General features: G+C 48.7%; 106 protein-coding genes, 4 tRNA genes and 1 pseudogene (1 of these 111 running past the window's edge). 49 read left to right on the top strand and 62 right to left on the bottom strand.

The features are described 5' to 3' along the window. A protein-coding gene (gene rplU / locus ACXAG2_RS05860; protein ID WP_119499992.1) for a 50S ribosomal protein L21 crosses the window boundary here: on the bottom strand, positions 1-78 show its 5' portion. 234 nt of this gene lie to the left of the window's left edge; the window shows 78 of its 312 coding nt (coding positions 1-78); it begins with the start codon at positions 76-78; its stop codon lies off the left edge, out of view. A 310-nt stretch (positions 79-388) separates the two neighbouring features. On the opposite strand from rplU, the gene ispB reads away from it, so the two are divergent. Beyond that, positions 389-1,363, top strand: a complete 975-nt coding sequence (gene ispB, locus ACXAG2_RS05855; RefSeq protein WP_349584550.1) for an octaprenyl diphosphate synthase — start codon at positions 389-391, stop codon at positions 1,361-1,363. Positions 1,364-1,389: 26 nt separating this feature from the next. Here ispB and ACXAG2_RS05850 read toward each other — a convergent pair whose 3' ends face one another. The 3 genes from ACXAG2_RS05850 to ACXAG2_RS05840 form a co-directional block, all read right to left on the bottom strand. Beyond that, a complete protein-coding gene (locus tag ACXAG2_RS05850; RefSeq protein WP_474865611.1) occupies positions 1,390-2,049 on the bottom strand; it encodes a ZIP family metal transporter in 660 nt (219 codons plus the stop codon). A gap of 69 nt (positions 2,050-2,118) precedes the next feature. Continuing rightward, positions 2,119-3,438, bottom strand: coding sequence for a Xaa-Pro dipeptidase (pepQ, locus tag ACXAG2_RS05845; protein WP_474845207.1), 1,320 nt, complete (start codon positions 3,436-3,438; stop codon positions 2,119-2,121). 65 nt (positions 3,439-3,503) lie between these two features. Continuing rightward, positions 3,504-5,534 carry a transglycosylase SLT domain-containing protein gene (locus ACXAG2_RS05840; RefSeq protein WP_474865130.1) on the bottom strand — a complete coding sequence of 677 codons (2,031 nt, stop codon included), beginning with the start codon at positions 5,532-5,534 and terminating at the stop codon, positions 3,504-3,506. 328 nt (positions 5,535-5,862) lie between these two features. On the opposite strand from ACXAG2_RS05840, the gene fadB reads away from it, so the two are divergent. From fadB to ACXAG2_RS05820, 4 genes are all read left to right on the top strand, one after another. Further along, positions 5,863-8,013, top strand: coding sequence for a fatty acid oxidation complex subunit alpha FadB (fadB, locus tag ACXAG2_RS05835; protein ID WP_474865128.1), 2,151 nt, complete (start codon positions 5,863-5,865; stop codon positions 8,011-8,013). Between the two features lie 19 nt (positions 8,014-8,032). Continuing rightward, positions 8,033-9,196, top strand: a complete 1,164-nt coding sequence (fadA, locus tag ACXAG2_RS05830; protein WP_119499987.1) for an acetyl-CoA C-acyltransferase FadA — start codon at positions 8,033-8,035, stop codon at positions 9,194-9,196. Between the two features lie 168 nt (positions 9,197-9,364). Next, positions 9,365-9,814 (top strand): MBOAT family O-acyltransferase, encoded by a 450-nt coding sequence (locus ACXAG2_RS05825; RefSeq protein WP_474852247.1) that lies wholly within the window; start codon positions 9,365-9,367, stop codon positions 9,812-9,814. A 100-nt stretch (positions 9,815-9,914) separates the two neighbouring features. After that, the gene (locus ACXAG2_RS05820; protein WP_474865126.1) at positions 9,915-10,079 is read left to right on the top strand and encodes a hypothetical protein; all 165 of its coding nucleotides are present in this window, start codon (positions 9,915-9,917) and stop codon (positions 10,077-10,079) included. A gap of 56 nt (positions 10,080-10,135) precedes the next feature. Here ACXAG2_RS05820 and ACXAG2_RS05815 read toward each other — a convergent pair whose 3' ends face one another. From ACXAG2_RS05815 to ACXAG2_RS05780, 8 genes are all read right to left on the bottom strand, one after another. After that, positions 10,136-10,813, bottom strand: coding sequence for a hypothetical protein (locus tag ACXAG2_RS05815; protein WP_474845214.1), 678 nt, complete (start codon positions 10,811-10,813; stop codon positions 10,136-10,138). Between the two features lie 259 nt (positions 10,814-11,072). Further along, on the bottom strand, positions 11,073-11,282 hold the full coding sequence (cspE, locus tag ACXAG2_RS05810; RefSeq protein WP_108568737.1) for a transcription antiterminator/RNA stability regulator CspE: 210 nt from the start codon (positions 11,280-11,282) through the stop codon (positions 11,073-11,075). A gap of 290 nt (positions 11,283-11,572) precedes the next feature. Then, entirely contained in the window at positions 11,573-13,213 is a 1,641-nt protein-coding gene (ubiB, locus tag ACXAG2_RS05805; protein ID WP_474852243.1) for a ubiquinone biosynthesis regulatory protein kinase UbiB, read from the bottom strand. Between the two features lie 20 nt (positions 13,214-13,233). Next, positions 13,234-13,878: a ubiquinone biosynthesis accessory factor UbiJ gene (locus tag ACXAG2_RS05800; protein WP_474845218.1), complete on the bottom strand. Its 645-nt coding sequence runs from the start codon at positions 13,876-13,878 to the stop codon at positions 13,234-13,236. Further along, the gene (ubiE, locus tag ACXAG2_RS05795; protein WP_119499982.1) at positions 13,878-14,660 is read right to left on the bottom strand and encodes a bifunctional demethylmenaquinone methyltransferase/2-methoxy-6-polyprenyl-1,4-benzoquinol methylase UbiE; all 783 of its coding nucleotides are present in this window, start codon (positions 14,658-14,660) and stop codon (positions 13,878-13,880) included. The genes ACXAG2_RS05800 and ubiE overlap by 1 nt, the downstream gene beginning before the upstream one ends. Positions 14,661-14,783: 123 nt before the next feature. Continuing rightward, on the bottom strand, positions 14,784-15,470 hold the full coding sequence (locus ACXAG2_RS05790; RefSeq protein ID WP_474845222.1) for a DNA-3-methyladenine glycosylase I: 687 nt from the start codon (positions 15,468-15,470) through the stop codon (positions 14,784-14,786). Further along, positions 15,470-17,506 (bottom strand): oligopeptidase A, encoded by a 2,037-nt coding sequence (gene prlC, locus ACXAG2_RS05785; protein ID WP_474845224.1) that lies wholly within the window; start codon positions 17,504-17,506, stop codon positions 15,470-15,472. The genes ACXAG2_RS05790 and prlC overlap by 1 nt, the downstream gene beginning before the upstream one ends. A gap of 141 nt (positions 17,507-17,647) precedes the next feature. Then, on the bottom strand, positions 17,648-19,351 hold the full coding sequence (locus tag ACXAG2_RS05780) for a two-component system response regulator (RefSeq protein ID WP_474865123.1): 1,704 nt from the start codon (positions 19,349-19,351) through the stop codon (positions 17,648-17,650). Between the two features lie 360 nt (positions 19,352-19,711). On the opposite strand from ACXAG2_RS05780, the gene ACXAG2_RS05775 reads away from it, so the two are divergent. Genes ACXAG2_RS05775 through nosR form a run of 4 tightly spaced genes read left to right on the top strand, consistent with a single transcriptional unit; the run spans position 19,712 to position 22,975 of the window. After that, the gene (locus ACXAG2_RS05775) at positions 19,712-20,272 is read left to right on the top strand and encodes a response regulator (protein ID WP_119499978.1); all 561 of its coding nucleotides are present in this window, start codon (positions 19,712-19,714) and stop codon (positions 20,270-20,272) included. A 26-nt stretch (positions 20,273-20,298) separates the two neighbouring features. Next, positions 20,299-20,664, top strand: coding sequence for a hypothetical protein (locus ACXAG2_RS05770; RefSeq protein ID WP_474865121.1), 366 nt, complete (start codon positions 20,299-20,301; stop codon positions 20,662-20,664). A gap of 1 nt (position 20,665) precedes the next feature. Further along, the gene (locus ACXAG2_RS05765; RefSeq protein WP_303573862.1) at positions 20,666-21,604 is read left to right on the top strand and encodes a sensor histidine kinase; all 939 of its coding nucleotides are present in this window, start codon (positions 20,666-20,668) and stop codon (positions 21,602-21,604) included. Between the two features lie 36 nt (positions 21,605-21,640). Next, positions 21,641-22,975, top strand: a complete 1,335-nt coding sequence (gene nosR, locus ACXAG2_RS05760) for a response regulator c-di-GMP phosphodiesterase, NosR family (RefSeq protein ID WP_474865119.1) — start codon at positions 21,641-21,643, stop codon at positions 22,973-22,975. Here nosR and ACXAG2_RS05755 read toward each other — a convergent pair. After that, positions 22,967-24,304 (bottom strand): sensor histidine kinase, encoded by a 1,338-nt coding sequence (locus tag ACXAG2_RS05755; protein WP_474865117.1) that lies wholly within the window; start codon positions 24,302-24,304, stop codon positions 22,967-22,969. The two genes, nosR and ACXAG2_RS05755, sit on opposite strands and share 9 nt — an antisense overlap. 124 nt (positions 24,305-24,428) lie before the next feature. Between ACXAG2_RS05755 and gorA the strand changes: the two genes are divergently transcribed. Further along, a complete protein-coding gene (gene gorA / locus ACXAG2_RS05750) occupies positions 24,429-25,778 on the top strand; it encodes a glutathione-disulfide reductase (protein ID WP_474865115.1) in 1,350 nt (449 codons plus the stop codon). A 67-nt stretch (positions 25,779-25,845) separates the two neighbouring features. On the opposite strand, the gene nadE is transcribed toward gorA, so the two are convergent. From nadE to ACXAG2_RS05735, 3 genes are read right to left on the bottom strand one after another with little or no spacing between them, the layout of a single operon-like run. Continuing rightward, a complete protein-coding gene (gene nadE / locus ACXAG2_RS05745) occupies positions 25,846-27,960 on the bottom strand; it encodes an NAD(+) synthase (RefSeq protein WP_474865113.1) in 2,115 nt (704 codons plus the stop codon). A gap of 8 nt (positions 27,961-27,968) precedes the next feature. Continuing rightward, positions 27,969-29,177: a nicotinate phosphoribosyltransferase gene (gene pncB / locus ACXAG2_RS05740; protein WP_474852227.1), complete on the bottom strand. Its 1,209-nt coding sequence runs from the start codon at positions 29,175-29,177 to the stop codon at positions 27,969-27,971. Between the two features lie 19 nt (positions 29,178-29,196). Beyond that, positions 29,197-29,832, bottom strand: coding sequence for an isochorismatase family protein (locus tag ACXAG2_RS05735; RefSeq protein WP_474845241.1), 636 nt, complete (start codon positions 29,830-29,832; stop codon positions 29,197-29,199). Between the two features lie 129 nt (positions 29,833-29,961). Here ACXAG2_RS05735 and ACXAG2_RS05730 point away from each other — a divergent pair, with 129 nt between their 5' ends. From ACXAG2_RS05730 to ACXAG2_RS05720, 3 genes are all read left to right on the top strand, one after another. Next, on the top strand, positions 29,962-30,528 hold the full coding sequence (locus ACXAG2_RS05730) for a nicotinate-nicotinamide nucleotide adenylyltransferase (RefSeq protein ID WP_474845243.1): 567 nt from the start codon (positions 29,962-29,964) through the stop codon (positions 30,526-30,528). Next, positions 30,521-31,219, top strand: a complete 699-nt coding sequence (locus ACXAG2_RS05725) for an NUDIX hydrolase (protein WP_474845245.1) — start codon at positions 30,521-30,523, stop codon at positions 31,217-31,219. Before ACXAG2_RS05730 ends, ACXAG2_RS05725 begins: the two co-directional genes overlap by 8 nt. Positions 31,220-31,311: 92 nt before the next feature. Continuing rightward, the gene (locus ACXAG2_RS05720; protein WP_161599083.1) at positions 31,312-31,485 is read left to right on the top strand and encodes a hypothetical protein; all 174 of its coding nucleotides are present in this window, start codon (positions 31,312-31,314) and stop codon (positions 31,483-31,485) included. On the opposite strand, the gene ACXAG2_RS05715 is transcribed toward ACXAG2_RS05720, so the two are convergent. Further along, positions 31,482-31,652, bottom strand: coding sequence for a hypothetical protein (locus ACXAG2_RS05715; protein WP_474865111.1), 171 nt, complete (start codon positions 31,650-31,652; stop codon positions 31,482-31,484). The two genes, ACXAG2_RS05720 and ACXAG2_RS05715, sit on opposite strands and share 4 nt — an antisense overlap. A gap of 66 nt (positions 31,653-31,718) precedes the next feature. Between ACXAG2_RS05715 and ACXAG2_RS05710 the strand changes: the two genes are divergently transcribed. Next, positions 31,719-34,991, top strand: coding sequence for an amidohydrolase family protein (locus ACXAG2_RS05710; protein ID WP_474865609.1), 3,273 nt, complete (start codon positions 31,719-31,721; stop codon positions 34,989-34,991). Positions 34,992-35,035: 44 nt separating this feature from the next. On the opposite strand, the gene ACXAG2_RS05705 is transcribed toward ACXAG2_RS05710, so the two are convergent. From ACXAG2_RS05705 to ACXAG2_RS05695, 3 genes are all read right to left on the bottom strand, one after another. After that, positions 35,036-35,872 carry a hypothetical protein gene (locus tag ACXAG2_RS05705; RefSeq protein ID WP_474865109.1) on the bottom strand — a complete coding sequence of 279 codons (837 nt, stop codon included), beginning with the start codon at positions 35,870-35,872 and terminating at the stop codon, positions 35,036-35,038. Beyond that, entirely contained in the window at positions 35,869-36,048 is a 180-nt protein-coding gene (locus ACXAG2_RS05700) for a hypothetical protein (protein WP_474865108.1), read from the bottom strand. Before ACXAG2_RS05700 ends, ACXAG2_RS05705 begins: the two co-directional genes overlap by 4 nt. A gap of 109 nt (positions 36,049-36,157) precedes the next feature. Beyond that, positions 36,158-37,702 (bottom strand): hydroxymethylglutaryl-CoA reductase, encoded by a 1,545-nt coding sequence (locus tag ACXAG2_RS05695; protein WP_474865106.1) that lies wholly within the window; start codon positions 37,700-37,702, stop codon positions 36,158-36,160. Between the two features lie 406 nt (positions 37,703-38,108). Between ACXAG2_RS05695 and ACXAG2_RS05690 the strand changes: the two genes are divergently transcribed. The 6 genes from ACXAG2_RS05690 (at position 38,109) to ACXAG2_RS05665 (ending at position 43,300) form a co-directional block, all read left to right on the top strand. Beyond that, complete coding sequence (locus tag ACXAG2_RS05690) at positions 38,109-39,362, top strand: HlyD family secretion protein (protein WP_474865104.1); 1,254 nt, start codon at positions 38,109-38,111, stop codon at positions 39,360-39,362. Then, positions 39,362-41,527, top strand: a complete 2,166-nt coding sequence (locus ACXAG2_RS05685) for a peptidase domain-containing ABC transporter (protein ID WP_474865102.1) — start codon at positions 39,362-39,364, stop codon at positions 41,525-41,527. The genes ACXAG2_RS05690 and ACXAG2_RS05685 overlap by 1 nt, the downstream gene beginning before the upstream one ends. After that, positions 41,520-41,771 carry a helix-turn-helix domain-containing protein gene (locus tag ACXAG2_RS05680; protein WP_119499952.1) on the top strand — a complete coding sequence of 84 codons (252 nt, stop codon included), beginning with the start codon at positions 41,520-41,522 and terminating at the stop codon, positions 41,769-41,771. Before ACXAG2_RS05685 ends, ACXAG2_RS05680 begins: the two co-directional genes overlap by 8 nt. Positions 41,772-41,824: 53 nt before the next feature. Further along, positions 41,825-42,082, top strand: coding sequence for a hypothetical protein (locus ACXAG2_RS05675; protein WP_474865100.1), 258 nt, complete (start codon positions 41,825-41,827; stop codon positions 42,080-42,082). 65 nt (positions 42,083-42,147) lie between these two features. After that, positions 42,148-42,327 (top strand): hypothetical protein, encoded by a 180-nt coding sequence (locus ACXAG2_RS05670; protein ID WP_474865098.1) that lies wholly within the window; start codon positions 42,148-42,150, stop codon positions 42,325-42,327. Positions 42,328-42,409: 82 nt separating this feature from the next. Next, positions 42,410-43,300, top strand: coding sequence for an ATP-grasp domain-containing protein (locus ACXAG2_RS05665; RefSeq protein ID WP_474865096.1), 891 nt, complete (start codon positions 42,410-42,412; stop codon positions 43,298-43,300). 39 nt (positions 43,301-43,339) lie between these two features. On the opposite strand, the gene ACXAG2_RS05660 is transcribed toward ACXAG2_RS05665, so the two are convergent. The 6 genes from ACXAG2_RS05660 to priA form a co-directional block, all read right to left on the bottom strand. Continuing rightward, positions 43,340-44,428: an alkene reductase gene (locus ACXAG2_RS05660; protein ID WP_474865094.1), complete on the bottom strand. Its 1,089-nt coding sequence runs from the start codon at positions 44,426-44,428 to the stop codon at positions 43,340-43,342. A 94-nt stretch (positions 44,429-44,522) separates the two neighbouring features. Then, positions 44,523-45,410, bottom strand: a complete 888-nt coding sequence (locus ACXAG2_RS05655; RefSeq protein WP_474865092.1) for a LysR family transcriptional regulator — start codon at positions 45,408-45,410, stop codon at positions 44,523-44,525. 210 nt (positions 45,411-45,620) lie between these two features. Beyond that, a complete protein-coding gene (hslU, locus tag ACXAG2_RS05650; protein ID WP_119499946.1) occupies positions 45,621-46,952 on the bottom strand; it encodes an HslU--HslV peptidase ATPase subunit in 1,332 nt (443 codons plus the stop codon). 73 nt (positions 46,953-47,025) lie between these two features. Beyond that, positions 47,026-47,550: an ATP-dependent protease subunit HslV gene (hslV, locus tag ACXAG2_RS05645; RefSeq protein ID WP_119499945.1), complete on the bottom strand. Its 525-nt coding sequence runs from the start codon at positions 47,548-47,550 to the stop codon at positions 47,026-47,028. 407 nt (positions 47,551-47,957) lie between these two features. After that, complete coding sequence (locus ACXAG2_RS05640) at positions 47,958-48,521, bottom strand: SPOR domain-containing protein (protein WP_119499943.1); 564 nt, start codon at positions 48,519-48,521, stop codon at positions 47,958-47,960. A 155-nt stretch (positions 48,522-48,676) separates the two neighbouring features. Further along, on the bottom strand, positions 48,677-50,848 hold the full coding sequence (gene priA / locus ACXAG2_RS05635) for a primosomal protein N' (protein WP_474865090.1): 2,172 nt from the start codon (positions 50,846-50,848) through the stop codon (positions 48,677-48,679). A gap of 176 nt (positions 50,849-51,024) precedes the next feature. On the opposite strand from priA, the gene rpmE reads away from it, so the two are divergent. From rpmE to ACXAG2_RS05620, 3 genes are all read left to right on the top strand, one after another. After that, on the top strand, positions 51,025-51,237 hold the full coding sequence (rpmE, locus tag ACXAG2_RS05630) for a 50S ribosomal protein L31 (RefSeq protein ID WP_303573891.1): 213 nt from the start codon (positions 51,025-51,027) through the stop codon (positions 51,235-51,237). A gap of 378 nt (positions 51,238-51,615) precedes the next feature. After that, complete coding sequence (locus ACXAG2_RS05625) at positions 51,616-52,869, top strand: malic enzyme-like NAD(P)-binding protein (protein ID WP_303573892.1); 1,254 nt, start codon at positions 51,616-51,618, stop codon at positions 52,867-52,869. 97 nt (positions 52,870-52,966) lie between these two features. Then, the gene (locus tag ACXAG2_RS05620; RefSeq protein ID WP_474865088.1) at positions 52,967-54,175 is read left to right on the top strand and encodes an MFS transporter; all 1,209 of its coding nucleotides are present in this window, start codon (positions 52,967-52,969) and stop codon (positions 54,173-54,175) included. A gap of 49 nt (positions 54,176-54,224) precedes the next feature. Here ACXAG2_RS05620 and metJ read toward each other — a convergent pair whose 3' ends face one another. Continuing rightward, complete coding sequence (metJ, locus tag ACXAG2_RS05615; protein WP_119499938.1) at positions 54,225-54,548, bottom strand: met regulon transcriptional regulator MetJ; 324 nt, start codon at positions 54,546-54,548, stop codon at positions 54,225-54,227. A gap of 156 nt (positions 54,549-54,704) precedes the next feature. On the opposite strand from metJ, the gene metF reads away from it, so the two are divergent. Further along, positions 54,705-55,589 carry a methylenetetrahydrofolate reductase gene (gene metF, locus ACXAG2_RS05610; RefSeq protein WP_303573894.1) on the top strand — a complete coding sequence of 295 codons (885 nt, stop codon included), beginning with the start codon at positions 54,705-54,707 and terminating at the stop codon, positions 55,587-55,589. A gap of 191 nt (positions 55,590-55,780) precedes the next feature. Beyond that, entirely contained in the window at positions 55,781-56,665 is an 885-nt protein-coding gene (locus tag ACXAG2_RS05605) for a virulence factor BrkB family protein (protein WP_119499936.1), read from the top strand. A gap of 49 nt (positions 56,666-56,714) precedes the next feature. Here the strand turns inward: ACXAG2_RS05605 and ACXAG2_RS05600 are convergent, their stop codons facing one another. Continuing rightward, on the bottom strand, positions 56,715-57,362 hold the full coding sequence (locus ACXAG2_RS05600; protein WP_474865606.1) for a DUF2959 domain-containing protein: 648 nt from the start codon (positions 57,360-57,362) through the stop codon (positions 56,715-56,717). Beyond that, positions 57,362-57,604, bottom strand: coding sequence for a DUF6677 family protein (locus ACXAG2_RS05595; protein ID WP_119499934.1), 243 nt, complete (start codon positions 57,602-57,604; stop codon positions 57,362-57,364). The genes ACXAG2_RS05600 and ACXAG2_RS05595 overlap by 1 nt, the downstream gene beginning before the upstream one ends. An 86-nt stretch (positions 57,605-57,690) precedes the next feature. Between ACXAG2_RS05595 and pip the strand changes: the two genes are divergently transcribed. The 6 genes from pip (at position 57,691) to ACXAG2_RS05565 (ending at position 61,754) form a co-directional block, all read left to right on the top strand. Next, complete coding sequence (pip, locus tag ACXAG2_RS05590) at positions 57,691-58,668, top strand: prolyl aminopeptidase (RefSeq protein ID WP_474865086.1); 978 nt, start codon at positions 57,691-57,693, stop codon at positions 58,666-58,668. Next, complete coding sequence (gene dtd, locus ACXAG2_RS05585) at positions 58,665-59,102, top strand: D-aminoacyl-tRNA deacylase (RefSeq protein ID WP_474865084.1); 438 nt, start codon at positions 58,665-58,667, stop codon at positions 59,100-59,102. The genes pip and dtd overlap by 4 nt, the downstream gene beginning before the upstream one ends. A gap of 140 nt (positions 59,103-59,242) precedes the next feature. Further along, positions 59,243-60,163 carry a bifunctional GNAT family N-acetyltransferase/hotdog fold thioesterase gene (locus ACXAG2_RS05580; RefSeq protein WP_474865082.1) on the top strand — a complete coding sequence of 307 codons (921 nt, stop codon included), beginning with the start codon at positions 59,243-59,245 and terminating at the stop codon, positions 60,161-60,163. A gap of 26 nt (positions 60,164-60,189) precedes the next feature. Continuing rightward, positions 60,190-60,996, top strand: coding sequence for a helix-turn-helix domain-containing protein (locus ACXAG2_RS05575; protein WP_474865080.1), 807 nt, complete (start codon positions 60,190-60,192; stop codon positions 60,994-60,996). 101 nt (positions 60,997-61,097) lie between these two features. Continuing rightward, positions 61,098-61,556: a carboxymuconolactone decarboxylase family protein gene (locus tag ACXAG2_RS05570; RefSeq protein ID WP_474865078.1), complete on the top strand. Its 459-nt coding sequence runs from the start codon at positions 61,098-61,100 to the stop codon at positions 61,554-61,556. Positions 61,557-61,559: 3 nt separating this feature from the next. Then, on the top strand, positions 61,560-61,754 hold the full coding sequence (locus tag ACXAG2_RS05565; RefSeq protein WP_474865076.1) for a YrhK family protein: 195 nt from the start codon (positions 61,560-61,562) through the stop codon (positions 61,752-61,754). 40 nt (positions 61,755-61,794) lie between these two features. On the opposite strand, the gene rpoH is transcribed toward ACXAG2_RS05565, so the two are convergent. After that, positions 61,795-62,649, bottom strand: coding sequence for an RNA polymerase sigma factor RpoH (rpoH, locus tag ACXAG2_RS05560; protein ID WP_119499928.1), 855 nt, complete (start codon positions 62,647-62,649; stop codon positions 61,795-61,797). Between the two features lie 428 nt (positions 62,650-63,077). Between rpoH and ACXAG2_RS05555 the strand changes: the two genes are divergently transcribed. After that, a complete protein-coding gene (locus tag ACXAG2_RS05555) occupies positions 63,078-64,295 on the top strand; it encodes an EAL and HDOD domain-containing protein (RefSeq protein WP_474865074.1) in 1,218 nt (405 codons plus the stop codon). 153 nt (positions 64,296-64,448) lie between these two features. Next, positions 64,449-65,687, top strand: coding sequence for an EAL and HDOD domain-containing protein (locus ACXAG2_RS05550; RefSeq protein WP_474865604.1), 1,239 nt, complete (start codon positions 64,449-64,451; stop codon positions 65,685-65,687). A gap of 81 nt (positions 65,688-65,768) precedes the next feature. Here ACXAG2_RS05550 and ftsX read toward each other — a convergent pair whose 3' ends face one another. From ftsX to ftsY, 3 genes are read right to left on the bottom strand one after another with little or no spacing between them, the layout of a single operon-like run. Beyond that, positions 65,769-66,749 carry a permease-like cell division protein FtsX gene (gene ftsX, locus ACXAG2_RS05545; protein WP_303573904.1) on the bottom strand — a complete coding sequence of 327 codons (981 nt, stop codon included), beginning with the start codon at positions 66,747-66,749 and terminating at the stop codon, positions 65,769-65,771. Next, positions 66,746-67,435 (bottom strand): cell division ATP-binding protein FtsE, encoded by a 690-nt coding sequence (gene ftsE, locus ACXAG2_RS05540; RefSeq protein WP_119499924.1) that lies wholly within the window; start codon positions 67,433-67,435, stop codon positions 66,746-66,748. Before ftsE ends, ftsX begins: the two co-directional genes overlap by 4 nt. 42 nt (positions 67,436-67,477) lie before the next feature. Continuing rightward, the gene (gene ftsY / locus ACXAG2_RS05535; RefSeq protein ID WP_474865072.1) at positions 67,478-68,947 is read right to left on the bottom strand and encodes a signal recognition particle-docking protein FtsY; all 1,470 of its coding nucleotides are present in this window, start codon (positions 68,945-68,947) and stop codon (positions 67,478-67,480) included. Between the two features lie 85 nt (positions 68,948-69,032). Between ftsY and rsmD the strand changes: the two genes are divergently transcribed. After that, complete coding sequence (gene rsmD / locus ACXAG2_RS05530) at positions 69,033-69,623, top strand: 16S rRNA (guanine(966)-N(2))-methyltransferase RsmD (protein ID WP_474852197.1); 591 nt, start codon at positions 69,033-69,035, stop codon at positions 69,621-69,623. Positions 69,624-69,796: 173 nt separating this feature from the next. Here the strand turns inward: rsmD and ACXAG2_RS05525 are convergent, their stop codons facing one another. Then, positions 69,797-70,375 (bottom strand): YjaG family protein, encoded by a 579-nt coding sequence (locus tag ACXAG2_RS05525; RefSeq protein ID WP_474865069.1) that lies wholly within the window; start codon positions 70,373-70,375, stop codon positions 69,797-69,799. Beyond that, entirely contained in the window at positions 70,375-70,983 is a 609-nt protein-coding gene (locus tag ACXAG2_RS05520) for a YhgN family NAAT transporter (RefSeq protein WP_119499920.1), read from the bottom strand. The genes ACXAG2_RS05525 and ACXAG2_RS05520 overlap by 1 nt, the downstream gene beginning before the upstream one ends. 174 nt (positions 70,984-71,157) lie before the next feature. Here ACXAG2_RS05520 and ACXAG2_RS05515 point away from each other — a divergent pair, with 174 nt between their 5' ends. Then, the gene (locus tag ACXAG2_RS05515; RefSeq protein WP_119499919.1) at positions 71,158-71,340 is read left to right on the top strand and encodes a helix-turn-helix domain-containing protein; all 183 of its coding nucleotides are present in this window, start codon (positions 71,158-71,160) and stop codon (positions 71,338-71,340) included. A gap of 85 nt (positions 71,341-71,425) precedes the next feature. Here the strand turns inward: ACXAG2_RS05515 and pepB are convergent, their stop codons facing one another. Beyond that, on the bottom strand, positions 71,426-72,709 hold the full coding sequence (gene pepB / locus ACXAG2_RS05510; RefSeq protein WP_474865067.1) for an aminopeptidase PepB: 1,284 nt from the start codon (positions 72,707-72,709) through the stop codon (positions 71,426-71,428). A gap of 69 nt (positions 72,710-72,778) precedes the next feature. On the opposite strand from pepB, the gene sfsA reads away from it, so the two are divergent. The 7 genes from sfsA to panC all read left to right on the top strand — a co-directional run bounded on the left by sfsA (position 72,779) and on the right by panC (position 78,755). After that, entirely contained in the window at positions 72,779-73,480 is a 702-nt protein-coding gene (sfsA, locus tag ACXAG2_RS05505) for a DNA/RNA nuclease SfsA (RefSeq protein WP_474865065.1), read from the top strand. Between the two features lie 220 nt (positions 73,481-73,700). Beyond that, complete coding sequence (gene dksA, locus ACXAG2_RS05500; RefSeq protein ID WP_119503274.1) at positions 73,701-74,150, top strand: RNA polymerase-binding protein DksA; 450 nt, start codon at positions 73,701-73,703, stop codon at positions 74,148-74,150. Between the two features lie 66 nt (positions 74,151-74,216). After that, positions 74,217-75,143 (top strand): tRNA glutamyl-Q(34) synthetase GluQRS, encoded by a 927-nt coding sequence (gluQRS, locus tag ACXAG2_RS05495; protein ID WP_474865063.1) that lies wholly within the window; start codon positions 74,217-74,219, stop codon positions 75,141-75,143. An 85-nt stretch (positions 75,144-75,228) separates the two neighbouring features. Then, positions 75,229-76,551: a polynucleotide adenylyltransferase PcnB gene (gene pcnB / locus ACXAG2_RS05490; protein WP_303573946.1), complete on the top strand. Its 1,323-nt coding sequence runs from the start codon at positions 75,229-75,231 to the stop codon at positions 76,549-76,551. Then, positions 76,544-77,047 carry a 2-amino-4-hydroxy-6-hydroxymethyldihydropteridine diphosphokinase gene (folK, locus tag ACXAG2_RS05485; protein ID WP_474865061.1) on the top strand — a complete coding sequence of 168 codons (504 nt, stop codon included), beginning with the start codon at positions 76,544-76,546 and terminating at the stop codon, positions 77,045-77,047. Before pcnB ends, folK begins: the two co-directional genes overlap by 8 nt. A gap of 61 nt (positions 77,048-77,108) precedes the next feature. After that, complete coding sequence (panB, locus tag ACXAG2_RS05480) at positions 77,109-77,903, top strand: 3-methyl-2-oxobutanoate hydroxymethyltransferase (protein WP_474865059.1); 795 nt, start codon at positions 77,109-77,111, stop codon at positions 77,901-77,903. A 3-nt stretch (positions 77,904-77,906) separates the two neighbouring features. Further along, the gene (gene panC / locus ACXAG2_RS05475) at positions 77,907-78,755 is read left to right on the top strand and encodes a pantoate--beta-alanine ligase (RefSeq protein ID WP_474865057.1); all 849 of its coding nucleotides are present in this window, start codon (positions 77,907-77,909) and stop codon (positions 78,753-78,755) included. Positions 78,756-78,853: 98 nt separating this feature from the next. Here panC and panP read toward each other — a convergent pair whose 3' ends face one another. Next, positions 78,854-80,482, bottom strand: a complete 1,629-nt coding sequence (gene panP / locus ACXAG2_RS05470; RefSeq protein ID WP_474845310.1) for a pyridoxal-dependent aspartate 1-decarboxylase PanP — start codon at positions 80,480-80,482, stop codon at positions 78,854-78,856. 309 nt (positions 80,483-80,791) lie between these two features. Between panP and ACXAG2_RS05465 the strand changes: the two genes are divergently transcribed. After that, positions 80,792-81,520 (top strand): EAL domain-containing protein, encoded by a 729-nt coding sequence (locus ACXAG2_RS05465; protein WP_474865055.1) that lies wholly within the window; start codon positions 80,792-80,794, stop codon positions 81,518-81,520. A gap of 68 nt (positions 81,521-81,588) precedes the next feature. Here ACXAG2_RS05465 and ACXAG2_RS05460 read toward each other — a convergent pair whose 3' ends face one another. The 4 genes from ACXAG2_RS05460 to ACXAG2_RS05445 form a co-directional block, all read right to left on the bottom strand. Beyond that, positions 81,589-84,552, bottom strand: a complete 2,964-nt coding sequence (locus ACXAG2_RS05460; protein ID WP_474865053.1) for a glycosyl hydrolase 115 family protein — start codon at positions 84,550-84,552, stop codon at positions 81,589-81,591. 110 nt (positions 84,553-84,662) lie between these two features. Further along, complete coding sequence (locus ACXAG2_RS05455; protein ID WP_474865051.1) at positions 84,663-84,971, bottom strand: mannonate dehydratase; 309 nt, start codon at positions 84,969-84,971, stop codon at positions 84,663-84,665. Positions 84,972-84,991: 20 nt separating this feature from the next. Next, a complete protein-coding gene (locus tag ACXAG2_RS05450) occupies positions 84,992-86,170 on the bottom strand; it encodes an AGE family epimerase/isomerase (protein WP_474865600.1) in 1,179 nt (392 codons plus the stop codon). A 14-nt stretch (positions 86,171-86,184) separates the two neighbouring features. Then, positions 86,185-87,420, bottom strand: coding sequence for a sugar MFS transporter (locus ACXAG2_RS05445; protein ID WP_474865049.1), 1,236 nt, complete (start codon positions 87,418-87,420; stop codon positions 86,185-86,187). Positions 87,421-87,749: 329 nt separating this feature from the next. On the opposite strand from ACXAG2_RS05445, the gene ACXAG2_RS05440 reads away from it, so the two are divergent. The 3 genes from ACXAG2_RS05440 (at position 87,750) to ACXAG2_RS05430 (ending at position 93,683) form a co-directional block, all read left to right on the top strand. Further along, entirely contained in the window at positions 87,750-90,482 is a 2,733-nt protein-coding gene (locus tag ACXAG2_RS05440; RefSeq protein ID WP_474865047.1) for a TonB-dependent receptor, read from the top strand. A 122-nt stretch (positions 90,483-90,604) separates the two neighbouring features. After that, on the top strand, positions 90,605-91,315 hold the full coding sequence (locus tag ACXAG2_RS05435; RefSeq protein WP_474845319.1) for a FadR/GntR family transcriptional regulator: 711 nt from the start codon (positions 90,605-90,607) through the stop codon (positions 91,313-91,315). Positions 91,316-91,370: 55 nt separating this feature from the next. Beyond that, positions 91,371-93,683, top strand: coding sequence for a GH92 family glycosyl hydrolase (locus ACXAG2_RS05430; RefSeq protein ID WP_474865045.1), 2,313 nt, complete (start codon positions 91,371-91,373; stop codon positions 93,681-93,683). A 105-nt stretch (positions 93,684-93,788) separates the two neighbouring features. On the opposite strand, the gene ACXAG2_RS05425 is transcribed toward ACXAG2_RS05430, so the two are convergent. From ACXAG2_RS05425 to pdsO, 4 genes are all read right to left on the bottom strand, one after another. Next, positions 93,789-94,460, bottom strand: coding sequence for a methyltransferase domain-containing protein (locus ACXAG2_RS05425; protein ID WP_474865043.1), 672 nt, complete (start codon positions 94,458-94,460; stop codon positions 93,789-93,791). A gap of 2 nt (positions 94,461-94,462) precedes the next feature. Next, positions 94,463-95,236 (bottom strand): ABC transporter permease, encoded by a 774-nt coding sequence (locus ACXAG2_RS05420; protein ID WP_119499909.1) that lies wholly within the window; start codon positions 95,234-95,236, stop codon positions 94,463-94,465. A 2-nt stretch (positions 95,237-95,238) separates the two neighbouring features. Next, entirely contained in the window at positions 95,239-96,168 is a 930-nt protein-coding gene (locus tag ACXAG2_RS05415; RefSeq protein ID WP_119499908.1) for an ABC transporter ATP-binding protein, read from the bottom strand. 100 nt (positions 96,169-96,268) lie between these two features. Next, on the bottom strand, positions 96,269-97,003 hold the full coding sequence (pdsO, locus tag ACXAG2_RS05410; protein WP_474865041.1) for a sortase-associated OmpA-like protein PdsO: 735 nt from the start codon (positions 97,001-97,003) through the stop codon (positions 96,269-96,271). Between the two features lie 258 nt (positions 97,004-97,261). Here pdsO and pdsR point away from each other — a divergent pair, with 258 nt between their 5' ends. Both pdsR and pdsS read left to right on the top strand, forming a co-directional pair. Further along, the gene (pdsR, locus tag ACXAG2_RS05405) at positions 97,262-97,951 is read left to right on the top strand and encodes a proteobacterial dedicated sortase system response regulator (protein ID WP_119503272.1); all 690 of its coding nucleotides are present in this window, start codon (positions 97,262-97,264) and stop codon (positions 97,949-97,951) included. 6 nt (positions 97,952-97,957) lie between these two features. Continuing rightward, positions 97,958-100,135 (top strand): proteobacterial dedicated sortase system histidine kinase, encoded by a 2,178-nt coding sequence (pdsS, locus tag ACXAG2_RS05400; protein WP_474865039.1) that lies wholly within the window; start codon positions 97,958-97,960, stop codon positions 100,133-100,135. 6 nt (positions 100,136-100,141) lie between these two features. On the opposite strand, the gene ACXAG2_RS05395 is transcribed toward pdsS, so the two are convergent. From ACXAG2_RS05395 to tnpC, 16 genes and pseudogenes are all read right to left on the bottom strand, one after another. After that, a complete protein-coding gene (locus ACXAG2_RS05395) occupies positions 100,142-101,209 on the bottom strand; it encodes a CNNM domain-containing protein (protein WP_474865037.1) in 1,068 nt (355 codons plus the stop codon). A gap of 145 nt (positions 101,210-101,354) precedes the next feature. Next, a complete protein-coding gene (locus ACXAG2_RS05390; protein ID WP_474865035.1) occupies positions 101,355-103,022 on the bottom strand; it encodes a carbon starvation CstA family protein in 1,668 nt (555 codons plus the stop codon). Between the two features lie 209 nt (positions 103,023-103,231). After that, positions 103,232-104,812, bottom strand: coding sequence for a sensor domain-containing diguanylate cyclase (locus ACXAG2_RS05385; RefSeq protein ID WP_474865033.1), 1,581 nt, complete (start codon positions 104,810-104,812; stop codon positions 103,232-103,234). A 23-nt stretch (positions 104,813-104,835) separates the two neighbouring features. After that, complete coding sequence (locus tag ACXAG2_RS05380) at positions 104,836-106,110, bottom strand: hypothetical protein (protein ID WP_474865031.1); 1,275 nt, start codon at positions 106,108-106,110, stop codon at positions 104,836-104,838. Then, complete coding sequence (locus tag ACXAG2_RS05375; RefSeq protein WP_474865029.1) at positions 106,097-106,597, bottom strand: hypothetical protein; 501 nt, start codon at positions 106,595-106,597, stop codon at positions 106,097-106,099. Before ACXAG2_RS05375 ends, ACXAG2_RS05380 begins: the two co-directional genes overlap by 14 nt. Positions 106,598-106,688: 91 nt before the next feature. Beyond that, positions 106,689-107,873 carry an elongation factor Tu gene (gene tuf, locus ACXAG2_RS05370; protein ID WP_474845340.1) on the bottom strand — a complete coding sequence of 395 codons (1,185 nt, stop codon included), beginning with the start codon at positions 107,871-107,873 and terminating at the stop codon, positions 106,689-106,691. 70 nt (positions 107,874-107,943) lie between these two features. Then, positions 107,944-108,019: transfer RNA gene (locus ACXAG2_RS05365), tRNA-Thr, on the bottom strand. Between the two features lie 8 nt (positions 108,020-108,027). Continuing rightward, positions 108,028-108,102, bottom strand: a tRNA-Gly gene (locus tag ACXAG2_RS05360). 33 nt (positions 108,103-108,135) lie between these two features. Next, positions 108,136-108,220 (bottom strand) — tRNA-Tyr (locus ACXAG2_RS05355). Positions 108,221-108,233: 13 nt separating this feature from the next. Then, positions 108,234-108,309: transfer RNA gene (locus tag ACXAG2_RS05350), tRNA-Thr, on the bottom strand. Positions 108,310-108,425: 116 nt separating this feature from the next. Then, positions 108,426-109,166, bottom strand: coding sequence for a type III pantothenate kinase (locus tag ACXAG2_RS05345; protein WP_474865027.1), 741 nt, complete (start codon positions 109,164-109,166; stop codon positions 108,426-108,428). Continuing rightward, positions 109,156-110,142 (bottom strand): bifunctional biotin--[acetyl-CoA-carboxylase] ligase/biotin operon repressor BirA, encoded by a 987-nt coding sequence (gene birA, locus ACXAG2_RS05340; protein ID WP_474845344.1) that lies wholly within the window; start codon positions 110,140-110,142, stop codon positions 109,156-109,158. The genes ACXAG2_RS05345 and birA overlap by 11 nt, the downstream gene beginning before the upstream one ends. Continuing rightward, positions 110,139-111,128 carry a UDP-N-acetylmuramate dehydrogenase gene (murB, locus tag ACXAG2_RS05335; RefSeq protein ID WP_474865025.1) on the bottom strand — a complete coding sequence of 330 codons (990 nt, stop codon included), beginning with the start codon at positions 111,126-111,128 and terminating at the stop codon, positions 110,139-110,141. The genes birA and murB overlap by 4 nt, the downstream gene beginning before the upstream one ends. Positions 111,129-111,262: 134 nt before the next feature. Next, entirely contained in the window at positions 111,263-111,814 is a 552-nt protein-coding gene (gene gmhB / locus ACXAG2_RS05330; protein WP_474865023.1) for a D-glycero-beta-D-manno-heptose 1,7-bisphosphate 7-phosphatase, read from the bottom strand. Between the two features lie 135 nt (positions 111,815-111,949). Further along, the gene (locus ACXAG2_RS05325; protein WP_474865021.1) at positions 111,950-112,699 is read right to left on the bottom strand and encodes a hypothetical protein; all 750 of its coding nucleotides are present in this window, start codon (positions 112,697-112,699) and stop codon (positions 111,950-111,952) included. A 305-nt stretch (positions 112,700-113,004) separates the two neighbouring features. Next, a pseudogene (gene tnpC, locus ACXAG2_RS05320) lies at positions 113,005-114,509 on the bottom strand (IS66 family transposase). A 304-nt stretch (positions 114,510-114,813) separates the two neighbouring features. Between tnpC and ACXAG2_RS05315 the strand changes: the two are divergent. Next, complete coding sequence (locus tag ACXAG2_RS05315; protein WP_474843447.1) at positions 114,814-115,020, top strand: hypothetical protein; 207 nt, start codon at positions 114,814-114,816, stop codon at positions 115,018-115,020. A 141-nt stretch (positions 115,021-115,161) separates the two neighbouring features. On the opposite strand, the gene ACXAG2_RS05310 is transcribed toward ACXAG2_RS05315, so the two are convergent. After that, positions 115,162-115,343, bottom strand: a 182-nt coding sequence (locus ACXAG2_RS05310; protein WP_474865019.1) for a hypothetical protein, incomplete at its 5' end; no start/stop codon positions are given.

The raw sequence follows: 115,343 nt of genomic DNA, 5'->3' as shown, positions 1-115,343 counted from the left end.
TTCGATCTTCTCTAGACGAACGGTCTGGCCTTCAGCCACACGGTGCTGTTTACCGCCACTTTGGAAAACCGCGTACATATTCTACTCCGCTCTGCGTCTCATTGACGCTTCAATTCAAAAAACAGGGCGCGAATTGTACGTGAAACATCCTGAGATCTCAACCCCGAAAAACACAAAATTTGATTATTTTTCGCGCTTCGGCTCAATTCGCTGCCAGAACTACTAGAAGCCCGCATTTTACCTGCATTTTCCCCTTCAGGGAAATGCTGCTAAGGGATTATTTTTTCATTCATTTCAGTTTTTTAAACCATGCGGGTGGATACCCTTTCAGATTCAGGTACAATCAGCGCTCAGAATGAAATCAGTAAAACATACCCACGACATGCCCATGGACATAAATGCGATCCGCGAGCTGACAGCTGCGGACATGAAAGCGGTGAATGCGCTTATACAGCAGCAAGTCGACTCAGAAGTTGCTCTAATCAATCAGTTAGGCTTTTACATCGTCAACAGTGGCGGAAAAAGGCTGCGCCCTTTGTTGTCGGTTCTGGCAGCGAGATCAATGGGGATCACAACAGATCAGCATCACACGCTGGCCGCGATCATTGAATTTATCCACACATCCACTTTGCTTCATGATGATGTGGTTGATGAATCCACATTACGCCGGGGTCAACAAACGGCGAATGCAATATTTGGTAATCAGGCAAGCGTACTGGTGGGCGATTTTCTTTACTCCCGTTCATTCCAGATGATGGTCGACCTGCAAAGTATGCGTGTCATGGAGATTTTATCTGACGCAACCAACCGTATTGCCGAGGGTGAAGTATTGCAGTTAATGAACTGTAATGACCCGGACACCACAGAAGCCCGCTATTTTGACGTAATTTACGGCAAAACTGCCCGCTTATTTGAAGCAGCAACACAGCTTGCCGCTGTGCTGACGGGGCAGCCTGAGCATATTGAAAAAGCCATGCAGGATTACGGTAAACACCTGGGCACCGCTTTTCAGTTAGCTGACGACATTCTCGATTATGCGGCTGATAAAGACGAAATGGGTAAGAACACCGGCGATGATCTTGCAGAAGGTAAGCCTACCCTGCCCCTGTTGTATGCCATGTGGCACGCTGAAGATGAAGCGGATAAACAACTGATCAGAGAAGCCATTGAGAAAGCAAATGGCCTGCCTCACCTGTCACGAATAGTCAATATTATGAGTGAAACCGGTGCGCTGGAATATACCAAACGCTGCGCGGATGAAGAAACGCAGAAAGCCATAGCCGCACTGGCTCCGGTGCCGGAATCTGATTACAAACAGGCGTTAATTGCATTAGCGCATATTGCTGTAGAACGTACTAAGTAAGATTTCTCAGGCCCGCTGTTGCGGGCCTAATTCTCAACCATAAATCCGATCATACCCATCAAGAAACCTGCAATAGCCCCCATGGGTGGCAGCCATTGTTTTTCCACGTAAATTTGCGGTGCCATATCCTGAAAGACAGAATAAAGGATCCCTCCGGCGGCAAACAACATTATGCCACCAATGACTGTGGGATAATCAGCCAGCCAGTAAAATCCGGCGACGGCCATCACCGGCCCCAGCAACGCCATTGCAGCAAACTTCCAAATCAGTTTATTCTGATACTTTAAATTTCCGCCTGTCATTTCGCGGTAAGCATTAAAGCCCTCCGGCAGGTTCTGAATAGCAATCAGCAAACCAAGTAACAGGGTTCCACCTCCGGATGCTGCAGTCGTTCCCAACGCCAGAGATTCAGGTACAAAATCACTTAACATTGCCGCTAACTGACTGGCCGGAGTGTTCTGTCTGGCCAGATAGATATCCAGACTCATGAATGCCAGAGCGCCTGCGGTAAAACACAAAGTGGCAGTCAGAGGTGTATGCGCAGTGATGCCCTCAGGCACCAGAACGAGTGCTACAGCTGAAAGTAGTGCTCCCGCCCCGAGCGCCATGATGCCGTGGCGAATTTCCTGCTCCAGCCACTCAGGCTGAATGCGGTCATTCCTGGCCAGTAACGCTCCGGCTGGCATAGCTAATCCGGCAATCAGCGCAATAAAGATCACGCTGATCAGGTTGTGATCCACCACAGATCTGACTCCTTAATTCAAACCCAAATCACGGGTCATATTCTCATTTCTGTCCCGGTGTACAATGATATTGTCTTCAATACGGATCCCGCCGAAAGGCCGGTACCGGTCAACAATATCCCAGTTAATGTACTTAGAGTTATCGCTGGCTTTCAAATTGGACAGCAGCGTGTCGATGAAATATAACCCGGGCTCGATAGTGAAGATCTGACGGGCTTCCACCACGCGGGTACAACGCAGGAATGGATGCTCTTCCGGTGCAGGTTTTGGCGTACCGCGGTCATCAGCTACCAGCCCGCCTACATCATGTACCTGTAAGCCAAGGAAGTGGCCTATACCGTGAGGAAAGAAAGTACTGGTGATTTGTTTTTCAACAATTTCCTGAGGCTTAAGATTGACCAGTCCCACATCATGAAGAATTTGTGCAATGCCATCGTGGGCAAGAATATGAATGTCGGTATAAGCAACACCGGGTTTAAGTGCATTGCCTAATGTCACCGTAACTTTATCAACATGTGCGATTAACTCAGCGAACAGAGGATCTGAGTGGCTGTACGTCCGCGTGATATCGGCGGCATAACCATGAAAAGAGGCACCGGCATCAATGAGAAACGAGCGTGACGTATCCGGCGCTGCATTGTCACAATGCATGTAATGCAGAATAGATGCATGCTCGTTGAGCGCAATAATACTCGTGTAAGGTAAGTCGTTGTCTCCCTGACCCGCCGCGCTGTTATAAGCCTGCTTAATGGCAAACTCACTTTCACCTGCCATAAATGCTTCCCGGGCAGCACGATGCCCCTGCACAGCCAGTTTATTGGCTTTGCGCATACACAGCATCTCGTAATCAGTTTTATACGCCCGCTGAAAGTGCAGGTAATTTAACGCCCGGTCAGGATTAACAATGTGGAATCCCAATGCGCTGGCCACTTCAATATACTCACCTACATAGGCATATTTCTGCTTGTCGTAAGGCAAATGTTTTTCAACAGCGTCAGCCTGCTTTAGCAGGACGATATCGAACTCAGCCGTCCAGAAGTCATCCGGTTCAGGAGGTACTTTGTGCCAGAAATCCACAGGACGGTAAAAAATGAGTTTCGGTTTATCGGTACCGTTCACAACCAGCCAGCAATGCGGGTTATCTACAACAGGCACCCAGGCTTTGAAATGAGGATTCACCTTAAACGGATAATCATTGTCATCGAGGAAAAGCCGTTTACTTTGTCCCGCATGAATAACCAGCCCGTCCAGACCTTCCCGCTGCAGAGCTTCTCTGGTACGGGACTGAAGTGTCTCAATATGTGCGCGGTAGGATGCGGTAAGTGTGGTCATAAACCCTCATATATTCTGTCGTTAATTGTTTTAATTTGTAAAAGACCGGCGGTATGCCACCGGCCTTATTTGGGTGCGTAAGTGCCGCCTGCCCTTCCTCCGGGAGAAGAAAGGCCGGTAGCCGGCGGAATAGCAGATTTTGCCAGTTGCTCAAACAGCCCTGAAGACTGACCCAACTGATGTTCGTAAATATAACGGTATGCCATCACCGCTTTTACGTAACTGCGGGTTTCTTTATATGGAATCGTTTCAATCCAGATATCCGTTTCTACGTTTTTGCCGGCAGGTAACCATTCCATAACCCGCCGCCACCCGGCATTATATGACGCCGAAACCAGTACCGGATTATCGCCCATTTTGTCCATCAGATAACGCAGGTACTGCACACCAAACTGAACATTCTGACCTGCATCAAACAATTCATCTGTGGATACTCTTTTTTCGGCAATGTATCCCGCAGTGCCCGGCATTAACTGCATCAGGCCGCGGGCACCGGCAGGAGACACAGCATCGACCATAAACGAGCTTTCCCGGCGGGCAATTGCCATGGCAAATGCAGGCTGGATATCGTATGCCCGTCCGACATCATCAAACTGTTCGGCATAGGCCATAGGGAAGCGCTTCTCCACGTCATCCAGAAAGCCGCTTTGAGTAAAACTGATGATTGCCTGGTCGAACCAACCCCACTCGCTGGCCAGTAAGGCCGCGTCCTTCACTTGCGAAGTATCCAGTGAGTTCACCAGATAACGCCACTCACGTCTGGCATCAATTAAGCGGCCAAGAGCGAGAAATTCCTGCGCCCGCTTTGCCGCCGGACGCTCAGCAATCATCTGCATATTTTCGTCACTGCGGGGCGTAGAGATGTGTTTCAGCGAAGGTTTCTCATTAACTCTGGCACTGGCCATAAAACCGTAATAGTTCCGTTCCTGAGCCAGTTCACGGTAACGGATACCAGCCTGCTCCTGTAACCCCATCGCCTCGAGACTGCGGGCCTGCCAGTAACGATAGGCTTCATCCTGCTGCACATATTCCGGTGCTGCCGCGATTAGATCCAGCACGTCCTGCCATTTTTCATGACGCAACAAGTAAGACATATGCCAGCGTTTTACGTCATCTGCAGCACCACTGACATCAGCCCGCTTTAACCATTCATCTGCTTCCGGTTTGTCGTCAATGGCAAGACTCAGAGCAATTGCCCTGGTCACATCCAGTTGCTGCTGATGCGTTAACACATCCGCCGGCTGCCAGAGGTACCAGGCTTTAATTGCATCACCGGCATCCCGCCAGGCAAGCTTTTCCATACCGTAAGCAAGAATTTTTCCTTCTGTTTCTTTATTCTTCAGCGGAAACTGAGACTTCTTCAGTACCAGTGATGATGAAGTACGGATACGCTGCCATAAATCAGCCAGATATTGTTCTTTTGCAGGAAGCTTACGCTTCAGGTAAGGAATAAGCTTCGGGTTACCGGACAACGCCGCTTTCTCAATTCGACCTAACACCATGTCACCGGTCATCATGCCGGCCTGCTGCCATTTTTTGAATACAGGGTCACATTCGTCCGGTTGTGAACGGCCTGCCAGCCAGATGGGCTCAACTTTTTCTAACCAGTATTCAGGCTGGCCCGCGTCTTCCAACTGATATTGCAGATATTGACACGTAATGGTTGCCCCCATGCCATCGCGATAATTAGCAAGAAACGCTTTCTTTTCACCATGAGTAGCCAGGTAACGGAGCCAGCGGCCACGTAAGCCATAGGTAAAAGGCTGGTTGTGATAATTCAGCAGGAAAGACTCTATGTCTTCACGGTGAGCTATGTCCATCCGCTGATCGATTTGCTGCCGCAAAAGATAAGGATAAAGGGGATAGTCTTTTAATGCGGCAACATCGTCTTCCAGCGCAGCCACTTTTTTCCGGCTGGCGCGGCCAAGCTGTTTTTCGAGCTCAGTAAACTGTGCCCGCTTTAACTCTGATTCGGGAGAAGAAGGCGTTGGCTGAGCTTGCACAATACCTGCAACACTCATCACACCCAGCCAGAAACTGGCAACAAGAAAAGACACCGGAATGCGCTTCACGGAAGCGGCCGAAGATACTTGCATTCAAAACCATCCATCCAAAAACGAGTGAATGACAGGGGCGTTACCAGAAAATAAGGGGTAAAAAACAAAACAACCCGAAAATTTAAAATAGCGCTGGCGAACACCCGATTTCCTTACCATTATACAACCTTGTGATGTGAATTCGAGCTTGATTTTTTGCTGCTCAATCGCCATTTAGGAAAAAAATGTAAACACTTGTTTGAATTTTTATTGAAATTTTCCGTGGCATTGTCACAATCAAGCCACCCTAACACGTCAGAGTAAGACACCGGCTTGCAGTTCCGGTTCCTCATTTCTGACATCCTCGCCATTGCCGAAGGAGACGAGAATGATATACGAAGGCAAGAGTCTGACCGTTACGTTGTCAGATGATGGTATTGCTGAACTGGTTTTTGATGCACAAGGTTCAGTCAACAAATTTGACCGCCAGACGGTAGCTGAACTGGATGAAGCCACTGCGGCTATGGCTGCTCATGGTGGCATTAAAGGTGCAGTAGTAAGAAGTGGCAAACCGGCTTTCATCGTGGGTGCTGATATCACCGAATTTACGGCTATGTTTGAGCAACCGGAAGCAGAAGTGCTTGCGTGGGTAGCTAAAACATCACAGGTATTCGATCGCTTTGAAGATCTTCCCTTCCCCACCATCGCAGCGGTAAATGGCTTCGCGCTGGGCGGTGGCTGTGAGATGGCACTGGCTTGTGATTTCCGCGTTGTTGACACTACCGCTTCTATTGGCCTGCCGGAAGTCAAACTGGGCCTGATGCCAGGCTTTGGTGGTACCGTTCGCCTCCCCCGCCTGATTGGGTCCGATAATGCTCTGGAATGGATGACCACCGGCAAAGACAGAAAAGGCCAGCAAGCACTTGATGAAGGTGCGGTAGACGCAGTCGTGGCACCGGAGAAGCTTCTTGATGCAGCTACCACAATGGTAAGCAATGCCGCTGCCGGCAAGCTGGACTGGGAAACCCGCCGTGCAAATAAAAAAGCACCGTTAAAACTGAATCAAAATGAAGCAGTGATGAGTTTCTCCACGGCGCAGGCATTCGTAGCGGCCAAAGCAGGTAAACATTATCCGGCTCCCCACATGATGGTAGAGACCGTTAAAAATGCAGCCGGCCTGGATCGCGACGGCGCGTTGAAACTGGAAAACCAGGGCTTTGTTAAACTGGCTAAAACCGACGCGGCTCAAGCTCAAATCGGTATTTTCCTGGCTGACCAGCTGGTGAAAGGCAAAGGCAAAAAAATGGCCAAAGCCGCCACCAAAGAAGTCAAACTTAATGCGGTTCTCGGCGCCGGCATCATGGGCGGTGGAATCGCTTATCAGAGCGCATCCAAAGGCTTACCGGTAGTGATGAAAGACATCAACACTCCGGCGCTTGATTTAGGCTTGAGTGAAGCCGCCAAAATTCTGAATAAAGGCATGGAGCGCGGCAAAGTCGACGCGAAGAAAATGGCAGCCACGTTAAATGCCATTACCCCGACTCTCGAATACAGCACGCTGAAAGATGCAGACGTTGTCATTGAAGCGGTTGTCGAAAATCCGAAAGTAAAAGGCATCGTACTGAAAGAAGTGGAAGGTGTGGTGGCAGATGACGCCATTATATGTTCAAACACATCCACCATTTCCATTAACCAGCTGGCTGAAAACCTCGACAAACCAGAGCGCTTCTGTGGCATGCATTTCTTTAACCCCGTACATCGCATGCCGCTGGTAGAGATCATCCGTGGTGAGAAAACCACTGACGACACAATTAATGCCGTCGTTGCTACCACGCTGAAAATGGGCAAAACCCCCATTGTGGTCAATGATTGCCCCGGCTTTTTAGTGAACCGTGTGTTGTTCCCTTACTTTGCCGGCTTCAGCAAACTGGTACTAGACGGTGCCGATTTCGTTGCGGTTGATAAGGTCATGGAGAAAGACTTCGGCTGGCCAATGGGGCCTGCTTACCTGCTGGATGTGGTAGGTATGGATACGGCTGATCACGCTGCGGGCGTTATGGCTGAAGGTATTCCGGAGCGCATGGCGAAACTTGAGAATGATCCGGTCACTTTGCTTTACGAAGCGAAACGCCTGGGTCAGAAAAACGGCAAAGGCTTTTATAACTTCGGTACTGACAAACGGGGACGTCCCAGTAAAGAAGCCGCAGAAGAGGCTTACAGCCTGATCAACGCAAACACTGCTGAAACAAAAGCCTTTGATAAAGAAGAAATCATTGCCCGCCTGATGATTCCTATGGCAAACGAGGCTATCCGTTGTCTGGAAGAAGGCATTGTTGCCAGTGCTGCAGAAGCCGATATGGCGCTGCTTTACGGACTGGGATTCCCTCCTTTCCGTGGCGGAATTTTCCGTTATATCGAAACACTGGGCCTTGAGCAGTTTGTTGCTCTGGCAGACAAGTATGCCCACTTAGGTCCGATCTATCAGATTTCCGACGGCGTGCGCCAGATGGCCGCTGACGGTAAGTCTTATTTCGCGTAACGGAACCAGGGAGAAGAATATGAAAGATGTAGTAATTGTTGATGCGATTCGCACACCTATGGGCCGTTCCAAAGGTGGCGTATTCAGAAATGTCCGTGCAGAGACTTTATCTGCCCACCTGATGACCGCATTACTGAAAAGAAACCCGAACCTCGATCCTGCTGAGATTGAAGATATTATCTGGGGTTGTGTGCAGCAAACGAAAGAGCAGGGTTTTAACGTTGCCCGAAATGCGCAGTTGCTGACTGACGTTCCCCGCTCCACAGCGGCAGTGACGGTGAACCGTTTGTGCGGATCTTCTATGCAGGCCCTGCATGATGCCACCAGCGGTATTATGAGCGGTCGCGGTGATGTATACATGATAGGCGGCGTTGAACACATGGGTCACGTTCCCATGACCTTCAACGTCGATTTCCACCCTGCTCTTGCTAAATATACCGCCAAAGCATCGGGGAATATGGGTATGACTGCCGAGCTGCTCGGTCGTCAAAACGGCATTAGCCGTGAGATGCAGGATGCCTTCGGCGCCCGCTCGCACCAGCTGGCTCATCAGGCCCACCTTGAAGGTCGTTGGGCAAATGAAATTGTACCCGTTGAGGGCCATGATGCAGACGGCGTGCTGACAATGGTTGATTATGACGAAGTCATTCGTCCCGAAACGACCGTCGAAACCTTATCCGGCTTACGCCCCGTATTTGATCCGGTAAACGGTACAGTCACCGCCGGTACCGCCTCTGCAATATCAGACGGTGCATCAGCCATGCTCGTTATGTCAGCTGACAAAGCGAAAGCACTGGGCTTAACGCCACGGGCAAAAATCCGCTCAATGGCGGTGGCAGGTTGTGACGCTGCAATCATGGGTTACGGCCCTGTACCAGCCACTAAAAAGGCGCTGCAACGGGCGGGTCTGAGTATGGATGACATTGAAATTGCCGAGTTCAACGAAGCTTTCGCTGCACAGGCATTGTCGTGTATCAAACAACTGGGCTGGCTGGAAAAATACGATGACCACGTCAACCTGAACGGCGGTGCCATCGCACTTGGTCACCCGCTGGGTTGTTCAGGCTCACGTATCAGCACCACCTTGCTGAACCTGATGGAAGCGAAAGATAAAACTCTGGGCCTCGCCACCATGTGCATTGGCTTAGGTCAGGGTATTGCTACCGTCTTCGAACGTGTTTAATCTTTTATAGATTACTCTGAAGAAAGGGCCTGCGGGCCCTTTTTTTATGTCCGCTCAAAAATAACGACTATAACTCAATAACCTGACTTGCAGGAAATCGTGTCGCATTAATTATCAATCAATGGTCTAATCAAGCATAAAACCGGCATTAAGGGATATTAAATTGATATGAAGCGCTCTTTGACGCTGTCCCGATATGTAAAAAAACGAACCGGAGTGCCTCTGGGAGCAAGTCATTCTATGAGGAATATGCTCTCACGTTCTTTAGGCGCAGGATCTTTTCCTCAGTTCTGGCAATACTGGAATCCGGTATGGAGCTACTATTTATCCCGCAATGTAATGAGACCCCTCAACAACGTTCTGCCGGACTCAATTGCTGTCCTGTTCACATTTCTCGTTAGTGGCGCCCTGCACGATTTAGCCGTCAGTCTGGTCAAATGGAAAACGGTGTTCTTTTTCACCCCCTGGTTTGGCCTGATGGGACTCATGGTGATAACCAGCAGTAAATTTGATATTAATTACAGGCACTTTGCCCGGAGTTTCAGAGCAGCCATAAACCTGTCAGTTATTGCTGCCAGTTTATGTCTTACGTACCTCATGGAAGGCGCATTTAATTAGCACTGCTTAGTGCCGTATTATTAAACATGCCGGGGTGTACAGATCCCTGCCACACTCTGCTATATTGAAAGTTCAACAATTAACCGTTGCAGGGAATAAAATGAAAGTGATTTTCAGATGTCTGGGGCTTTTCCTCTTGCTGATTGCAGCAATTACTGCATACAGCACAGGACATCAAACCGGTGCATTTCTTTTTGTTGTACTTGGCTTCGTGTTAGAAGGCGTGTTCTGGACGGGTCTGTTTCCCCGCAAACGTGCCGGATAAAACTGAAAGACTCAAGCACGTGCATTTAATCACCGTGCTGTAATCTGATGACGATTTCAATACCACCATGGATGGCTGAAATCCACATACTGAGGATCAATTTCTGCAGTATAAGGGGGAGCGAAGCTACGCCAGAAAACCCCGGAGAATTCTGCTGCATTGATTGTCAGCTTTCCTTCTTTCTCGTACTTTTTCAATAATTTGTTGTAGGCGCCTACCGGATATTGAGGGGTGTTGGAGCGAAAGACAACTGCACCTCCAAACTCCTCGAACATCGCCTTTTCAACTTGCCAGTGTTTAACCTGTTCTGAAGCAATCTCCTGCACACTACGTTTTGGTGGCGGAGTAAATGCTGATGCCAGCTCTTTATCTTCTTCCGTCTCGGGTTCTGGCGGAGGGGTAGCGGTATCCAGACTGTCTTTAAACACTTCAACGAAACGTGCCACCAGTTCAGCGTCCGGTTCGATACCTTTAGATTCGGCATAATCCTTTAACACACCATCCACAATGATTTCGGTGAGTCTGGCCTGCTGAAATTGCGCTACGGCCATTTCTCTGGACACGTTCATAGTTTTAGCCAGTGCATTGAGCTGCTTCTCTGTGGGCGATACAGAGCGCTCTGTCACTGGTTTACCCAGCAAAGTAGCCACTACATTTTGTTGAGCATGCGCAACTGCGGATAACGTTGTGCCTAAAATGAATAAAAGAAAAAGTCGCTTAAACGGATACGACATGAATGCTCCTTGAAAAGAATACCGGTATGTTAAACCACGCGGTTGTCCATAAGCGTGATACACAGAATAAAAGCAAATAACAACGGTTCAAACAGTAACATAATGTAACCTTGCCGGTGATGCTAATAACTAAGTGTAACAATTCAATAAAAGCGGAAAGAGAGAAAATTGCAACTGCAATTAAGACGCGATGACAATCGCCGATGATAAACGGTGGGGGAAATAAAAAACGGTGACAGATGTCACCGTTTTTTTGAAATCAGATAGCGTTGACGTTGGCAGCTTGAAGGCCTTTTTGACCTTGCTCAACTTCAAACTCAACTCGCTGACCTTCGTTCAGGGTTTTGTACCCTTCAGAAACGATAGCACGGAAATGTACGAATACATCTTTGTCGCCGCTATCCTGAGTCAGGAATCCATAACCTTTATCTGCGTTAAACCATTTAACGGTGCCTGTAACTTTAGACATGTAGACCTCAAAACTTTCAATAAAACTGCGCCAAAGGCGCTTTACTCGTGGCCTCATTGCAACGGGATATTTGGGTCTTACATGGGATGGACAAACAACTTACAACAATTACAGGTGTAACCAGAGCGTTCAAAACATCATGGTAGAAACAAAAATAATCTCGTCTTAAAAAGACCTTAGGCTAAAACAGCCTAAAACCACTATAACAGTTGGCGGGAAAAATGATACAAAAATTCACCGCTAACAGAAAATTATCACAATTTCGTAACCGGAGTGTCAGATTCCCTTACTTACGAAGACTTGGGGTGACTATGACGCCAGCCCTGAATCCAGCATCCCAGCCCCACTACACCGCTCAGTGCAGCGAATGACCAGTGGTGAACATATACAGGCAGAATGGCCGCCACAATGATAAACGTGGACCCGACCACCACCCAATGATTGGCCTTGGCTGTTTCCAGCTGCAAACGTGCCAGCTCCTGATGATTTCTGGCTATTTGCACAGGCATGGTTTTTACCTGCCTTAAGCTGTCATAGAGCAGATCAGGCATCTCCGGCAATTTCTCGGACCAGAAAGGCAGGTTATCTTTTACCTTGGATAACATGGCACGGACACCAATCTGTTCTTTCATCCAGTTTTCGAGAAACGGTTTTGCCGTTTGCCACAAATCCAGTTGCGGATAGAGTTGCCGCCCTAACCCTTCGATATAAAGTAATGTTTTTTGCAGCAAAACAAGCTGAGGCTGCACCACCATATTGAAACGCCTGGCCGTATTAAACAGCTGAAGCAGAACGTTGCCGAAAGAAATCTCTGCCAGCGGCTTCTGGAAAATAGGCTCGCACACCGTCCGGATTGCCATTTCAAATTCATCGATATTAGTATCGGCAGGTACCCAGCCGGAATCGGCATGAAGTTGCGCCACCTTGCGGTAATCCCGGTTAAAAAAGGCAATAAAGTTTTCCGCCAGGTAACGCTTATCTTCTCTGTTAAGCGTACCCACAATGCCAAAATCGATGGCAATATACTGCGGATTTTCGGGGTGCTCTGCAGAGACAAAAATGTTTCCGGGGTGCATGTCAGCATGGAAGAAGCTGTCACGGAACACCTGGGTGAAAAACACTTCAACACCACGTTCTGCCAGCTTTTTCATATTGGTATTTTGCGCCAGCAGGGCTTCAATATTGGAAATAGGAATACCGTATATACGCTCCATGACAAGCACGTCATGACGGCAATAATCACCGTACATCTCAGGAACGTAGAGGCTCTGTGAGCCTTCAAAATTTCTGCGCAGCTGTATGCCGTTCGCCGACTCACGCATCAGATCCAGTTCATCCACAAGGGTTTTCTGGTACTCGGTAACAACCTCCACCGGACGCAGGCGCTTGCCATCAGGCAGCCACTTCTGCAGTACGCCGGCCAGGGTATACAGCAGTTCCATATCTGCGTCGATAGTTTTGCGGATCCCCGGTCGCAATACTTTTACCACCACATGCTGACCATTCTCTTTTAATACCGCGGCATGAACCTGGGCAATAGAAGCTGATGCAAGAGGTTGCTCATCGAACTGGCTGAACACCAGGTTCAGCTTAGGTATATTCAGACTTTTCAGCACGATAGCTGTGGCGGCGTCGCTGGAAAAGGGCGCCACTTTATCCTGTAGCCTGGCCAGCTCATTGGCGATTGCCGGTGGCAGTAAATCCCGCCGTGTAGATAACATCTGACCGAACTTGATAAAAACCGGCCCCAGCGCCTGCAACGCCAGGGTTATCCGTTCGCCGGCAGATTTATCTTTATGTTCGTTGCTGATCCAGAAAATCAGTTTCCGCGCCAGGCGGGCATACCAGGGTAACCAGCGGGATGGAATTAGCTCATCAAGACCATGTTGCAGCAGAATTTTATTGATGAAATACAGACGACCAATACGCATGAAAAAATCCGGTTCAGGCTTTATCCGTTAGAAGGAGGGTTTTGTTCCAGTTTTGACAGCCGGGCTTCAAAACGGGCCACATCGTCTCTGAGTTCCGAGACCTGGTCAGCATACCAGGTAACCGCTATACGGGGCACAGCGATATCTTTCTCTTCGGTCAGAGCATTACTGAGGCCGGCTTTCGCATTGTTTAAAAATTGCGTGGCAGATTGCCGGGCTTTCGTTAATAACGCAAACGCCGAATGTGCCGTCACATCACCCACGTACCCTGAGGCGATTTCCTCCCAGTCGATGTTCAGTTGCTGAAACAAAGCACTGGCCTGCTGGGCAATATTAAGTTCGCCCTCAACCGACAATTTGCCGGCCTGAATAAGGCTGGTAATTTTGCTGCTTTGCTTCAGCTCCGGTAACACATCCAATCCGGCCCGGACGCAGCAGGTATGCTTATCCAGTTGCGCGACCACATCCTCAAATGTACCGTTTTCACCAAGCACGTCGATGCGATGGGAGAACACCAGCGACAACGCTACCGGCGTGCCGGTAACGAATATGGTAAGCCGCTTACCGTTCAGAGGCTTTAAACGTTCTGCAGCATGCTTATCCAGCGCAAGCAAGCGGTTAAGAGCCGTTTCAACAGCGGCCGTAACCAGTGCAATGGCAGGCATTAAAACTTGAATCCCCGGTGTAACGCCACGATGCCGCCGGTCAGATTCTGATAGTCACACTGTTCGAAACCCGCCTGTTCAAACATGCCCTTCAATGTCTCCTGATCCGGATGCATGCGGATACTTTCTGCCAGATACTGATAGCTCTCAGCATCATTGGCCACAAGCTGACCCATTTTAGGAAGAATGTGAAAAGAATACATATCGTACAGTTTACTGAGCTGCTCAGTGGTGGGCTTAGAAAACTCAAGCACCAGTAACCGGCCCCCCGGTTTTAATACGCGGTAGATAGAATTCAGGGCGTTCTGTTTTTCAGTCACGTTACGTAAACCGAATGCCATGGTCACCACATCAAAGGTGTTATCAGGAAACGGCAATGCTTCGGCGTCGGCCTGCACATAATCGATATTGTTAACCAGACCCCGGTCACGTAATTTGTCACGGCCAACTTTCAGCATAGACAGGTTAATATCTGCCAGAGTGACCTGACCTGTGGGGCCTACAAGTCGTGAAAACTTAGCTGTCAAATCACCGGTACCACCGGCGATATCCAGCACTTTATGCCCTGTGCGGACGCCTGAACAGTCAATGGCATGGCGCTTCCACAAACGGTGAATACCTAACGACATCAAATCATTCATCACGTCGTATTTAGCGGCCACAGAATCGAAAACATTGGCAACTAACGATGCCTTCTGTGTTTTATCAACCTGCTTATAGCCAAAATGGGTAGTGGATGTTTCCGCAGCGGTATCTGCCCGGCTCGCCGTATTATCGCTCATGGCTGTCCTGTCTTTAAATTTCAGTATGAAGAAGTGTACCCAAAAGCGGTAACGAACGACAGTGGTTTGCCGCCGCTACGCTTATTTAGGTCAAACTTTGCAGTGTTCTCCTGACGGTGAACATTAATTTCCGTTGGGGCCCCAGCTTAGTGACAATGTCTGGCTGATTTCCTGCAGCGACAACCCGCTTTCCTGCTGCCATTGCGCAAAACAGGCGTTTGCAGCTTTCAACGACTTCTGACTGGTCAGTGAACCGTCGATGATTTCGTGCTTGCGCAGGTAGTCTTCCACATCACGGGAAAACAAAAAGGTATCAACGCCCAGCGCACGTAACGTGTAAGGTCCGGTGTTGCCGCCCAGACGGGCACCGTGCTTTTTAAGATATAACCAGAGCTCAGTAATACGTTCAGGGCCGAAACCAGCGACAAATTCACCGAAACTATTATGATGATGTTTGATGTCCTGGATCATCATGGCGTTGTCTCGCACAGTCATGACCTTTTTATAATTGCGCACAATGCGTTTGTCAGTGGCTTTCTGCTCAAGCATTTCATCGGGCATAAGCAACACTTTCTCAATATCAAAGCCAAAGAAGACAGTTTCAAAATCCGGCCATTTGGCTTCAATAACCCGCCACACAAACCCGGACTGAAACACTTTCTTTGTCATTGCCGCTAAGAAACGGTCATCAGGAATGGCTGCTACATCTTTTGCTGATAAAGGCTGACTGACTAAATGAGAAAGGGCGGCAGCGCCGCCCTTTCTCTGTGCCGCCCGTTTTTGAATTTCTGAAAACGGTTCGGCAGCCATCAGGTTCTGATCCCCGAGTGGCGAAGCAATGCATCTACCTGAGGCTCACGGCCCCGGAACGCAACGAAAAGTTCCATGGGCTCTTTACTGCCGCCCATCTCAAGGATGTTTTCTAAAAACGCTTTGCCTGTATCACGGTTGAATATACCGTCTTCTTCGAATTTGCTGAACGCGTCAGCAGACAGCACTTCAGCCCACTTGTAGCTGTAATAACCTGCTGCGTAGCCGCCGGCAAATATATGGCCAAAGCTGTGCTGGAAACGATTGAATGAAGGCGGTGTAACCACGGCAACCTGCCCGCGCACGCTGTCGAGTACCCCCTGAACATCCACATTCGCACCATCCTGTTGATGGATTTTGAAATCAAATAAACTGAATTCCAGCTGACGCACCATCTGCATGGCAGAGTGGTAATCTCTGGCTGCCAGCATTTTATCCAATAGTTCATCGGGTAACGGCTCGCCGGTTTCATAGTGACCGGAAATAAAGGTTAACGCCTCTTCTTCCCAGCACCAGTTTTCAAGGAACTGACTTGGCAGCTCTACGGCATCCCAGGGCACGCCATTGATACCGGAAACGCCGGCAACAGACATTTTAGTCAGCATATGATGTATGCCGTGACCAAACTCGTGGAACAAGGTAACCACTTCGTCATGGGTGAACAATGCCGGCTTGCCGCCCACAGGGCCATTAAAATTACAGGTCAGATACGCGACCGGTAATTGCAGCTCACCATCCACTCTGTAGCGGCGTACACGACATTCATCCATCCATGCGCCGCCACGCTTTTTAGCACGTGCATATAAATCAAGGTAGAAACTGCCCCTCATCACATCCGCGTCATCAGTAATCGTGAAGTAGCGTACATCGTCGTGCCATACATCGATTCCCGGCTGCTCAACAATCGTCAAACCATAGAGCTGATGCACAACGCGGAACAGCCCATGCAACACTTTGTCTTCGGGGAAATAAGGACGCAGCATTTCATCAGAAATGGTGTATTTTTCCTGCTTCAGTTTTTCACTGTAGTAAGGTAAATCCCAGGCGTTCAGTGACGTAATTCCGAAACCGGATTCAGCAAACGCTTTGACTTCCTCCAGTTCTTCCTGTGCCTGCGGACGTGATTTTGCCGCGAGATCTTCCAGAAATCCTGTTACCTGATCGGTAGATTGGGCCATTTTTGTTGCCAGAGACCGCTCCGCATAGCTGCTGAACCCGAGCAGTTTTGCAATTTCAGTACGCAGGGACAGAGTCTCCTGAATGATGGCTGTGTTATCCCACTGGCCACCATTTGGCCCCTGCTCTGACGCACGGGTCGTATAGGCGCGGTACATTTCTTCCCGCAGGGCAGCATTGTCGGCATACATCATGACAGGCAGGTAAGAGGGTATATCCAGTGTGAACAACCAGCCCTGCAGATCTTTCTGATGGGCTGCCTGCTCTGCCGCAGCAAGTGCGGATTCAGGTAAGCCCGCCAGTTCTGACTCATCGGTAACATGTTTCGACCAGCCCATGGTGGCGTCCATCACATTGTTACTGAACGTAGAAGACAGCTCGCTTAAGCGGGCCTGAATGGCAGCGAAGCGTTTTTTCTCTTCAGGCGGCAGGGCGACACCGGATAAGGTAAAGTCACGGATGGTATTATCAATCAGCTTCTTACGCTGTTCATCGAGGCCGGCAAATTCGTCACTTTCTTTAAGAGATTTATAGGCATTAAACAGGCCTTCGTGCTGACCAACCCAGGTGCCGTATTCAGACAACAAAGGCAAACAGGCATCGTGGGCTTCCCGCAGTTCATCACTGCTGACCACAGAGTTCATGTGGGAGACCGGTGACCACATTTTCCCCAGGCGGTCATCAGCCTCTTCAATTTTTGCCACCACGTTGGCATAGCTAAAATCGTTACTTTCCACCACTTCGTCGATGGTGGCTTTACAATGTTCGATGGCTTTTTCAATCGCTGGCTTAATATCTTGCGGAACGATACCGGAAAAAAGCGGCAGCCCGTCAACTTGCTCAATAGCAGGGGTAGTCATAATGATCTCGCTTGTTATCTGATGTCATGTGACTTTGATTATGGTGGCTAAGTGTCACAGCAGGCAACCGCACAGACTGCCTGCTTCACTTAATAACATTTACTCAGATGTTGGGATCACACAACACAAAAACAAGCGCAGTTACATCATTGACACAAATGGTTGGGTAATCACCACTTTTTCCAGCTCATTTCTCGGTACTGCCTTGCTGAAATAAAAGCCCTGCACCTGGTCGCACCCGATAGTTTGCAGGATCCTGAGCACCTGCTCAGTTTCAACTCCTTCGGCGATGGTCCCGATATTCAGACGCTGGCAAGTTTCAATGAGGCTTTTCACCAGTTCCCGCTTATTGACCTCGTAATCGATATTGTCCACCAGCGATTTGTCTAACTTCAGTACGTCCACAGGCAGTTTCGCGAGGTACGACATAGAAGTAAAACCGGCACCAAAATCATCGATGGCGATTTTGACTCCCAGCAACTTTAATTGCCAGAGCAGGCCATTCACGTAATCACAGTTGGTAGCAATAGCGGTTTCCGTAATTTCCAATTCCAGGCATGCAGGGTCCACCGAATAGCGCTCAATTTCGTCTTTTAAGATTTGGACGATCCGGTGGTTTTGCAGCTGTTTGGCCGACACGTTCATGGAGATGCGCTTGATATCAGGGCTGAAACGCATCAATTCAGAGGCACTGCGTACACTTTGGCGCAACACCCACTCGCCAATGGCTTCAATCTGACCGTCGAGTTCAGCCAGACGGACAAACTCTGCAGGCGGCACCCAGCCAAGATGATGATGCTGCCAGCGCAGCAACACTTCAGCACCTTCCACCAACCCGTTTTTCAATGTTACTTTGGGCTGAAAAGCCAGTTTGAACTGATTATTGTCGAGACCATTTTGCACATCAGCGCGAATAAATTGCTGACGCTGATAACGCTCTATGGTGCCATCGTCGAGATTGGATACGTGGCTGGAGTGCATTTCCCGTAAAATGGTGAGCTCAAGGTTCTTTATCAGTGTGTTGTAATCTACCGGCGATTTCCCGAGTACACGGAAGCCAACGCCCACCTGGCAATACACTGCCCGTTTATCAATACTGTATGTGCGCTGCAGTTTCCGGCGCAACATGGCACACCAGGACTCAAGTTCTTCTTCATTGGTTTCACGCATCTGAAAGGAGAACAACCCGAATTCATCACAACGTACACGACAGTTACCGTCAACAGCATCTTCAATGAGCTGCCCTACCTCACTGACCAGCGCGGCCATAGTATCTTCACCATGACTGTAGGAAACATCATCCATATTCACCAGCTTCACCGCGATAAGCGCAGCGTTGGCATCAATGTTGACCACATTAGGCGCTATCTGAGGCTCACCGGCATCATCTACCTGACGGGTAAGTTCTGCGATGCGTCGTTGCCAGCCATGATTCCGGCGTCCTTTAAAATACTCAAATGCCTGGTCAATTTCATTGATGAGCTGCCCGGCATTCCATGGCTTGGTAAGATATTTATTCGCCAGTCCGTTATTCAGCAAGCCCACCGCCATATCAAAATTGCTTTCTCCGCTCAGCATCAGCGTGATGGTTTGCGGATAAAACTGATTGATATATTTCAGCAGTTCCGCACCGGTCATGCCCGGCATTCTGTGGTCTGTGAGCACCACGGCGATATTATTGTTCGCCAGTACCTTCATGGCTTCCTTGCCGTTTTGAGCCGTGTGAACGACATAACCTGAGGGGCGGATAGCCCGTTTGATTGAACTCAACACCGCAGGTTCGTCATCAACAATCAGCAGCTCCAGTTTGTTCAACCTCGTTACAGCAGCATTAGAACCAGACATGAAATACCTCATTACCGGGGGCCGGAGACCCGGAGTACACGCATTGCATGTACCCGTGTGTTTAAAGCAAAACGCAGACACGTTGCAGTGCCGCTTTTACCTGTAATTATACGATACCATTCCTTTTTACCGTATCTTGTATAAGTACACACTTATAAATTGGTATAATAATTACACAAAAGTAAATTTTCTCTAATCCGGAAAATATAAAGACCTTTATTTTCAGCAACTTAAAAATCAAGCAAATACTTCAATTGTCACAAATGTCATTTACTATACTTTAGTCTTTATTGTCACTTTAAATTTTCAGTGCTATAAATACAAAGGTCATTATTTGAGCATCTTGCGGAGCAATACTTTATGAAGACGTTAACGTCTGGCGAAATCGCATCTTACTGCGATGTGAATCTCCGAACCGTCATCCGCTGGATTGAAAGCGGAAAACTCAAGGGTTTTAAGTTACCCGGCCGGGGTAACAACCGTGTACTGGTAGACGACTTTATTGAATTTCTCGAACATCACAATATGCCGGTCCCCTCACAATTGCAGGGAGAAGCAACCCCGGGCATTTTGATTGTAGACGACGAACTGCCTGTAGCAAAGTCGATTCAGCGCGTAGCGAGGCGTGCGGGCTACGACACTATGATCGCCACCGGCGGTTTTCAGGCAGGTGTCATGCTCAGCCAACATAATCCGAGACTGATGACACTGGATTTAAGTATGCCGGGTATGGACGGCTACAGTGTTATTCAATTTACCCGCGAGCAGGCAAGATACAAGCGCCTGAAAATCATTGTCATTTCTGCCCTCGACGACAACAGCCTTGAACGGGCACTGGATCTTGGCGCTGACGCGGTACTGTCCAAGCCTTTTTCTAATCATGATCTGACAGAACTGTTAGATAAATTTATGACGGTGTAAGCCCTGTTTGCCTGAGGAGTCTGTCAATGATGAAACGTTCTGTATTTTTGCATCCCCCGGTGTTAAGTGCGGTACTGTTTGTCGTGATGACATGTGCCTGTCTGGCATCTGAGCATGACGATACACCGGTGACAGAACTCACAACACCTGATTTTTCTGCGATTTACACGACAAAACTACATAAATCGGAAATACCCGGCTATTTTTATGATGGATGGCAAAAATCCGGGCAAAGCATGGCAGTAGTTAAAGAAGTAAAATACCCGATAAAAGCACCACATATCTGTGATGCATTACATTTACTCTCCCCTGCCCTGACGCGTATTGACATTCCGACAGGATATCCGGCTTCGCCACCGGGCTTATTCTTTACCTATCGCAGTGCGGGCTAACATGACACAACATGAAAATGGCAAAAGCGCAGATCAACTGCAGCTGGAACTGGAGCAAAAAGACAGGTTGATAGACAGCCTGCAAAAAGATCTCCGCGATGCTCAGCGACAATTGTTACAAGCAGAAAAGATGGCCTCAGTCGGTCAGCTTGCCGCCGGCGTTGCACACGAGATTAATAATCCGGTAGGTTTTGTTTCCAGTAACTTGTCCACTCTGGCTGATTACGTTCATGCTTACCAGGAAGTGATGACGCAGGTTCTTAAGCTGGCAAGTCCGGAAAATACTGAGCAGGACACGATTAAATCGAAACTGGCCAGTGCCATTGAAGAACACGATATCGAATTTATCAGCGAAGATATTCTGGCGCTGGTAGATGAATCTGCCGAAGGGTTGGAGCGTGTCAGTGAAATTGTGCGCGGGCTGCGGTTATTCTCCCGCATAGACTCTGACGACCGGCAGTGGTTTGATATTAACCAGTGCATGCGTACCACATTGAGTATGGTAAATAACAAACTGAAATATATTTGTCAGCAGGAATTGCGTCTCGAAGATATACCAAAGGTGTATATAAATGTAGGGAAAATTACTCAAATCTTTACTAACCTGTTAATAAATGCTGGTCAGGCGATTGAATCTACCGGCAAACAAGGGCAAATTATTGTTAAGTCATGGCATGAAGGGGACTATGTTCATATCAGCGTGACTGATTCCGGCTCCGGAATTAAACAGGAGCACCTCGATAAATTGTTTCATCCGTTTTTCACCACCAAGCCTGAGGGGCAAGGTACCGGACTGGGTTTATCGATTTCATTTGGCATTGCCGAAGAACATGGCGGCGAATTGAAAGTCGCCAGTAAAGAAGGCGTAGGCAGCACCTTCACATTAAGTCTGCCGACTACCGGCCCGGAAGATGAGCAGGAGCCGGAATCAGACTGCTAAAGCCGGCAGCAGCAAGCGTGGTTCACAGGAGAATACATGAGCGAGCAGACGCCCACTCAAGAGGAAAAGAAGTACACGATTCTGTTTGTCGATGATGAGCCGAATATTCTTCGGGCGCTGAAGCGTGCCCTGTTCAAAATGAATATAAACATGTTGCTGGCAGAGAGCGGCAAGAAAGCCCTTGAGTTACTGGAAAGCCACACAGTTCACGTTGTGGTATCTGACATGAAGATGCCGCATATGTCAGGCGCAGAATTGCTAGAACAGGTTGCCAAATTATATCCCGACACATTCCGTGTCGTCCTCACCGGTTTCGCAGACATTGATTCAACCATAAAGGCCGTTAACCAGGGCAAAATCCACCGTTATCTTCAGAAACCCTGGGACAATCAGGAATTAATGAGTACCCTGGAAGAAGGGCTCGAGCGGGTTAAATTAAAAGACGAAAATGCCCGACTGCAAAAACTGACAAGGCTGCAGAATAAAAAGCTTAAGGACATTAACGCCAATCTGGAACAAACGGTGATTAAGCGGACTAAGCAAATCAAACTGGCGCTTCAGCGCATTGAGAAACACAATCTGGCACTTGAGCAGGTGTTATTCAATGTGATCAGCATCAACCCTGATATAGATGGCAAGTTTGCCATTGAAGTCAGTGAGCTTGCGACCCTTTTAGCAGAGCGTGCCGGATTACCCGCAGAGGAAATTAAACTGATCCGTTATGCCAGCTTAATTTGTGAACTGGGATGTCTCGGTCTGACACCGGCGGATTATGCGCCTCCGTTTAACAAGCTGAACTACGAGCAACAAAAGAATTTTCTGTCGCAAACAAAACAGGCGGCCACTATCCTGGCACCTGCCCAGCATCTGCAACCGGTTTCTGACATTATCGAATTACAGTTTGAACACTGGAACGGTTCCGGTTTGTATCACAAGGTGGCGAAAGAGATCCCTGACGGTGCCCGAATTTTATCGATAAGTCGCGACTACTGGCGGTTAATCACCGGACGCCTGACCGAAAAACACATGACACCGAACGAAGCCAAGCAGGAACTTAAGAAACACCGCAACACTCGTTATGACGCAACGTATCTGGATATCCTACTGGAATCACAGGAAATCGGATTGCCTAAGCACATAGACAACACGTTTACTGCCAACGAGCTTACCCCCGGCATGGTACTGGCGGCCAACCTGTACAACGACAGTCATATTCTGATTTTGCCGGAAGGGCATGTATTCACCGAGTCAACGATTGCCAAACTATGTCAGTTCGAAGATGACCACGGCAAGATGTTTGAAATCACGATTAAAGCTGGCCGGCTGGACGTGGGTGAATCAGAAAATCAGGCCGAACCCGAATCAATCTGACGATTCGCGGTAGAGGGGAAACGACAGGGTAAATTCAGTCCCCTCGTTGATTGCGCTTTCCACCGACACAGTGGCGTTATGCGCCTGTAAAATTCCGTGAGAAATCGACAATCCCAGCCCCGTTCCCACTCCGGTGGGCTTGGTAGTGAAAAATGGCGAGAAAATTTTCTGTTGAGTGACCTTATCCATGCCGACACCAGTATCTTTCACTTTCAGAATAAGACGGTTTTCCGTACTGCTTAAGTCTAGTGATAACACGCCTCCAGCTGGCATAGCATGCGCTGCGTTTATCATCATATTAATCATCACCTGCTCAAGCTGTGAAGCATCCCCCACACAGTAAGGGGTGTCTGTGTGAACATTGACCTGAATCTGATGATGATTATCGAAACGGGTTTTAGTGAGCTTCACGCACCGCTGTATAACATCCTGTAAAGACAACGGCATCATCTTACCTTCGCCCTTCCTGGAAAACGCATATAAATCACTGACTATGTCGCGAATACGATCAATACCACTGACATTAGTTGCTACGATCTCATGGGCATCTTCTAATAAAAATGACAAATCGTATTTGGCTTCCAGTTCCTGCAACATCTCTGAGCAACCAGGTTTAGTTTTCGCCCACTGTGCGATTTCTGCAAACAGTTCTTCAAACGTTTCCACATACTGCACAAGGGTTTCAAGGTTAGAGCGGATGTAACCGATGGGATTATTAATTTCGTGAGCGATACCTGCAGTGAGTTTGCCTAACTCCGACATTTTCTCAGCCTGTACAAGCTGAGCCATTGTTTCTGCCATTCCCCGGGTCATTTCATCAATGCGGGTTTGCGTACTGTCCAGTGTGGTTTTGCGCCGGCATTGCACCATTCCATTCTGAAACCAGCTAACCAGGGGCACAAAAGCATTCAGTGCCTCATCACTCAATGGCTTTTCAAGCGCGATGATCAACCACATTTCCGGGTGACCATTGTCAGCAAGCCGCAAACAAATAAAAGGGTCGTCATCTCCGTCGTAAAGAAATGTGTCATCAGGATAAGCCGCGTATCGCTTTCTCGCCCGCTCACACAACGCATCAAGTTCAGCATCATCGCCGGACCAGGCTTCTTCTTTGAATACCCGCAATGAGGAAACCAGAGAAAGTTCTTCGAACCAGAAAGGTGTATAGAAGCCGCAGCGGGCCTCAAAATGATTGACCAGCAGCTCAATGTATTTATCCAGCAGAGTGTGCAAAGAGCAGTCCAGGCACAGTACACTTCCCAGCTCTTGCATGAGTATGTGTACAGATTGATTACCGCGCGTGTCATTTACCTGAGGCATACTACTCATATCCCATCGCATAACCCGTTAGACTTTATTTCTTGCTACTTCGTAGTGTAGACAGTTGTTGCATTTTGAGCGAAGAAATTATTCGTGCCAGAATAGCGATATTACTCTTAACGGGCAAATGATTATGAAAACCTTTGATTATATCTGTATTGGTGGTGGCAGTGGCGGGATCGCATCGGCCAACCGGGCAGCAAAGCACGGCAAGAAAGTCGCACTCATTGAAGGTGCTGATATTGGCGGTACCTGTGTAAACGTGGGCTGTGTGCCGAAAAAAGCAATGTGGTTCGGCGCGAACGTGGCAGAAGCCATTCATAAGTATGGCCCTGACTATGGTTTTGATGTCACCGTCAATAACTACAGCTGGGAAGTGATGGTGGCCAACCGTCAGGCGTACATTGAGCGTATCCACGCTTCCTATGATCGCGTGCTTGGTGCCAACGATATTACCGTTATTAAAGGCTTTGCAACATTCGTTGACGATCACACCATTGAAGTAGATGGCGAGCAGTACACCGCAGAACATATCACCATAGCCGTTGGCGGTCGTCCGCGCTTCCCGGATATTCCCGGTGCAGAACACGGCATCGACTCCGACGGCTTCTTTGCCCTGCAAACACAGCCCGAACGGGCAGTGGTTGCAGGAGCCGGCTACATTGGTGTGGAACTGGCGGGCGTACTGCATTCACTGGGCACAAAAACCGATTTGGTTATCCGTCATGGTCAGCCACTTCGTCATTTCGACCCCATGATTGCTGAAACGCTCACGGAAATTATCGACAGCGAAGGCCCTGCCCTGCATAAGTTTTCAGAAATTGAAAAAGTGGAAAAGCAGGATGACGATTCACTGAAAATCACCCTTTCCACCGGTGAAATCATTGAAACCGATGTGCTTATCTGGGCCATTGGCCGGGTACCATCCAGCGACAAGTTGGCGTTGGAAAACACCGGTATCGACACCGACGATAAAGGTTTCATTAAAGTAGATAAATTCCAGAACACCACGGTAGATGGCGTGTACTGTGTGGGCGACGTTACCGGTCATGCAGAACTGACGCCGGTTGCCATTAAAGCCGGACGTTTGCTCAGTGAACGCTTGTTCAATGGCCAGAGCGATGCGCACCTGGATTACAATCTCATCCCAACCGTAGTATTCAGCCATCCGCCAATAGGCACTGTGGGAATGACAGAGCCGGAAGCAGAAGAAGCCTACGGTAAGGAAAATCTGAAGGTTTACACGTCATCGTTTGCCGCCATGTACACGGCAGTCACCAAACATCGTCAGGCTACGAAAATGAAGCTTATATGCGCCGGTGAAGAGGAACGGGTGGTTGGCCTGCACGGTATAGGAATGGGCATGGATGAAATCCTGCAGGGCTTTGCCGTGGCGATGAAGATGGACGCAACCAAAGCCGATTTCGACAGCTGTATTGCGATTCACCCCACCAGCGCCGAAGAGTTTGTCACCATGACCTGATTTGCGGACCGTATTAACGAGAAAAGCCGGTTTCCATAAACCGGCTTTTCTGTTCAGATGACCTGTATCACCCTTCCACTTCCTCAACATAATCCCACATTTGCTGTAGTTGCTCGCTGAAGCCATTATTCAGCAGCGGGAAGCGGTGGAAGGTTTTCGGATCCAGCGATACCTGTTCGATGTGGAAACCGGCGCGGGTGCCGTAGCGTTTCCACGGATTGCGGCAGAACAGTCTGAACCAGCGTTCAACATAAGCAGCCAGTTGGCGCATGTCGTGTTCTTTGTCGAAGCCGTTGAGCATCAGTTCCACCAGAATGCTCTTTGGCCACATCTGGCGGGCCAGATAGCAATCCATGATGAAATCGCACAACACGTACGGCATCAGATCCGCTTCATCGGTCTGCTCTTCCGGACGTAATTCCGCAGTAGGCTGCTGTACGTTCACGCGGTGCATTTCTTTCAGCTGATGACGGGCACTTTTACCGTCAACAGACAGCGGCAGTCCCACATCTTCCAACCAGCGGTTCACCTTACGGATAGTGGTTTTGTTGATACCGGCAATCACAGAAATCACACCAGAGGTGTCGCCATCCATGGTAGCGTAACCCAGCGCAGATTCAGACAGGTTCGATGTGGCAATCAGCAGTTTGTTTTCGCGGTTGGCCAGCATCCACACACCAGGACTACGGCTTCTGGCCTGAATGTTCTGCATGGCAATATCATCGGTTTTCCAGCTCAGCGGCCGGTCCGGATACAGCCCGTTCACCAGCGAGTGATATTGCTGCACCACCGGTTCAATATTCCAGCTGTGGAACGTTGCACCAATTTCTTCCGCCAGATATTTCGCTGCGTTGAACGTGGTTTCAGAGGAGTTATCTGTGCCCTGATATAAGCACAGCAACACCTTCGGCATGGCCTTTTCTTTCAGCCAGGCAATTTTATCTTCGCCCGGCGCGATGGCGTCTATTTTCGCAGCTAACCCTTTCGGCAAGGTCGCCAAGTAATCGTGTACGCCGAGTTGTTCCAGCGCCACGAAATGCGACACATACACCGAAGCCGCCACCAGCGCGGAATCCGCACCACCGGACAAACTCACCACGTAACCGTCGGTGTGAGTACGGGTAGTCCAGTCCCACAAGCCATTGCCCAGCGCATAGCAGATTTCGGTGTAGGCGTAGTCATCACCACTGAGTGCATCCCAGAATACCGGCAGCTCGTCTTTGGCGGAATCTACGCGGTCGTTGCTGCGTGCAGCCAGCACGGCATCGTTAGGCAGGGTGAGTGACAGTTCGATATCCACCACATTAGTGTCGTCAATATCGATGGTTTCAGAACTGATAACGCGGGAAACACGGTTGGCACTAACATTCACCAGCGTCTGGTTCATCACCACGTCGCGCACGTTGAAGCGGTCACCACGGGAAACCACTTTACCTTCTGAAGCAATCAGTGAACCGCCGTCGAAAATGCTGGTACCGTTTTCCGTTCCGGCTAAGTTAGCATAGGCGTACACCACGCCAAAGGCACGGGAGCCTTCTTTAATAAACTGCTCGCGGATAAAATTTTTGCCTACCGCGAAGTGAGAGGCACTGGGGTTTAATAATACATCCACGTTACGATGATAGAGATCACGCCCCGGACGGTTTGCCACCCAGGCATCTTCGCAGGTTTCCACGCCAATACGCAGGCCACCGGCATTCACTACCACATCACCAAAAGGCACGTTGAATGTCGGATGATTTACCACCCTGCCCCGTGGCCAGGCTTCAAACCAGCGCGGCTCATAGTGCAAGCCATTACGGGCCAGATATTGTTTACAGGCAAAGCCATGCAGGCCGTCGGCACTGATAAACGCCGTGGTGTTATACACCTGACCGCCCGGAAACATCACCGGCATGCCCATAGCAATAAGCATGTTGCCGGCGTGTTCGCGCTCATGGGCCAGTGCCTGATAGCCGGCGAGCACATCGTTCAGCGCAGCTTCCGTCGCCTGGTTAAATTCCTGGTAACTGAAATTGTCTTCACATCCGTAGCCTGTCAGTGCAAGTTCAGGCATAAGCAGGATATTGATATGGGCGTCCATTGAACGCTCAACAGCGCTGAGGATTCGGGACACATTGCCCTTAAAGTCGAAAGGAATTTGACGCAGCGCTGCTGTGCCGATTCGGGTGTAATTTGCCATAGGTGATCTTATGCCCAGTCTACTTCGAATACCTTTTTCAGGTAGCTTACAAATTCAGGATCTTCGCAAAGGTTTTTACCCGGCGCATCAGATATTTTCGCCACCGGCTTACCGTTAACCCGTACCAGTTTCATCACGATATTCAGTGGCGTCACGCCGCGAACATCGTTAGACAAAAAGGTACCAATCCCGAATGATGTTTTGATTCGCCCGCGGAACCGCAAAAACAGCGTTACCATGGTTTTAAAATCCAGCCCGTCACTGAAAATAATGGTTTTCGTTCGCGGATCAATATGCAAATTCTCATACATGCGAATCGCCTTTTCCCCGAATTCTATCGGATCACCGGAGTCATGTCTTAAACCATCGAACAGTTTTGCAAAGTACAAATCGAAATCACGGACGAAAGCGTCCATACCAATGGTATCGGTTAACGCGTAACCCAGCTGGCCACGGAACTCCTTCACCCAGGCTTCAAGGGTGTGCTTTTGTGAATTCACCAGCTGCACGCCAACTTGCTGGGACAACATAAAAATTTCATGGGCCATGGTACCGATTGGCAAAATGTCGAACTCTTTCGCCAGATGCATATTCGATGTACCGGTAAGAAATTGCGGCACCATGCTTTTCAGCATATCAATAACAGTAAGCTGTGCTTCATAGCTGAAGCGACGACGGGTACCAAACTCAGCAATGGATAAACCCGACAAATCGTGCTTTTCATGCTGTTCTTTCAGCCATTTCACCTTCTCGAATAAAGGCTGACGCACATCCTCGTAGGTTTTGTTTGGGTAGTTCCGGCGGTTGTACACTTCTGCCACGGTAGACAATACTGGCATCTCAAAGTTATGTACGTGCATCAGGGGGCCTTTCGCACGAATCGACAACTGACCGTCTTCTTCTGAAAAATGTAAAAAGCGTGTCTGATAAGACCACATTCGAAGCCACTCAATGAAGTCTTTCGTGTACCAGGGGATGGATTCCAGCCAGCTTATCTGGTCCGGCGTAAACCGGAGGCCGTCGAGCTTTTCCAGCTCCTGTTGAATTTCAGCCCGGTATGGACGTAAATCCACATCGCTGCGCACCACAAACCGGTATTCCACATCTTCAACATATGGAAACTGGTGCATAAAACACTGCCACATGTTCATTTTGTAGAAGTCGTTATCTAACGCAGAGAAGTTTAAGTGTTCCTTAAACAGAGAATTTCGGGACATGGGTTTGTTTCTTAGTGGATTATGCAGCAAGGGCCTTTTTGACATCGTCGATGGTAGCGGCGATGACAACTCCTGATTCTTTAAGAGATTGAATTTGGGTGTCGATACCGTCAGGCGCAATGCCCCGGCACGCATCAAGGTGCAATATGACAGTAAACCGGCCTGTATTTTGTAGCTGACGGGCGGTAGTAGCGACACAGAAATCTGTCGCGAGGCCACCTACAATTACTGTTGTCACGTCATTACAGCGTAAGTACTCGATTAACCCTGTGGACAGCTTTTCAGCCAGGTCATGGTAACAGGCGCCATAGGGATGAAGGTCGGGAGCCACGCCTTTCCAGACGAAAAAATCGTACTCTGTGGGCGCAGGTAAACCGTCAAGCAGCTCAAAGCCTTTTGTTCCCGGCTTGCAGTGCATTTTAAATGTGCAATCGGTATTCGGATGCTCCAGCGGTTGAAACTGTTCATCGTCGTTCTCCACCCGGAACAAGGCTGCATCACAATGAGAATCGCTGGAACCCACAATGAAATCCGCCAGTGCATTTTGCGCCAGCAACGCCGGTACGATCTCATCTCCGCCCGGAACAGGCAGTTCATCGGGGCATAAAGGGGTAAACCCTTTTTGCGGATCAACGTTAACGGATGCAATTGTCATCAATAAGCTCCTCACTTTTTAAAGAGTATTCTATCAATACCCTTTAAAGTCAATCAAAATTTAATCAATCACTACCTAACCTATTTGGAGTCTTTTAAGTCGTGGTTTTATTTGCCTTTCTGGTAACTAATGAGTATTTTAAAAACACTCATTAAGAAGGTATTCAATATGAAAGTAGCGGTGTTTGGTTCAGCGTTTAATCCGCCCACAAAGGGGCATGCTGATGCGATTGAATCGATTCTGGCACATGCAAATCACTATGAACGGGTAGTGCTCATCCCTTCTTTTTGCCACGCATTCGCGAAAAACATGATTGATTACAGTCACAGGGTTGCCATGCTGAATGCGTTCGTGAGTGATCTTCAGGATGACCGTATACATGCCCTGCCCGTTGAGCATCTCATCAGTGACGGTGAAAGCCCTGTGTACACCTACGATGTACTGTCTTACTTACACAATACGCAGTTTAGCGGCGATCAGCTTACTTTCGTCATCGGGCCGGATAACAAAGCAAACTGGCCGAAGTTTTATAAAGCGCAGGAAATTGAAGAAAAGTGGCATGTTCTGGTGGTACCTGAACGGCAATCTATCCGTTCAACCATGGTCCGTGAAGCGCTGGCAGAGGGGAATGCCGCAACATCGCTGATAACCCCTTCCGTGGCTGACTACATCAACAGGCATCAGTTATATGCGTGAAACTGCTTACCCGACCCCGGTGTGTACCATTGACGCCATTTTATTGCGTATCCGTGCTGATAAGCTGGAAGTTGCCCTGATCCGCCGCCCTGCTGATGCGCGGGTATATGCCAACGTATTAGCATTGCCGGGCGGATTTGTTCATACCGACAAGGATCAGACACTCAACGACACACTCCTTCGCAATTTGCAGTCAAAGGTGGGCCTGAGCCCGTCTTATATCGCTAAACTGGAATTTGAGGGTAACATCAGCCGGGATCCGGAGGGATGGAGTATTACCTGTCCTTATTTGTGTCTGGTGGACGACTCTGCGCCGTGTCTTGAGCATGTTCACTGGCATGATGTCAGCGATTTTCTGCGTGATTCACCCTCACTGACACTGCCGTTTGACCATCAGCAACTTATACAGAAAGCCTTTCAACGGCTTTATCACCGCGCAAAATACAGCACCGAACCCAATTACTTTTTCAAGAATCCGTTTACCCTCTCAGAATTGCAAACGGTGTATGAAATCGTGCTTGGCAAACCCCTGCACAAAAAGAACTTCAGAGACCGGATTGAAGAAAGTATGTCAGTGGAAGAAACCGGTGACAGTAAAATTGTAAAACGAAGCCGGGCCAAACTTTACACCCACAAACACCCGTTAAAGCCCCACTTTTTCTCCCGGGTCATGCAAGGTGCGTTTGATTAATTTTTAAGATTAAGTCTATCAATTAGTCCCGTTACGCACTTTCTGAAATACCGCGCATAATACATTCATTAAAGTTAATGGAGAGTTATATTATGAGAGCAGGTATTTCAACTGTCGCTGTGTTGTTCGCTGTTGCGTTTGTTGCCACCTATGTTCTGACTGCAAACCTGGTGATGAGCGGTTTTTCAGCCTTAATGGTGTCATTTTTTCATTTGTGCATCCGCTGGATCCTCACTGAACTGGACCCTTCTTCCGCATCGCTTTAGGTCTGTCTCAGTTTGCGGGTCGTTGTCGTAAACCTCCAGATACGATGAATAACCTCTTTAGTAAAACCATCCGCTTTGCAAATCCGGTAAGCCGTGTCGTATGCTTCTGAACGGGAAACGGGCTGTTCGCCGGCATTGATGCCAGCCAGCCGCATAACAAACAACAAGTACCTTTACCGGAACGCATAATGATAAAAATCACCCGAAACAGTCTGGCACTTGCTGTCAGCCTGATGCTGGGCAGCAGTGCTGCACTGGCCGAAACGGCAGACAAATCAGAAAACGAAAACTGGGATGTGCTCAAGCCTCCCTTCGCACTTAACAGCGTGGATATTGAAACCAGCGAAACCACCTGGTCCAGCCTGGACATCTCACCGGATGGCAAATTTATGGTGTTCGATATGCTGGGCGATTTGTATAAAGTGCCTTTATCCGGCGGCGCTGCGACGTCGCTAACACAGGATTTTGCCTGGAATATTCATCCCGCCATTTCGCCGGACGGAAAGCATATTGCGTTTATCTCAGACCGTGGCGGTTTGTCCAATGTGTGGGTGATGGATATCGACGGCAGTAATTTGCGTCAGGTGACTACGGAAAAGAAAAACATCATTCATTCTCCGAAATGGAGTCCGGACGGGCAGTACATTGTTGCCACCAAAGGGATTATGTCCAGCCGGAGTATTCCGGCCGGTGAAATCTGGATGTATCACATTGCCGGTGGTGACGGTCTGCAAATCAAAGCCCGCGAACACGGGAACGCCGACCAGCAAAATATTGCCGACCCGGTGTTCTCACATGATGGCCAGTATATCTATTACACCCACAACACCGTGCCGGGTGCAGGCTTCGAGTACAACAGAGATCCTCTTGAAGGGATTTTCGACATCACCCGCTTCGACCGCAAAACCGGTAAAGAGGACAGTTTTATCAGTGGTACCGGCGGCGCTATTGTACCTGTGCCCTCACCGGACGGTAAATACATCGCCTTTATCCGCAGGGTAAAAAACAAAACCGGGCTTTTTCTCAAAGAGCTGGAAACCGGGCTTGAGAAACCGCTAACCCTTACCCTTGAGCGGGATATGCAGGAAGGCTTTGGTTCTGAAGGCTACTTTGCCTATTACGACTGGATGCCCGACAGCCAGTCTCTGGTTTACTGGACAGGAGGTAAGTTTCACAACGTCGACATTAAAACCGGCAATATCGGAGATATTGATGTCAGCGTAAAAGCGACACTGCATTATGCAGATGCACTGCACTTTGATGTGGATGTGGCACCGGATGAATTCGATGTAAAAATGATTCGCTGGTCGCAGAAATCGCCGGACGGCAAAAGTATGTTGTTCCAAGCCCTGGGCAAGCTTTATGTGAAAGATATTAAAAGCGGCAAAATGACCCGCCTGACGGAACAAAGTGAGCACGATGAATATTTTCCCCGTTATACCAACGATGGAAAATTCATTGTTTACACCACCTGGAATGACGAAAAGCTGGGTGATGTACGCATAGTTTCCGCCAAAGGTGGCAAAGGTAAAGTGATCACCAAAAAGCCGGGACACTATGTAGAGCCAAGCTTCTCGCCAGATGGCCGTTATGTCGCATTCCGGAAATTCAGCGGCGGCTATTTGTTAGATCCTACTTATTCGGTAGAGCCCGGTTTATATGTGGCTGACCTGAAGAACGACACTGAAGTCAGAGTCAGCGAAAGTGGTGCACAACCCCATTTTGCCGGAAATGACGGTCGTGTGTATTTCACCGAACGCGCCGGCGGGTCTGCTTACCCTGAAACGCAATTGAGCAGCACCGATTTACGCGGTGAAGACAAGCGCACGCATTTATACGGTGCGGATAAAGTCAGCGAATACCGTTTGTCTCATGACAAAAAGTGGGTGGCTTTTGTTTACCAGTTCAAGACCTACGTAGCACCGTTCGTAGACAACGGTCAGAAAATTACGCTGGGACCGGACATGACATCATTACCGGTTACACAGCTCTCTGCCCGTGCCGGCGAGTACCTGAACTGGAGTCCGGATAGTACGTCGGTAGGCTGGTTCCACGGACCGGTGTATTACGAGCGCGCACTGGAAGATGCATTTACTTTTGTTGCCGGTAAAGAAAAAGATGCACTGCCTGAACCGGAAACCAAAGGCATGAACCTGTCTTTCAAATCGAAGGCAGATAAACCCGGTGGCTACAAAGCGCTGGTCGGCGGCAAAGTCGTTACCATGCGTGATGCAGATAACACACAGGAAGTCATCGAAAACGGCGTAGTGCTTATTCGCGATAACCGGATTGAAGCCGTTGGCTCACTTGACGATATTACTATTCCTGATGACGCCATGCGCATCGATACCCGCGGAAAAACCATTATTCCGGGCTTAGTCGATGCCCATGCTCACGGTTCTCAGGGTCGTAACGAAATTATTCCTCAACAAAACTGGGGACAATTTGCCAACGTAGCATTTGGTGTGACCACGATTCACGATCCGTCCAACGACACCACTGAAATCTTTGCAGCCTCAGAGTTGCAACGACATGGCGATATTATTGCTCCGCGCATTTATTCCACCGGCGCGATTTTATACGGTGCCGAGTCACTGGGTTATAAAGCCATTATCAACAACTACGATGATGCGTATTTCCATGTTGAAAGGCTGAAAGAAGCCGGTGCAATTTCAGTAAAAAGTTATAACCAGCCGCGACGGGATCAACGTCAGCAAATTCTGTGGGCTTCACACGAACAGCAGATGATGGTTGTGCCGGAAGGCGGCGGTAAAATGCAGCAGAACCTGACTATGGTGGTAGACGGACATACCGGTCTTGAGCACAGTTTCCCTGTGGCGAAAGGCTATGATGATGTTAACCAGTTATGGGCAGCCACAGAGTCGGGTTACACGCCAACCTTCGTGGTGTCATATGGTGGCCTGATGGGCGAAGAGTACTGGTACGACAGAACTGAAGTGTGGAAGAACGAACGCCTGCTGCGCTATGTGCCGTCAACCATTCTCGACAGCCGTGCTATCCGCCGTCCTACCGCACCGGATAACCAGTACAATCACTTCGAAGTGGCAGCGTATGCAAAAACACTGCGCGACAAAGGTGTGAGCGTGCACATCGGTGCCCATGGCCAGCGTGAAGGTTTAGCCGCTCACTGGGAATTGTGGAGTATGGCTCAGGGTGGTTTCACGCCATGGGAAGCCCTGCGTGGCGGAACCATTGACGGTGCCAAACACTTAGGCATGGGTAACGACCTTGGCAGTATAGAAAAAGGTAAGCTGGCCGACTTAGTTGTGATTGACGGTGATGTACTGAGCGATATCCGCAGAAGCGAATTTGTTGAGTATACCGTGCTGAACGGACGGGTTTATGAGGCTGCGACGATGAATGAAGTGGGCAGCCGTAAACAGCGTAAGCCGTTCTTCTTCGAGGCAGATAACAAACTGTTTATGCCGGAAGAGACTGCGCAGGAAATCAACGCCAAAGCGCATATGTATCACTGGAGGCATTGATACCTTAAACCTGTACGGGCGCCTGATAAGGCGCCCTTTTTATTTCATGCTGCTGGCAACGCCATCGCAGGTTTGAGACTGTCAGCGACCTGTTGTGGATCGCGGCAAATAAGATAAACCTCATCCTGCCAGTCATCAAATGTTGCCATCATTGAATATAACAGCGCCGGCTTACTGAATCTGATGCGCACGTTAGCTTCATCACCCTGCCCCAAAATCAATGCATCACCACAGTGAGCTCTGCTCCAGCTTCCGGCCTCTGCAGACTCAATGGCAGACAGCCTGGCGAACAGGGTACTGTAGAACCCCGGATTGATGACCAGATCATCGTCCTGAATATACAGCGAGAAATGCTTTCCTATACGGATACTGGCAATGGCAGAAATCATCGTCCAGAGGATCAGGCTGCAAACGATAACCGCTGCGGTATGACTCCATTCAGCCAAAAGCCAGTATGAAAGCGCAGCCGCAAGCACTATTCCGCCTGTCAGCACGCATTGATAAATCACGCTGTCTGATTTGGTATGTAGTTTCCCCACGGGCGACACATGCCGGCGGGTAAACCGGGGAATGGCATAAAACCAGGATGCCGGTTCATGGGCCCATAAAACAGCAGTCATTCGTTTTTTGTCATCCTCTGCATACGCTTTATGAGCATGCAATCTCGGATCACCGGGAAGATGGCGGGCTTTCCACAAGCTTTTAACCACCATATAAACCAATGCAAATTCGAGAATAATAAGCACCGCCGCAATGGGATAACGTAGCCAGGAAATAAACTCAAAATAAGCAGCAAGATCTTCAGGAAAGGTGTACCGCGCGGCCACCGCCGCGAGACTAAAACTGATGATTATTTTCCACAGTTTCTGTTTGCCTTTCACAACAACACAAACATAGTACGCTGCAGGCAAAACAATAAAATACAGGCCTGCAAAAGTGCGGTGAGCCACTTATCCTGCGGTAACCGGATTGTGTCAGGTAGAAAGTAATAGCCGCCGGCAAATGTAGTGACCATCAGAACGAAATAGATAAGACGATACTGAGCAGATTTCTGCATAGCAACACTCCCTGTTTGCTTAACCATGCCACCGGTAAAGTTTACTGCATGGTCAGTTCTCTGCGCAAAGGGAGATAAGTTTCAGAATGTTACCCGCACGGCGTCTCAGTTACCGGTTACGTCCGTATTGTTCGTGAGATGACACCCAGTCAGATGAAGAAATGGCCGAAGCCAGCGAGATCTCTCCGGCCAGTGCCACCGCTCCTACAATCTCGGCAAATTTGTACACTTTATTTTTGCCGTAACAATCCATCAGCTCCAGGCACTCTTTCTGTGTACCTATGCCGGTTCCACCGCCGTAGGTGGCGACAATCAGAGAAGGGATAGTCAGTGAAACGTACAAATCCCCTTCTTCGGTGAGTTCGGAGTACATGATCCCCGCCGAGGATTCAGAGACATTAGCGACATCCTGTCCCGTGGCAATGAACATGGCGGTGATACCGTTGGGCGAATGCAGGCCGGTGTTATTGACGCCGGATAAAAACGAACCGATACCAGCCACTCTGCCATGGTAATCAATTTGTTTTGGTTCCACCCGCATTACGCTGAGTAAATGCTCGCGCTTGATGGTAGCCTCTGCAGTAACCCGTTTTCCCCGGGTCCGCATAATATTTATCTGCGAGGCCTTTTTGTCGGTGGCAAAGTTAGACTCCAGATAAAAATTCACAATCCCGTCGTAGTGATCCATGATCCAGCCACAGGCAGCAAATGTGGCGCGCCCCACCATATTCTGACCAGCAGCATCTCCGGTCCTGTAATTAAAACGGAGAAACGCAAATTTATTAGACAGGAAATGGTCGATGTAAGTCAGCTTCGCCACCGAAGACGTCGCTTCTGCTTCATCACGGATTTTTTCGATATTTTCATTTATCCATTTAACGAAATCCCGTGCCCCGCGCGCATCAGAAAAAACAAAAACCGGCGCCCGTTGCATGGCATCATCAACCACCGTTGCTTTTACACCTCCGCTCATATTCAATAGCTTCATGCCACGGTTATAAGACGCCACCAGCGTGCCTTCAGTGGTAGCCAGCGGCACCACAAAATTGCCTTTCGCATATTCTCCGTCAATGGTGAGCGGACCCGCTATGCCAATAGGCACCTGCGCCACACCAATAAAGTGCTCAATATTGCCTTTGAGTGTGTTGGGGTCGATGGAATAGTTGCCCACATGATTCACCGGCGCGCCGGTTGCAGAAGCAAAATATGCCTGACGGGCTTTGATGATTTCTGCCTGATAGTCGTCATGGGGATCTCTTGGGATCCCCTCCGGTTTGGCACTGATGTCTGAAATGTTGTCTTCGACTTCAAACTTCAGCTTACCGAATGGAGAGGCCTTGAAAGAAAGTCCCAATTTAAGCTTTTCAGGCCCGGCCTTTGCCCGCACGCTCAAAAAAACCGTAATAACTTCCCGTAGCGGAAAAGAAATATCCCCTTTTGCATTAATTTCCTCAGCAGAGAGCAGCATATCCGCCCCGACTTTCAGGGTAATTTTCTCTTTTGGAATATGATTGCCATCCAGCACGATATGTAAAATTTCGCTGATACTGGCGTCTTTCAACCGGTTTTTCAGCATAAAGCACAAACCATCTTCCGTTTTTTGCAGACTGCCGTGGGTATACAACTGCTTTAAAAGCATGCTGGGGATAAACATGAGGCACTTCCTTTTTAATGGCTGACGCTTTTTGAGACGCGCTTATTATGAATGTAATACAGTAGCGTCAGTTAACAACAATTTCACTTCTTTCCCGGTCAAACCAGCCACCGGGTTGACCCCCGTCAACCTTTCAGGACTTGCCTGAAACGGACATGACTTAACAAAAACGGACATAACACACATTTTTTGTACACAAATCATCCAGTGTCCGTGATTTGAAAGCCCACGGCACTGCTTCTTGTAAATTTAATTCCGTCAGCAGGACGCTGATGTGTTTTCGACAGATTGCCCCTGTTACCGGAAAAGGAGGTGTCAGGGACTACGATGCCAGGGATTCAATTGATCAGTTAAGGATGCTGTTCAGGGGTAATCTGCCGGACTTTTATTTAGCAAGGAGTAAATCATGGAACACAAGCTGTTCAGACAACAGGCTTTGCAACATCAGCTGACAGCCAGTCAGGGAGACGTATTTGTTTTACCGTCTTTGCCTGTCAGGATGATCAGTCTGATGATAACAGGTTGGGTCATCGTGATGGCCTGGTATCTGAATAGTCAGGAATACAAAACCTTCACCCGGATCAACGGCTGGCTGGAAATGTCAGAGGGCAGTACGCCGGTTTATCCGGACAATACCGGCGGACGGGTTGCCCCTATTCTCGTGAAAAATGGCGATGAGGTTGAGGCGGGAACCCCCTTACTTAAAATCAACAGCGGCCAGACGCTGGGCTCCGGCGAAGACGTGCATTTTGCAGTGCACAGTCAGTATGAAGTTCAGCAGGAACAGCTTGAACAACAACTACGCTATCTCACTGTCGCCCATAAACTGGCAATTGCAACGACCAGAAATACCGGCACGCAACTGGAGCGGGATATTAGCAAACTTAACGGACTCATTGAGCTGGTAGGCCAGCGGATCGCTCTGGCAGAAACGTCTGCTAACTCGATGGCAACACTCGCCGATGCCAGATTACTGGCGAAAAATGAACATCTCAGTGCCGCCCGTGCTGTCTTATCGCTAAAGCAGGAATTACTGGAATACCAGCGGGAGCGTGAAAGTAAGCTCGCCTACCTTGAAGAAAATCGCCACGAGCTGGCGAGGCTCCCCGCCAGTCAGGAGCAGGAGCGCCTTGATCTTCAGCATCAACTCAGTGCATTACGCAATCAGATGCTGCAGTGGGACAGTCAGCACAAGAAGGTGATTACCGCATCAAGAGCTGGTGTGGTATCCGATTTGTCTGTACGTAGCGGTGACTTCATCAATACGTCTAAACCTCTACTGAATATACAACCCTCTTCTGACACCCTTACCGGTAAGGTGTTGCTGCCAGCCCGGTCGGCAGGTTTACTGCAACAGGGTCAGTCAGTCCGCATTAAACTGGATGCTTTCCCTTATCAGCAATACGGCACCGTTGACGGTGTTATTACGCAAATATCCGACGATCTTATCCAGCCACAGAGTAAGCAATGGTTTCCTGTCACCACAGACGAACCGGCATATCTGGTTCAGGTTTCGCTGAATAAACAAAGCATCGCCACCTACGGACAGGAAACACCACTGAGAAGTGGCATGACCTTCAGTGCCGATGTGACGACACGGGAGTCCAGCCTGATTGAATGGCTTTTCGCACCATTACTGTCTGTAAAAGGGGCGTGGTAATGCAGGCCCTCTTATCAGCAAACCCGCTCCCTTCCCTTCGCCGTTCTGTTAAAACACCGGTGGTGTATCAGGCGGAAGCCGCAGAATGCGGACTGGCCTGCCTGTGTATGATATTGCAGGCCCATGGCGATAAAAGAACACTGGCCGAACTCCGGCAGGAATATGGCTTGTCACTGAAAGGGGCAACGCTGGGAGACATTATTACCATCGCTAAGCGCCTTTCTTTATCGGCAAGAGCGCTGAAACTGGATCTGGATGATCTGCCAAAACTGCAATTGCCCTGCGTAGTTCACTGGGATATGAAGCATTTTGTGGTACTCACCGCGGTGAACAAAAACAGTGTAACCATTCATGATCCGGCCACGGGTAAACGTAAAATGCCGGTATCCCGTTTTTCCGCTCATTTCACCGGCATAGCTCTGGAAGTATCTCCGGCTCCGGCTTTTACACCGGTCACGGCTACCCCAAAACTCACTATCAGCAGTTTCTTCTCAGGTCTCAGCGGACTTCGCAGAACCTTGCTGCTTACCTTCTGTATTACTCTGCTTATTCAGTTATTTGCCCTGTTGTCTCCTTATTACATGCAAATGGTGGTAGATGATGCGCTGCCCGCAGGATCGTCTGACTTTTTGACCGCATTAACCATAGGCTTTGCGCTTTTTCTGTTAATTGAATGTCTGACTTCAGCGTTACGCCAACATATCCTTTTACACTTCACCAGCCGCCTGCAACTGCTGATGAGCGCCAGGGTATTCAGTCATTTACTGCAACTGCCGCTGAAGTGGTTTCACAGCCGGCACACCGGCGACATTATTTCCCGTTTCAGTTCGTTAAATGCATTGCGGGATTTTCTCACTGCCAGCTTCATTAGTGTGATCATGGACGGGCTGATGGCACTGGTAACGGTAGCAGTCATGTATGTTTATGCGCCGCTTCTGGCCACGGTAGTCATTGTTATCACCTTTTTGTATGCGCTGTTCCGCGTGTTTGCCTGGCATTGCGTCCGGCCTCATCACGCCGACAAACTGGAGCTGGCTTCAAAGGAGCAAACGCACTTCATCGAATCCATGCGGGCCATTCAGACAATCAAGCAATTTAACCTGGAGGCGAGCCGCCACGGCCACTGGCTGAACCGGCTGACATCATCCTTAAATGCAGACATCAGTATCGGCAAATGGGGTTTGCGTACCAGCATTGCCAAACAGGTCATCACCGGTGCTGAAAACATTGTAGTGATTTACCTTGGCGCACAGATGGCTATGGAAAATGCACTGACTACCGGTATGCTTTATGCGTTTATCAGCTACAAAAACCGCTTTGTTACCGCCGCTGAAAGTCTGATCACCACCGCACTGGAATGGCGAATGTTATCGCTGCACATTGACCGGCTATCAGATGTGGTGCTGGCTGAATGTGAAGACGTACCAGTCGCTTTTTCCGGTGTAGACGGCACAGACAATACCGGCCCGGCAACTTTATCCCTCAGACAGGTCAGCTATGCTTACGACAGCTTTTCAGCACCGGTACTTGAAAATATCAACCTGACTGTTGCCCCCGGCGAAGTCATAGCGATCACCGGCGCAAGCGGCTGCGGAAAATCAACGTTACTTAAATGTATTACCGGTATTCACCCGCTCAGTTCAGGCTCAGTATATTTCGGCACAAAGCCTGTCAGTCAGGGCGCACTGAAGGGCGTATCCTCGGCAGTTTATCAGGATGACGCCCTGCTCAACGGCAGCATTCTAGAAAATATAGCCGGCTATTGTGATTCTCCTGATATTCAGCGGGCAGCAGGCGCGGCACAACTGGCCTGTATTCACGATGACATTTTAGCCATGCCAATGCAGTACCAGACACTGGTCGGCGACATGGGCAGCACCCTGAGCGGCGGTCAGATCCAGCGGATTATGCTGGCCAGGGCACTGTATCAACGGCCGCAGATCCTGTTCCTCGATGAAGCAAGCAGTCACCTTGATATGCACAACGAAGCACAGGTAAACCACAACCTGAAACAGCTGAACATCACCCGCATTATTATCGCCCACAGGCCGCAAACCATCGCCATGACAGACCGTGTGTTCCGGCTTGAAGCAGGCAAATTAACCGAAATCTACCCCGTCAGTACCAACCCCGTTATTGAACAACAAGGAGAGAGTCATGACTAATCCAACCCCTATCAATGATCGCCTGGAGCAGCTTTCCCGCCGGGAACTGCAGGTTGCCCATAAAATTATGGAAGGGCTGCCGAATAAGCGAATCGCTTCCCAGCTATTTATCAGCGAGAGGACGGTGAAATTTCACTGCGCCAACATTTACCGCAAGCTGGATATCCACAACCGCACCTCACTGATGGCGAGTTACTACCGCCAGTTTCATCAGCCCGGTACACGGACAGAACAAGAGGGATAAAAATGTCCTTTCGTATCAATAAAACCGTGGCGTTTGAGACAGAAGTCCTGTTTATGAACAGTCTAATTCCCATGGCTGCAGCATCGCTGTGCTGCCTGATGTATTTCGCGATTACCAGTACATTACCCGATATGTGGGTGGTGGGTTTAACGTTTAATTTGTGTTGGATAATGAGTCTGCGCGAGACCATTTTAACCTGCTACCTGCAAGGGGTTTCAGACACAGTCGGCCAGTCGCCCTACCTGAAACCCGGCGTGGGTGATAACCGGACTTTTAGCCAGAAGACAGCGCCGGAAGACCCGGTAAACTAAAACCTGTTGTGAGTTATGCGCAACAAAACCCGTAACGGAAAAATAACCTGTTCAAGGAGAACATCATGAAAGAAACAACAACAGCCCGCCTGTTAACGAATGAAGAAGCCTGCGAAGTATCAGGCGCCGGCCCGGTACAAACTATGCCGGTCACAGAAGACAAAGCCATCTTAATCCCGCCCCGCTATTTCACCCTGGCGCTGGGTGAAAATGGTGGCGATTACCCGGAAGAATCGGTTTACTGATTTCAGGTCTGATGATGCTGCGCGGACAGGGTTGTCTCCCGCACCTGTTGGCGTCAGCATCATTCTTAAAAGGACGTAATGTATGATTCTTTGTCTGGGTGATGAATCAGACCATCAACTACAGCATGTAGTGACAACACTTCACGACCTTCAGGAGGAAACACTGATCTTCAATACGGCGAACCTGGGCGATCAGTTAAAGTTGCAATGGCAACCGCTTAAAAATGCCTTTACCCTTGTTGTCGATAACGAATACGTGGATATTGACGAAGCCGGCGCCTTTTGGTGGCAGCGCTTTTCAGCTCCACCGGCAACAAACCCTGTTGCCGGTAAAAATCAAATCAGTGCACTTTCGCCGCTTTTTTATCATCAGCCTGAGCGTTGGTATAACCCGCTGAGCGCCATTCGTTTTCACCAGGCCAAGCCCGTGCAATTGCAAACAGCATCAGCACTGGGCGCCACCATACCCGAGACGCTCATCAGCAATGATGTCACAGCCCTCAAACACTTCGCTGAACAGTTTCAGGATGTCATTATCAAACCGGTTTCCGGTGGTGCCCACACCACCTTGCTTCGTCAGCATGGCGTGTATATCAGTGAACATTTGCATCAGCATGATACCGGTGCGGTGACGTTGCAGGCACGGATTGACGGGCTTGATGTGCGCACGTACGTTATGGGTGATGAGGTTTTTTCCGGTGTTATCTATTCGGATAAGCCGGATTACCGTACTGATGAGTGCGCAGAGGCGCAGGCTACAGACGTCCCTGAGGATATCCGCTCACTGGCCAGAACAATTTGCGCTGCTTTCGGGATGAAATGGTGCGCCATTGACTGGCGGTGTAACACTAAAGGCGAGTTTATCTTCCTGGAAGCGAATCCCTGCCCGTACTTTTTGAAATTTGAACATGAAACACAGCACCCGCTCACTGAAACCTTATGCCGGGCGCTGATAACAACAGCGGAACACTAGTCCGCTGCTGTTGATGAAGCAGGTTATCTCAGATAACCGTTATGACGCGACTGAATAATCGGTATAACCTTTCTCTGCGCCACCGAACAAGGTATCAGGATCATGCTCTGCCAGCGCGATGCCTTGTTGTAAACGGGCAGGCAGATCGGGATTCGATACAAAGGGACGACCGAAACCAATCATATCAGCCCATCCTTCTTCCAGCGCCTGTTCAGCGCGGTCACGGGTATATTTGCCGGCATAAATCAAAATACCGTCAAACGCCTCGCGGATGGCCTGTTTAAAACTTACCGCCATTTCCGGCGCATCATCCCAGTCGGCTTCAGCGATATGTACATAGCCGGCCTCTAACTCATTCAGGGCCCGCACCGCTTCAACGTACGTCTGTTCAGGGTTTTCGTCTACCGCACCGTTCAACGTCGTCAGCGGAGCCAGACGGATCCCCACTGCGCGGCTGTCGAACACCGTGCTGACGGCAGACACGACTTCTTTCAGGAACCGCAGACGGTTCTCCAGGCTGCCGCCGTATCCATCAGTACGGTTGTTGGCTTGTGAATCAAGAAACTGGTTGATGAGATAGCCATTGGCTCCATGCAGCTCGATGCCATCAAATCCGGCATCTTTGGCACATTGCGCCGCGTGCCGGTAATCTTCAACGACCGCTTTGATTTCTTCTTTACTGAGTGCTCTGGGTACAGAAGACTGCACAAAACCCGGTGAGCTATTTTCGTCGATAAATACCTTCACGCCCTCAGCCTGAAGCGCTGACGAAGAAACCGGCTGTTTGCCACCCGTATTACTTTCGTGGGATACGCGGCCAACGTGCCACAGTTGCGCAAACATCACACCTCCCGCCTGGTGAACGGCATTTGTGACCTTCTTCCAGCCTTCGACTTGCGCTCCGGTGTAAATGCCCGGGGTCCAGGCGTAGCCCTTGCCCAGTTCACTGATTTGCGTACCTTCACTGATAATCAAACCGGCACTGGCACGCTGGGCATAATAAGTAGCCATTAAATCGTTGGCGACATCACCGGGCTGCGTTGACCTTGAGCGGGTCATCGGGGGCATGACAATACGGTTTTTAAGCGTTTTGCCGGCAAGAGAAATACTGTTAAATAATAGACTCATAAAGCCTCCTTCCATTTTCAATGGATGAAGCATATCGCAGCCTATTTAAATCATTAACAGCAATAAATTAAAAACACTTTTGTTATTTTTGCAATTATAGAGTGAGTCGCGGCGCGATATAATCCAGGAATGCAGAGATGCGGGAAGACACGGCACTGTTACGGTAATATACCGCCTGTACCAGTTCCCGCCGGTTCGGACTCAGGACATGGTCTGTCAGCACAGGCACCAACCGGCCGGCCTCAATATCTTCATACGTCATAAAGTGTGACAGCATCGCCAGCCCCTGCCCTGCAATGCAAAGTTGCCGCACGGTTTCACCACTTGAGGCACTGATGGCAAATGTAAGCTGCTGAGGACTTTTAAGTGGCCAGTTATTTAAATGCGGCGCATCACTGAAACCAATTAAACGATGCTGCGAAAGGCTTGTAATATCGCCGCTGACCGGATGTTTAGCCAGGTATTGCGGACTTGCCACTACATGTAACCGGCTTCGCCCTAACTTTCTGGCATGGAGATTGGAGTCACTTAAATCGCCGATACGAATGGCGATATCGGTTTTATGCTCCAGTAAGTCAATGATGCTGTCGTGACTGGTCAGCTCCAGAGATATATCCGGATAGGTGCGGCAGAACCCGTCTATTAACGGTGTCAGCTGATGAAATACAAACGGGCTGGCTGCATCAACCCGCAGCTTGCCTGATGGTGTCCGCCCCAGCAGTCGCAATGCCTCCTCGCCTTTTTCCAGCATGTTCAGACCGTCTCTGGCGTAACGTAAGAAAAGCTCACCTTCTTCCGTCAGCTCTACCCGTCTGGTGGTGCGGTTAAACAGAGTAACATTGAGAGTCTTTTCCAGCCGTGTTACCGAGCGTGATACCCTGGCAACCTGCTGATCCAGCAGCGCTGCGGCGGCAGAGAAACCACCGGTATCCACCACCGTCACAAAGGCTTCTAAATCTTCTGTTTTAGCATTAACCGGCATTGTTCAACCTTTTCATTTTCCACAAAGATAGCAGCTTACTAATTACATTTTATACAAATAACCAGAAAGAAACCTGACGTATTCAACGCAATCAACTTTGCAGGCAACAAAAAACGCGCAACCGTCAGACAGTCGCGCGTTTTAGTATTATTGATGAGCAGCTACCGTTCAGCCGGGCAGCGACCCATGTGGTAAGTAACAGACAGAGCCTTACAGAATAAAGCGGCTGAGATCTTCGTTGTCTACCAGCGTTTCTAAGTGTGAGTCCACATAGGCTGCATCGATAGTAAAAGTTTCACCTGACTTCTCGGATGCGTCGAAAGAAATATCTTCCATCAAACGCTCCAGCACCGTGTGCAGACGACGGGCACCAATGTTCTCAAGGCGCTCGTTTACCTGCCAGGCCGCTTCAGCAATGCGCTGAATGCCAGACTCTTCAAACTTGATTGTCACGCCTTCTGTAGCCATAAGTGCACGATACTGCTCTGTCAGTGCCGCATTCGGTTCAGTCAGAATACGTTTAAAGTCTTCCACTTTCAGTGCTGACAGTTCAACACGGATTGGCAGACGGCCTTGCAGCTCAGGGATCAGGTCAGACGGCTTACTCATCTGGAAGGCACCGGATGCGATAAACAACATGTGGTCAGTTTTCACCATTCCGTGCTTAGTCGATACAGTAGAGCCTTCCACCAGCGGCAGCAGATCCCGTTGCACACCTTCACGGGACACATCCGCAGAGTTATTGCCTTCACGCTTACAAATCTTGTCGATCTCATCAATGAACACAATGCCATGCTGTTCAACTGCATGAATAGCTTTTTCTTTCAGATCTTCCTGATTCACAAGACGGGCAGCTTCCTCTTCAGTGAGCATTTTCAGCGCATCTTTGATTTTCAGTTTTTTCTTTTTCTTCTGCGAGTCAGAATTCAGGTTCTGGAACATCGACTGCAGTTGATTAGTCATGTCTTCCATGCCCGGAGGCGCCATGATTTCAACACCCATTTGCGGCAGTGCAACATCGATTTCAATTTCTTTGTCGTCAAGCTGACCTTCACGGAGCTTTTTACGGAATGCCTGACGGGTGCCACGATCTTCAACCTGCTCCTTTTTACCCCACACGTCTTCCGGTGGTGGCAATAGAGCATCCAGCACACGCTCTTCCGCCGCTTCCTCAGCACGGAATTTGACCTTCGTCATTTCCTGCTCTTTAGTCAGCTTAACGGCGATGTCTGTCAGATCGCGGATGATCGTCTCAACTTCTTTACCAACATAGCCCACTTCAGTGAACTTCGTAGCTTCAACCTTAATGAAAGGGGCATTTGCCAGCTTCGCCAGGCGGCGGGCAATTTCAGTTTTACCCACACCGGTAGGACCAATCATCAAAATATTCTTAGGCGTGACTTCAACACGAAGCTCTTCCGGCAATTGCATCCGGCGCCAGCGGTTACGCAGGGCGATAGATACGGCGCGTTTTGCGTCCTGCTGACCAATGATGTGGCGATCTAACTCGTGAACAATTTCTCTGGGTGTCATTTCAGACATAATAAACCTTCTCTTACTAACGCTGATGATGCTCAGCTACCGGCTGCATGACCGTCATACGGCCTGCAGTCGATCAATAATCCAGTACTTCAACCGTCTGGTGATGGTTGGTATATACGCAGATATCCCCTGCGATGGTTAAACTCTTTTCTGCTATTTCACGGGCTGACAATTCAGTATTTGCCAGCAGAGCCGTTGCAGCCGCCTGCGCATAAGCACCGCCGGAACCAATGGCAATTAAATCGTTTTCAGGCTGCACTACATCACCGTTACCGGTAATGATGAAAGATGCCGTTTCATCAGCCACCGCCAGAAGCGCTTCGAGCTTACGCAGCGCCCTGTCAGTACGCCAGTCTTTGGCCAGTTCCACCGCAGCGCGGGTAAGGTGCCCCTGGTGGATCTCGAGTTTAGATTCAAAACGCTCGAACAGCGTAAATGCATCAGCAGTACCACCGGCAAAACCCGCCAGCACTTTATTATGATACAGGCGACGCACTTTTTTCGCGTTGCCTTTCATTACGGTATTGCCCAGAGAAACCTGTCCGTCTCCGGCAATGACGACCTGATTGTCGCGTCTTACAGATACAATAGTAGTCACTACACTTCCCCATATTCCGGGTGTCGCTGGCTGTCGCGCAGCAAATTAATTTCAATGAAGAGATAAGTGGGGGAAGAGATAATTTTTTCAAGGGACAATCCACCAGCTCCAGCAAAGTCCGGTGTCAGACCCGCAGACGGAGCAGGAAGAAGCCATTACAAACCGTCAGCAGCAGGGAAACTGCAGCCGGGAACATGGTGAACCTGTGGACAGGATGAGGTATTACCGGCGGGAAAGGCACACGATCCGGCGAAAAGAGATTGAGAACCCTAAGCGCAGGGGTTGAAGATATTCTGGTACAGAACCGTCAGCCGCAGGGAAGCGGCTGCCGAGCCCACATGGATGTGTTTACGGCGTGTTTGTAATGGCTTCTTCTGAATCCGGCTAAAAGGGCCAGGCTTTCAGCCTTAAAGATTCCAGTACAGGATCATGCAGGTGGTGATGTTTACTTTTCTCAGACTGTGTCTGGCTCTTTCTGCATCACGTTTGGTTTGTAACGGCCCCATGATGACACGGAACCATTCACCGTTAGAGCCGGTAGTGGCCCGAACCTGTGCTTCAAGACCCTGAAAGGCGATTTTGGCTTTCATTTCTTCAGCCTGCGAGCGGGTGCGGAATGAACCACACTGAAGTAAATACAGTTTGTCGGATTTTTGTTGCTCCGCGACTTCCACTTCGACTTCGTAGCCTGGTAACGATTTAATGTATTCCCATTCTTCCTTAGGCAGCTCAGGCAATTCCTCTTCTTCGACAATTTGCGGTAGTGGTTCCATCGGCGAGTCAGCCGTTTCATCAACATTGTCTTTAATAGAGAACAGAAAATAAATAAGACCCAGAATAGCGATCACCACAACCACCAGACGTGCCCAAATCTTAGTCCGGTTCGTCTCCGGCGAAGGCGGCTTGCGTTTATTGTTGTTCTTTTTATTTTGTGGCGCACGACCACGAGCTACATAATCACGTTGTGCCATATCCGGCGTAATATCCCGTCAAATATTGTTTGAAAAAAGCATCACCTGCTGGCTGATTATCACGTGATTAAATCAGCGCTTTTCAGTGAAACCGCACAGCAGTGTATCGTGAATTTTCCGAAAATGCTGCCGCTATATGCATTAAGAAGCGAATACTAACTGAAGTCAGAGGGATCAACATCCAGTGACCAGCGTACACGGCTTGCCGCTGGCATCGCCGATAATACCGGCAAGGCTTTTCTGAGTAACCCGTTGATATCATTACGCCGCGCTGACTGCAGGACCAGCATAAAACGGTAGCGCCCCTGACGCTTCTCAATCAGACAGGGAAGCGGTCCATTTAATCTCACCGACGGACTTTGCAACAGCGACCCCGCCTGTTCAAGAAAATCCCACGCCTGTTCAGCATTAGTGGCTTCAGCACGGAGCACCGCCTGAGACTGAAAGGGCGGCATCCATGATAACTTTCTTTCTTCCAGCGCCTGGCGGGCAAAATGCGCGTATCCGTTGTGCACTAAATCCTGCAGCAACGGGTGTCCGGGATTATGCGTTTGTAGCCACATTTCCCCCGGCTTCGATGCCCTGCCTGCGCGCCCCGCCAGTTGAGTAACCAGTTGCGCCAGTTTTTCACTGGCACGAAAATCAGCGCTGAACAAGGCGCCGTCGCAGTCCAGTACAACTACCAGTGTTACATGGGGAAAATGATGCCCTTTTGACAAAATCTGCGTACCGATCAGCAATTGATACTTCTGCGCGTTAATGTCATCCAGAGAACGTTGCAACTTGTCTTTGCCCCGTACCGAGTCGCTGTCGATACGGATTTGTTTCACTGCCGGAAACATTTTCGCCAGACCATCTTCAATCTGCTCCGTTCCCACGCCGGCAGTAACCAGTTTATTTTCGCCACAATGTTCACACTGGCGGGGAAGCAGTCTGGTGTTACCGCAATGGTGACATTGTAAACGTTGTTGGGTGCGGTGAACCGTGTAGGGCCGTTCGCACCGGCGGCAATCATAAGAATGACCACAATGATGGCAGAGCAATGCCGGTGCGTACCCCCGACGGTTAACAAATACCAGTACCTGATTTCCCATCGATAAATGCTGGCGCATGATGCTCAGCATGCCATCGGCAATGCCAAACTGCATACGCTGGTCCCGTACATCCAGTACCTGCTGATGGGTGTTCGAAGCACCGCCGGCCCGCCGGGTCAGTTGCAGATGACCATACCGCTTCGTCAGGGCGTTGTTCAGTGTTTCCAGTGAAGGCGTCGCGGTGCCCAGAACAAGAGGAATGTGTTCGGTGCTGGCGCGCATGACTGCAAGATCTCTCGCGTGATATCGCAACCCGTCCTGCTGCTTAAACGAATCATCATGTTCTTCGTCCACAATGATCATGCCTGGGAATTTCATTGGCGTGAAAATCGCAGACCGGGTACCAATAATGATGCCCAGTTCACCTTCCCGCGCACGCTGCCAGACTGAAAGGCGATCTTTGTCATTCAATTGGGAGTGTAATACGCCGATATCGATACCAAAGCGGTTGGCAAAACGGGTAACCGTCTGCGGAGTAAGACCAATCTCCGGTACCAGAATCAATACCTGTTTACCTGCAGAAAGAATATCTTCAATGGCCTGAAGGTAGACTTCGGTTTTCCCGCTTCCGGTGATCCCTTCCAGTAAAAAAGGCGCAAACTTGCCGGCCTGTTGCGACAACGCGCTGATGGCAACCGCCTGCTCTTTATCAGGCAACGGCTTCTTGCCGACATGAAAATAATCGAGCCACATTTTCGGTCGCAGGGGCGGCGGTTTACTTTCGCTGTACACAAAGCCCTTCTCTTCCAGTGCGCTGATGATGGAGGAAGGAAAGGTATTTTTGAGATCGCCTTCGCGCACAGGCTCATCCGCCAGTGCCTCAAGACAAGCATACTGGCGCTTCGCCCGCTTCAGTGACGCCAGATTTTCATCAATGTTATCACCGGCATGCCACCAGATTTCATCCACCGGATTCGCCGGTTCACCCTTGCGCAGCAGGACCGGTAATACGGTGTGAATAACCTCACCCAACGGATGAAGATAATACTGGGATAACCAGTGACACAGTTTCAGCATCACACTGTCGAGCACCGGCCTGTCATCAATGACATGGTGAACCGGTTTGATTTTTCCGCTGTTCTCCGGCGTTTCCGCCTCTCCCAGAACAATGCCAGTTAATGTGCGGGGGCCGAAAGGCACACTGACCCTGCAGCCTGCTTCCGGTAATGTGTCACAGGAGTAGGTAAAAGCTTGTCGTAACGGTACAGGAACCGCCACCTCAACAAAACGCATAATCTGCCTATATTTTCCGCACTTTTTTACTTATCGTTCTTGATCAAAACGGCGTCATACATTAATATGCGCCGCTCTTTACGGCAAGGCCAGTTGTGCCTTGTATTGAATATAGTTGCGTATGGTGTTCAGCTTCGGGCTGGATTGCGATACGGCCTTATATAATGAGGTAACCCATGAAACAAGGTATCCACCCTACTTACGAAGAAATTACTGCATCTTGCTCTTGCGGTAACGTTATCAAAGTACGTTCTACTGCAGGTAAAGAACTGAACCTGGACGTATGCTCAAACTGCCACCCGTTCTACACTGGTAAGCAGCGTAACGTTGATACTGGTGGTCGTGTTGACCGCTTCAAGAAGCGTTTTGGTGCACTGGGCAAAAAATAAGTCCGGCATTGAATTGCGAAAAAAGCGCCTTTACGGCGCTTTTTTTGTGCCTTAAATCCGTTACTTAAAATACTTGACCTGTGTTTTTCCCATTACGCTTTACTCAACAGCCCGCTCCACCGTCCAACCATATAAAATAAATTATAAATTAAAGTTAACTTATAAATTTCATCAATAGCCGACATTGATAATTCCGTTTTGTGAAGCTGCCCTACGGCAACTAAAGTAAGCATAAGATAGCTCCTGATCAGATATGTACTGTGAAAGGCGTTGTGATACATTTGTCGCAAGCTGCGCTTTATAACGAAAACAAGAGATTAGCGCAGGAACGACAAGTAGTTGTGCAAAGACCAAACCCTGAGAAGGACACACAAAAGAATGTCAGATTTCAGACAACGCGCCCTGGATTACCACGAATACCCTACTCCGGGCAAAATAAAGGTAGAACTGTCGACTCCGGCTGACAGCGTAGATGATTTAGCACTGGCCTACAGCCCCGGCGTAGCCGAGCCGGTACGTGAAATTGCCGAAGATCCGGATGCAGCATACCGCTATACCGCCAAAGGTAATATGGTTGCAGTAATCAGTAATGGTACGGCCATTCTCGGATTAGGTAATTTAGGTCCGCTGGCATCAAAACCAGTGATGGAAGGTAAAGCGTTACTATTTAAGCGTTTTGCCGGACTGGATGCCATCGATATTGAAGTTAAACATCGGACTACTGAAGAATTCATCAACACGGTTGCCAATATCGCTGATACGTTCGGCGGTATTAACCTTGAAGATATTAAAGCGCCGGAATGTTTCGAAATCGAGCAAGAGCTGATCAAACGCTGCAAGATTCCGGTATTCCATGACGATCAACACGGTACCGCCATTGTAACTGCGGCCGGTATGCTCAACGCGCTGGAGATTCAGGGCAAGAACATCGAAGACGCCAAAATTGTTTGTATGGGAGCCGGTGCTGCCGCCGTTGCATGTATGGAACTGCTGATCAAGTGCGGCGCCCAGCGTGAGCGCATTTATATGCTCGATCGTAAAGGGGTGATTCATACCCGCCGTGACGATCTCACGGAACACAAAATGTTGTTCGCCAACAACACGGATAAACGTACCCTTGACGATGTCATGGATGGTGCGGATATTTTTGTCGGTGTTTCCGGCCCTGACGTACTACCTCCTGAAACGCTGAAACTGATGGCACCAAACCCGGTGGTATTTGCCTGTTCAAACCCTGATCCGGAAATTAAACCGGAACTGGCCCATGAGGTTCGCAGTGATTTGATCATGGCAACGGGCCGTTCAGATTACCCCAACCAGGTGAACAATGTACTGTGCTTCCCGTTCATTTTCCGTGGTGCACTGGATGTGCGTGCTTCGACCATTAATGACGAAATGAAAGTCGCTGCGGTTGAAGCTTTACGTTCAGTATCGAAAGAGCCTGTACCTGAAGAAGTATTGAAAGCCAGTAAATCAGCATCGCTGACATTTGGTAAAGATTACATTATTCCTAAACCTATGGATCCCCGTTTGCTTCACCGTATTGCCAGTGCCGTAGCACAGGCAGCGATTGACTCAGGCGTTGCCGGTGTTGAATCCTTACCGGCAAAATACACGGGTAACAAAGACTGATTGAAGCATACTGACTTCATTTGTTACGGGCCGGTTATACTACCGGCCCGTTTTCGTTTACCTTCCCGCTTCCCCTAATCTGACGGACAAAGATTTCATGTGGTCAAAAGCACTTATCGGGCTCATCATCGGACGAATAGCTACCACGCTTATCGGCTCAACTATGGCAGTCAGCATCGGCTGGCATTTATATGAAGCCACCGGCGAGGCCTTTGACCTGGCACTGGTAGGCATTTTTCAGATTGTGCCGGTGATCAGTTTATTCCTCGTGGCGGGCTGGGCTGCAGACAACTTTTCCCGCAAAAGCATTTTGTTAATTTCTGCCGGATTACAGTTACTGGTGGTACTGGCCGTCGCTCTGCTGATGAATCAGCCGGAACTGAATAAATGGGCGCTCTTTTGCTCGTTATCGGTATTAGGCGCAGGGCGGGCTTTCTTCGTACCGGCCATTCAGTCTGTGTTGCCGAATATCGTCAGCACCGATCATCTGGGGCGTGCGGTGGCTGCCGTAAGCTCTATCTGGAATATCGCCTTAACCGTGGGGCCTTTCCTCGCCGGCGTGTTACTGGCGGCGCTCGACCGTCAGCTCTACTGGGTGCTCATCATTTTCGGCCTGTTTACGCTGGGTGGCTTTTCTTTATTGCCCGCTCTGAACATTCATTCAGAGCGCAAACTGGCACTTAAAGATATATTCAGCGGTGTGGAATACCTGATGCACAACAACGTTGTCCGCGGAGCGCTGTTTACTGATCTTGTGGTCATACTATGTGGCAGTGTCATGGCCATATTACCTGTGTTTGTGAAAGACGTCTTACATGAAGGTCCGGAAACACTGGGTTTATTGCGGGCCATGCCGGCTGTTGGTGCGACGCTTATCGGTCTGACAATGGTACGACGTAAACGGGCCATTGAACGCAACGGCCCGCTGCTGTTCTGGTCACTGATCATTTTCAGCTTTTCTATTATCGGCTTTGCTTTTTCACAGAACCTTTATGTGGCTTGCTTCGCTTTGCTGATTTATGGCGGTTCAGACATGATAAGTGTGGTAATCAGAAGCTCAGTAGTACAAATTATGACACCGGACGCTTTACGTGGCCGTGTGAGTGCAGTGAACTCCCTGTTCATCGCGTCTTCCAACGAACTCGGAGACTTCAGAAGTGGTTCGGTGACAGCAGCTTTTGGTCCGGTAGCCTGCGCGGTTGCGGGTGGAGTAATGAGCCTGGGTATTGTGCTCCTGTTCCGTTCAACTTTCAGGCCCCTGTTCGAATTACAAAAAATCGAACCGCCCTCAGCCAGACAAGACTAAGCTTGCCCCTGATACAAAAAAAGCCAGAGTGATTTGCTCTGGCTTTACTCTATTCTTCTTCGTTGTCGGCGGTGGGGTCGATCCCCATCTCTTCCATCATTTTCCTTGCAACGGCAGGAACACGGTTAGGGTTATCTTTGCGCAAATCGTCGTCGTCAGGCAGCGGCTGCCCGGTGAAAGCATGAAGGAATGCTTCGCACAGTAACTCTGAATTCGTCGCGTGACGCAGGTTATTAATTTGTCTGCGGGTTCGCTCGTCTGTGAGCACCTTAAGCACATTAATCGGAATAGAAACAGTGACTTTCTTTACTTGCTCACTCTTTTTTCCATGCTCTGCGTAAGGGTGTATATACTTACCATTCCATTCTGCCATGTGAAATCTCGGACTGCCTGTTATTTTACTTTATAAGCGGAAATTCTAAACAATGTAGCGAAAAGGTCAATTAAGCCGTGTAAACCTCTTGACGTCCAGACATATATTAATTAGTTTAGACGTCTAAACGTCCAAAGAATTGAGTGAGTCAACAAAATGGTTTCCTATGCACAAGGTATCGACGCCTTAAACCAGTCATTGTCCGAATTGCGTGACATTGATGTCTCTTTTGAATTTTTTCCGCCTAACTCGGAAAAGATGGAACAAACGCTGTGGAAATCTGTTGAACGCCTGGCGCCTCTTAAGCCTTCTTATATGTCTGTGACCTACGGTGCAAACAGTGGTGAACGTGACCGCACCCATGATGTTGTTAAACGCATCCAACAACAAACCGGTGTACAGGCAGCCCCTCACCTGACCTGTGTGGACGCAAGCCGTGACGAACTCAAACAAATTGCTCAGGAATACTGGGATTCGGGTATTCGCCGTATTGTTGCTCTGCGGGGCGATTTACCGAAGGGCGTTGATAAAACCGAAATGTATGCCTCTGATCTGGTGGCACTGCTGAAAGACGTAGCAGACTTTGATATCTCCGTCGCCGCCTATCCGGAAAAACACCCGGAAGCGCCGAATGCCCAGTTCGACCTGCTTAACCTGAAGCGTAAAGCGGAAGCCGGGGCTTCTGAAGCAATTACTCAGTTCTTCTTTGACACCAGTGTTTACCTGCGTTTCCGTGACCGTGCTGCTGCAGCCGGTATCGATTTGGATATCGTCCCCGGGATCCTGCCGGTTACGAATTATCAGACACTGATTAAGTTTGCCGGTTTCACCAATGTTCACGTACCGGGCTGGCTGCACAAAATGTACGAAGGGCTGGATGACGATGATCAGGCAACACGTAATCTGATTGGCGCAAACATCGCCATGGAGCAAGTAAAAGTGCTGGCGAAAGAAGGGGTGAAACACTTCCACTTCTACACCCTGAACCGCTGCGAACTTAGCTACGCCATCTGCCACATGCTGGGCGTTCGCGCTGAATAGCGCGGATTTCTCCCGGCATCTTCGCTGGCCTCCTCCCCCTTGTCGCTACGATGCCTGGCAATTTACGCAATTTCGCCACCACGCCAGACATCACAGTCCACTGAGAAACCAACAAAATATTCCCCCCTCGACTGCGAATGGTTACACTGTACAAGCATGAAACTATCCGTGCAGTTTGAAAGGAGTCTGTTTTGACAGATAATCGCTGGGTAAAGCTGTGGAATGACAAACGTCCCGCACTCAATGCCTTCTTCCATATTTTCCTGCGCCGCTGTAAAGCGGACAACATTACTATCTCGGCCGGACACCTGGCGTACGTGACACTGCTGTCACTGGTGCCGTTCATCATGGTGACATTTACTGTTATGTCAGCCTTTCCGGCTTTTGCATCAGTACGCAGTAAACTGGAACAGTTCGTTTTCTCTAATTTTGTCCCAACTGCCGGCGATGTCGTCCAGCAGTACATGACCGATTTTGTTTCCAATGCCTCGGAAATGGGGGCTGTGGGTATTTTGTCATTACTGGTCGTCGCCCTGCTGCTGATTTCAAATGTAGATAAAACCCTGAACCGTATCTGGCGTACGCAAAGCGACCGGCCGGTTATTTATACTTTTGCCATCTACTGGATGGTGATTACTCTGGGGCCGATGCTCATGGGCTCCAGCGTGGCAATCAGCTCATATCTGGTTGGCGTGGCGGAGTTTGCTGAAGAATACACGCCCGGCGTGGGTACCTTTATGCTCACTTTGATCCCGAGTTTCGCTGCACTGCTGGCTTTCGTCATTCTTTACCTGCTGGTGCCCAACCGCCGTGTGCGCTATTCCCACGCTCTCATCGGTGCGGTCGTCGCAACTATCTGCTTTGAGTTCACGAAAAAAGGATTTGCCCTTTATATCACTAACTTTACTTCATACCAGGTGATATACGGTGCGCTGGCCGTGCTGCCAATACTGTTTCTGTGGGTTTATGTATCGTGGATGGTGGTGCTGATTGGTGCTGAATTTACCTGCAGTCTGGAAGATGCCTTCGGTGACATCAGGGCCAGTGAGGAACCGCGGAAGGTCCCGCTGGAATAGGCATAAAAAAAGCTGGCAGCAATCTGCCAGCTTTTCAGTTTTGAGTCGTTCAGTTTTTCATGGTGCGGATAAACGCATCAGATTCTGCAACCGACGCTTTCATCTCGTTGATTAAACGGGACACGTCCTGCTGAATAGTTTTCAGCTCGCCTTCCAGCGCGCCCACTGCACTGGCGTTCAGGTTATGCTTCAGATAAAGCACATTATCCTGAAGCGCAGTCAATACCGGTTCCATGCGGCTCTCAGCCTTTCTCATAGCCTTAATCATGGTCTCGTACTGGCGACGGGTCGCACGGAGCTTTTCTGCACTGGAGCGGCGCAGTTTGTCACTGTCGTATTTCTCCAGTTCATCTTCCCATTCAGAAAACAGGGCTTCCGCAACGCTTTCTACCTTGTCGATACGGGCAGTAACGTCGGCGGCGGCAGCCTGGCTGTCCTGAAATTCGCCGTTAAGTTCATCGTAAACGTCTTCCAGTTCACCGCCGTTGAAATTAATCAGCGCGCTGAACTCTTCCAGTGCATCCGCAAACTGTTCCTGCGCCTCTTCCTGAGACTCTTTTGCGTTTTCAACACGGTCGACCAGAATGTCCCGCTTCTCTACGCCAAGCTTCTCCCAGGCGCCGTAATAAGCAGACTGACATCCGGACAGCGCAATGCAAGCTGCGAATGCCAGTAAACCGGTCTTAACATTACCCATCATAACTGTACCTCTGGCCCCCTGTAGCGGGCGGCATCAATAATGGCCCACAGGTGGAAAATCGCCCCCACCGGCCACAGAAAAAAGAAAATGACTGTTGCGGCAAGCCCGTAACAGGCGAAGCAAATCACGAAGAACACGAATGCTCTTAAGATCCGCCCCTGGACCAGATGACCTAATCCGGGAATAAAAAAGTTACAGATTGCTGCAATGACGTTACCGCCTGAACCCTGACCTGCCATATAAACTTCCTCGTATATTACGTAAATATGTGTTTTAGTAGCTAAACTAAACCAAAAAAACCAGACATACAACGCACTGAAATAAAATGAAACGACTTTACCCTGACATTGGATGTTACAGCAGTGGGTATTTTGACACGGGTGACGGTCACTCACTGTATTACGAAGAAAGTGGCAATCCGGATGGATTTCCCGTTCTGTATTTACATGGCGGTCCGGGCGCAGGTTTATCCCCGGGTTACAGGCGCTTTTTCGATGGCAACCGTTTCCGCATCATTGCATTTGAACAGCGTGGATGTGGCCGTTCGAAGCCTTTCGGTTCTCTGGAAAACAACACTACACAACATATTCTGGGCGATATAAAAGGCTTAAGACAGTTATTAGGCGTAGAGCAATGGATCCTGTTTGGTGGTTCGTGGGGCTCAACACTGGCTTTGCTTGCTGCAATCGATGCGCCGGATAGCGTTTCCGGACTCATTCTGCGGGGCGTTTTTCTGGCCAGGCAAGAAGACCGGGACTGGTTTATCTCTCATCAGGGGGCAGCGGCGACCCTCTTTCCCGAACACTACGAGCTCTTTATAGATGGTATTGAGGGCGAGCTGAATACCGCCTCCGTATGCGCCCACTACCGCAAACTGTTTGACTCCTCTGACGATCTTCAGCGACTCAGTGCGCTGAAACGCTGGTACGTCTGGGAAGAACGTCTTTCAAGGCTGTCACTGCCCGCCGGAACCGGTGAGCTCACCGGCCACTATCCGGTTGGCCTGATGACCAGTCTGGCTAAACTTGAATGCCATTACCTGGCTAATCACTGCTTTATTCCCGAAGATTTTATACTGCAGAATACAGCGGCCATCAGCCACATTCCGGGCACTATCGTTCACGGCCGCTACGATGTAATATGCAGCACAAAAGGGGCATACACGTTACATAAAGCGTGGACAAACAGTGAATTGCAGATAGTTCAGGAAGCTGGACACAGCACATCTGAGCCGGGCATAGCACTGGCTCTTTGCAGGGCCACCCGTGATATGTCCCGTTATCTCAGGGAGCAAAAGCGTTGATTGGATTAGTACAACGGGTATCTGAAGCCAGTGTAAAAGTAGACGGTGATGTCACCGGAGCTATCGGGCATGGCATACTGTTACTCCTCGGAGTAGAAAAAGAAGATGGCGAAGAACAAATCGAAAAACTCGCCCGGAAAGTTGCGAATTACCGGATATTCAGTGATGACGACGGTAAGATGAACCTGAATATTCAGCAGGCCGGCGGCGCGGTACTGGTCGTTTCACAATTTACGCTGGTGGCTGATACGCAAAAAGGTAATCGTCCGGGGTTTTCAAAAGGCGCCTGTCCTGCTCATGGCGAAGCCATTTATAACCGCTTCACAGAACACCTCAGTTCGCTGGGCATTCCGGTCCGGACCGGACGTTTCGGTGCAGATATGAAGGTTTCACTGATTAACGACGGGCCGGTTACATTCCATTTCACCGTGTAATTTTCAGCAAACGCCTCACATTTCAATTATTTATTCTCTTAATCCCGGCCGGATAGCCTGATATCGGTGAATTGCCTTGTTAAGCAGGGCCACCTTAGGGTTAAATGGGCGACGGATGCATTTTTAAAAAGGCTCATACATTGTTTAGAGTAGCCACACCGAAAACAGAAGAAGAACTAGAAAAATACTTCACGTTTCGATGGACTTATCTGCGCCAGCCATGGAATTTTCCTCCCGGTTCAGAAAAAGATGAGTATGAACAGGTTGCGGAGCACCGTGTCATCGTAAACGGCAATGGAGACATTGTTGCCGCCGGTCGCGTTCACCTGAATACGGCAGAAGAAGCTCAGATTCGTCACATTGCTGTTAACTCTGATTATCAGCGCAGAGGCCTCGGCCAGATGATTCTGGGGGCGCTGGAAGGCGTTGCCCGTGAGATGGGCGCAATACGGGCTGTAACCAACAGCCGCGAAACCTCCATCGATTTTTTCAGCTCCTGCGGCTTCGTTATCGAACGGGAAGCCCCGAATGAACTGGGCATGCTGAAACGCCAGCAAATGGTGAAGAAGCTTACTGATCCCGGGATCGTTATGCTGCATCCGAAGTGGTGCAAAGAGCTTCAGGACACCTGGACCGAAACAATCCCGATTACCGAACACATGGGCATCAAGCTGCATCAGTATACCGGCCGTACACTGGAGACACGGGCCTCACTGAATAAAAATATCAATATTCACGGTACTATGTTCGCCGGCAGTATTTTTTCTCTGGCCACTCTCACCGGATGGGGGATGATTTTCCTGCAACTGAAAGAACGCCAGCTAATGGGCGATATTGTACTGGGTGACGGTGATATTCACTATCATAAGCCGATTACAATGAAACCCCGTGCCACCTGTCATGTGGAGAGCTTAAGCGGCAAATTTGCTCCCTTAGAAAAGCGCAAGAAATGCAGTTTCACATTACAGGTCGATATTATGGATGACGACAACGCCGTGGCTGAATTCCGTGGTGTTTTCTGGGTACTTCCTCCTAAGAAAGAGCAGGACGAAGAAGAGTAATTAATCGTGCGGCGGCAGGTTACGTTATGACAGTCATCATACCCCCACAGCAAGTTATTCCCGCCGCCTCACTTACCGCCGGGCACATGACTTTTGTGCCCGTACCGGCTCATTTAAAGCCCTGGCTGCACTCTGTGTGGCAGTCTGAATATGCCACCCATACTGCGCTGTCCACAGAACGGTGTTATCCGGATGGCGGCCATAGCCTGACATTCTCAGTCGATGATGCTTGTTATGATGCCACCGTGATATTCGGAACGAAAACCGGCAATTTATCAAAATTCAATCGTCCCTCTGCTGTCAGTTTCCGGTTTCATCCCGGCGCTTTCTCAGAATGTTTCGGTATAAAAGCAGAGTCGGTACCACAAAATACAGATATTCCGCTGTCTGCACTGTTTCAGGAGCCGCTGCCCCCGTCAGAGGCGTTATGTGGAAAGCCATTACCTCAGGTTTACGCTGTACTTACAGACTGGCTTACTTTGCAAATTCACCGGCACAGCAACAACACGCAGCAGCGTCTTAAACTGACAGAAGCGCTGGTAACATCTTCTTACCAGGCCGGTGCTCAAAATTTTGAAAAGTTGTTTGGCTGTTCCACACGGACATTACAGCGTAAATGCAAACAGGCACTCGGCCTGGCACCTAAAGAAATGCTGATATTTGGTAAAATTTATCTGGCGAGGAAAAGTCTGATTTACAGTAATGCGCCGCTCAGTGATATCGCCCAGTCCAGCGGCTACTTTGATCAGGCACATTTCACCAATCACTTCCGTGATTTTGTGGGCGAAACACCCGCCAGGTATCGTCAGAGAAAACAAAAAAATAGCCCGTAACCCCTTATTTATTGCTTATCCACACCCGTGTCGTATTTTTACAATAATGACGGTTAACCATTGCCTACACTGCTTACCAGTAACTTTACAGGAGAGCAGATATGCAAACTCGTATTACACAGGACACCGTATATGCCTGTGCCCCGCGCATTGTTAAATGCCTGACCGCATTAAGCCGCCCGGCTACAGATAGTGCGATTACACAGTCTTTAACCGATCTCATCAGATTACGTGTCTCACAGCTCAACGGCTGTGCTTTTTGCCTGCACATGCATGCAGCAGAGCTCAGGCAACACGGCGAGTCACAGGAACGTCTGGATATGTTACAGGCATGGCGGGAAGTGCCATACTTTACTGACCAGGAGAAAGCGGCACTCAGATGGGCTGAAACGTTAACCCGTCTGGAAAGTGGTGTAAGCGATGACGATTATCACCACGTGTCGTCATTTTTTGATGAGCAGTCCGTGATTGACCTCACCACGGTTATTTTAGAAATTAACAGCTGGAACCGTCTGTCGATAGGATTCAACTTTATTCCGGCATTAACAGAAAAGAGGTAAACTGTGTTTTCAATTGACCCGTCAAGTTGTTACTTACTCAATATTCTGGCCGGTTTTGCCTTTCTCAGTGGCAGCTCCCTGTTTCTGCCGCAATTTGCAGATTATGCCGTTACCGGTGTTTATCTGTTCATGTTGGGATCGGCACTATGGATATACACATCCACAGTAGATTTCCTTAAGCATAAAAAAAGCGCCTGACGGCGCTTTTTTCAATTTTGTATCGCGTATTAGTTAATGCTTACGCTGCCATTGCTGCCTGAAGTTTCTTCATGGCATTTTTTTCAATCTGACGTACACGCTCAGCAGAAACCTGATATTTGTCGGCCAGATCCTGAAGTGTGATCTTATTATCTGCCAACCAACGAGTTTCAATAATGTCCTGACTACGCTCATCCAGCGTTTTGATAGCAGAATAAAGACGTTTGGAAGCATTGCTATCCCAGTCATTGTTGATAACGTCCATCTCAACATCTGCGCTTTTATCTTCAAGGAACTGCACAGGCGCAAAGTTGCCACTCTCGTCGTCATCAGCACTCAGATCAAATGCCTGATCCTGACTACTCATGCGGGCTTCCATTTGCAGCACTTCTTTCGTGCTCACACCCAGTTCATCAGCAACAGTTTGCACTTCTTCGTGAGTGAACCAGCCCAGACGTTTTTTCGCCTTGCGCAGGTTGAAGAACAACTTACGTTGCGCCTTCGTGGTAGCCACTTTAACGATACGCCAGTTCTTCAGTACGAATTCATGAATTTCAGCTTTGATCCAGTGAACAGCAAAAGACACCAGTCTCACACCTACGCCCGGATCGAATCGCTTAACTGCCTTCATCAGGCCAATGTTACCTTCCTGAATCAAATCAGCCTGCGGCAAACCGTATCCTGAATAGGATTTAGCAATATGTACAACAAAGCGTAAATGCGACATGACCAGCTTTCTTGCCGCTTCCAGATCGCCTTCGTCACGTAAACGTGTCGCCAGACTTCTTTCTTCATCAGCAGAGAGCATGTTGATGCTGCTCACAGCCTGAATGTAGCCTTCGATGCTACCGCTGTGGGGCACCGATAATGCCATTGTTTGCATGTTATTGCTCATATTCACCTCAATTTGCTAAGCACTGTATTGTACCAAAACGGGCAGTGCCTTTCGAGTCCTTGATTGTCGCAGATAATTCCAAGTTAGGAATATAGTGACAAATTACTAAATATCAAGACCTGATTTGCATCAAATTAGTTCCGTACAGACGATGAAACCACCACTCAGCACGACAGAGCAAACGATAGATATCGATAAACGTTCTGTCATGTAATTAGTCTCTCAAATCAGTCCACTCACCGCGTTTAGCACGGAAATTAGACGAAATACCAATTTTTCCTGATCCTTCAAACGTATACGCTAAATCCATGGGTAGTAATTGACAGCTGTAAATGTTCGCTTGTGTATACGACAGACACACATAATGAGATTCATGCCAGTCAAAACTAACAAAATAATAACGGAAACAGATCATACAGGAGGTATGGATGTTCTCTTTTGTCGCCAGACAGCCAATTTTTGACACGACACTAAATGTTATCGCTTATGAGATCCTCTTTCGCGATGGAAAAAGTAACGGATTTCCAGATATCGATCCAAATGAAGCCACATCGAAAATAATCAGCTCAACTCACCTTGGAATAGGCCTGGATGAGATAACAGGTGGAAAGACAGCTTTCATTAATTTTCATCGCGATACATTAATTCACCGCTTTCCCACATCGCTGGATCCTTCAATGGTGATGATTGAGATCCTGGAAAGCGTCGAGGTTGATGAGACTCTTATTGCTGCATGCCGGCACCTTCGCGAGATAGGGTTTGAACTGGCACTTGATGATTTTGACGCTGACGAAAAATGGCGGCCACTATTGCCTTGCGTTCAGGTCATAAAATTTGATATCCGTTCAATGAAAGAGGAAAGGATCCTTTCTCTGCTGCCAGAAATAAGCCAGTATGAAATCAAGCTGCTCGCCGAGAAAGTTGAAACTTACGCCGAATTCGAACGTTTCAGAGAGTTGGGCTTTCACTACTTTCAGGGTTACTTTCTGGCGCGGCCGGAGCTCGTCCGTCATAAACAAATTATCCCGGCTCAGATGAATATGCTTGCGCTTATCAGCGCATGTAATCAATCCCCGATGGATTTCGACCGCATTAATAACATTATCAACAAGGATGCATCGCTGACATTTCTGTTACTTCGCTTTATAAACAATCCGTTTTACAATAAACGGATAAAGGTAAAAGATTTGCGCCACGCACTGAATTACCTTGGTGAAAATGAAGTGAAAAAGTTCGTATCATTGATCGCCCTGGCAAACCTGAATAATGACAGTCCACGGGAACTGTTACAACTATCCCTCGTCAGAGCAAAGTTCTGCAGCTTGCTGGTTGCAGGTATGAACGAACTGAACGATTCTCCCGCCAGTTTTCTCGCCGGCTTGCTGTCGTTGCTGGATGCCATGATGCTGCAGCCCATGAGCGAGTTGCTGGAGAAAGTACCGGTGAGTGAAGAAGTGAAGCACGCTTTACAAGGTAATCCGGGTATGCTCAGTGATTGCCTTTTGCTTGCAAAACATATTGAGTCCGCCCGCTGGTCCACAATAAAAGCCTTCTCAAAGAAATATGGTATTCGCCAGACCACCCTTCATGGTATGTATAATTCGTCTCTAAAATGGGCCGGCGCGATGGAAAATAGTATCAATTAATAATTCCGCCCATTGTATAAGTGAAAAGAATTACGTGAGCATAGATAATCTGCGGCCCATAAGATAAAGTTGATATCATCGTGCTCATGCCGTGTTATGAGCAGTCAACTTACAAAGTTGTCGTTACCATTGTTGAAGGGATTGTCAGGTCGTATGTTCGCATTTATTGCACGCCAGCCTATTTTAGACCGTGAAAAGGATGTTTTCGCGTATGAGCTTTTGTTCCGTGACGGCAAAAGCGGCGCTTACCCCGAATTAGAGCCGGACAAAGCAAAATATATTGCCCAGCATTTCCATCCGTTAGGGCTGGACGATATTTCCGGTGAAAAGAAATCGTTTATTCACTTTAATCCGGACACTCTGATTTCCCGCTTTCCTACCTCCTTAAATCCCGAGTCTGTTGTCGTGCAGCTGAATGAACCCATGGCACCGACACCGGGATTACTGGAAGCCTGCACGCATATTAAACATCTCGGATTCAGTCTGGCCATTGATGATCCCATGATGCTGAGCGGGAAGCAGGACATTTTTTCGCTGATTGATGTGGTTAAAGTTGATGTCACCAAAACGAACTACGATCTGATTGAAAAGAATATCCCCCGTTATCTTGATGCCAATATCAAACTGGTGGCGGAACAGGTAAACACCCACGAAGATTTCGACAGTTGCCGCTCTCTCGGGTTTGATTTCTTCCAGGGCTATTTCTTCGCCCTGCCGGAAGCACGACTCCATCGTCACTTGCCGGCTTCGAAGATGAACTTGGTTGATTTGATGGGAGAAAGTGCCCGCAACGACTTTAACATCAGCCGGATCAACCAAATCATTGAGCGTGACGCTGCTCTCAGCTTCCTGCTACTCAAATTTATTAATAACCCGGCAATCAATAAACGTTACAAAATTACCTCACTAAAACATGCCCTGACTTACATGGGCGAAGTGGAAATTAAGAAGTTCATCGCTTTATTATCGCTGGCCAATTTAAGTGACAATAAACCGCTGGAGCTGATCCACATGTCGCTGGTGCGGGCGAAATTCTTCGATTTGCTTTCTCAGCAGCGCGGCATTAACACGAATCCGCCAATCGGCTTCCTGATAGGCCTGTTTTCACTGCTGGATGCACTCCTTGATCAGGATATGCCTGACGTTCTTAAACAACTGCCGCTGACCGACGAAGTGAATGATGCTTTGTTGGGTAAATCCAGCGAATTTAACAGCTATGTGGCGCTGGCAAGAGCGTTCGAGGGTGCCCTTTGGATGAATATTATTAAGCAGTCCAAAGTGCTGGACATCGACCAGAAGCAGCTTCACGTACTTTACAATCAGGCTATTCAGTGGGGAAACGGCGTCCGGTCCACCATCTCGGCATATTTCCCTAAGCCGGTCATGCGCTGAGGGGTTATGCAGAGACAACAGGTTACCGGATACACGGAGAAAGTAACCTGTTCAGCCGTTTAAAACAGGGTGATGAAGTGGTTATTGCGGTTCAATCTCTCTGACATGCCGCTGTACTGACATCAGTGACCCCAGTAAACCCAACAAAATCGACAAACCCAGCATCGTCAGTAAGGCAGTACCGGACAGACCGGTAATATTGAATTCTTTCTGATAGAGCGTCGCAAATGCCTGAATACTGCTGTCCATCCACCATAAGATAATGATGACGGCGAACCAGGCAATCAAACCACCCAACAATCCGTACCAGAAACCGGTATATAAAAACGGCCGGTGAATAAATGCGTCAGTCGCGCCCACCAGCTTCATCACCAGAATTTCTTCCCGCTTGCTAAGGATGTTCAGCCTGATGGTGTTACCAATGATCAGTACCACAGAAACAAACAACAACACGCCAATGAGCGACACCAGCTCTCTGGCAATATCCAGCAGCGCATACAAGCGCTCAAGCCATTCAATATCCAGCTTACCGATGTCGACTTCACGCTGATCTTTGAGCTTTTCAAGCAGTAATCTGGCGGCTGTAGGCGAAGCATGTTTCTCGTCCGGCGTCACCAGCACCACATCAGGTAAAGGATTGGACTCCAGATAGGCGATAGCATCACCCAGTCCGGATAAATGCTGAAATTCCTTCAGGGCATCATCTGCGGGGATGAAAGTAACGCTGTCAATCTCCGTCCAGGTGTTCAGCCTGGCAACCAGTTGCTGCGCGCTGGCTGGTGGTGTGTCTTCTTTCAAAAACAAGGAAATTTCCGAGGCCTGATCCCAGCCTGCGCTGATTTTTTCAGTATTTTTAACCAGAATGTAGAGTGTGCCCGGTAAGGTTATGCTCAGACCAAGCACCGCAATAGTCATTAACGATGCGGCCGGCTGACGCCACAATTCCCCGAGGCTGCCTAAAGCCTGACGGACATGACTGATGAAGAACGCACTGATAACCTGAACGATGCCAATGCGGGTATCACTGGCTCCCTGAGAGCGGCCTTTGAATAAAATACTCATGCCCAGTTTCCTCCCTGTTCCTCAGACAATCCGTCGGTGATCATCTGCCCGTTTCTCAATGTCAGTGTGCGGTACTTCATCCGGGCTATAAGCCCGAGATCGTGGGTCGCAACAAACACAGAAACGCCGGCCTGGTTGAAGTCTTCAAACAGACGAATGATTTCCATAGATAACTTAGGATCGAGGTTACCGGTGGGTTCGTCGGCCAACAACAGAGGCGGCTTATTAACCACCGCACGGGCGATGCCGACGCGCTGAGCTTCACCACCTGACAACATCATTGGCAAACTGCGGGCTTTATCGCGCAATCCCACCATTTCCAGCGCAGCTTCAACACGCTTAGAGGTTTCTTTACGGGTATAGCCTTCAATAATAAGTGGCAGCGCCACATTATCGAAAACTGATTTTGAGTCCAGCAAATGCGGGCTCTGGAAGATCATGCCGATATCCCGGCGGATAAACGCTATCTGCCGGCGTTTTATTTCGTTCAGATCGTGACCGTTAATCAGTACCTTGCCCACACTGGGGCGTTCCATAATACTGATTAATTTGAGCAGCGTGCTTTTCCCCGCGCCGGAGTGGCCGGTAAGAAAAGCCATCTCACCCGGTTCAATGTGAAAGCTCACTTTTGACAGTGCGCGCTGACCACCGGGGTAGGTTTTACTTACCTGCTCAAATTTGATCATCTGCTAATCCTGCAACGACGAAAGGATACTGAATTCTCTACGTTAATCGTTTTCGCTCTCACTGAAAAGTGCGTCGATGAATTCATCGCCATTAAATGTTCGCAAGTCGTCAATTCCCTCACCCACACCAATGTAACGGATTGGAATACCGAACTGGTCAGCGATAGAGAAAATCACGCCGCCTTTAGCAGTACCATCAAGCTTAGTGAGCGTTAAACCTGTCAGACCAACGGCTTCGTTAAACAGCTTCGCCTGACTTACTGCATTCTGGCCCGTTCCTGCATCTAGTGTGAGCATGACTTCATGAGGTGCGTCCGGATTGAGTTTCTTCATTACCCGAACCACTTTTTTCAGTTCTTCCATCAGGTTATTTTTATTCTGCAGGCGGCCGGCGGTATCCGCGATAAGAATATCTGTACCACGGGATTTTGCGGCTTCCAGAGCGTCATACAATACAGATGCACTGTCTGAGCCTGTGGGCTGGGCGATAACAGGAATTTTGTTACGCTCTCCCCAAACCTGAAGCTGTTCAACGGCGGCAGCACGGAAGGTATCACCCGCAGCCAGCATGACTTTCTTACCCTGTTGCTGGAACTGTTTTGCCAGCTTACCGATGGTGGTGGTTTTACCTACACCATTAACGCCCACCATCAGAATGACGTATGGTCCGCTACCCGCATTATGCTGCTTCATATCTTCAGCCAGCGGGCGCTCAACAGATTTAAGCATCTCACGCATCTGGCCTTTAAGGATATCCACCAGCGCCTCAGCGTCCTTGAGTTGCGAACGTTTTGCACTGTCTGTAAGTTTGTTGATGATTTTCTGTGTGGTGTCCATGCCCACATCAGCCACCAGCAACTGAGTTTCAAGCTCTTCATACAAATCATCGTCGATGGCTTTGCCGCGGAACAAACTGATAAAGCCACTGCCAAGGTTTGTTTTAGTGCGCGATAAGCTGGCTTTCAGACGGCTGAAAAGAGACTTTTTCTCTTCTTTGGCTTCGGGCTTTGCTTCAACAACCGGTTCCGGCTCAGGTTCAGGCTCGGCGGCGACAACCGGCGTCATTTCTTCCGGCGTAATGTCTTCGTCAGCAACAACTTCCGGCTGAACTTCGTCTTGTTTTACCTGTTGGGTTACCTTCTCAGACTCAACCCATCCCGGTCCGGTTGCATCCTCAGGTCCAGTTTTCCGTATTAACGGCTCTGGTGCAGGCTCATCAAATGCAGGTACTTCGGGTTCATACTGCACTGCAGCAGGTTTTTCTGGGTGAATCTTAACGATATCCTGCGGTTCAACCGGCGTATCCACTTTCGCTTCAACTACAGGCTCTTTAAGTACAGCATCTTCAGGTTCAGTTTCTCCGGCAGGGGCATCCGCTTCAACATTACTTTGCGCAGGCTCAGGCACTTCTGTTTCTGGCGTCTCAACCGCGTTGCTTTCCTGCGGCTTTACTTCACTTTGTTCTTTTTCAGGTTGCTTGTTCTTTCTGAACCAGCCAAAAAGTTTCGACATTGTTTGGTCAAATCCTTAGTAAATCGGCAAAATTCGGCTACACTGGCCGGCTTTCAATAGCCGTTATCATACATTGTCAGCCCCTATGAAGCGAGTATCCAGAAAGCCTCAGACACAAAAGACGAAATCAGGCAACGTCAGGATCATTTCAGGTCAGTATCGCGGCCGGAAACTGCCCGTGGCAGACGTGGACGGGTTACGTCCCACCACTGACAGGAACAAAGAAACCCTGTTCAACTGGCTGATGCATGATTTACCCGACGCTCACTGTCTCGACGCTTTTGCAGGCTCAGGCGGACTCGGCTTTGAAGCACTTTCCCGCTATGCCGGACATTGCACATTCATTGAGAAAGACAGAAGTGTGGCCGCACAACTGAAAACCAACCTTTCAGCAATGTCTGCAAATGGTGAAGTGATCAATGGCGATGCTGTTCAGATATTGTCTTCCACAGACAAGCAGTTCGATATCATTTTCATCGATCCGCCCTTCAATCACAGTCTCGTTGAACCGGTTCTGCAAGTCATCCTAAGCCGCAACCTTTTGAAACCCGACGGTGTTATTTACGTCGAACAGGAAATCAACGCCCCCTCCCCGCTCATCAGTGAACGCCTGCAGGTAGTTAAAGAAAAGAAACTCGCGCAGGTGATGTACTGCTTGCTATCACTGGAAGACTGACTGAGCGGTTAGCCAGAGGCAGGCGTTGATGCAGAAAACCGTCTGCCGCAGGGATGCGGCAGCCGGGCCCCGGGGATGGGGTTTGCGTGTTTCCGGCAACAATGCCTTCCCGGCGTCAGTGCTCTCACTCAGCACTCACCTGCCGCGCTACACGCCGATCCCCCCGAAAGGGCTCACTCAGGATTGATTTCGAGGCCGATGTTGGAGATGCCTTCTTCGAGAGCGAGGGCCTTGAGTTCGTCGCAGGTGGACAGCGGACTGCCGTCTTTTTCCAGCAGGTCGAGCATGGCGTTTTGCAGCTCTACTTCAAATTCCATCAGCGGATGGCCTTTAATGTCTTCTTCGTCAACGCCGGATGCCAGCAGGTAAGCTTCCACACTGCCCTGCGACAGCTTACTGACCACCACAGCCCCTTGCAGATCCTGCTTCAGCACAAGGCCAATCGCCGCAGCCAGAGCGATTGTTGCATCGATAGCGGGATAAACACCGAAGGTGTCGTAATCTGCGGTATCAGGGGTGACGCACTCTACTTTCTCAAGCTGAACAGAAAAGTTGATTTTGCTTTTTGGGCTGCGTACCGATTCCCATAATAAAGATAAACAGTTTTTGCAAACGCCTTCATCATCAAAGCCCGTGACTTCTTTAAATAACGCATAATTCGGTAACATCCGCTCCAGCAGCGCAGCGCTGAAGGCAACGGCACGCCATCCTTCCAGTTGTCTCACCCGTGCAAATGTAGACAGTTTTTTCATTATTGTATCGCTCCGGAAGCATGTTGAAAGTAATGGCTGACACCATCTAAAAACATTTGTATTGAAATCATCACCAGAATCATCCCCATCAGACGTTCCATGGCGGTTAAGCCGCGCTCACCCAATAAGCGGTGAAACACTTCAGAGAATAGCAAAATGATCGCGCTGATCACCCAGGCTGCTCCCAATGCAATCGTCCAGTCCGTCATTCTGTCCGGCGCCTGATTAGCAATCAGAATCAGTGCAGCCAGGGTCGACGGCCCTGCAATCATAGGTATTGCCAACGGGACCAGAAAGGGCTCTTCACCCACGGCCAGCCCCAGCGCGTTCCCCGACTGTGGAGGGAAAATCATTTTCAGAGCAATCAGGAACAGAATGATACCACCGGCAATACTCACGGTTTCCTGACGGACATTCAGGAAATCCAGCACAGCCTGACCGCTGAACAGAAATATCAGCAAAATGATAAGTGCAAATACCAGCTCCCTTACCAGTATGACACGGCGTCGTTTAGGCTCGATGGTCTTCAGCACCGACATAAACACCGGCAGATTCCCCAGTGGATCCATGATCAGAAATAACATGATGGCCGCAGACCACGTATCCATGAAAGAGATTCTCCCCTAAAGTGTAATTGGACTTACCCGGACCCGCTGCTATGTTTAGATTTCCGGTTAAAAAACGGAAATTTAGCCAACAGCGTAAATAAGAATGATAGATAAGCGCAGGATTGTCGCATTTACGCGTTGATTTTACTATCTAATCAGACAGGAATGAGAACTATGAGTTTGATGTCTATTGAAGAAGTGGCGACATTTCTTGACGTACAGCCTATCCGCGTAGAGCGCCTTGAAAGAGAAAGCCTTTTAGTTGCAAAAGAGAAGGATAGCGAAGGTAAACCGCTGTTCGATAAGGGCGATGTGGAGCGTTATAAAGTGCTGGCTGAACGGTTAGGCGGCATCTGACCTGCTTCATTTTTAATTCAGAATGAAAAAGCCCCCGGCCTTATTCGTAAAGACCGGGGGCTTTTCTTTATCTGTTAATCAGTGTTCAGTACTGCTGCAGCATTCGCGCAATACTGCGGATACCAATACCTGTTGCACCTGCCGGCATCTCCGGTGTAGCGCTGCCGTTGTAAGCTGCAGCCAGATCCAGGTGTACCCAGCCCTTACCTTCTTCATTAACAAAACGGGATAAGAAACCGGCTGCATTAGAGGCGCCGCCACCACCGCCACCTTTCATCGGACGACTGTTGGCAGTATCAGCAAAAGCAGACGGGCACTTATCCTGATGCCATTTTTCCAGCGGCAATGGCCAGAAGCCCTCGCCCTCGGCTTTACCTGCTTCAAGCATCGCTTGTCTGGCATCATCATCCATACTGAAAACAGCATGGTAGTCATTACCTAATGCAACCGTTGCTGCACCGGTCAGCGTTGCCGCGTTAATTATAAGGGGAGCACCAGTTTCAGTTGCACGGATCAAGCCATCAGCAAGTACCAGACGACCCTCTGCATCGGTATTGACGATTTCTACTGTAAGCCCGTTTTTATAGGTCAGTACATCGCCCAACTTGTATGCGTGACCGCTAATCAGGTTTTCAGCGCAACATAAAAGCAGTTTCACACGCTTTTTGAGTCCCTGGCTGATAGCCAGTCCGAGGGCACCGGTTACTGTTGCCGCGCCGCCCATATCACATTTCATATCCAGCATCCCTTCACTAGATTTAATGCTGTAACCACCACTGTCAAAGGTGATGCCTTTACCTACCAGCACAGCATCGACCGGTGCATCGTTGTTGCCGGTGGGGTTATAGTCCAGCTCCAGTAACACCGGCGGACGCTCGCTGCCACGACCCACGTTATAAATGCCGGTCCAGCCGGCTTCCTGCAGTGCTTCACCCACTGTCATACTGTAAGAGACCTTGTCTCCGCCCAGCGACTGAATCCACTGTGCTGCACGACCGGCAAGGGTTTCAGGTGATAAATCTTCAGGGGTGTCGTTCACCAGACTGCGGGTAAACAACAAGGCGGCATACGCTTTATCTAACTCAGCAACATCGCCGGAGTCTGCCCAGCGGATTGATCCGGGCTTTCTCGCACGGGTATAACTCAGGGCAAAAACCCATTGTTGCTCTTTAGACCAGTCACCGGTCAGCTGAACTTCAGCGATGCCGAGTCCGTCGATACGACGGCCCGCCTGACGAATCAATCTTGTGCTGTCGCCTTTCTCAGTAATATGGATAACAGCACCGTCTGCTGTCATGCTTAATCTGGCATTTTCGCCCCAGTGAGCCGGTGCCTTTCCGGTGGAAAGTGACACAGAAAAAATCGACATAACAATTCCTTATTAGCTTGTTACAATGTGTTCTTTATCTTCAGACAATTAAATTGACTGGTTATTTGTATGCAGTTTACTACGCCTTTACTTCACGGAAAGCTTATTCGTCGTTACAAACGGTTTCTTGCCGATGTAACCCTGGATTCAGGCGAAGAAGTGGTTGCGCATTGTCCGAATACCGGCGCAATGACTGGATGCGCCGAACCGGGATACGAGGTCTGGCTCAGCCCCTCAAATAACCCCAAACGCAAGCTGGCCTACACCTGGGAATTGGCAAAAACCTTTGACGGACACTTCATCGGCATCAATACACACAATGCTAATAAACTGGTAGCGGAAGCACTGGATAACAAGACCATTGCTGAATTTTCTCACGTACAGGACTGGAAAGCAGAGGTGACACCGCCCGGTGCCGACAGCCGCTTCGATTTTCGTATTACGACCGCTGAGGGCGATGCCTATATAGAAGTGAAGTCTGTCACTTTGCTGGAAGAGGAAAAAGGCTACTTTCCTGATGCCAAAACAACCCGCGGCGCCAAACACAGTGAGACACTGGGTAATCTGGCCGCAGCCGGCGTGCCGGCGACTTTGGTGTTTTGCGTGCAGCATACTGGTATACGTGAAGTACGGGTTGCAGAGCACATTGATCCAAACTATGCCGCAGCCGTAAAGGTTGCGCACGATAAAGGAATGCAAATCATCGCTTTAGGTTGCGAAATCAACGAACAAAATATTAAGGTAAATCAATCACTACCAGTAATTTTGTGAAAAAGGGGTTGCAATTTCTCAAAGGAACGCCATATTTGCGGCTTGCTTTTTACCGTTGTGGTGCACAGACGCCACCGGCGTTTTGCATTCGAAGAGCAATGGATGCATTAAATAACGGAAGGGTAACTTTGACACCAAAGGTTGCCTGAACATAGCGATTCTGCTATAGATTCCCGGTTGTTCAGGACATATGGGTGTCGTAGTGTAGGAGATGTGGCACATGCCAACAGGAAAAGAAACGAAATCCCTGGGCCTTTTAGCCTTAGCCGGCCTTGAGCCTTATCAGCCAAAGCCTGACGAAGAATACATGAACGATGCGCAAATGGAGCATTTCCGTTTGTTGCTTAAAGCATGGCGTGATCAGTTGCGTGAAGAAGTAGACCGTACTGTGACGCACATGAAAGACGAAGCTGCCAACTTCCCTGATCCTGTCGACCGTGCAGCGCAGGAAGAAGAATTCAGCCTTGAACTGCGGACACGTGACCGTGAACGTAAACTGATTAAGAAAATCGAGAAAACCATGCGTCGCATTGAGGACGATGATTTCGGTTTCTGTGATCAGTGCGGTATCGAAATTGGTATCCGCCGTCTGGAAGCACGCCCCACAGCTGATTTATGTATCGACTGTAAAACAATGGCAGAAATCAAAGAAAAGCAGCTTCAGGGCTAACACTTTTCTGATACTCAGGGCGCCGGTCCAAAACCCGCGCCTTAAGTCATTTTTACTCGTAATATTATGACGGGTCATCATTCTTATACCGGCAGATTTGCCCCTTCTCCCTCAGGTCCTCTTCATTTCGGTTCGCTGATAGCCGCCCTTGCCAGCTTTCTTGATGCCAGACATCATCACGGGCAGTGGTTACTGCGAATGGAAGACATAGACGAACCCCGCTGCGTTGGGGGTGCCGACAAACTCATTCTGGACACACTTGAAGCTCACCATCTTCACTGGGACGGTGAAGTCATGTATCAGTCTGCAGAACATGCCCGTTATCAGGCGCTCACAGAACAGTTTATCCGGCAAGGCCTGGCATACCGGTGCAGTTGCACGAGAAAGATGATTAAAGAAGCCGGCGGCGTATACCCCGGTACCTGCAGAGATAAACATCTCACTGGTGACGGCACGGCAATCCGGTTAAAGATGACCTCTCCGGTCACCCGGTTTGATGATCGTATTATGGGACAGGTACACGTTACCGACGCCCACGCCCTTGAAGACACCGTGCTTAAACGTCGCGACGGATTATTTTCTTACAATCTGGTGGTGGTGGTCGACGATATACACCAGGGTGTTTCCCATGTTGTACGAGGCAGCGATTTGCTTACCACAACAGCAACGCACTTAAGCCTTTACAAATTGCTGCAGGCACGTGCGCCGGCGTATGCCCATGTTCCGGTGGCCTCTGTGTCTGAAGGGCGCAAATTGAGTAAGCAGAATCATGCTGCAGCCCTCAATAACTCAACCCCGTCGGAAAACCTCGCCGCAGCACTGAACTTCTTAGGCTTAGCTCTTCCCGAAGATGGTATAAATGCACCGCCGGCAGAAGTGCTACAATGGGCTGTTGAACACTGGGGTTGTGATAGAATACCAAGACAGCGCGAAATTATTGTCGCTGCGTCAGAATCCACTTATCATAGACCCTTTATTTTTTGTGGCATTTAATTTTTTCGGAGACAGCATCATCATTACGCGCGTGTTTAAAACGGTAAAACGGGTATTAAGTAAAGACCCGGCCTCAGAAGCAACGATACAGGCCTATACCCTTCCCCGTGCCGAGCATGGTATTTCACGGGAAGACATCAGTGATAACGCGCTGAAAGTGCTGTACCGCCTGAATAAATCCGGTTTTGAAGCGTACCTGGTGGGTGGCTGTGTCCGCGACCTTATGCTGGGTAAACTGCCAAAAGACTTCGATGTCGTTACCAATGCCACACCGGAACAAATTAAAAGCCTGTTCAAAAACTGCCGGCTAATCGGCCGCCGTTTCCGCCTTGCCCACATTGTATTCGGGCGGGAAATCATTGAGGTTGCCACTTTCCGGGGTCACCACAGTGAAGGCGAATCAGACAATAAACTGGGTCAGCAAGACGCGCAGGGCCAGCTGGTCAGGGATAACGTGTTCGGAACAATCGAAGAAGACGCCGAACGCCGGGATTTCACCTTCAATGCCATGTACTACAGCGTGGCTGACTTTACAGTTACCGACTTCGCCCGTGGCCGCGATGCCGTTAAAAACCGCGAAGTAGACCTAATTGGTGACCCGGAAACCCGTTACCGTGAAGACCCGGTGCGCATGCTACGAGCTATCCGTTTTGCTGCCAAGCTGGACATGACGATTACGCCCCGCACAGCGAAGCCCATCCCCGAGCTGGCACACTTACTGGCAAACATTCCGCCGGCAAGATTATTTGAAGAAACCCTGAAGCTGTTTCTTGGCGGCGCCGGTGTGCAAACCTTCCGCTTATTGCAGCAATACGGGTTGTTAACGCCGTTATTCCCGCAGTTAGAAAGCATTGCGAAAAACCCTGACAGCCGTGAGTGTCAGTTTATTCTTAAAGTACTGGAAAATACCGATGAGCGCATCAACAGCAACCAGCGGGTAACACCGGCTTTCCTGTACGCGGCATTGCTATGGTATCCGCTGGAAGAACATGCGCAGAAACTGCAGGCAGAAAGCGGCCTGAATCAGCACGACGCCTTCAATATTGCCTCCGGTGAAGTGATTCACCGTCAGGTGCAACGTATTATGATCCCGAAACGTTTTTCCACGGTTATCCGTGATATCTGGATCCTGCAACAACGGTTACCACGACGCTTTGGCCGCCGTGCGTTTCAGTTGCTGTCGCATCCTAAATTCCGTGCCGGTTATGACTTCCTGCATGCCCGCGGCGAAATTGAAGGTGGCAATACAATGGAACTGGCTGACTGGTGGACTGAATTCCAGCACGCTGACCAGGGTAAGCAGAAAAAGTTACTGAATGCTTTGCGCCAGTCGGAAGGCAACAAGTCATCAGGCCCGCGAAAGCGACGCCGCCGCTCACCTGAAAAACGGGATGCCGGTAATGCATAAAGAACACGTTTACATAGGTCTGGGCAGCAATCTGGGCGATTCAGGTGCAACCCTTGAGGCTGCCACAAAGGCTATGGGCGAACTGGCCGACACCCGAGTTCTGGCCCGTTCATCTCTGTATTGTTCCTCACCTATGGGCCCGCAGGATCAACCGGACTATATTAACGCAGTGTGCCTGCTGGAAACGGCACTGGAACCAGTTGAACTGTTGCGGGCATTACAGAATATTGAAAACAGTCATGGCCGTGAGCGCAAAGGTGAGCGCTGGGGTCCCCGAACCCTTGATTTAGACATGCTGCTTTACGGCAACACCGGGATGAACACCGCTGAGTTAACCCTGCCTCACTATGGTATGGCCGCCAGGGAGTTTGTGATGGTGCCGCTGTTTGAAATTGCGCCATCGATGATCATGCCGGACGGTAACCCCATCGCCCTGTGGGTGTCCCGCTGCAATCTTGAGGGACTTCGGCGTATAACGCCTTCCAATCAGTCTTAAAATCCGTATAGTTCGCAATCTGTTCAACACCCTCTGGGGTGTGTCAAATGAGGTTGTTCCCATGAAAAAAATCACCATTTCCGGTCTTCAAACCAAAAAAGCAGCCGGCGGGAAGATAACCGCCCTCACCGCCTATGACGCAAGCTTTGCTAAGATGTTCGATGAACAGAATATTGATGTCCTGCTTATCGGTGACTCACTGGGCATGGTGCTGCAAGGTGAAGAAGACACCCTGCCCGTCACCACAGACGATATTGCTTATCACACCCGCGCGGTGAGAAAAGGTACGAAACGGGCTTTTGTGCTTTCGGATATGCCTTTTATGTCTTATGACACACCTGAACATGCTTATCAGAACGCTGCCAGACTGATGGCTGCCGGTGCCAGCATGGTGAAAATTGAAGGTGGTGCGTGGCTGGCAGAGACTGTCAGAGGCCTTGTAGAGCGCAGCGTTCCTGTGTGCGGACACCTTGGTCTTACCCCGCAGTCTGTTCACGTTTTTGGCGGCTTTAAAGTACAGGGCCGAGAAGAAGATAAAGCGGCAAAACTCCTTGAAGATGCCCTTGCGCTGGAAAAAGCCGGTGCGCAGCTACTGGTGCTGGAGTGTGTGCCGACCTCTTTAGGTAAAAAAGTGTCTGAAGCACTGTCCATTCCGGTTATCGGTATTGGTGCAGGAGCCGGTACTGACGGACAGATTCTGGTGATGCACGATATGTTTGGCATCTCAGCTAATTACATGCCGAAGTTCTCTAAGAACTTTCTGGCAGAAACCGGTGATATGCGAAAAGCGGTGCAAAAGTATATCAGCGATGTTCAAAGCGGTGCTTTCCCGGGCGCCTCTCACAGCTTCGAGTAATCCATGAAATCTCTGACAACGGTTGAAGACTTACGTGCGCAACGCAGCGCATGGGTGCAGGCAGGTAAAACTGTTGGCTTTGTGCCGACGATGGGTAATTTGCATAATGGCCATATGCAGCTTGTTTGTGCAGCGAAAGCTGAGTGCGATATTGTGGTGGTATCGATTTTCGTCAATCCGATGCAATTCGGGAAAAATGAAGATTTGGATAACTATCCCCGCACACTGGATGCAGATAAAGAAAAGCTTGAAAGCCTTGGCGTAGATGCTGTTTTTCTGCCATCAGTGGCAGAAATGTATCCCAGAGGCCTTGAGCAGCAAACCTTTGTCGAAGTCCCGGGCATTTCCTCTATCCTGTGTGGCGAAAGTCGTCCGGGACATTTCCGTGGTGTCGCTACCATTGTTTGTAAACTGTTTAATATGGTTTCTCCGGATACCGCCTTTTTCGGTGAAAAGGATTTTCAGCAGTTGCAGGTTATCCGCCTGATGGCAAAAGACTTATCTATGGGTCTGTCAATCAAAGGGGTGCCGACGGAAAGAGAGACCTCCGGCCTGGCAATGAGTTCACGCAACGGATATCTCACGGCGCAGGAACGTGAAATTGCACCGGTTATTTATCAGCAACTGTGCGATATGAAAGCCGCAATTCTGGCTGGCGAGACAGACTTCAAATCGCTCATATCGACAGTAAGTGCTCACATTAACAAGTCAGGGTTCCGCACGGATTACCTTGCAGTTAAAAATGCTGCTGACTTAACCGATGCGACTGCGGCGTCGACGGAGTTCGTTATCCTTGTAGCTGCGTATCTGGGCAACACCCGTCTCATCGACAATATTCACTTTAGCAAGTAGCCTAAGCACAAACAAAAGCAGCGCAAAGGTTAAATACCCTTGCGCGGCTTTTTTGATCCCGCAGGTTACTGCGATATTGCGGAGCTTACCGGAAGATATTAACCGGCAACCGCAGAAGGAATGGCTTTCTCCAGCTCTGCCCAGGCATGGCGGGCGCGGGCGATTTCAGACTGTTCCTGCAGAATATTCTTTAAATCCTGCTCTGTCGTCAGCGGATTGGCCAGCACTACACGAAATACAGTTACCGGCTTCGGATTCAGGTCCGGGTTTTCAAGGCGGGTACGTGACACGAAGGATTTACCGGCTTCACGTTGCAGCTTTTGCACATTCACCACCAGCGCATCAATTTTGTGATTCAGGCGTGCTTTCTCGTCATCAGAAGCGGTTTTCAGTTTTTCCTGTATAACCGGCGGACAAACGCGGTAAGTCAGCAAGGATAATGTGGGTGCTGTCACCAGTTCGAAATCAGGATGCTCTGAAATCATACGGGCGAAGGCTTTTGCCTTACTGATACTCTGGTCGATCAGCAGTTCATAACCCCGGCGGCCAAAAATATGTAATGACGCATACACCATCATCGCCATACCATTTCTGGAGCCTTCCAGCGTTGTTGCACCTAAGTCTTTCGACCCCTGACGCAGAATGTACTGGGCATGATGGCGCACAGCATTGGCATCTTCAGGATTCTTAAACAGTGCCATACCAGCTCCCATGGGCACGTACATTTGCTTATGCGCATCAATGGTAACGGAATCTGCACGCTCTATGCCTTTAAGCTTGCTCCGGTGCGTGCCGGAAAACAACGTAGCGCCGCCCCAGGCAGCATCCACATGGAACCAGCAACCCAGCTCACGGGCCACATCTGCCAGTTCATCCAGCGGATCAACGTGACCGGTTTCCGTAGTACCGCCAACACCCACCAGAGCCAGCAACTTATTGCCTTCTTCCTGATAGCGACGGCCTTCAGCAAGCGCCTGTTCAGGTGACAGGGTTTGTTGCGGGCATGGCAGGGTAATTAGGTTGTCACGCCCGATCCCCAGCACATCCACGGCTTTAGACAATGAGTAGTGACCACGGCGGGAACACATTACGCCCATCTGGTTAATACCATAATGGCGGTAAGCAGCAGCCAGACCTGACTTAGCCACACCGGCAAATTTCTTATCCGGCCCGAGAATTTTATTCCGCGCAACCCAAAGCGCTGTAATGTTTGCCACCGTACCACCAGAGCAGAACGCTCCCAGTGCATGTCTGGCGCTGTGCAAATACTGCTGGTACCAGCTGTCTTCCTGGCCATAAACCAGGTTGTGCATCATGCCCAGTACCTGCCGTTCAAGCGGTGTAAAGGCTTTAGATGTTTCGATTTTTACCAGATTCTGATTCAGGCCCACCAGCAATTTGGCCAGTGGCAAATGAAAATAGGGTAACGCAGAGGTCATATGACCAATAAAGGTCGGGGAATAGGTATTGACAGAATGGGCGACCAGCTTGTTCAGCAACGACTCAGCGTGAGAAGAAACAAACTCAGGGGATTCCGGCACAAAGGGATCAGAAAAGTCCTGCTCAACCTCTTCCAGCGACGTCTTTTTCGTCACTACGTGCTGAGACAGAAAATCCAGAATGTTATCGGACAAATGCTGTTCGATTTGTGCGAGCTTTGAGTCTTTGTGTTCAGGTTTAGTAAAGACCCGAAACAGATGTTTCAGACTGACTTGTGCTTCACCCACTCCACACACCTCTTAATTAAATTGGAGCAAACCGCGCTTCGCCACAGGCAAAGTACAACACCGGCTGCACCCTGACAAACATCGTCAGTGACAATGAAAACTTAGCACGCATCTTACAAAGTGCCGAACTTTACCCCGGAAACACGCCTGCGCCAAGTGTAAGACGGATTAAACGGTAGTGATAATCACGCCAAATGACTTTAAATACCGCCCATCATTACGGTTAACACGAATATGTGAAAATAGAGAATGGGTAATCTGACAACGTCTGCTATAGTGAAAAGACAGGAATAGCCAGAGGCGAGTGACATGCCAATTCGTGAAATAACAGACAGCTACACCCTCGAATCTATTGTGCCTTACTTTCAGCCAATCGTCGATATCAGGTCAGAAATTGTATGGCGTTATGAATGCCTTGCGCGACTTGTTACGCCTGAACAACGGGTTTTCCTGCCCAGCGATTTTCTGTACCTCATTGAGCGTAACAATCATATTCACCAACTGGCTGAAATGATGTTTTGCAAAAGTGCGGTGTATTTCGAAGAATCCAATACGCCCTGGAACATCAACCTGGATGCCTCTGATCTCAATAACGAAGAGCTGCTGAACTCGCTTATCACCCAACTTGCCAACTATCCGAAGCCCTCACGGGTATGTGTGGAAGTCAGTGCTGACGTAGCCAGCCACCATTATGAAACCCTCAAACGCTTTATCGATAAATCTATGCACAGCGGAATGGGCGTGTTTATTGATAATCTGGGCAAAAGCAGCGGCAATGTGCGTAAACTGATGTCGCTGCCAATACGGGGCGTCAAACTGGACGGCGGCTTATTGCGCCGGCTCGACCACAGCGAAGAAATCGAGGATTTCATACTCAGCATTTGCGACCTGGCTAAAACACGGCATATGAGTATTGTGGCTGAACATGTCGAAGATGCCGATACCCTGGAAAAAGTGATGCAACTGCCGATTCAGTATGCACAGGGTTTTGTATTCTGTGAACCAGCTCCGGTGCCGCGCAACGCCGCTGCCCACTGATAAAACATACTTGCATATGTCTACACAGGTAAATCAGGGGCAGCGTTCAGGATTTAACCAGTAGATTATCAGTGATTCTCAAACGCTTTATTAACCGTGGCTGCGGGCAATGCATAACTTGCCTTCTTGCCGCCCAGGTCAATTAATATCGAGTCTACCAGGACACCTGAATCAACCATGTAAATGGTCAACGTGTGTTTACCGGGCTTGTCGATAAGCTGCTGGATAGATCCGGTCGCCTGGTTTTTCAGAACATTTTGCTTCCACGTCTCACTGCGCCCTTCTGTACGAAAATCCAATATTTCAGGATTGTTATCATCTACAACAACGGCAACACGAACGCCTCGTCCTTCATACATAGGGTGAGTCGGCACCACATTCACACTAATCTCAGCCATACCTTGATTAAACGTATAAAAATCATATTCCAATGCAGGACCTTCAAGAGACAAAAGATCTGCCGATTCCGGGTCGGCGGTCACGGGGACTGCTTTCATGGCACTCCCGCTGTAACCCAAATTGTCGACTTTCTGCCAACGACGGTTTTCCCCGTTTTTTTGACGCTGGAAGTTGGCCGCATCCAACACCACATATCCCAGATCTTCCACGTAACCATCAAAACTCTTCAATTCTGGTAAATCAGGGTTAAACACATTCAAACTAATATCCGATTGAAAAACTTCTGTCGTAAAAATCAGTTTGCCGGGCACTTTAAATGAAGGAGGTATTAACTGATGATCATGACCGAGTGGTGGCTCTTTTAAGGCTTCACCTTCAGGGACTTTGCCCCAGTCGATATCCACCCACACCCGTTCATGAGGATGAGCCTGGCTCAATCTTCCCTGTGTTTTAGATAATTTAATCCACGGTTGTTGAGGAGAAATACTCCACTTTCTCGCTTCAGAGCCATTCAAATAAATATCAATAAAACGCGGGTTACGGGTAAAACTATTAAATACAGGTAAGGTACGGGCATGGCTATTAGTGATATGCGAATTGGCTGGCATGTCGAAGCCCTCTAACACAAACCCTACAGCCTGCTTCTGCTCTCGATGAGGCTGTGCCGAAGAAGGTGTATCAAACACAGGTAAGTTGCGCGGAGACGCAGACATGATGTGCTGCCACTTACCACCAGCTAATTCAGTATTGTAATAACGGGTAATGTCCCGGATGGTTTGATAACTCGAGAGCATCTGTTCTGCATACCAGTCAGCATCACCACGGCCCTGGGCTGCAGCAAAGACATTTTTATAATGGTAAAGCCATTTGAGGCTCATATTCCCGGCCGCGACAATAGGGTAATAGGCCAACTGGTAAAACGCATCCTGACGGGTCTTATCGATTTGCGGCTGTAAGGTTTCAACTTCTTTGATCAACGCCTGCCACCGGGTGATAAGTGCGCTCACTTCATCGCCGTAATGAGTTTGTGTTAGTTCGCCGGGCTGAGGCAATGACACTGGTTCGACATGACTCCAGGCCATAAATTCAGGGCGTCGTTGATACACAAGATGAAAATACTGTTTGAATATAGCGACCAGTTTATCTGATGCCCCGGCCGACAGGTCGCGGGCAAAATACTCCGCCATTTGCAAGTAAACATCATCCGCAGAATTAAACTGATCTCGCTGCCAGGCAATGTCCATAAATAACTCGGTATTGTATTCGTGAGGCTTAATATCCCCTACATTCAATATCCATTGCTCTCTGGCGTGGAGATCCCACGCTTTTGTAATTTCCTGCCACATTAAAACAGGGTTAGTCGAGTTTAACCACAGATAATCATGAGGCCGCCCCCAATAAGACGTGTGATAGTAAATACCCGCCCCACCACTGCGTTTTTGCTCTTCGGGATTGCTGAGTTGTCGCAGGTAACCGTAGTTATCGTCGGTCCACATTAACGTGATGTCATCGGGTACTTCGAGGCCGTTTTGGTAGTAAGTTAATACTTCTTTATAAGGCACAAAAGCTTGCGGAATGGAATCGACATCTTCGCCAGTAATCGAAGACAATAACTTTCTTTGATCTGTAATCACCTTATCGAGCAAAGCTACCTGATCAGCCATGGAGCTGTCGCGCATGATCATTGGCGAGTCATGTTCACCTCGCATCGCCACGGTGTAGATACTCTCAAAGTCTTTTGTTTCTCTAATTCGATTACTAAAAAACTGCTTTACGGCGCCAGCATTTGTATCGTAACGATATTGCCCCATTACATCCTTGTCCCATTCCCCGTTGATATTCGACAACATAGGTTCCGCATGGGAGGAACCGACAACAATACCGTAATCGTCAGCGACTTGTTTATTCTCAGGAATTGCATAAAAAGGTGTTGTGGTTTTATGCATAGCGGGCCAGATAGTATTGGCCCGCAAACGCAATAACAGTTCAAATACGCGGGCATAAGTTTTTGGCCCTATGTCACCGGTTTCCGGCTCATAGTTTTTCGCTGCCCAAATCTGTAAGCCCCAATCCTCATCATTAAGGAAAATACCACGATACTTAACATCCGGTGATGAAGAGACTGATGTTGGTACGTCAACAGACAAAGGATACTGTGTAGCGGGCGTGACATCGGCCCACCATTCCCATGGAGACACGCCCATCTGACGTGACAATGAAAGTAAACCATAGGCAGTACCACGCCGGTCACTGCCCACAACGACTAAAGCCGGTTTGTCACCCAAAATAGCAACAGGCTTCAGCCAGATCTGATAGCGTTCCCACTGACCTTGAATTGAGGACGGGTCAATGTCTCCCTGTTCAATTAAGCTGTCGATCAAAGCGCTTTGACCTAATGTTCCGGCAATAATTGCAGTGTGAGGAACCGGACTAAAATGTGACGCGAGTGACAATTTGTGACCGCTGATTGCCGCCACATCGCTGGCTAGCATAGCCGCTGATTTGTGTACTACTGTCGCATCTGATTCATCAACAAACAGCGTGGCTACACCTTCTTCCCCAACTAATGAAAAAGGCCCGGCCCAACTTTGCATACTCAGGCCAACACTACATAAAATTACGAACATCCACATTTTGGATTTCCACCACAATACCACTGTCCTTTCTCCTTGCAGAAAATACTACTAACGAGTCTGAATGTACGAAACCGCACTTATCACACCAGGTAATTCAGCCAAACCTTTCAAGCAAGACTTTCTGTTCTTCTGACATGACATCCAGACGGGCTTTGGCTTTGGCCAGCAAACTTGCCGGGTAATCTGCTTCTGCCCCGTCGTTGCATGATGTAAACGTCGTATGCCGCAAAGTCAGAGTATTCAAAACGAAGTGCGTATGTTTTATCGGACAATTGATAGTTGAGGTTAGTACGTGTCCAACCAACTACCGGCATAAAGTTGTAGCAAACCCCAGTCACACCAACTGCGCCCGCCTGTTTGATTTTTTCCAGGGTAATGGTGTCATCAGGACCAAACCATCTCCACGTTTCAATCATAAATAGTTACTCTTCGAAAGTTATAATGCCTGTTCGATAATTTCCCAAAGCGCCCCCTGGGTATGGTAATCACACTTAGCGCCAGCCAGACTTTTCTCATTGTTGTAAGGCTTGTTGTCCGCCGTAAGTACACGGAACCAACTGCCGTATGTGTGGTCAATCATGGCGCTCCAGCAATACGCCCAAATTTTCTCATACCATTGCCAATACGCATCATTACCTGTTGCTTTAGCTAACAACGCAGCCGCTGCTAACGACTCGGCTTGTACCCAGAAATATTTGTCACTGTCGCAAATTTCACCGTCAGGGGCATGACCATAAAAAATACCGCCGTTTTCCTCGTCCCAGCAAAGGTTCAGTGCGCTATCAAATAGCGCTTGCGCTCTTTCCACCATCCAGCTTTCGGGCTGATGACGATGCAAAATTAACAGTAATTTAGTCCATTCAGTTTGGTGGCCCGGTTGGAAGCCCCACGGACGATAAAGATTTTTCGGGTCGTCTTTGTTGTACTCCCAATCAATCGACATATCAGCATGGTAGTGTTCCCAAATCAGTCCTTGCGTCAGTGCTGCTTTTTCTACCGCGAAAGTTTTTGCCAGTGTATAAGCACGTTTTAAAAACGCCTTATCCCTTGTTGCATCATAGGCAATTAATAACGCTTCACAGCAATGCATATTGGCATTCTGACCGCGATACGTACCTAACGTTGACCAATCTGGTGAGGCTTCATCGGCATAGCAACCATCGGACTCTTGCCAAAAACGCTCGTTGAGTATTTCCCACGCCTGATATAAAGGTATCTCAGCCTTGTTAAGTCCTGTTTTCACACAGGTTGCGAGCGCTAGGATCACGAAAGCTAATCCGTAAGCATGGTTGGTTTGGTCCACCGGTGTATTAGCATCTAACAACCAATTATACGCTTGACGTTCTTCATCCCAGTGCCGGGTAAGCAAATACACTAAACCGTGCTCAATGCGTTGGAGGTCTTCTTCACGTTGAAAGTGCTGATAGGCTTTGCAATAGTTGAAAATCATCCGGGTGGAGCTCACCAGATGCTTTTTCCCCGGTTCGAAAATGTCACCATTGTCGTAATAGTTCTGATGAAAACCACCGTTAACTTCGTCCATTACATTCGGGGCATAAAACGCCAGTATATCTTCAATGTGTGACGTTAATGCCTGTTCGCTTTTACAGTCCAACATAATCTAACCCTCTATTGTTCATTTGGCAGCTTGCTGCCTTTTTGTGCATACCAGGTCACAAATCCATAACTGGCTAACGGCACGATAAAGCTCATCTGAATACTCAGGGTGTCGGCTACAATGCCCTGCAAAACAGGCAAAATTGCACCTCCAACAATAGCCAGACACAACAGACCCGCACCTTCAGCCGTTGCTGCCCCTAACCCACGGATTCCCAATGAGAAAATGGTGGGGAACATGATGGAGTTGCACAGTCCAATCAATACCACAGCCCACATTGCGATACTGCCACTGGCTGACATCACAACAACGAGCAGAACTATAGCCGCCAAAGCGTTAAATGTGAGTGCTGAAGACGCTTTGATGTACTGCATGATGTAAGCACCAGCGAAACGCCCGACCATAGCGGCGCCCCAATAAAGCCCCAGATAGGTGGCTGCATCTTTGTGAGTGAGACCAGCGATATCGTCGCTACTTAAAAAGTTAATCAAAAAGCTACCGATCGATACTTCGGCACCGACATACAAAAATATTGCCACGGCGCCTAACACAAGATGGCGATGAGCGGTGAGCTTTTTCACAGCCTCTCCTTGCAGGCTTGCAGATTGCCCGGACTCTGCGGCAATTTTAGGTAGAGGAAAACGCTTAAATACAATCGCCACCACAACCAGCGCCAACGCAATCAACAAGTAAGGAATTTGGACCGACTCAGGATTAGCAGGCCCTTCGAGCTGGCTCGCACCAATGATTAGCGCACCGCCAAAGAACGGGGCGACGGTGTGCCCCACAGAATTCAATCCCTGGCAAAAATTCAACCGGCTTGATGCGCTTTTTTCATCTCCAAGCGCAGCCACATAGGGATTTGCCGTCACTTGTAATATCGTTATTCCACTGGCGAGAACAAATAGCCCCCCTAAGAAAAACACATACAACTTCACTTCTGCAGCGGGGTAAAATAGTAGACAGCCCACCGCTGTAGTTAATAAGCCCGCGATAATGCCGGCTTTAAAACCCAGGCGCCTAATTAACTTACCAGCAGGCAGTGACACAAGAAAGTAAGCACCGAAAAAGGCAAATTGCACCAACATGGCTTGAGTGTAATTAAGTGAAAACGCACTTTTAAGGTGAGGAATCAAGACATCATTCAAGCTTGTCAGAAAGCCCCAGAAAAAAAACAATGCACTCATCGCTAATAATGGCGAATGCGACTTCGCTATTGAGGCTTGTGTATTACTGACTGTATTCATTGGTCACCTTTATGTTCACATTTCGACAACCTCACAACTCTGGTAAGGCCACCTTACAGAGAGTAAATGAAGACCATCAACATTGCAATAAAGGGGTCGTACAAACCGGGAAATACACACAAACCATTGTTTTATAGAAATATTGCATTTATCAGAACCACTAACCAAGTGATTTACAGAAAGAAATACCATCTATAACCGGAACGTAATTTTCGTACCATAAATGTAATCTGCGTTTATTTATTGTAAAAATTTGGTTGTTGAACGTATTAACTTGTGATTATACTTATCCGGCCTTACCAATTATTCATAAGACTGGGAGAGACAGCATGAAAAAACGATTCGGGGCGCAATACACACTCACACCGTTAGCCACAGCTTTGGCACTGGCATTACCAATTACGGTGCTAGCGCAAGAGACAAGTTCACAGGATCCTGAAGTGATAGAAGTTAAAGGGATTCGTTCTAGTGTTACTAAAGCATTGTCGATGAAGCGTTACGAAGTAGGTGTCTCTGACGCCATTTCCGCTGACGACATTTCAAGCTTTCCTGATGAAAATATCGCCGAATCGATCCAACGTATTGCCGGTATTCAAATTCAACGTTCGAACGGACGCGGTGCGTTGATCAGCATTCGGGGACTAGGCCCCGAATATGCGGCAACAACCCTGAATGGTCAGGCGTTTGCCAGCGCACAATTTGACGGTGGCTTCCGCTTTGATATTGTGCAGTCAGAACTGGCATCAGAAATTCAGGTATTCAAAACTCCCAGCGCATCAATGGATGAAGGCGGCTTGTCTGGTGCTGTGAATATAGGCACAGCTAAGCCTCTCAACTATTCCGAACGCAAGATGCTTGCAAAAGTCGAGGCAAACTACTCAGAAGACCGCAGCAGTGCCACACCCGGCGGAAGCTTTACGTATATCGACCAATTTAATGACAACCTGGGTGTTTTAGTTAACTTTGGTTATCAGGAGCTCGATACCCGTTATGACTTAATGTACAGCCAACGTTTTTCCGATGTTGACCTGAACAGCGATGGCGAAAGCGATTACGCAGCTAATGGCATCCCACTGGAACGAACCAATCGTCCCCGTATGCGCCGCGAAGACGGCAACACGCAACGTTATCTGTTAAATACAGCAATACAATATGTAGCCAGCGATACTCTGGAATTTGGATTAACAGGGATTCTTGCACAGGATGAACGTAAGATTTACTTCCAGCAGTTAGTTCCACTTTTTGGTGGTGGTGATCCTGAACCCACCCTTACTTACCTGGGTCAAACAGATAATACTGTAGACCATATCCTTGCTGAGAACATTCGCGTAGAAGCCAACCATACCCGTCAAACTGAAGACCGTACCAGCTACGCTCTAACAGGTACATCAGAATGGATGATTACCGATGATTTCACCATGAATAGTGCACTCCATTACACTGCGGGAAGCATTGACATCGTAGAACGCGCAGTTGTATTAGGTATTCGTTCAGATCTTGAAGTCGACATGGATCCAAATAATCCCGTATTCACTTCAAACGGCCTCAATCCGGTGTCAGATCCCAGCTCATGGGCGCTAGATAATCTGTTTCGTAATGACATCTCAGGTAAAGTGCAAACTTACGATACTGACGAGCTCGCAGCACAGGTTGACTTCAACTATTATCTCGACAGCGATTTCTTCAAAGCCGTGAAGTTTGGTTTCAAGCACCGCAGACAAACCCTGGATACAGAAAGTACACGTTATGACCGGAATTTCCGTGACGACGATATTTATACTGCGCCTTTCCCTACTGTTGCAGAAGCGAGTTATACCGTAAATGACTTTAGCGGCGGTGAGTTCGCCGGGTTAAACTTGAATTATGTATTACCGGATGTTGATGCTTACCTGCAAGCCTTTGATGAATCGGGTCTGACAATTGAACCAAACTTCCAGGAAGCCGGATTCTTTCAAATCGATCGTAACATCACTAATTTTTATACACAGCTGGACTTTGGCAATGATTACCTGCGCGGTAATATTGGCGTACGTTACGCTAAAACAGATCGTACCGTTGACACCGTTACTTATGACGGCGGAATTCAAGTAACAACAGGCGCATTTACGGATATCGGCGGCGATTCTGCCGAACCGTCATCGAGTAGCTTTGATTATGACAACTGGCTACCAAGCTTAAACCTTGCCTATGATCTAACCGACGACATCGTGATTCGTGCTGCGGCAGGCAAAGTATTGGTGCGCCCGATTATTGGTGAAACCGCGAGCTTTGGCCGCGAGATTGCGACTCAGGACAACGGTACCGATATTATTGTGAATGTCTCTGAAGGCTCTTTCGACCTTCCGGCACTGACCGCTAACCAGTACGATTTAAGCGCAGAATGGTACTTCAATGAATCAAGTGCAATTACGTTAGCATACTTCAAAAAAGAAGTTAAAAATCAGGTTATTACTGAGGCAGTATGCCCGGGTGATTTCCAATTAGCCGATGTTTCATTTGACTCAGCAACCGGTGAATGTCGTGGCACCGATGGCTATATCTATAACATCACACGAAATCGTGCGACCGATGGTGTTTTAGAGATCAATGGTATTGAGCTTGCTTATAACCAGTCGTTTGATTTCTTGCCAGCACCATTTAATGGTTTGGGCATGATCGCTAACTACACCCTGTTGGATGCAGACAATCCACAAGAAGAACAACCGCTTCTGGGTTCATCAGAACGTACTGCCAACCTCATTGGTTATTACGAAAATGGTGGTTTCGCCATTCGTATTGCCATGAACTATCGCAGTGAATATTCATTGAATGATGGCTCAAAAACAGGTGAAAACTTCGGTGACAGCAGTGCCATAGTGCCTAATCCCGGAAGCTTACTCGATGCCCGGAAACAAGTCGATGTATCCATGTCATACGAGTTTGAGAATGGCGTAAAAGTGTCGTTGGAAGGTATTAACGTTAACGGCGATTACGAGCGTGGAACACGTTTCGAGAAAGCCCGGTTACAATCTGTTGCGACCTTTGGCTCTACCTACTTCATGGGTGTAACGTACAGCTTCTGACAATTGTGCTTATGTGGTTACCTTTTTGGTAACCACATACTTTAATTTGGTCATGTAAATTGACCACCCGAACAGTAAGACGCTAGAGTGGAAGTAAAGCAGGTTCAGAAAAAACAATATTCATGCACTTTCAAATTAATGATTTATCAAGCAAGCGCCTTTATTTGCAAATCGCCGAACAAGTCCTGGAGATGATAAGTCAGGGTAGTTTACGTGTCGGTGAAAAACTACCGGCAGAACGCAAACTTGCGGAAACCTTTAATGTTAGCCGCCCCACTATCCGCGAGGCAATGATCGCGCTGGAAGTGAGTGGTATTGTGGAAATTCGCTCGGGCTCCGGCGTGTACGTCATCGCTGAATCTGGCCGTAGCGAACTCAACATCGAAGACAACTTACCCGGCCCGTTTGAAATTCTGGAAGCCCGTTTGTATTTTGAATCAGAAGCCGCAGCTTTAGCTTCTCAGCGGATTACTCATCAGGAAATTCATCAGTTAAAAGTGTTTCAAAAGAAAATGCAAAATCTTGAGAGTCAGGATTTAGCAAAAACACATAGTTATGACCGAAGTTTTCACGAGCTGATCGCACAATCAACAAGAAACTCCAGTATTTACGAAATCATCTGTGGGTTGTGGTCGCTACGTAACCGGTCTGAAATGAATACCACTTTCGATGCGTTAATTCGCCGTCGTGGTGCGTCACCAATAATTGAAGATCATCACCTGATTATAGAAGCATTACAAAGCAGAGACGAAAGTCGGGCAAAACAAGCAATGAGATCCCATATCCAGCGAGTCATCAATGAGTTCTCAGAGTGCACCTTAAACGACGACTAGTTACCTGACCCTTAATGCATCGGTGTGATTGATCGCAACCCTCTTGGAGAAAGACATGCGATTAACGCATTGCGCTGTTTCAGCGTTATTTGTCAGTGCGGCGCTGGCTGGCTGTGAAAAATCTAATAAAGTAGAAGCACCGGTTTCTGTGCAACAAGCAGTGAGTGAACAGCTTGCCCCTGTCGATGCGGTATGGCCCTGGTTAGATTCAGCCAATTCCCGCTGGTTTTACTTTAATTCAGCCACCCGACCGTTCGGCATGGTGAATCTCAGCCCCGACACCGAAATTGACGGAGCATGGGGTAGTGGTTACCGGTATAACACTGAGGAAGTAAAAGGCTTCAACCATGTCCATGCATGGCAGTTGTCAGGTTTATCGGTGCTTCCTATCTCTCAACAGCGACCACTGGCAGAGATAGAAAACGACTATTTCTCTGCGTTTAGTCACGACAAAGAAAATGTAGCGGCTGGCTACCATTCGCTCATCCTTGAACGCTATGGCATCAACGCTGAGTTGACCGCCACCACCCGAGTTGGCTTTCATCACTATGAATATACCCAAGCGGGACCGAAACAGATCTTGCTGGATTTAGAGGGTCAATTTGGTCCCTCGGAGTTATCCAAAGGCAGCTTTACCCAAATTGATGACACCACGTTTAGTGGTTCTGTGATTAATGCACCCACTATTCGTCGCCCGCGCCCTACACCAGTGTTTTTCTATATCAAACTGAACAAGCCGGTTGCCAAAATTGATGTCAATGAAACAGCAGCGCTGCTAACACTGGATGACTCTACAGATGACGTGCTGATGAAAGTGGCTATTTCTTACGTAGATGAGGATGGTGCTAAGCAAAACATGCAATCTGAGTTACCCGGGTGGGATTTCAACGCCACTGTAGCGGCTTCACGTGATACCTGGAATGAATGGTTAGGGAAAATCCGGGTAGAAGGGGGAAGTGAAAAAGTGCGCCGTCGTTTTTACACCGATTTATTCCACGCGCTTCAAGGGCGTCGAATTATCTCTGATGTTGATGGCCGCTATTCAGATCAAACCAGCGCTGAACGAAAAATCAAACAACTCCCCTTAAATGCGCAACACCAACCTGAATTCAATCACCACAACTCAGATTCATTCTGGGGCGCTCAGTGGACTATTCAAACCTTGTGGCCGTTGGCCTATCCCAAAGTGGCGTCTGACTTTTCAAACTCTATGCTTACCATGGCGGAAGATGGCGGCTATGTGCCCAGAGGGCCATCTGGTGGAAATTACACTTACGTAATGACAGGCGCCTCGTCTACGCCATTTATCGTCAGCACTTATTTAAAAGGTATTCATGATTTTGACCCGCTGAAAGCCTATGAAGCACTGAAAAAAAATCACTTACCCGGCGGTATGATGAGCCACGCAGGCTATGAGCACGACACCGCCGTAGGTGGTGGATTAGAATACTATATGGAACAAGGCTTTGTGCCCTATCCTCTGCCAGTTGAAAGCGACGCGTTCCACCGCGATGGAGCAGGTCAAACCCTTGAATACGCTTATCAAGACTGGACTTTGGGACAGTTGGCGCAGGAACTCGGCCTTGCTGAAGATGCTGAGTGGCTGAAAAACCGTAGTCTCAATTATCGGAATATTTATGATACCGGGACCGGTTTCATGCGTCCGAAAGATGAAAATGGTAAGTGGAAAGCCGACTTTGACCCGTTTGAATACCGGCACGGTTTCGTCGAGTCGAACGCAGCACAAATGACGTGGTACGTACCTCACGATATTACCGGCCTCGCTGATTTAATGGGTGGGGAAAAAGTCGCAGCCAATCGTTTGAATGAGGCCTTTGAAGCCGCTGAAAAACTTGGATTTACTTCGGGTACCGCGCACGCTCAGGAAACCCACGAAGAGTACCGCCGTATTCCTGTGAACTACGGCAATCAACCTTCAATTCAAACCGCATTTATCTTTAATGAACTCGGTGAGCCGGGCAAAACCCAATATTGGTCCAGGGAGGTGGTCAATCAGGTTTATCAAAACTTGTCACCTGAGCATGGCTACAACGGTGATGAAGACCAGGGATTAATGGGTTCACTTGCGGTATTAATGAAAATCGGATTATTCCAGGTCGATGGCGGCGCGCGTCAAGAGCCCGTTTATCAAATAGGAAGCCCGATCTTTGAGCGTATCACCATTGCTTTAGATGAACGTTATTACAGTGGCAAAAATTTCACGATTGAGACCGTGAACAACAGTGACGAAAATCGTTATATTAAATCGGCATGGTTAAACGGTAAGCCTCTTAACCGCCGGTATCTGACGCACGGAGAAATTACCCGGGGAGGGTTACTCAAACTTGAAATGACGTCCACTCCCTGAGGTTAATCCTGTTCAGTGACGACTCTTCCATATCTTAAAGGGAGAAATTGACGTTCTGAGAATAGTAAAGGCCGGATGACCGGCCTTTACTGCTTACAAATGTATTTAATCAGCTTCATCGTAACGGGTATTCAACCGCCAGCATGGTTGCCCGCTGCCACGGTACTTCCGCTCGAAGGGGGTCATGTGGTTATCACCGGTAATTTCACTGATATCTCCGGATAAACCATAGTGACTTGCCGCGCGGGCAAACTCCATCAGATACAAAAACCAGTTGCTGCGCACCTCAATGTTACTACACAGCGCCATAACATCCACCATGGCGGCAGAGGCGTACCAGCGCTTTTGTACCTGAGACGGTTTCGGATAAGGATTAGGGTACAGCAAAAAGTGCTGCACTATATTCCAGTCCGCCGTGCGAGCCAGGCGCCAGAAGTCATTTACATCTGCACGAAACACAGCGTAGTTCTGACTTTCTGACTTATAGTGCACGTGCTTATCTACTCTCAGCGCCGACTTATCAATACCAATAACTCTGGCATCAGGAAAGCGTTCAGCCAGGTTGACCGTGCTTTCCCCTACCCCACAGCAGGAATCCAGAATCACATCGCCCTGCCAGTCATCCAGCCACGCACACACGTCATCAAAAGATGCGCGGGTATGGTCACTCACCGGGCGCTGATTTTCCGTGCGACGGTACCGCTCGACCAGTTCATCGAGCTTCTCATGAATGCCCTGCTGATTACTCAATACTTCGCGGGAATTACCGGTACTCACAGTTAACTCCGGATCCCGCGACCTTTTGTCAGCAGATGATGTGCAACAGCGTAAAGCACCACGTTGAAGCCGACAAGAATGGCAATGGACACAGAAACATTAACGTCTGACACACCTAAAAAGCCGTAGCGAAAACCATTCACCATGTACACGATCGGGTTCGCCTTGCTGACAATTTGCCAGAATTCCGGTAACAGCGTTAACGAGTAGAATACGCCGCCCAGATAGGTTAGTGGGGTCAGCACAAAAGTGGGCACCATGCTGATATCATCAAAGGTTTTTGCAAATACCGCGTTTACCAGACCGGCGGTAGCAAATAAGGTGGAGGTAAGCAGCAAGGTAACCACAATAGCGGCCAGGTTGTGAATTTGCACATCAACGAAAAACATTGATACACAGGTCACAATAATGCCGATTAAGATAGCACGGGCCACGCCGCCGCCCACGTAACCGAAAATGATCACCCAGGTCGGTACAGGAGCCACCAGCAATTCTTCAATATTGCGTTGGAATTTGGCGCTGAAAAACGACGATGACACGTTTGAATAAGAGTTCGTGATCACAGACATCATGATCAGTCCGGGAACAATAAACTCCATATAGGTGAAGCCGCCCATCTGACCAATCCGTTCACCAATCAGACTACCGAAAATGACAAAATACAGTGTCATAGTAATTGCCGGTGGCACCAGTGTTTGTACCCAGATGCGCAGAAAGCGGGTACATTCTTTAATCCAGATAGTATTCAGCGCAATCCAGTTATTTTGTCCGTGCATGATTACGCCTCCTCTTTGGCTTTACGGCCATTCTCGACCAGGGTAACAAATAACTCTTCCAGGCGGTTCGACTTGTTACGCATACTGAGCACCGGCACCGATTGCTCTGTTAACTGGGTAAATACCGGATTCAGCCCTTCAGTTTTCTCCACATCCACTTCCAGCGTATTTTCATCCAGCAAACGGTGAGTAAAACCTGAAATGACCGGCTTGTTGGCGTAATTGCCAAGATCCAGCACAAATGTTTCCATGCTCAATTTGGCCAGCAGTGACTTCATGCTGGTGTTTTCCACTATTGTTCCCTTATCAATGATCGCGATATTGCGGCACAGCATTTCCGCTTCTTCGAGATAATGGGTCGTCAGGATGATAGTAATCCCCTGTTCATTGATGGTTTTAAGGAAGTCCCACATGGAACGGCGGATTTCAATATCCACACCGGCGGTGGGCTCATCCAGAATCAGCAATTTGGGTTCGTGCATTAACGCCCGTGCAATCATCAGGCGGCGCTTCATACCTCCTGACAACGTGCGCGCAGCCATGTCTTTCTTTTCCCACAGGTCGAGCTGCTTTAAGTATTTTTCGGCCCGTTCTTTAGCCACGTTACGGGGCACACCATAGTAACCCGCCTGATTCAGTACGATTTGCAGTACGGTTTCGAACTGGTTGAAGTTGAATTCCTGCGGCACCAGGCCAATGCAGGATTTAGCCTTTTCTTTTTCAGTATTCAGGTCGTACCCGAACACTTTCACATCGCCTTCGCTGGCGTTAACCAGTGAACTGATGATGCCGATGGTGGTGGATTTACCGGCACCGTTAGGTCCCAGCAGGGCAAAAAAATCACCCTCATCTACATGCAGGTTGACGCCGCGCAGTGCCTGCACGCCACCTTTGTAGATTTTCTTCAAATCTGTGATATCCAGCGCTTTCATGCTTTGCCTGTTTTGTTTTCATTAAGCCGTTAATAATAACATGAAAAAAGCGCCCGTTGCGGGCGCTAAACGTTGGGGTTGGGAGGATTAACGAAAGGAATTAGCGCTGTGCCGTCATAACCTGTCCGGCTGGCAAGATTTGCATAACCACTTTGCGGTCGAAGAAGGTATTTTCTGCAGAAGAATGCTGACTGCCCGCTTCCCCGACAGCAAGCAGGGCAATTTTATCTTCACTCACACCCCGTGCTGTGAGTGCCTGTTTAACCGCGCCGGCGCGCTGTTCTGACAATGTCTGGTTAAAGGTGGCTTCGCCGCGATAATCCGCATAACCGGTTAACCGGATCCCCAGCCCTTCATGTTGCTTAAGCGCCTTCGCAATCAGATCAAGCTGCGTACTATAGAGTGCTTCGATATCGTCAGAGCCGCTCTTAAACTGAATGGCACTCTCCATCGCCATCACCTGCTCTTCCGGATACGACGTCAAACCTACCTGAGTGATTGAAGCCTGAAGCTGCGCCGATTCCAGTGCATCTCTTACAGCCAGAAGCTGCTGTTGAGATTCAGTTAATGCAGCATTGCTGGCCATTAAATCAGCCTGTGTGTCTTTTAACTGTTCACTGGTTGCCTTGCTGTCACCAATCACGGCCCCGAGAATACCGGCAACGCCGGCGCCAATGGGACCTGCCACAATAGCACCGATAACCACGCCGGTTCCTAATCCGACTGCCGCAGCTTTGTCTTTTTGTTCCTGATAATGCCTGTCACTGGCAGCCTGTGCTACCGGGTTAACCATAACCGCGATGATGCCTGCTAAAAGTACTTTTTTACCTGTCATGTTCATTTCCTTACCAGAGTGAGTGTTGATGGTAATAATTAAACCGGCACAATCTGACCATGCTCCAAGTGAAATGGGGAAAGGTGGCGAAGCATTGTGATAAATCGGGGCAATCAGGTCACCCGCACCACGTTACGCCGGTTAAACAGGGCAAATATGGCTAAAAAGTGGCGTTACGGGGGAATTTTGTCTTAATCAGGCATTGTTCAGTTTTCATGGTGTATAGTCATGCCACTGAAACTGAAAAGATTAATGACGATGCCAAGAACTATTGCTCTTGTTGAAGATGATGCCGCCATCAGGGAAAACTATATTGCTGCACTGCAGGCGCAGGGTTATCAGGTGAATGCCTATGCTGACAGACCATCCGCTTCTGCAGCGTTCTCACAGGCGCTGCCTGATCTGGCTATTATTGATATTGGCCTGAAGGAAGAAATGGAAGGCGGCTTTATGTTGTGTCAGCAACTGCGACAGCTATCCCAGACCATGCCGGTCATTTTCTTTACCGCCAGAGACAACGATGTGGATACCATCAGCGGACTGCGTATGGGAGCCGACGACTACCTGACCAAAGATATCAGTATGGCGCATCTGCTCGCACGTATCGCCGCCCTGTTCAGGCGCACGGACTTATTATCCTCGCCGAAGCAACAGAGCGAACAAATTCAGCTTGGTCATTTAAGTGTAGATGTCAGCCGCATGACAGTAAGCTGGAAGAACGAGCCGGTTGCCTTAACAGTCACAGAGTTCTGGATGCTGCATGCATTGATCAAACATCCCGGCCACGTAAAAAGCCGGCAACAACTGATGGACGAATCACGGATGGTTGTCGACGACACCACCATTACGTCCCATATTAAGCGCATGCGTAAAAAATTTATCCAGCTGGACAGCACCTTTGATCATATCGATACGGTGTATGGCATGGGTTATCGCTGGCAGGGCTGATTGTTCGTGAACTTACGCTTTTCTATCCGCCTGCAATTGCTGGTGCTGTCGCTATTTCTGTTCACCATCCCCTGGCTGGGTTACCGCTATGTGTGGGAGCTTGAACAATATTTGCGGACCGGGCAGGAGCAGACCATGATTGGTACAGCAAGAGCGGTAGCCACTGCCCTGCACGAACGCCCGGCCCTGTTTGACAGTCAGTCTGCTTATTTAAAAGATGTTCGCCCCGGCACAGATTTGTACGCTCCGCCCATCCCCACCCCCATTCAGCTGGATGGTAAATTTTCAGACTGGAATGCAGTCTCTGGCCTCAGTCAGCAATATGGTGAAGGTCAGGTAGTTTCCTGGTTTGGCAAAGTTGCGGATTTTCCGCCGGTCACACTGTCTTTTAATCATATGGTGGGACGCTACGGAAAATACCTGTATGCCATGTTTGATGTGCAGGATGACAGCGTTGTGTGGCGTGCATCTAACGCACTGGCCGTCGATCAGAGTGACCATTTACTGATCAGTGTTATTGCCGGTGACGGCGAACTGGAACGTTTTGTCATTGCACCTTACTCAGAAGGCTGGGTGAATGCATTTAAGCTGGACGACACGCCGGGGGGCTACAGAGCCACAGACAACGAACTGCGTATTCAGGGCCGCTGGCAACTAACCGGTGAGGGATATGGTATTGAACTACGCTTTCCATTGAGTATGACCACAGGCGCTCTCGCCTTTGCGCTGGTTGATGTGGACGATCCGGCCAGCCGGGAGAAGCGCTACGCGATGGGCACAGCGAACCCCAATCAGGCCGACGGCATGGGCACGGTACTGACGCCGTCGCCGGAAATTGAACGCATCCTTTCCGGGCTTAAATATGCCGATTCACGGGTGTGGGTAGTCGATAACCACATGCGTGTACTTGCCAGAGCCGGCTCGATCCAGTCAGCCACTGGGTTTAAAGTACGCCGTGAGGAGCAGCAAGGTTACCCGTGGTGGCAGTGGCTTGAGCAGCATGTTTTGCTGCCGCTTTATTATCATATTCTGACCCGTCCGCCAGCCGGATTTGTTGATGAGTTGCAGGGCGCGTATGCGCTGGCCGGAAAAGATATTGCTTCGGCGCTGTCCGGCACACCGGATTCCTTATGGCGGCTTTCTCCTGACAGTAAAGCCGTTATTCTTTCCGCCGCTTACCCTATTTATATTGAGGAAAACGTGATGGGTGCAGTGGTGGTGGAGCAAACCACCAACGGTATCCGTACCCTGCGAAACCGTGCTCTGGAGCAACTTTTCCACGTAATCCTGGCAGTAATGCTGCTGGGCACCCTCAGTTTATTTCTGTTTGCTAACCGTATTTCTAACCGGGTGCGGACACTGAGAGACAACACTGAGGCAGTGATTGACGATAACGGCAAAATTGTCGGCAGTTTACCGGCAGTGCGCCGTGTAGATGAAATTGATGACTTGCATCAGTCCTTCGCCGGCGTGTTAAACCGTCTTCAGCAATACAATTCGTATCTGGAAAACATGGCCTCACGACTCTCCCACGAATTGCGTACGCCTATTGCCGTTGTACGTTCATCACTGGACACCATCAGCGAAGTGAAAGATCCTTCCCAGCAGTCTGTTCTGATTGGCCGGGCGCAAAGCGGCATCACCCGGTTGAGCACCATTTTAAACAGTATGAGTGAAGCCACACGACTGGAACATGCTATCGCTCAGGAAGACCCCGAACTGTTCGATGCAGCTGCTGTCGTTTCAGGCTGTATTGACGGCTACGCCTATGTTTTTTCTGAACGTACCTTCCAACTTAAAATCTCGCTGGAAGAGGCAAAATTACGGGGTTCAGGGGATTTATTCGCGCAGATGCTGGATAAAATTATCGCCAACGCGGTGGAGTTCAGTCACAACGGCGATACGATTACGGTGCACTTATGGCGGGAAGGTAAATCCGTAAAACTGTCAGTGACCAACCCGGGACCACCGTTACCCGATAATATGAACGACAATCTGTTGCAGTCGATGGTATCAGTGAGGCCGGATGAAGAACGCCACAAATCCGCTGAACACCCTCACCTTGGTTTAGGACTGTTTATTGCCAATATGATTGCCGGCTACCACAAGGGGCGCGTGCAACTGAGTAACCTGCCGGACAACACCGGGGTTTGTGTTGTGGTGCAGTTGCCTATGGCGGGCTAGTGCTTTTTAATCATCGCCGCCAAGGTCAGGCACGTTTTTCATCAGCATGGCAGCCCGGCGGCGCGCCATATTCTGTGCATATTTGCGGATGCTGACCGTATTGTCTTTCTCATCCACAATTTCAATACCGAGAAGATGCTCAAGAATATCTTCCAGCGTAACAATCCCTTCCAGACCGCCGTATTCGTCCACTACCATGAAAATGTGTACCCGCCGCGTCATGAACAAATCAAGGACATTGGCAATAGGCATACTGCTCAATACCGTGATCATATCCCGCCGGTAATCTTTCAGTTGTTTTTGCGTATTCCCTCTGGCGAAAGCCAGCAATAAATCTGAACGCATAACAAAACCATGGATATGCTCACTGTCTTCGCCGGTATAAACCGGTATGCGGGAGAACTCCATATGAGCATGTTGATGGAAGAAGCCTTCCACTGTCATGGTTTCTGATAAGGAGAACATCGACGTACGGTGAGTCATGGCATCCCGCACCTTCACTTCATGCATATTCAGCATGTTTTTCAGAAAGGCAGTCTCCTTTTCGGCCAGTTGTCCTTCCTGCCATGACAACTCAGCCATTGCCTGCAATTCATTGCGGCTCAGCCCTCTTAGCGGGCTTTCTTCTTTAAACCCTTTTGTGAGCTTTTCAGAAAACCATACAAAGGGGGTTAGTAACCAGGTGAGGTATTTCAGAAACCATGCAGTCGGTGTCGCCAGTGCCCGCCAGTAGGTGGCACCCAGCGTCTTAGGAATGATTTCAGAAAAGATCAGGATCAGTAAGGTTAAAATCGCACTGATGATCCCAAGATACGCGTCGCCAAACACCACGGCGGCCTGTGCCCCCGCTCCCGCAGCTCCCATGGTATGGGCAATGGTATTTAATGTCAGAATGGCGGATAAGGGCTTGTTGATATCATCGGTTAATCCCCGCAGCAATTTACCGGAAGGTGCGGCTTCCTTTTCCAGCACTGAAATATAGGCAGAAGAAATACTCAGGATCACCGCCTCAGCTATCGAGCAAAGAAATGAAAAGCCCAGCGCTATTAAAATATAAACAATCAGCAGAAACATAGCGTTGCTAAACCCGTTAATTAGACGCGAAAAATAACCATAACGTATCTGCAGGCAGTTTGCAGATATTCTGTTGTCCACCTGTACAAATCAAACAGCCGGCAAGTGCCGGCTGTTTAATTTCAGTAAGGATGCATGCTTAAGCTTACTGTTTTTCCCGCTTGAATTTAGCGATAACAGACCAGGCTTCCAGCATAACCAGCACACTGACAACCAGTACCACTGCATCCAGGAATACCAGCAGGTAATTTTCCGCTGCCCAGTATTCCTGAAGCTTAATGACACCGGCAAAGAATGCCATTACCAGAACAAACGTCATCGGAATAAGCGTGTATATGGCCGGGCGGTTCATTTTGATCAACATTACCGAGATAACCAGCAATGTCAGTGAAGCCAGGATTTGGTTAGTCGACCCGAACAATGGCCAGATGATCATACCGCCGGAGCCGGATGCTCCACCGGCACCGAATGACAGCAGCAAACAGGTACCCACTGCAACCAGCGTAGCGACAACGCCATTTTTGAGGATATTAAGGTTATAAATCTCGCCCCATTCCTGGATGATGTAACGTTGTAAACGCACACCTGAATCCATGGTAGTACCGGCAAACAGTACCACCATAACGGCCAGAATGGTGGATGAGAAATCTACCGGTAATCCCCAGCCTTGCTGGATAAGGTTTGCACCACCGGTAATGAAGGCAGAAACGCTTCCGTCACCAAGGTGGCTGTACACTTCGTGCCATTCTTCAGGGGATGCGGCTAAGGCCACGCCACTCACTGCAACGATGGTGATAAGTGCAAGACTTCCCTCGCCTACGGCACCGAGATAACCAACGAAACGGGCATCAGTCTCTTTATTCAACTGCTTGGAGCTGGTACCGGAAGATACAATGCCGTGGAAACCTGAAACAGCACCACAGGCAATGGTAACGAACAGCAGCGGGATAAGGCTCGGTGTATCAATAGCAGTTTGCGTATTAAACGCCGGTGCTGTGATATCCGGCATAGACATAAATACCGCTCCGTACAGCAGCAGTAAGCCAACCAGTAACTGCATACCGTTGATAAAATCACGTGGTTGCAGCAGCATCCAGACCGGTAACAACGATGCAATGGCTGCATAGATGAACAGAATAATGATCCAGTTGGCGTTAGCGGATAATCCAAACATGGTTTCCGGCAGCTCAAGAGGGATATAACTGCCCGCGTAAACCGACGCATAAAGCACAATAATACCAACCACACACATGGGGATAAGGCTGAAATTGCGCTTGAGCAACTGACCAATCACCAGGGCAACAACAATCGCCATCCAGGCAGGGAAAACCGCGTTAGGCTGAGAGACAAACGACTTGGCAATCACCACGCCGAATACCGCATTTACCATCAGCAGTACCAGGAAGATGACGACCATGAAAAGCGCACGGGAGCGTTTCCCGATAACACTTTCAGACAGCGCCCCCATGGACTTCCCTTTATGGCGGTTACTCGCCCACAAAGCGCCCATATCATGAACACCGGCGAAGAAAATGGTACCGAATACCACCCACAGAACGGCCGGAACCCAACCCCAATATACGGCGATAGCCGGCCCGACGATAGGAGCAGCACCGGCTACGGAGGTAAAGTGGTGGCCCCATAAAACAACTTTGTTTGTGGGAACGTAATCGACTCCGTCGCGCAGTTCGTGAGCAGGCGTCACAAAACTGTCGTCGAGACGGAAAATTTTATCGGCAATGAACCTGGAGTATACAAACCATCCTAGTAGCATGCCTATGATGCCAAGGACGACGATCATTATTGACTGCATAGATTAATCCTGAGTTAGAGGGTACGTTGTTATCATTATTTAAAGTAACGAAATGCACACTGAGTTGTGAAGCTTTTTTATACAGCATTGACAGGCGTGTGACGACACATCCTGATAATTTACAAGCTGTTAAATTTTACCTGCGTACATAATGCATTTCAGTTCATTCACCTGAATAAATGCAACACTGCCCGGAGAGTGCGGAAATTCTAATACGATTCGATGCGATGTCCGCCCCGGTGTTCCCGTTTTACGGCATACATCAACTCGTCAGCTTTCGCCAGTAAAGTGGTCAGTTCAGCATGCTCACGCTTCAGCAGAATTGCGCCGACGGTTGCAGAAACAGCACACGTGCCGACGCCTTCAACAGGTACCGGTACGCTGATCATATCGATAAGCAGTTTGCACTGAATGTCGATGTCATTCAGGAAGGTCTTACCTGCCAGCAAGCCAACAACAAATTCATCACCTCCCCAGCGACAGCATACACAGGTGACATCGGCAAAAAATCTCGGGATCCGGCTTCCCACCGCTTCAAGTACTTTATCTCCGGCTTCATGACCATACTCATCGTTCACCGGTTTAAACTTGTCCAGATCGATCATCATCAATACAAAGGTTTTGTCATTACCGGCAGAGGCAGAGATAAGATTTCTGAGGAAAGGTTCACCGCCACGCCGGTTATGCAAACCGGTGAGGGGATCATGTTCAGCAGCAAAGCGCACCTGCTCTTCACGTCGCATGCGCCCGGTAATATCATTAACGATAACTTCAATGAGTACCTCACCCTCGCGATGCTGACTGATACGTTGTTCACTGACGCAAGCAAACAGACAGTGCACCCATTTAACTTCCCCGTTCTCGTAATAAGAAAGGTCGACAGAGTCCTGTTCAGCGTTTTCTCTTTTTGAGAAGCTGGAAGCGATGGCTTCAACTTGCCCGGACTCGTTAAATTTACGACAAAATGTATCCAGCGAACTGATATTACCCAGCATGCTTCTGAACGCCGGATTTGCCTGCAACAGGCCTTTTTTCGGGGAAATCAGCGCAATACCTATAGTGGCCCTTTCAAAAAGAAGACGGAATTGCCGTTCCAGTTTCTCGGTGTCTTTGCGAAGTTGCTTTTCCTGTAAGTAGAAATGCCGGGTTGCGGATATCATTCCGTTCATCCGGCTAATCAGCTTGCCCAGTTCGTCCTGCCGTTTCTTCACTATTGTAATAGTTTGCAGGTTGTCAGGATCGGAAGGGTCAACCCGCTCAAACTCGCGGCTCAGCTTCAATAATGGCCTGGACAGCATTTCGTTAGTCACAATTGCTACGGCCACGGTAATGCAAAGAGCAACCAGTAACATCGATAAACTCCCCTGCATCGCGAACTCGCTTACGTTGCGCTGAATAAATTCAATATCCGGGTATACAGAGAGCTTCCCGATGGTTTGATCTTCGATAAACGGGTGAATCAAAGGAATAACAACACCGCCTTCCGGCGTTATAAGCTCTCCGCTTTGGGCCAGTACCCCTTCATTAGTTGTCACCACCGCAGCCATAACTAAATCATTTCTCACCAGACCTTCGGTAATCTCCTTCGCCAGAATATCGTCTTCCACATAAACGGCGATAGCAGAAGGCTTGCGGGTACTGTCAGCGAGTTGTGCCACCAGTTGTTTAGTGATAAACATCAGAGAGTCTTCGCTCTGCTGATACACGATACTGCCACCGGCAATGGCAATAATCCCTCCGATAAGAGCGATAATAGAGGCAACCCGGATGTGTAGTCTGCGTAGAAACATTCGTGCAATCCGTTTGCGTTACGTCAAAATGTTGTACTGTATGTCAGGCTGACAACGTTGCTCATTTGGTCTCCGGATACTTGCTGATACAAACTCACTCCCCAGAGCGCATAACCGGGAACGTCAATCCAATAATGGTCATACTGGAATTTTATTGCTGACGACGGCGATACATCCCACCGAACTCCCACACTAACTGAGCGCTGGCTTTGTGAAATCGCATTCGAAATCTCCTGGCTGGCGAACGACAGTAAACCGAGATATTGTGCTGTTTCTGCATCTGGCGCTTGTGAGAAATCAGGAACTGGCAGTTGCCGGGATGATTCAGTTTCGTCTATCCCCGCGAAGGTGATGTAAGGCAGCAAGTCGCCAAAACGGTAGCCAAGACTGATATACCCGGAGACATAAGGAGATAAAAGGGTCCAGGCTGAATCCATCGCGACCATTTCTGCCATGACTAGCCATTCATCGTTGTTGTACTGATACCCTAAAGACAAATACCAGATAGCCTCATTGTCCATGTGCAAATGATCATAGACTTCATCAACGCCCGGCCAGAGCACATCAGGTACCGCCAGAAGGCTATCATAATGGGCCTCGAAATCTCCTCCGTTAAAATGGGTTCTGTCTCCCATAAAGTAGGATCCGGTTACCTTTACAAGCCAGTCGTATGCCTCGTATGTTGTAGTCGCATTCAGGACATAGTCGTAATAAATCGTGGTAAAACTGTCGAGGGCAAACAGATTACTTTCTGACTTTCCGGCAGCAAATGTGTGCTGCCACACGCCGTTATTCGCATTATGGCGGTATTGGATCTCAGCACCGTCCACATACGACACCGATGAAGTGGGCAAATAGAAATCGACCGGCGGTCTTACCCAGGGATAGGCATAGCTGACATTTCTGTATTCAGAGAGTAAATAGGCGTTGTAATTCATCCGGCCAACACGGGCCGACCAGTTCCTGTCGAACTGATAGCGAAGAAAGGCCATTTCAAAATAGTTAGCAACTTCGCTGTCTCCGCGGTCCTGTGCAATAGCCTGTACTACTAAGTCCAGATCGTTTGAGAAGTGATAGTTGAACTGGAACCCGACCATAGTATCTGTGAAGACATTAAAATGCTTTCTGGGCTTATTCAGATAAGAGGAACGGAAAGCAAGTTCATCGTTACTGCTGTAACTGGCGCCTACCGTCGCAAACCCGCTGAACCGCCAGTTATCGTCATCCGCGCACTGTGCTGCGGCAGAGACCAGCAATAAAGGTAAAGTGAGAAAGAGACGGATTTTATTCGAGTACAAGAACAATTTTCATCTCCTCTGAAACAGCATTCATTGGAACATAGGCAATATAGTGCTGATTGCCATTAAACAACTCGCCGAGATTCGCTACCGAATTCACCTGCACCGGCGCTTTGGCACGACCGGAAAACAGTAAGCGGGACCAGTACGAGTTCACCTGACGCAGAGAACGGTTTACCAGTGTCTGATAAAACTCTCCTTTCAGATTAAGCTCAGATTTGTAATCAAGGGGAATAAGTACTTCGCCGTCAGATGTCTCGGTAAAACGCCCCATAAATAAATCGATAACTTCAGCTTTTGAAAGGGACTGTACGGCACTGTCGGAGTGAACGACGACAGCAATAGAGTTTTCAGCATTTAACGCGCTTGCATGAAAAGACGTTGTACAGAATACAACGCTGAACAGCAGCCAGATAATTGCCACACTTTTTGTCATGAAGAAGCTGGGATTACTGAGTAACGAAGAAGATGACTTAACTATAGCCAATATGTTTTAAGTTGCTAATTTTGCGGGAGGAAAAGAAAAACAAAAAAGGCCGCTTGCGCGACCTTTTTTTGGACTAGTGTGTAGTCATCAATTACTTGATGATTTTAGCTACAACACCAGCACCTACTGTACGACCACCTTCACGGATTGCGAAGCGCAGACCTTCTTCCATCGCGATTGGAGCGATCAGGTCAACGACGAATTTCAGGTTGTCACCAGGCATTACCATTTCTACGCCTTCTGGCAGCTCAACGGCACCAGTTACGTCAGTTGTACGGAAGTAGAACTGTGGACGGTAACCTTTGAAGAATGGAGTGTGACGACCGCCTTCATCTTTAGACAGTACGTATACTTCAGCTTCAAACTGAGTGTGAGGAGTGATTGAACCAGGCTTAGCCAGTACCTGACCACGCTCAACGTCATCACGCTTAGTACCACGCAGCAGAACACCAACGTTCTCACCTGCACGACCTTCGTCAAGCAGTTTACGGAACATTTCAACACCGGTACAAGTAGTTTTGGTTGTATCTCTGATACCAACGATTTCTACTTCTTCACCAACTTTGATGATACCTTGCTCAACACGACCAGTTACAACAGTACCACGGCCTGAGATTGAGAATACGTCTTCGATTGGCAGGATGAACGGCTTGTCGATAGCACGCTCTGGCTCTGGAATGTAAGAATCCAGTGCTTCACCCAGTTCGATGATTTTCTTTTCCCACTCTGCGTCACCTTCAAGGGCTTTCAGAGCAGAACCTTTGATTACTGGCAGATCGTCACCAGGGAATTCGTATTCAGTCAGAAGTTCACGAACTTCCATTTCAACCAGTTCCAGCAGCTCTTCATCATCAACCATGTCACATTTGTTCATGAATACGATGATGTAAGGGATACCAACCTGACGACCCAGCAGGATGTGCTCACGAGTCTGTGGCATAGGGCCATCAGTCGCAGCAACTACCAGGATACCGCCGTCCATCTGAGCAGCACCAGTGATCATGTTTTTAACGTAATCAGCGTGTCCCGGGCAGTCTACGTGCGCGTAGTGGCGGGTAGGCGTGTCATATTCTACATGTGAAGTAGAGATGGTGATACCACGAGCTTTTTCTTCAGGCGCGTTATCGATTTGGTCGAAAGCCTGAGCTGAACCACCGTAAGTCTTTGAAAGGACGGTAGTGATTGCTGCAGTCAGAGTGGTTTTACCGTGGTCAACGTGGCCGATAGTACCCACGTTTACGTGGGGTTTCGTACGTTCAAACTTTTCTTTTGCCATTTTTCTAGTATCCCAGCAAAGTTACGTTAAAAATAAAAAACAATTAATTTAAACATGAGCTGGGGAGAAATGGTGCTGATAGGCAGATTTGAACTGCCGACCTCACCCTTACCAAGGGTGCGCTCTACCAACTGAGCTATATCAGCACGGAAATTGGAGCGGGCAGCGGGAATCGAACCCGCATCATCAGCTTGGAAGGCTGAGGTAATAGCCATTATACGATGCCCGCGTTCCTAATTCTCTGGCCACCTCAATGAAAAAGTGGTGGAGGGGGCAGGATTCGAACCTGCGAAGGCTGAGCCGGCAGATTTACAGTCTGCTCCCGTTGACCGCTTGGGTACCCCTCCAGAGTTTGATGAATGGTGCCGACTGCCGGAATCGAACTGGCGACCTACTGATTACAAGTCAGTTGCTCTACCAACTGAGCTAAGTCGGCTCCTCATCAAGTGGGTGCGCATTCTAGAGTAAGTTATTACTCCGTGCAAGTGTCTTTTTTATTTTTTTCGTTTTTTTTGTCGGAGCGTTTTACTCTTTCAAATTAAACGAAAAATGTTACGCAAAAAGCTGACTTCTTGCGTAGCGGGCAAGACCTTGCACCACCAAATTCGCGGAACGGATAGTATCAGTGGAATGATTTATTGCAAGCATATTTTTATCTCCACCGCCAATAATTACAGCAAAATCGGATCGTTTGCTTAGCAAATAATCAATCACGCTTAAATAAACACCATTTAGTGCTGCATGACAACCCTGTGCAACGCACATTTCAGTAGAAGAGCCTGGTGCTAAATTTTGCGGTATTGAGTTGTCTGAGGTGACTCTTGCTGTATTTTTAACCAGAGCATCACGCATAAGATGAAAACCGGGACTTATCCAACCGCCTAAATGTTGACCATCTTCTACAAAGTCACAGGTAATTGCAGTACCCATGTCGATCACACAAAACATTTTTCCGGTCATTTCCTGTGCAGCGACCATCGCCAGCCACCGGTCGACACCCATTTTTGTGACATCTTGATAGCTGTTGCGTACACCAAAATTTTCTTTTTCGGTAAAAATTTCCTGAATGACTCTATTTTCTGTGTCACAGAAATGAATAATTTTTTCTGAAATGTCTTTTTTACCCACATTAGATAAAAAAATATGAGAGAAATTTGAATCCGACAGCCAAAGAACAAATGCTTCTGCATCTGTATGAACAAGAGGCTCTGAATCTTTAACATCAGCAAGAGCAACAGACTTTATTCTGCTGTTCCCGGCATCAACCAACAGAACGGCGGTATCAGATACCACGAAGGCTTACCTCACCGCCATGGAAGCGGGTAATACCGTCTTCAGTTTCTACCAGCAGCGCCCCGCTCTGATCCACACCACGGTCAATACCGGAGAAACGCTTGTCGCCCATTTGCAAAACAATTTTCTTGTCTGCAAATAAATCCAGAGATTCCCAGTAAGGTACGAACTTGCCGAAGCCCCGCTGAGTAAACTCAGGCAACAACTCCCGGAGTGATTCGATAACAGCAGCAGCGAGCCTGTTACGGTCGGGCACTTCACCTAAGTAGCCGGTTAAATCACTGTGAGGTTGACCCACATCATACTGGGTGTCGGGTACATTCACGTTCAGGCCAATACCAATGACACTGTGCGCAGTAGCGCCGATCTGGCCCTCAACTTCAATGAGAACACCGGCCAGTTTACGGCCATTCAGATAAATATCATTCGGCCACTTAAGCTGCGCATCTTCAATTTTGAATTTTCTTAACGCTTCGCAGATGGCTACCCCAACGAGAAGGGACAATCCGGCCATGCTTTGATAACCATCCGGAAAAGACCAGTACATAGACATAGTAAGACTGCCTCCCACCGGCGCAGTCCATTTACGACCATGGCGGCCCTTACCGTCTGTTTGAACTTCGGCAAGTATTACGTCACCATCAGCTAAATCGTGCCGTGCTGTTGCAATACGTTTTTTCATTTCTGTATTGGTGGACGCCAGTACCGGCTCTACCTGTATGGTCGACAACCCTGGTCTGGCCAGGTGTTTTTTGATTTGCTCTGTACTGAGCATAGGAAAACCCTGATTCAATCTGTAACCTTTACCTTTTACTTTAAATACATCCAGGCCCCAGTCAGCAAGCTGCGAGATGTGCCCTGCCACAGCGGTTCTTGAAAGCCCTACCTGTTGAGCAATGATTTCGCCGGAATGAAATTGTCCGTCAGCCAGCACAGACAAAATGTGCTGTCGTATAATTTTCGAGGCCTGCTTCATAACGTAATTACTCCGGATTTGCCAACAAGCCTGACTTCCGGCTCCAGCTGAATATCAAATTTTTCATTTACGGCATTAATAATATCACCCGCCATCTTGATCACGTCCTCACCGGAAGCGTTTCCGGTATTGGTCAGCACCAAAGGTTGCGTGGGATGACATCGCACACCACCCGTTTCGCGGCCTTTGAATCCACATTGATCGATTAACCAGGCTGCAGGCACCTTTTTACCGCTCCCGGCTGCAAATCCCGGTACTTCTCCGTATGTATCTTTAATTTTTTCGTAACGGGCCGCGGTAATGACAGGGTTTTTAAAGAAACTACCGGCATTGCCCAACAGATCAGGATCAGGCAGCTTTGCCTTTCTCACTTCAATCACTTTGTTGTAGATACTTTCCGGTGTCGGGTCCTTCAGTGTTGCAAGCTCCCCATAAGACACAATCAGCTCGTTATTTACCGGCAGACGAAAATTAACGTAGGTGATCAGTACGTTTCCCGACAGACGGCGTTTAAACACACTGTCGCGATATCCAAATTCACATTTATCGTTGGATAACGTGTGCTGTTCACCGGTGGTGATATCAATATACTCAACAGACTCGATATATCTGCCGACCTCTAGACCATAAGCCCCGATGTTCTGTATTGGAGCTGCACCTGCAGACCCCGGAATCAGTGCCAGATTTTCTAAACCGTACCAACCATTATTTAAACAGTGAGTAACCAGGTTATGCCAGTTCTCACCGCCGGCGACGCGCAGCCTGTAACTATCTTCGGAGGTATTAACTTCTATTCCCCGCATGCCATTGATAAATACCGTGCCGTCAAAATCGGATAAAAACAGCGTGTTGCTGCCCCCACCCAGAAGATAGCTACAGGCAGACTCCCGCCAGTTCAGGAGAAACTCATCCGGCGTTGTAAAATGACAAACAGCTTTGCAATTGGCCGGGAGCTGGAAAGTGTGGTGTGATGTTAGTGTGGGCACAGTCTAATAATACTTTTTCTCTTTGCCGCAATGGTAGGCGAACTAAGCCGGGAATAAAAGCGTCACAAAGAGTTAAGGAGGTTAGCTACAACAGGTTTTGCACAAGACAGGCTCTTTTGCCGTAATTAAGTTTTTTATTTATCGTTTAAATGAAAGAAATGGGCAACTACGTCATAAAGATTCGAGCGGGTGGTATAGTCCTTTCCATTGCCCTCATCATCCTTGCTTATTTTATACAAATGAGAGATGCCAGCTCTTCGCCCGGCTTCAATGTCAGACAGCTTGTCTCCTACCATGACACTCTGCTTCAATGAAATATCTAACTGTTCCGCGGCTTCCAAAAGCATACCCGGTTCAGGCTTTCTGCATTTACAGGTAACAAGGTATCTCCCTTCTCCATGCTTGCTATGGTGAGGGCAATATTTGACGGCTTTAATACTGACTCCTTCCTTCTCAAATTCACACAGCATCCATTTTGTTAAAGATTCAAACGCTGCTTCATCGTAATAGCCACGGGCAATACCGGATTGATTTGTAACAACGACTATTTCGTATCCATTTTTTGTAATAGAGCGGCAGGCGTCAAAAACCCCCGGAACAAAGTCAAATGATTCAGGTGTAGAAATGTAACCGTGATCGATATTGATAACGCCGTCTCGGTCGAGGAAAAATGCTTTTGCTTTCATACTGAACAGAAAATCTATTTACTAAATAGTTTATCACTCACCTGTGAATGAAGTCAGAGAATTAGCACATAAAAAAGCCGCACTTAAAATCGTGCGGCTATCACTTTTATTTCAGGTAATTGATGTTTTAAATACTTACGAACGACGGAAGCGACGTAAAGCAATCAAAGACAGTGCAAAGATACCTAATGTAGCAGGTGCAGGTACTGTAGTTGGTGGCAGGCTTGACTGATCAAGTAATGCATATCTTAGCTGGCCACCGGCATACAGTACTTCACCCATTCCGTTACCCCAGAAAGACACCGTTGTAAATTCATCACTGTCATCAAAGGCTGCTACAAAAATTTCGTAAACTGTACTGGCAGGGTTAGCCTGAGAAGGGAATTGACCTTCCACATTAGATGATGCAGATGCAACCATAATCGGAGCACCGCCATCGAATGAAATAAATAAATCAGTGGTAGGTGCTGTACAGCAGGTAGCCCAGTCGCCTACTTCAAAACCGACTGCATTAACCGGTGAATCAAAAGTGAAAGTAATACCACTGTTAAAATAATCCATTGGATCTGTGCGCGGATTTGTTCCACCACCAGCAGGATCAATACCAATAACGCGTCCGGACATCGAGCCATAACCTGAACCGTAACCATAACCACCGTCATTTTGAGTGATTACATAGTCACCGCGGTCAATGCTATAGCCATTTGAAAGCGTATTCCAGATGTCAACAGTTACAGTCTCACCGGCAGCAGCCACTGTGCTGTCAAATGATGCTACGCCATCAGCGATGCCTTCAAAAACCGTTAAAATTGTTGCGTTTGCAGAGAAGGCAGAAGCCAGTGTCAGACCAGCAACAGCTCCAAATTTCAAAACTTCGTTTTTCATTTCCAGATCCTTATAAGTCCATTTCCCGTAGTATAACCAAAACTACTTAATAAAATTCTGTACATTATCATCGACAGTACAAAAACTCTCACGCAACAAAAAGGCCAACCCAGCAGAACCCCTTAAACCATTGAAAAAACAATCAGTTCCCACCTTCTTAAAAAGTTAAATATCAGTTGTTGAAAATTTATTGTAAATTTATTCGACACAGAGTTTTTCTTATTTCTAAATTCATATAAGAAATTTTTTCTCAAACCTTAACGGCCAGCATCTGTGAAAGGGTCGTAACCGTCCGGTAATCCCACCTAGCGTTTAGCAAACTGCCATGGTAGAAGTTGTCCGAAATCGGTGTCGGGCTTGCTGAGCTGCTCCAGGCAGTTCATGACATACTCGAACACATTGAGGTCGTTGGCTTTCGCCGTTTCGATGATGCTGTAGAGGATGGCGCTGGCATTGGCACCGCTTGCGGTCTGGCTGAACAGCCAGTTTTTTCTGCCAATGACGAACGGTTTGATGGCGCGTTCTGCGCGGTTATTGTCGATGTTGAGATGACCATCGAGTGTGTAACGAACCAGTTTATGCCATTGATTAAGGCAGTACTTTATTGCTTCTCCGAGTTTTGTTTTCGGTAACACCTGTTGAGCTGATTTTGTCAGCCAGCTCTCAAGCTGATTAAGCAACGGCAGACTCTTTTCCTGCCGTTGCGCATAGCGGGTTAAGGCTTTCTCTTCTTTTAACTGTGTTTCGACACGGTAGAGTTTCTGGATGTGGTTTAGTGCCCAGTCGGCTTTGCCACTGCCTTTACTGCCAGCGCCTTTTTTCGCTTCCATAAACTTGCGTCTGGCATGAGCCCGGCAGCCGACTAAGGTGACCTGCGTTTGTTCGTAGCCCTGATAACCATCCACTTGCAGGTAGCCGCTACAACCATCAAGGAAGTCCACGGCACATCGCCCGGCACGACTATTGTGATAATCGTACAGTACTATGTTGGGGATGGCTGAGCCGGTGATGGTTGCTTGCAGTGAATCTGCACCGGTTGCATACAGCCACATGTAACTGGTCGCTTTGTCAGAATCGACAACCTTCAGTGTGGTTTCATCCGCCTGAATAACCGGTTGTTGTAGCAAATGTTGAAGAAGCTTGTCATAAAGCGGCTTAAATAATTCAGCACAACGGATTATCCAGTCAGCCATGGTTTTGCGGCTGAGTTCGATGCCATGCTGTTTGAACATGGCTTCCTGCCGGTAGAGCGGCAGGCCAAACTGGTACTTGCTGGTGATTATCTGACTTAACAGGCTCGGCGTTGCATAGCCTTTGGGGATAACGCTATGTGGTACCGGCGCTTGTTTGACCGTATTGCTGATACCCTCTTTTTCGCAGGTACGGCACACATACTTCGGCCGTACATGCTCTATCACTTTGACCTGAGCCGGAATGAACTGAAGTTTCTCAGACTTATCTTCACCGATGCAGTGCAGTGCAGTGTGCCAGCGCAGCAATCACAGACTTTATCTTCATCAGGGATATCGTGGACGATGACTTCACGCGGCAAGTCCTCAGGCAATGGTTTACGCTTAGGTTTATTGCGCGTGTAACTGATGTTTTCCTGCTCTGGCATTTCAACATCAACAGCCAAATCTTCCGCCTCATTAAACAGTTCGCCCTGACCGGGGTGGCCCTCGGCGCTTTTGCCAAACTGTTTTTGCTGTGCGATACGGAACTGTTCTTCCAGATATTGATACTGGTTATTCAGTTCCTGGAGCTGCTGCTCCAGCTCAGCAATGCGGCGTTGATAGTCTTCTTCGTTCATAAGGCTATTATCGCCGTTTAAGGTACTGATCACCCGATATTATTCAGACTATTTCGTGATCGATGAATGCTGCTTATGATCACCGGTTATAAGCCGGACGCCGTGTATTTCAACGCATGTGTCCTATCACATCGAAGCCGGATAACAACCATTGCAACTGCTGCTCACTCAGGTGCATCTGACGTAATTCAACGCAGAGCCATTTCACTGGCACACTTTATTCGATATAACGTTTACATCCCTTGCAGGACGGCCTTCAGGCGCTGACAGGGAGCTTCGACTTAGTCACCGGATAGGAGGAACAGTGTTTAACTGGAAAGCCATACTGAAGCCCGCGGACTGGGCCTCAATTCTTAAGCATACCGGCCTGCTCGCTTATGCATTTATTGCCAGTATCTTATTCAAATCTCTGGGATTCATTCCGTCACATCAGGTGCCGGTAACCATGCTCATCGCATTTGTGTCTCTGGAATGGATGTTTTTCCAGCGCACTAAGTTCACTTCTCAGTAAGTCTTCTTTTTTATGATCCCTCCGGATACTCACAATCAGTGTCCGGTTTGGCTGTCCGTATCTCTCTCTGCTCCCCTTTCCTATCAACTTTTCAATGATCATTCCTCTTCTGAAATCCTTCGGTAGACAGACAATTATATTTTAAATAACTGAGTGGCTGGCTCCGGCAAAAAGTGATTCAGCCTTAATGTTATGGCTTTTGACTAGCAGAGATTCTGACCAGAGAAAAGAAACGAAAAAAGCCCGCTCAGATGAGCGGGCTTCTTCGTAATTGGGAGCCTGACGGTGTGCTACTCTCACATGGGGAGACCCCACACTACCAT

The organism is Alteromonas sp. ABH4_456 (assembly GCF_056160645.1).
This window is presented reverse-complemented; position numbering and strand designations above follow the sequence as displayed.

Bases quoted from the DNA above. Each gene is read 5' to 3' on its own strand.
- ispB (WP_349584550.1), top strand. From the start codon at position 389: ATGGACATAAATGCGATCCGCGAGCTGACAGCTGCGGACATGAAAGCG.
- ACXAG2_RS05850 (WP_474865611.1), bottom strand. From the start codon at position 2,049: ATGCCAGCCGGAGCGTTACTGGCCAGGAATGACCGCATTCAGCCTGAG.
- pepQ (WP_474845207.1), bottom strand. From the start codon at position 3,438: ATGACCACACTTACCGCATCCTACCGCGCACATATTGAGACACTTCAG.
- ACXAG2_RS05840 (WP_474865130.1), bottom strand. From the start codon at position 5,534: ATGCAAGTATCTTCGGCCGCTTCCGTGAAGCGCATTCCGGTGTCTTTT.
- fadB (WP_474865128.1), top strand. From the start codon at position 5,863: ATGATATACGAAGGCAAGAGTCTGACCGTTACGTTGTCAGATGATGGT.
- fadA (WP_119499987.1), top strand. From the start codon at position 8,033: ATGAAAGATGTAGTAATTGTTGATGCGATTCGCACACCTATGGGCCGT.
- ACXAG2_RS05825 (WP_474852247.1), top strand. From the start codon at position 9,365: ATGAAGCGCTCTTTGACGCTGTCCCGATATGTAAAAAAACGAACCGGA.
- ACXAG2_RS05820 (WP_474865126.1), top strand. From the start codon at position 9,915: ATGAAAGTGATTTTCAGATGTCTGGGGCTTTTCCTCTTGCTGATTGCA.
- ACXAG2_RS05815 (WP_474845214.1), bottom strand. From the start codon at position 10,813: ATGTCGTATCCGTTTAAGCGACTTTTTCTTTTATTCATTTTAGGCACA.
- cspE (WP_108568737.1), bottom strand. From the start codon at position 11,282: ATGTCTAAAGTTACAGGCACCGTTAAATGGTTTAACGCAGATAAAGGT.
- ubiB (WP_474852243.1), bottom strand. From the start codon at position 13,213: ATGCGTATTGGTCGTCTGTATTTCATCAATAAAATTCTGCTGCAACAT.
- ACXAG2_RS05800 (WP_474845218.1), bottom strand. From the start codon at position 13,878: ATGCCTGCCATTGCACTGGTTACGGCCGCTGTTGAAACGGCTCTTAAC.
- ubiE (WP_119499982.1), bottom strand. From the start codon at position 14,660: ATGAGCGATAATACGGCGAGCCGGGCAGATACCGCTGCGGAAACATCC.
- ACXAG2_RS05790 (WP_474845222.1), bottom strand. From the start codon at position 15,470: ATGGCTGCCGAACCGTTTTCAGAAATTCAAAAACGGGCGGCACAGAGA.
- prlC (WP_474845224.1), bottom strand. From the start codon at position 17,506: ATGACTACCCCTGCTATTGAGCAAGTTGACGGGCTGCCGCTTTTTTCC.
- ACXAG2_RS05780 (WP_474865123.1), bottom strand. From the start codon at position 19,351: ATGTCTGGTTCTAATGCTGCTGTAACGAGGTTGAACAAACTGGAGCTG.
- ACXAG2_RS05775 (WP_119499978.1), top strand. From the start codon at position 19,712: ATGAAGACGTTAACGTCTGGCGAAATCGCATCTTACTGCGATGTGAAT.
- ACXAG2_RS05770 (WP_474865121.1), top strand. From the start codon at position 20,299: ATGATGAAACGTTCTGTATTTTTGCATCCCCCGGTGTTAAGTGCGGTA.
- ACXAG2_RS05765 (WP_303573862.1), top strand. From the start codon at position 20,666: ATGACACAACATGAAAATGGCAAAAGCGCAGATCAACTGCAGCTGGAA.
- nosR (WP_474865119.1), top strand. From the start codon at position 21,641: ATGAGCGAGCAGACGCCCACTCAAGAGGAAAAGAAGTACACGATTCTG.
- ACXAG2_RS05755 (WP_474865117.1), bottom strand. From the start codon at position 24,304: ATGAGTAGTATGCCTCAGGTAAATGACACGCGCGGTAATCAATCTGTA.
- gorA (WP_474865115.1), top strand. From the start codon at position 24,429: ATGAAAACCTTTGATTATATCTGTATTGGTGGTGGCAGTGGCGGGATC.
- nadE (WP_474865113.1), bottom strand. From the start codon at position 27,960: ATGGCAAATTACACCCGAATCGGCACAGCAGCGCTGCGTCAAATTCCT.
- pncB (WP_474852227.1), bottom strand. From the start codon at position 29,177: ATGTCCCGAAATTCTCTGTTTAAGGAACACTTAAACTTCTCTGCGTTA.
- ACXAG2_RS05735 (WP_474845241.1), bottom strand. From the start codon at position 29,832: ATGACAATTGCATCCGTTAACGTTGATCCGCAAAAAGGGTTTACCCCT.
- ACXAG2_RS05730 (WP_474845243.1), top strand. From the start codon at position 29,962: ATGAGTATTTTAAAAACACTCATTAAGAAGGTATTCAATATGAAAGTA.
- ACXAG2_RS05725 (WP_474845245.1), top strand. From the start codon at position 30,521: ATGCGTGAAACTGCTTACCCGACCCCGGTGTGTACCATTGACGCCATT.
- ACXAG2_RS05720 (WP_161599083.1), top strand. From the start codon at position 31,312: ATGAGAGCAGGTATTTCAACTGTCGCTGTGTTGTTCGCTGTTGCGTTT.
- ACXAG2_RS05710 (WP_474865609.1), top strand. From the start codon at position 31,719: ATGCTGGGCAGCAGTGCTGCACTGGCCGAAACGGCAGACAAATCAGAA.
- ACXAG2_RS05700 (WP_474865108.1), bottom strand. From the start codon at position 36,048: ATGCAGAAATCTGCTCAGTATCGTCTTATCTATTTCGTTCTGATGGTC.
- ACXAG2_RS05695 (WP_474865106.1), bottom strand. From the start codon at position 37,702: ATGTTTATCCCCAGCATGCTTTTAAAGCAGTTGTATACCCACGGCAGT.
- ACXAG2_RS05690 (WP_474865104.1), top strand. From the start codon at position 38,109: ATGGAACACAAGCTGTTCAGACAACAGGCTTTGCAACATCAGCTGACA.
- ACXAG2_RS05685 (WP_474865102.1), top strand. From the start codon at position 39,362: ATGCAGGCCCTCTTATCAGCAAACCCGCTCCCTTCCCTTCGCCGTTCT.
- ACXAG2_RS05680 (WP_119499952.1), top strand. From the start codon at position 41,520: ATGACTAATCCAACCCCTATCAATGATCGCCTGGAGCAGCTTTCCCGC.
- ACXAG2_RS05675 (WP_474865100.1), top strand. From the start codon at position 41,825: ATGAACAGTCTAATTCCCATGGCTGCAGCATCGCTGTGCTGCCTGATG.
- ACXAG2_RS05670 (WP_474865098.1), top strand. From the start codon at position 42,148: ATGAAAGAAACAACAACAGCCCGCCTGTTAACGAATGAAGAAGCCTGC.
- ACXAG2_RS05665 (WP_474865096.1), top strand. From the start codon at position 42,410: ATGATTCTTTGTCTGGGTGATGAATCAGACCATCAACTACAGCATGTA.
- ACXAG2_RS05660 (WP_474865094.1), bottom strand. From the start codon at position 44,428: ATGAGTCTATTATTTAACAGTATTTCTCTTGCCGGCAAAACGCTTAAA.
- ACXAG2_RS05655 (WP_474865092.1), bottom strand. From the start codon at position 45,410: ATGCCGGTTAATGCTAAAACAGAAGATTTAGAAGCCTTTGTGACGGTG.
- hslU (WP_119499946.1), bottom strand. From the start codon at position 46,952: ATGTCTGAAATGACACCCAGAGAAATTGTTCACGAGTTAGATCGCCAC.
- ACXAG2_RS05640 (WP_119499943.1), bottom strand. From the start codon at position 48,521: ATGGCACAACGTGATTATGTAGCTCGTGGTCGTGCGCCACAAAATAAA.
- priA (WP_474865090.1), bottom strand. From the start codon at position 50,848: ATGCGTTTTGTTGAGGTGGCGGTTCCTGTACCGTTACGACAAGCTTTT.
- rpmE (WP_303573891.1), top strand. From the start codon at position 51,025: ATGAAACAAGGTATCCACCCTACTTACGAAGAAATTACTGCATCTTGC.
- ACXAG2_RS05625 (WP_303573892.1), top strand. From the start codon at position 51,616: ATGTCAGATTTCAGACAACGCGCCCTGGATTACCACGAATACCCTACT.
- ACXAG2_RS05620 (WP_474865088.1), top strand. From the start codon at position 52,967: ATGTGGTCAAAAGCACTTATCGGGCTCATCATCGGACGAATAGCTACC.
- metJ (WP_119499938.1), bottom strand. From the start codon at position 54,548: ATGGCAGAATGGAATGGTAAGTATATACACCCTTACGCAGAGCATGGA.
- metF (WP_303573894.1), top strand. From the start codon at position 54,705: ATGGTTTCCTATGCACAAGGTATCGACGCCTTAAACCAGTCATTGTCC.
- ACXAG2_RS05600 (WP_474865606.1), bottom strand. From the start codon at position 57,362: ATGGGTAATGTTAAGACCGGTTTACTGGCATTCGCAGCTTGCATTGCG.
- ACXAG2_RS05595 (WP_119499934.1), bottom strand. From the start codon at position 57,604: ATGGCAGGTCAGGGTTCAGGCGGTAACGTCATTGCAGCAATCTGTAAC.
- pip (WP_474865086.1), top strand. From the start codon at position 57,691: ATGAAACGACTTTACCCTGACATTGGATGTTACAGCAGTGGGTATTTT.
- ACXAG2_RS05575 (WP_474865080.1), top strand. From the start codon at position 60,190: ATGACAGTCATCATACCCCCACAGCAAGTTATTCCCGCCGCCTCACTT.
- ACXAG2_RS05570 (WP_474865078.1), top strand. From the start codon at position 61,098: ATGCAAACTCGTATTACACAGGACACCGTATATGCCTGTGCCCCGCGC.
- rpoH (WP_119499928.1), bottom strand. From the start codon at position 62,649: ATGAGCAATAACATGCAAACAATGGCATTATCGGTGCCCCACAGCGGT.
- ACXAG2_RS05555 (WP_474865074.1), top strand. From the start codon at position 63,078: ATGTTCTCTTTTGTCGCCAGACAGCCAATTTTTGACACGACACTAAAT.
- ACXAG2_RS05550 (WP_474865604.1), top strand. From the start codon at position 64,449: ATGTTCGCATTTATTGCACGCCAGCCTATTTTAGACCGTGAAAAGGAT.
- ftsX (WP_303573904.1), bottom strand. From the start codon at position 66,749: ATGAGTATTTTATTCAAAGGCCGCTCTCAGGGAGCCAGTGATACCCGC.
- ftsE (WP_119499924.1), bottom strand. From the start codon at position 67,435: ATGATCAAATTTGAGCAGGTAAGTAAAACCTACCCCGGTGGTCAGCGC.
- ftsY (WP_474865072.1), bottom strand. From the start codon at position 68,947: ATGTCGAAACTTTTTGGCTGGTTCAGAAAGAACAAGCAACCTGAAAAA.
- rsmD (WP_474852197.1), top strand. From the start codon at position 69,033: ATGAAGCGAGTATCCAGAAAGCCTCAGACACAAAAGACGAAATCAGGC.
- ACXAG2_RS05525 (WP_474865069.1), bottom strand. From the start codon at position 70,375: ATGAAAAAACTGTCTACATTTGCACGGGTGAGACAACTGGAAGGATGG.
- ACXAG2_RS05520 (WP_119499920.1), bottom strand. From the start codon at position 70,983: ATGGATACGTGGTCTGCGGCCATCATGTTATTTCTGATCATGGATCCA.
- ACXAG2_RS05515 (WP_119499919.1), top strand. From the start codon at position 71,158: ATGAGTTTGATGTCTATTGAAGAAGTGGCGACATTTCTTGACGTACAG.
- pepB (WP_474865067.1), bottom strand. From the start codon at position 72,709: ATGTCGATTTTTTCTGTGTCACTTTCCACCGGAAAGGCACCGGCTCAC.
- sfsA (WP_474865065.1), top strand. From the start codon at position 72,779: ATGCAGTTTACTACGCCTTTACTTCACGGAAAGCTTATTCGTCGTTAC.
- dksA (WP_119503274.1), top strand. From the start codon at position 73,701: ATGCCAACAGGAAAAGAAACGAAATCCCTGGGCCTTTTAGCCTTAGCC.
- gluQRS (WP_474865063.1), top strand. From the start codon at position 74,217: ATGACGGGTCATCATTCTTATACCGGCAGATTTGCCCCTTCTCCCTCA.
- folK (WP_474865061.1), top strand. From the start codon at position 76,544: ATGCATAAAGAACACGTTTACATAGGTCTGGGCAGCAATCTGGGCGAT.
- panB (WP_474865059.1), top strand. From the start codon at position 77,109: ATGAAAAAAATCACCATTTCCGGTCTTCAAACCAAAAAAGCAGCCGGC.
- panC (WP_474865057.1), top strand. From the start codon at position 77,907: ATGAAATCTCTGACAACGGTTGAAGACTTACGTGCGCAACGCAGCGCA.
- ACXAG2_RS05465 (WP_474865055.1), top strand. From the start codon at position 80,792: ATGCCAATTCGTGAAATAACAGACAGCTACACCCTCGAATCTATTGTG.
- ACXAG2_RS05460 (WP_474865053.1), bottom strand. From the start codon at position 84,552: ATGTGGATGTTCGTAATTTTATGTAGTGTTGGCCTGAGTATGCAAAGT.
- ACXAG2_RS05455 (WP_474865051.1), bottom strand. From the start codon at position 84,971: ATGATTGAAACGTGGAGATGGTTTGGTCCTGATGACACCATTACCCTG.
- ACXAG2_RS05445 (WP_474865049.1), bottom strand. From the start codon at position 87,420: ATGAATACAGTCAGTAATACACAAGCCTCAATAGCGAAGTCGCATTCG.
- ACXAG2_RS05440 (WP_474865047.1), top strand. From the start codon at position 87,750: ATGAAAAAACGATTCGGGGCGCAATACACACTCACACCGTTAGCCACA.
- ACXAG2_RS05435 (WP_474845319.1), top strand. From the start codon at position 90,605: ATGCACTTTCAAATTAATGATTTATCAAGCAAGCGCCTTTATTTGCAA.
- ACXAG2_RS05430 (WP_474865045.1), top strand. From the start codon at position 91,371: ATGCGATTAACGCATTGCGCTGTTTCAGCGTTATTTGTCAGTGCGGCG.
- ACXAG2_RS05420 (WP_119499909.1), bottom strand. From the start codon at position 95,236: ATGCACGGACAAAATAACTGGATTGCGCTGAATACTATCTGGATTAAA.
- ACXAG2_RS05415 (WP_119499908.1), bottom strand. From the start codon at position 96,168: ATGAAAGCGCTGGATATCACAGATTTGAAGAAAATCTACAAAGGTGGC.
- pdsO (WP_474865041.1), bottom strand. From the start codon at position 97,003: ATGACAGGTAAAAAAGTACTTTTAGCAGGCATCATCGCGGTTATGGTT.
- pdsR (WP_119503272.1), top strand. From the start codon at position 97,262: ATGCCAAGAACTATTGCTCTTGTTGAAGATGATGCCGCCATCAGGGAA.
- ACXAG2_RS05395 (WP_474865037.1), bottom strand. From the start codon at position 101,209: ATGTTTCTGCTGATTGTTTATATTTTAATAGCGCTGGGCTTTTCATTT.
- ACXAG2_RS05390 (WP_474865035.1), bottom strand. From the start codon at position 103,022: ATGCAGTCAATAATGATCGTCGTCCTTGGCATCATAGGCATGCTACTA.
- ACXAG2_RS05385 (WP_474865033.1), bottom strand. From the start codon at position 104,812: ATGTTTCTACGCAGACTACACATCCGGGTTGCCTCTATTATCGCTCTT.
- tuf (WP_474845340.1), bottom strand. From the start codon at position 107,873: ATGGCAAAAGAAAAGTTTGAACGTACGAAACCCCACGTAAACGTGGGT.
- birA (WP_474845344.1), bottom strand. From the start codon at position 110,142: ATGAAGCAGGCCTCGAAAATTATACGACAGCACATTTTGTCTGTGCTG.
- gmhB (WP_474865023.1), bottom strand. From the start codon at position 111,814: ATGAAAGCAAAAGCATTTTTCCTCGACCGAGACGGCGTTATCAATATC.
- ACXAG2_RS05325 (WP_474865021.1), bottom strand. From the start codon at position 112,699: ATGAAAAACGAAGTTTTGAAATTTGGAGCTGTTGCTGGTCTGACACTG.